The sequence below is a fragment of the Mycobacterium gordonae genome, from assembly GCF_017086405.1.
GTDB classification, from domain to species: Bacteria; Actinomycetota; Actinomycetes; order Mycobacteriales; family Mycobacteriaceae; genus Mycobacterium; species Mycobacterium gordonae_D.
The window spans coordinates 2,245,191-2,360,533 of sequence record NZ_CP070973.1 but is presented as its reverse complement, the minus strand read 5'-3'; the positions used below and the strand labels follow the sequence as shown (position 1 = coordinate 2,360,533).

At 66.9% G+C, this 115,343-nt stretch carries 65 protein-coding genes and 3 pseudogenes (2 of these 68 cut by a window edge); 33 read left to right on the top strand and 35 right to left on the bottom strand.

Going from position 1 to position 115,343, the window contains the following annotated elements; translation table 11 throughout:
- Both JX552_RS33270 and JX552_RS10175 read left to right on the top strand, forming a co-directional pair.
- On the top strand, window positions 1-940 hold the 3' portion of the coding sequence (locus tag JX552_RS33270) for a VOC family protein (protein WP_205877207.1). The gene continues 173 nt to the left of window position 1, outside the view; only the last 940 of its 1,113 coding nucleotides appear in the window; the start codon falls outside the window, past its left edge; it ends in the stop codon at window positions 938-940.
- A gap of 127 nt (window positions 941-1,067) precedes the next feature.
- A complete protein-coding gene (locus JX552_RS10175) occupies window positions 1,068-1,937 on the top strand; it encodes a hypothetical protein (protein WP_205877206.1) in 870 nt (289 codons plus the stop codon).
- A 295-nt stretch (window positions 1,938-2,232) separates the two neighbouring features.
- On the opposite strand, the pseudogene JX552_RS34070 reads toward JX552_RS10175, so the two are convergent.
- From JX552_RS34070 to sepIVA, 13 genes and pseudogenes are all read right to left on the bottom strand, one after another.
- A pseudogene (locus JX552_RS34070) lies at window positions 2,233-4,027 on the bottom strand (PE family protein).
- Between the two features lie 51 nt (window positions 4,028-4,078).
- On the bottom strand, window positions 4,079-14,446 hold the full coding sequence (locus JX552_RS10165) for a PPE family protein (RefSeq protein ID WP_205877205.1): 10,368 nt from the start codon (window positions 14,444-14,446) through the stop codon (window positions 4,079-4,081).
- Window positions 14,447-14,997: 551 nt separating this feature from the next.
- On the bottom strand, window positions 14,998-16,926 hold the full coding sequence (locus JX552_RS10155) for a PE family protein (RefSeq protein ID WP_205877203.1): 1,929 nt from the start codon (window positions 16,924-16,926) through the stop codon (window positions 14,998-15,000).
- A 725-nt stretch (window positions 16,927-17,651) separates the two neighbouring features.
- Window positions 17,652-19,238, bottom strand: coding sequence for a hypothetical protein (locus JX552_RS10150; RefSeq protein ID WP_205877202.1), 1,587 nt, complete (start codon window positions 19,236-19,238; stop codon window positions 17,652-17,654).
- Window positions 19,239-19,341: 103 nt separating this feature from the next.
- The gene (locus tag JX552_RS34065) at window positions 19,342-19,977 is read right to left on the bottom strand and encodes a hypothetical protein (RefSeq protein WP_431195940.1); all 636 of its coding nucleotides are present in this window, start codon (window positions 19,975-19,977) and stop codon (window positions 19,342-19,344) included.
- Complete coding sequence (locus JX552_RS10145; protein ID WP_431195939.1) at window positions 19,914-21,563, bottom strand: PE family protein; 1,650 nt, start codon at window positions 21,561-21,563, stop codon at window positions 19,914-19,916. Before JX552_RS10145 ends, JX552_RS34065 begins: the two co-directional genes overlap by 64 nt.
- Window positions 21,564-21,905: 342 nt before the next feature.
- Window positions 21,906-25,501, bottom strand: a pseudogene (smc, locus tag JX552_RS10140) (chromosome segregation protein SMC).
- A 141-nt stretch (window positions 25,502-25,642) separates the two neighbouring features.
- Window positions 25,643-25,924 carry an acylphosphatase gene (locus tag JX552_RS10135; RefSeq protein WP_205877201.1) on the bottom strand — a complete coding sequence of 94 codons (282 nt, stop codon included), beginning with the start codon at window positions 25,922-25,924 and terminating at the stop codon, window positions 25,643-25,645.
- Window positions 25,911-26,324, bottom strand: coding sequence for an OsmC family protein (locus tag JX552_RS10130; protein ID WP_205877200.1), 414 nt, complete (start codon window positions 26,322-26,324; stop codon window positions 25,911-25,913). Before JX552_RS10130 ends, JX552_RS10135 begins: the two co-directional genes overlap by 14 nt.
- Window positions 26,325-26,689: 365 nt before the next feature.
- On the bottom strand, window positions 26,690-27,562 hold the full coding sequence (gene mutM / locus JX552_RS10125; RefSeq protein WP_205877199.1) for a DNA-formamidopyrimidine glycosylase: 873 nt from the start codon (window positions 27,560-27,562) through the stop codon (window positions 26,690-26,692).
- A 204-nt stretch (window positions 27,563-27,766) separates the two neighbouring features.
- The gene (gene rnc, locus JX552_RS10120; RefSeq protein ID WP_205877198.1) at window positions 27,767-28,492 is read right to left on the bottom strand and encodes a ribonuclease III; all 726 of its coding nucleotides are present in this window, start codon (window positions 28,490-28,492) and stop codon (window positions 27,767-27,769) included.
- Window positions 28,489-29,085 (bottom strand): YceD family protein, encoded by a 597-nt coding sequence (locus tag JX552_RS10115; protein WP_205877197.1) that lies wholly within the window; start codon window positions 29,083-29,085, stop codon window positions 28,489-28,491. The genes rnc and JX552_RS10115 overlap by 4 nt, the downstream gene beginning before the upstream one ends.
- A gap of 57 nt (window positions 29,086-29,142) precedes the next feature.
- The gene (gene sepIVA, locus JX552_RS10110) at window positions 29,143-29,880 is read right to left on the bottom strand and encodes a cell division protein SepIVA (protein WP_205877196.1); all 738 of its coding nucleotides are present in this window, start codon (window positions 29,878-29,880) and stop codon (window positions 29,143-29,145) included.
- A 234-nt stretch (window positions 29,881-30,114) separates the two neighbouring features.
- Here sepIVA and JX552_RS10105 point away from each other — a divergent pair, with 234 nt between their 5' ends.
- The 11 genes from JX552_RS10105 to JX552_RS10055 all read left to right on the top strand — a co-directional run bounded on the left by JX552_RS10105 (window position 30,115) and on the right by JX552_RS10055 (window position 63,318).
- Entirely contained in the window at window positions 30,115-30,900 is a 786-nt protein-coding gene (locus JX552_RS10105) for a thioesterase II family protein (RefSeq protein WP_205878354.1), read from the top strand.
- Between the two features lie 665 nt (window positions 30,901-31,565).
- Window positions 31,566-33,317: a long-chain-fatty-acid--AMP ligase FAAL26/FadD26 gene (fadD26, locus tag JX552_RS10100; RefSeq protein ID WP_205877195.1), complete on the top strand. Its 1,752-nt coding sequence runs from the start codon at window positions 31,566-31,568 to the stop codon at window positions 33,315-33,317.
- Window positions 33,314-38,845: a type I polyketide synthase gene (locus JX552_RS10095; RefSeq protein ID WP_205877194.1), complete on the top strand. Its 5,532-nt coding sequence runs from the start codon at window positions 33,314-33,316 to the stop codon at window positions 38,843-38,845. The genes fadD26 and JX552_RS10095 overlap by 4 nt, the downstream gene beginning before the upstream one ends.
- Window positions 38,842-43,374 (top strand): type I polyketide synthase, encoded by a 4,533-nt coding sequence (locus JX552_RS10090; protein WP_205877193.1) that lies wholly within the window; start codon window positions 38,842-38,844, stop codon window positions 43,372-43,374. The genes JX552_RS10095 and JX552_RS10090 overlap by 4 nt, the downstream gene beginning before the upstream one ends.
- Window positions 43,375-43,379: 5 nt before the next feature.
- Window positions 43,380-49,607, top strand: a complete 6,228-nt coding sequence (locus JX552_RS10085) for a type I polyketide synthase (RefSeq protein ID WP_205877192.1) — start codon at window positions 43,380-43,382, stop codon at window positions 49,605-49,607.
- Window positions 49,607-55,015, top strand: a complete 5,409-nt coding sequence (locus tag JX552_RS10080; protein WP_205877191.1) for a type I polyketide synthase — start codon at window positions 49,607-49,609, stop codon at window positions 55,013-55,015. The genes JX552_RS10085 and JX552_RS10080 overlap by 1 nt, the downstream gene beginning before the upstream one ends.
- Complete coding sequence (locus JX552_RS10075) at window positions 55,012-59,385, top strand: type I polyketide synthase (protein ID WP_205877190.1); 4,374 nt, start codon at window positions 55,012-55,014, stop codon at window positions 59,383-59,385. The genes JX552_RS10080 and JX552_RS10075 overlap by 4 nt, the downstream gene beginning before the upstream one ends.
- A 10-nt stretch (window positions 59,386-59,395) precedes the next feature.
- Window positions 59,396-60,400, top strand: a complete 1,005-nt coding sequence (locus JX552_RS10070; protein WP_205877189.1) for an ATP-binding cassette domain-containing protein — start codon at window positions 59,396-59,398, stop codon at window positions 60,398-60,400.
- 32 nt (window positions 60,401-60,432) lie between these two features.
- The gene (locus tag JX552_RS10065) at window positions 60,433-61,221 is read left to right on the top strand and encodes an ABC transporter permease (protein WP_205878353.1); all 789 of its coding nucleotides are present in this window, start codon (window positions 60,433-60,435) and stop codon (window positions 61,219-61,221) included.
- On the top strand, window positions 61,218-62,021 hold the full coding sequence (locus tag JX552_RS10060; RefSeq protein ID WP_205877188.1) for an ABC transporter permease: 804 nt from the start codon (window positions 61,218-61,220) through the stop codon (window positions 62,019-62,021). Before JX552_RS10065 ends, JX552_RS10060 begins: the two co-directional genes overlap by 4 nt.
- A gap of 22 nt (window positions 62,022-62,043) precedes the next feature.
- Complete coding sequence (locus JX552_RS10055; RefSeq protein ID WP_205877187.1) at window positions 62,044-63,318, top strand: phthiocerol/phthiodiolone dimycocerosyl transferase; 1,275 nt, start codon at window positions 62,044-62,046, stop codon at window positions 63,316-63,318.
- A 30-nt stretch (window positions 63,319-63,348) separates the two neighbouring features.
- Here the strand turns inward: JX552_RS10055 and JX552_RS33260 are convergent, their stop codons facing one another.
- Window positions 63,349-65,214 (bottom strand): PE family protein, encoded by a 1,866-nt coding sequence (locus JX552_RS33260; protein ID WP_205877186.1) that lies wholly within the window; start codon window positions 65,212-65,214, stop codon window positions 63,349-63,351.
- 173 nt (window positions 65,215-65,387) lie between these two features.
- A complete protein-coding gene (pks2, locus tag JX552_RS10045) occupies window positions 65,388-71,657 on the bottom strand; it encodes a sulfolipid-1 biosynthesis phthioceranic/hydroxyphthioceranic acid synthase (RefSeq protein WP_205877185.1) in 6,270 nt (2,089 codons plus the stop codon).
- 320 nt (window positions 71,658-71,977) lie between these two features.
- Between pks2 and JX552_RS10040 the strand changes: the two genes are divergently transcribed.
- Together JX552_RS10040 and JX552_RS10035 are read left to right on the top strand one after the other, a co-directional pair.
- Complete coding sequence (locus tag JX552_RS10040) at window positions 71,978-73,711, top strand: AMP-binding protein (protein WP_205877184.1); 1,734 nt, start codon at window positions 71,978-71,980, stop codon at window positions 73,709-73,711.
- A 7-nt stretch (window positions 73,712-73,718) separates the two neighbouring features.
- Entirely contained in the window at window positions 73,719-76,274 is a 2,556-nt protein-coding gene (locus JX552_RS10035; RefSeq protein ID WP_205877183.1) for an MMPL family transporter, read from the top strand.
- Here the strand turns inward: JX552_RS10035 and JX552_RS10030 are convergent.
- Window positions 76,218-76,916, bottom strand: coding sequence for an LppX_LprAFG lipoprotein (locus JX552_RS10030; RefSeq protein WP_205877182.1), 699 nt, complete (start codon window positions 76,914-76,916; stop codon window positions 76,218-76,220). The two genes, JX552_RS10035 and JX552_RS10030, sit on opposite strands and share 57 nt — an antisense overlap.
- Window positions 76,917-77,141: 225 nt before the next feature.
- On the opposite strand from JX552_RS10030, the gene JX552_RS10025 reads away from it, so the two are divergent.
- The 3 genes from JX552_RS10025 to purU all read left to right on the top strand — a co-directional run bounded on the left by JX552_RS10025 (window position 77,142) and on the right by purU (window position 80,182).
- Window positions 77,142-78,329 carry a permease gene (locus JX552_RS10025; RefSeq protein WP_205877181.1) on the top strand — a complete coding sequence of 396 codons (1,188 nt, stop codon included), beginning with the start codon at window positions 77,142-77,144 and terminating at the stop codon, window positions 78,327-78,329.
- A 599-nt stretch (window positions 78,330-78,928) separates the two neighbouring features.
- A complete protein-coding gene (locus JX552_RS33680) occupies window positions 78,929-79,246 on the top strand; it encodes a hypothetical protein (RefSeq protein ID WP_205877180.1) in 318 nt (105 codons plus the stop codon).
- A 63-nt stretch (window positions 79,247-79,309) separates the two neighbouring features.
- Window positions 79,310-80,182, top strand: coding sequence for a formyltetrahydrofolate deformylase (gene purU, locus JX552_RS10015; RefSeq protein WP_241010994.1), 873 nt, complete (start codon window positions 79,310-79,312; stop codon window positions 80,180-80,182).
- Window positions 80,183-80,193: 11 nt separating this feature from the next.
- On the opposite strand, the gene JX552_RS10010 is transcribed toward purU, so the two are convergent.
- Window positions 80,194-81,252: an NAD-dependent epimerase/dehydratase family protein gene (locus tag JX552_RS10010; RefSeq protein WP_205877179.1), complete on the bottom strand. Its 1,059-nt coding sequence runs from the start codon at window positions 81,250-81,252 to the stop codon at window positions 80,194-80,196.
- A 99-nt stretch (window positions 81,253-81,351) separates the two neighbouring features.
- Here JX552_RS10010 and JX552_RS10005 point away from each other — a divergent pair, with 99 nt between their 5' ends.
- Window positions 81,352-82,308, top strand: coding sequence for a metallophosphoesterase (locus JX552_RS10005; RefSeq protein WP_346779301.1), 957 nt, complete (start codon window positions 81,352-81,354; stop codon window positions 82,306-82,308).
- Here JX552_RS10005 and coaD read toward each other — a convergent pair.
- The 6 genes from coaD to JX552_RS09975 all read right to left on the bottom strand — a co-directional run bounded on the left by coaD (window position 82,305) and on the right by JX552_RS09975 (window position 89,511).
- Entirely contained in the window at window positions 82,305-82,790 is a 486-nt protein-coding gene (gene coaD, locus JX552_RS10000; RefSeq protein WP_205877177.1) for a pantetheine-phosphate adenylyltransferase, read from the bottom strand. The genes JX552_RS10005 and coaD overlap by 4 nt on opposite strands.
- A gap of 24 nt (window positions 82,791-82,814) precedes the next feature.
- On the bottom strand, window positions 82,815-83,369 hold the full coding sequence (gene rsmD / locus JX552_RS09995; RefSeq protein ID WP_205877176.1) for a 16S rRNA (guanine(966)-N(2))-methyltransferase RsmD: 555 nt from the start codon (window positions 83,367-83,369) through the stop codon (window positions 82,815-82,817).
- Between the two features lie 150 nt (window positions 83,370-83,519).
- Window positions 83,520-86,903, bottom strand: a complete 3,384-nt coding sequence (locus JX552_RS09990) for a pyruvate carboxylase (RefSeq protein ID WP_205877175.1) — start codon at window positions 86,901-86,903, stop codon at window positions 83,520-83,522.
- Between the two features lie 14 nt (window positions 86,904-86,917).
- Window positions 86,918-87,541, bottom strand: a complete 624-nt coding sequence (locus JX552_RS09985; RefSeq protein WP_205877174.1) for a vitamin K epoxide reductase family protein — start codon at window positions 87,539-87,541, stop codon at window positions 86,918-86,920.
- A gap of 4 nt (window positions 87,542-87,545) precedes the next feature.
- Window positions 87,546-88,319, bottom strand: a complete 774-nt coding sequence (locus tag JX552_RS09980) for a DsbA family protein (protein WP_205877173.1) — start codon at window positions 88,317-88,319, stop codon at window positions 87,546-87,548.
- Window positions 88,320-88,392: 73 nt separating this feature from the next.
- Window positions 88,393-89,511, bottom strand: a complete 1,119-nt coding sequence (locus JX552_RS09975; RefSeq protein WP_205877172.1) for an alpha/beta hydrolase — start codon at window positions 89,509-89,511, stop codon at window positions 88,393-88,395.
- A 197-nt stretch (window positions 89,512-89,708) separates the two neighbouring features.
- Here JX552_RS09975 and JX552_RS09970 point away from each other — a divergent pair, with 197 nt between their 5' ends.
- Window positions 89,709-90,557 carry an aldo/keto reductase gene (locus JX552_RS09970; protein ID WP_205877171.1) on the top strand — a complete coding sequence of 283 codons (849 nt, stop codon included), beginning with the start codon at window positions 89,709-89,711 and terminating at the stop codon, window positions 90,555-90,557.
- 72 nt (window positions 90,558-90,629) lie between these two features.
- Here the strand turns inward: JX552_RS09970 and JX552_RS09965 are convergent, their stop codons facing one another.
- The 3 genes from JX552_RS09965 to JX552_RS09955 are packed head-to-tail and all read right to left on the bottom strand — an operon-like array spanning window position 90,630 to window position 95,238.
- Window positions 90,630-91,343 (bottom strand): HNH endonuclease family protein, encoded by a 714-nt coding sequence (locus tag JX552_RS09965; protein WP_205877170.1) that lies wholly within the window; start codon window positions 91,341-91,343, stop codon window positions 90,630-90,632.
- Window positions 91,340-93,577: an ATP-dependent DNA helicase RecG gene (recG, locus tag JX552_RS09960; protein ID WP_205877169.1), complete on the bottom strand. Its 2,238-nt coding sequence runs from the start codon at window positions 93,575-93,577 to the stop codon at window positions 91,340-91,342. The genes JX552_RS09965 and recG overlap by 4 nt, the downstream gene beginning before the upstream one ends.
- A complete protein-coding gene (locus JX552_RS09955; RefSeq protein WP_205877168.1) occupies window positions 93,577-95,238 on the bottom strand; it encodes a DAK2 domain-containing protein in 1,662 nt (553 codons plus the stop codon). The genes recG and JX552_RS09955 overlap by 1 nt, the downstream gene beginning before the upstream one ends.
- Window positions 95,239-95,471: 233 nt before the next feature.
- On the opposite strand from JX552_RS09955, the gene rpmB reads away from it, so the two are divergent.
- The 5 genes from rpmB (at window position 95,472) to JX552_RS09930 (ending at window position 99,529) form a co-directional block, all read left to right on the top strand.
- A complete protein-coding gene (gene rpmB, locus JX552_RS09950; protein WP_205877167.1) occupies window positions 95,472-95,666 on the top strand; it encodes a 50S ribosomal protein L28 in 195 nt (64 codons plus the stop codon).
- Between the two features lie 180 nt (window positions 95,667-95,846).
- Window positions 95,847-96,290, top strand: coding sequence for a nuclear transport factor 2 family protein (locus JX552_RS09945; RefSeq protein ID WP_205877166.1), 444 nt, complete (start codon window positions 95,847-95,849; stop codon window positions 96,288-96,290).
- Window positions 96,291-96,319: 29 nt separating this feature from the next.
- On the top strand, window positions 96,320-97,456 hold the full coding sequence (locus tag JX552_RS09940; protein ID WP_431195975.1) for a sulfotransferase family protein: 1,137 nt from the start codon (window positions 96,320-96,322) through the stop codon (window positions 97,454-97,456).
- The gene (locus JX552_RS09935; protein WP_205877164.1) at window positions 97,453-98,697 is read left to right on the top strand and encodes a DUF1214 domain-containing protein; all 1,245 of its coding nucleotides are present in this window, start codon (window positions 97,453-97,455) and stop codon (window positions 98,695-98,697) included. The genes JX552_RS09940 and JX552_RS09935 overlap by 4 nt, the downstream gene beginning before the upstream one ends.
- A 1-nt stretch (window position 98,698) precedes the next feature.
- Window positions 98,699-99,529: an oxidoreductase gene (locus JX552_RS09930; protein ID WP_205877163.1), complete on the top strand. Its 831-nt coding sequence runs from the start codon at window positions 98,699-98,701 to the stop codon at window positions 99,527-99,529.
- A gap of 1 nt (window position 99,530) precedes the next feature.
- On the opposite strand, the gene JX552_RS09925 is transcribed toward JX552_RS09930, so the two are convergent.
- Window positions 99,531-100,190: a nitroreductase gene (locus JX552_RS09925; protein WP_205877162.1), complete on the bottom strand. Its 660-nt coding sequence runs from the start codon at window positions 100,188-100,190 to the stop codon at window positions 99,531-99,533.
- Between the two features lie 13 nt (window positions 100,191-100,203).
- Complete coding sequence (locus JX552_RS09920; RefSeq protein ID WP_205878351.1) at window positions 100,204-101,130, bottom strand: NADP-dependent oxidoreductase; 927 nt, start codon at window positions 101,128-101,130, stop codon at window positions 100,204-100,206.
- Between the two features lie 207 nt (window positions 101,131-101,337).
- Between JX552_RS09920 and JX552_RS09915 the strand changes: the two genes are divergently transcribed.
- The 4 genes and pseudogenes from JX552_RS09915 to JX552_RS09895 all read left to right on the top strand — a co-directional run bounded on the left by JX552_RS09915 (window position 101,338) and on the right by JX552_RS09895 (window position 105,468).
- A complete protein-coding gene (locus JX552_RS09915; protein WP_205877161.1) occupies window positions 101,338-101,712 on the top strand; it encodes a hypothetical protein in 375 nt (124 codons plus the stop codon).
- Window positions 101,713-101,732: 20 nt separating this feature from the next.
- Window positions 101,733-104,083, top strand: a pseudogene (locus tag JX552_RS09905) (TPR repeat domain-containing protein).
- 2 nt (window positions 104,084-104,085) lie between these two features.
- Window positions 104,086-104,904 (top strand): hypothetical protein, encoded by an 819-nt coding sequence (locus tag JX552_RS09900; RefSeq protein WP_205877158.1) that lies wholly within the window; start codon window positions 104,086-104,088, stop codon window positions 104,902-104,904.
- A 45-nt stretch (window positions 104,905-104,949) separates the two neighbouring features.
- Window positions 104,950-105,468, top strand: coding sequence for a hypothetical protein (locus JX552_RS09895; protein ID WP_205877157.1), 519 nt, complete (start codon window positions 104,950-104,952; stop codon window positions 105,466-105,468).
- A gap of 15 nt (window positions 105,469-105,483) precedes the next feature.
- On the opposite strand, the gene JX552_RS09890 is transcribed toward JX552_RS09895, so the two are convergent.
- The 4 genes from JX552_RS09890 to JX552_RS09875 are packed head-to-tail and all read right to left on the bottom strand — an operon-like array spanning window position 105,484 to window position 108,214.
- A complete protein-coding gene (locus tag JX552_RS09890; protein WP_241010993.1) occupies window positions 105,484-106,269 on the bottom strand; it encodes an ESX secretion-associated protein EspG in 786 nt (261 codons plus the stop codon).
- The gene (locus JX552_RS09885; protein WP_205877156.1) at window positions 106,266-106,949 is read right to left on the bottom strand and encodes a uracil-DNA glycosylase; all 684 of its coding nucleotides are present in this window, start codon (window positions 106,947-106,949) and stop codon (window positions 106,266-106,268) included. The genes JX552_RS09890 and JX552_RS09885 overlap by 4 nt, the downstream gene beginning before the upstream one ends.
- Window positions 106,946-107,236: a DUF1330 domain-containing protein gene (locus JX552_RS09880; RefSeq protein ID WP_205877155.1), complete on the bottom strand. Its 291-nt coding sequence runs from the start codon at window positions 107,234-107,236 to the stop codon at window positions 106,946-106,948. The genes JX552_RS09885 and JX552_RS09880 overlap by 4 nt, the downstream gene beginning before the upstream one ends.
- A gap of 9 nt (window positions 107,237-107,245) precedes the next feature.
- A complete protein-coding gene (locus tag JX552_RS09875) occupies window positions 107,246-108,214 on the bottom strand; it encodes a thiamine-phosphate kinase (protein ID WP_205877154.1) in 969 nt (322 codons plus the stop codon).
- Window positions 108,215-108,349: 135 nt separating this feature from the next.
- Between JX552_RS09875 and JX552_RS09870 the strand changes: the two genes are divergently transcribed.
- A complete protein-coding gene (locus tag JX552_RS09870) occupies window positions 108,350-108,901 on the top strand; it encodes a DUF3515 domain-containing protein (RefSeq protein ID WP_205877153.1) in 552 nt (183 codons plus the stop codon).
- Between the two features lie 6 nt (window positions 108,902-108,907).
- Here JX552_RS09870 and JX552_RS09865 read toward each other — a convergent pair whose 3' ends face one another.
- Together JX552_RS09865 and JX552_RS09860 are read right to left on the bottom strand one after the other, a co-directional pair.
- Window positions 108,908-110,017, bottom strand: coding sequence for a D-alanine--D-alanine ligase family protein (locus JX552_RS09865; protein ID WP_205877152.1), 1,110 nt, complete (start codon window positions 110,015-110,017; stop codon window positions 108,908-108,910).
- A 77-nt stretch (window positions 110,018-110,094) separates the two neighbouring features.
- On the bottom strand, window positions 110,095-111,102 hold the full coding sequence (locus JX552_RS09860) for an NAD(P)H-dependent glycerol-3-phosphate dehydrogenase (protein WP_205877151.1): 1,008 nt from the start codon (window positions 111,100-111,102) through the stop codon (window positions 110,095-110,097).
- A 127-nt stretch (window positions 111,103-111,229) separates the two neighbouring features.
- Between JX552_RS09860 and cofC the strand changes: the two genes are divergently transcribed.
- From cofC to mutT1, 3 genes are all read left to right on the top strand, one after another.
- Window positions 111,230-111,871 carry a 2-phospho-L-lactate guanylyltransferase gene (gene cofC, locus JX552_RS09855; RefSeq protein ID WP_205877150.1) on the top strand — a complete coding sequence of 214 codons (642 nt, stop codon included), beginning with the start codon at window positions 111,230-111,232 and terminating at the stop codon, window positions 111,869-111,871.
- Window positions 111,872-111,940: 69 nt separating this feature from the next.
- Window positions 111,941-114,136: an RNA degradosome polyphosphate kinase gene (locus JX552_RS09850; protein WP_205877149.1), complete on the top strand. Its 2,196-nt coding sequence runs from the start codon at window positions 111,941-111,943 to the stop codon at window positions 114,134-114,136.
- A 71-nt stretch (window positions 114,137-114,207) separates the two neighbouring features.
- Window positions 114,208-115,152 (top strand): 8-oxo-(d)GTP phosphatase MutT1, encoded by a 945-nt coding sequence (mutT1, locus tag JX552_RS09845; RefSeq protein WP_205877148.1) that lies wholly within the window; start codon window positions 114,208-114,210, stop codon window positions 115,150-115,152.
- A gap of 57 nt (window positions 115,153-115,209) precedes the next feature.
- On the opposite strand, the gene JX552_RS09840 is transcribed toward mutT1, so the two are convergent.
- Window positions 115,210-115,343: the 3' portion of an HU family DNA-binding protein gene (locus JX552_RS09840; protein ID WP_205877147.1), read on the bottom strand. The gene runs 523 nt beyond the window's last position; the window shows 134 of its 657 coding nt (coding positions 524-657); the start codon falls outside the window, past its right edge; the stop codon is at window positions 115,210-115,212.

Here is a 115,343-nt window from a genome sequence, read left to right as displayed (position 1 = left end):
CGTGGCCACCCGCCTGCCCGACACCCTCGTCCTGCGCGCCAGCAACCCCGGCCCCGCCTGCCTGGTCATCCGACGCGGTCACCAATCATGCCTGCGCGCCGTTGCATTCACCGCCGAGGACGACGCCGACCTGATAACACTGGCCCGCGCCACAGGACGCTGGATGCACCGCCTACCCGAGCACCTCGGCGGCCTAGCCGTCGACCTCACCGACCCCAACGGACTGACCGTACGCGTCGCCGCCGCCACCCGCACCCTCCACGCCCTACCCACACCCACCCCCCACACCCCCAACGCCGCCCACCTTGCCCCCCGCATCAACACCACTCACCGCCCCCCACAACAACCCGCCGCCATCCAACGACTCGGCCACCTCGCCCTCCACACCACCACCCACCACAGCACCCTCACCTGGTACCTCAACACCCTGGGCATGATCGTCAGCGACTTCCTCTACCCCCCCGACCATCGCCAAAACGGACCCACCACCAGCTTCCTACGCTGCGACCGCGGCATGACCCCCACCGACCACCACACCCTGACCCTCACCCAAGCACCCACCAACACCTACCACCACTCCGCCTACCACGTCAGCGACCTCGACACCATCGCCACCGGCGGCCAACACCTCACCGAACACGGCTACCAACACGCCTGGGGAATCGGCCGCCACCTGCACGGCAGCCACCTCTTCAACTACTGGCGCGACCCCGACGGACTACTCCTCGAACACATCGCCGACCAAGACATGTTCGACTGCTCCCTAGAGCCCACCTGGACACCCTCCGCCACCCCCACCCCCACCCAATGGGGCCCCCCACCCACCAAGAACTACACCACCACCAACCGCAAATCCCTGCCCCGCCAAGCACTCTCAGCCATCATCACACCACGAACCACCAACCGCCCCCACCACGCAACGAGACCCACCACCCCATGACAACCACCAACGGGCCCCACCACCATTCAACGATCGCCAGCACCAACTTCCTACGTAACGGCGCCACCTCCAAACCTGCGACGACGCCGATCGCCCACTAACGGACCCCAGCCTCACTTCGGCACTCTTGAAGGAGCCGCTCATGCTAGATCGCCCTAACCTGAAAACACTGACCTCGGGACAGCCGATTGTTCACGCAACGGACAAACTCGTCTCGACGATCACGGCAGCGCGACACTGGCTGCTGGGCGTCCTGACAGTACCGAGCGCGGCGCTGGATGGTGAGACCCTAGCCACCGGAACCGAGCCGGTTGGGCTTTCAAAGTCGATCGAGGTCACGCCCCGCGGAGCGACCCTGGCCGGCAACGCGGCGACTGCCGATTCAACATCTGAGGTGCTGTCATTACTCGCAGCCGTGCAGCACACGGCAGAGCTCGTCGAGCGCCACGAGGTGGTAGTCGACCTGACGCCAACGGCACTTGAGTACCTTGATGCGGCCAACGACACGGTCGTAGACGTGTGCGAAGTGGCGCGTGACGCCTGGTGCTACGCCCACGGCGTGGAGCTGCTGGGCACTACCACCGTGGTGCGGCGCGACCAGAAGGGCGGCAACCCCACACAGCTGGGTATCAGCTGGGAGGTGCCGGTCGGCAACGCCGTCATCATTCCGGATCATGGTATTCCCGGGATGCTTGACAGTTGGACGTGGAATGAGCGCGTGCATTTCTGGCGGCAGCTGTTCGGGCGCTGGCCGAGTGGCCGCCGAGGCCGATTGATCGCGGCGGCCCAGGACGGCCTGGCCAGCGTGACCGAAATCAACCCATCCGGGCCGTACGGCGTCAGCCGCGACCAGCGCGCTACAAGCGATCCGTTGGAGCAGCTTGCGGAGCACAACGCGGCGCGCCTGCGTTCGTTCGATCCACCGGCAATGCGACGCCGCCACCAATTGGATGGGCCACGAGAATGCGACGACTCGACGCCGCGGAATTCACCGTGAAATTGGTCGACAGATCAACCCGGCACTTCACCGGTAGCCCCTAATGGGAGTCGATCAGCGTGTCCTTGACGGGATCTAGCTACATCGCGTGACGTCCAAGGCAGATCTCGCTGTCGCAGACAAGATCAATCCACCTAGTGCCGCCGACGATGAGACAGGCACAGCGAAAGGGCCGCCGCAACAACGGATATAGCCGGCGATTGCCGCACGGACCTACCCAATTGGTAACCAAAACACCCATCCGCGCGATCAAAACATCAGCTCAAGGAGCTACACAACGCCCCGGCAACCAATCTCAGCCCGACTTGCCCGGGTCGCCGTCGGCGCCGGCCGCACCGAAACCACCCGCATTGCCATCTTTCCCCGCGGTGGGCCCCCCTCCGCCATGTCCACCCGCACCGCCGATACCGCCCGCACCACCGTGACCACCCGCACCGCCTGCGCCCGTGTCGCCTGAGTGGCCAATCATCCCGCCGGCACCACCTGCGCCGCCGACGCCGCCGTTGCCGCCAGTGCCGCCGGCACCCCCGCTGCCACCGTCGCCGCCGTCGCCGCCGACCGCGGCGTCCGTACCGACACCACCGCCCTTCGCGCCATCGCCGCCGCCGCCCCCAGCGCCGCCCGCAGCGCCGACGCCGCCGGCACCTCCGGTACCCCCGGCACCGCCGGCGCCGCCGTCACCAATCAGAAAACCACCATGGCCACCGTTACCTCCATTGCCCCCGACTCCGCCGGAGCCCGCGGTATTTGCACCTGCGCCGCCATTTCCGCCGTTGCCGCCGTCACCGCCGGGGCCCGCGCTTCCGCCGGTGACGCCGAGACCGCCGTCGCCGCCCCGCCCGCCCACGGCGCCAGTGCCGCCGTGGCCCCCGTTACCGCCGTTACCACCGCTCCCGATGCCCTTGACCGAGACGCCGATGCCGCCGTCGCCGCCTCCACCTCCTGGAGCGCCGGCACCGCCGTCGCCGCCGTTGCCGCCGTTGCCGCCCCACGCGTTGCCCCCGTTGCCGAAACCATTACCGGCTGTCCCGCCGCTGCCTCCTGGCGCGCCGTGCCCGCCATCTCCCCCGTTGCCCCCGCCACCACCCGTGACGGTGCCCGAAACGTCATAACCGTCGCCCCCGCCTCCGCCATTACCGCCGGCCCGGCCGCTGACAAGGGTGGCACCTCCACCTCTACCCCCGGGCTCGCCGCTACCGGTGGCGTTCGTTGCTCCGGCATCGCCATCAAACGCAGAGCTAGTCGTCTTTTCTCCGGGATTGACCCCCGCCGCACCGGTGGCGCCGAGCCCGCCGGCACCACCGCGACCGCCGTCACCGAACACCCCGGCGTTGCCGCCGTTGCCGCCGTTGCCGGCAGTCGAGCCAGTACCCGCGGCCCCGCCAGCCCCGCCCGCCCCGCCATCGCCGCAGAACGACGCGCTGCCGCCGTCGCCGCCGACTCCACCACCCCCGTTGACGGCGCCGATCCCGCCGCTGCCGCCCGTTCCACCAGCTCCGTAAAGCAGTCCACCCGCTCCGCCTCGGCCTCCGGCTCCCCCGTGGCCGATCGGTCCCGCGGCACCGCCGGCCCCGCCCGCTCCGCCAGCGCCGATCTATCCCGCGGCCCCGCCGGCCCCGCCGTCCTGGCCTACGCCTCCGGATCCGCCATTGCCGCCGCGGCCGTACCACAATCCACCGGCTCCGCCGTCCTGACCAGTACCGGCGTACCGTCGACACCGTCGCCGATCAGCGGGCGGCCCAGCAGCGTTTGGGCGGGCGAGTTGAGGGCGTTGAGGACGTCCTGTTCGAACGTCTTCAGCGACGAGGCAATCGCGACGTCGGCGGTACCATACTCGTCCGCAGCAACGGCCACGGCTGCCACCAAATCGTTGTGGAACGCGACTGCTTGCGAGGTGGCCGCCTGGAACGCTGTGCCGTAGGCGCTGAACAGCGTCGAGATCTGCGTTGACACACGTCGGCGGCCGCAGCCATCACGGCGGTGGTTGGCATGCTGGCCACGACACTGGCTTTGACGACTGCGGAGCCGATGTCGGCGAGGTCGGCTGCTGCACAAGACATCGACTCCGGGGTCGCTATGACAAACGACATTTGTTTCCTTTGCGTTTCACGTTTGCGGTCAGCGTCCGGGTTAACCGGCAGCTACGGGAATTCGAGGCCGTTCAAAAACCCGGACAAGCGAGATCCATAATTCAAGAAGCCGGAGATAGCGGCTTCGTTGAGAATGCCAAGGGCGCTCGTATTGCCAACGCCGGATACGAAGTTGCCGAAGTTCTCCCAGCCGGACCCGTTCATACCAGCGTTTGCCATACCCGACAGGTCCGGACCCATTGAGTTTAAAAGGCCAGAGCTCTGCGTGAAGGCGTTTCCGAAGCCCGAAACAGCACCGTTAGCCTGGTTGAGGATGCCCGAGGCTCCGCCCGTCCCAGAATTGAAGAAACCCGACGACGGCGACGTGCTCGAATTGAAGAATCCCGGGCTTTGTTGCCAGCCGAAGCCTAACGAGTAGGGCCCAAGCACACCGCTGTCGGCTATATTACTGTGCTGCGAGATGCTCGTGTTGATCGCGGTCTGCGGGTTGAGAACGCTTGTTTCGAGCGAAAATGGACCCAAGTACTGAGTAGTGACATGGACCGGAATTGTGACCCACTGCACGCAACCGATGCCCGGAATGTAAAGCACACAGGTCGTGAACTCAAGACTAATGTCTATCGGAAACTCATCGATGGTCAGAACGTCTTGGGTGACGGCGTTGATGCCGCCGTTAATCGGTATTTCGATGTCAGAGCTGAGCTCATAGCTGGTTGAGATTGCCGGAATGGTGCTGGTATATCCGAAGCTGCCCAGCCCCTGGTAGTCTCCACGCCAGAGGAACCCATTGCTGTAATTGCCGAAAATAAAGGCGCCGGTGTTGACGTTGCCGGAGTTAGCAACGCCCGTGTTGGAGTTGCCGGTGTTGAAATAACCAGTATTGTACCGCCCTGGATTGAAGTCCCCGGTGTTATAGGAGCCCGGATTGAAGCTGCCGGTATTTGTGTTGCCGGCATTGTAGAAGCCGGTGTTGAAGTCGCCCGGATTGCCGATCCCGGTGTTGACCAGTCCGGAATTGAAGAATCCCGAATTGACGCTGCCGGCGTTACCGAAACCCGTATTGTAGCTGCCGGAATTTCCGACTCCCCAGTTCCCGGTGCCCGAGTTGAAGAAGCCGAAGTTACCGGTGCCCGAGTTGAATAGACCAATGTTGCCGCTACCTGAATTCCACCCGCCGAATCCAGTCAGCGCGTTGCCGTTGAGCCCGATGCCGATGCTTCCGTCACCGGTGTTGCCGAAGCCGACGTTGTTGTTCCCGGTGTTACCAAAGCCGATATTGAAATTGCCGGTGTTGCCGAAACCGAGGTTCTGTACGGCGGCCGTCAGCAATGGTCCAGAATTACCGAATCCCCAGTTGCCGCTTCCAATGTTTCCGCTACCGAGGTTGTAGCTGCCGCGGTTGCCCGCTCCGATGTTGAGGTGACCGATATTCCCGTTGCCCAGGTTGTAGTCGCCGACGTTTCCGCTACCGAGGTTGGCAGCGCCCAGGTCGGCGCTGCCCAGGTTCCAGGACCCGAGGTCAGCAAGCCCAATGTTGATACTCACGCCGGTAGGGCCATTCCTCATCCACCCGGCAAGGTCGGCGCCGATGTTGCCGAAGCCCGACACGTTCCCGGGCGATGCGGTACTGGTGTTGAGCCAGCCAGACACGGTCTCGCCGAAATTCGCCAGACCGGATAGCCGCGACCCATAGTTTTGGAATCCAGAGTTGCCGACGTCAACAGTGGCGACGTTGAACAAGCCGGAATTGTTGGCGCCGGCGTTGAGGAAACCCGATGTAGTGCCCTGCCCCCAGTTGAGGAAGCCCGAGGATGGACCTGACGTGGAATTCAACAGGCCCGGCGCCGCTTGCAAGTCGAGGAGCGGAATGTAGACCGGGCCGATACCGGCGTTGCCCCCGATGTGTATCCCACTGGACCCGTCCGACGCGCCGAGGTTGATGTCGATAGCCGGCTGGGTGCCGAAGCTTATGGTGATCGGAGTTGTGTTGGGCGCTGAGCTGTCGCCGCCATGGATATAAATGGGGCCGACAGGAGCCGAGACCTGTCCGCTGAGTACCGTGAAATCGAGAATGCCACCGCTCGGTATCTGAGGAATGGTTATCGCCGGAATATCCACATCCGTAATGGTTCCGGTGATCGGGATGTTGATCGGTGCGTCCAAGGTGAAGAACGCGTTTATCTTATCGACAACGATCGTGTAATTTGCCGACAGCAAGCCGTGCCTGTTCGCGCGCCAGAGGACGCCGTTGTTCATGTTGCCGGCGATGAATGCTCCGGTGTTGATGTTGCCTGAATTTGCGAAGCCGGTGTTGTAGTCGCCGGTGTTGAACAGGCCGGTGTTGTAGTCGCCTGGGTTGACGTTGCCGGTGTTCGTGTCACCGGTGTTGTAGCTGCCGGTGTTGTAGCTGCCGGGGTTAGCGAGGCCGGTGTTGACGTTGCCGGCGTTGAACAGGCCCGTGTTGTGGTTGCCCGGGTTGGCGATGCCGGTGTTGCCGCTACCGGGATTCCACCACCCCCAGTTAGCGCTGCCGGTGTTCGCGATGCCGATGTTGCTGATGCCGGGGTTGCCCAGCCCGGCGTTGCCCTGGCCAGAGTTGAAGAAACCCACATTGTTGCTGCCCGAATTGAACAGTCCGATGTTGCCGGTACCGGAGTTGAAGAGCCCGATGTTGGCGCTGCCCGAGTTCAGGGCGCCGAACCCGACCTGATTGTCGCCGGTGAGCCCGATGCCGTAGTTGTTGCTGCCGGTATTGGCGAAGCCGATATTGTTGCTCCCGGTATTGCCAAGCCCCTGGTTGTAGTTGCCCGCGTTGGCAAACCCCTGGTTGTTGTTGCCCAGGTTCGCCAGCCCGATGTTGTAGTCGCCCAGGTTCGCCGTGCCGAGGTTGTAGATACCGTGATTCCCGGGTCCGACATTGAAACCACCGATGTTCCCCACACCCAGGTTGTAGTCACCGATGCTTCCGGCGCCCGTGTTGAGGCTTCCGATGTTGCCGAAGCCGAAATTGCTGTTTCCGAGGTTTGCGCTGCCGATGTTGTAGATGCCGTGGTTTCCGCTGCCGACATTAAGGCTGCCGAGGTCTGCCACGCCGAGGTTGATAATTGTTCCGTTCGTTCCATTCAGGACTCCGGCCAAGCCGGTTCCGATGTTGTTCAGGCCCGAGACACCACCGGCCGTGGCCAAACCGGCGGTACTGGTATTGCCGAGACCTGACACGGTGTTGCCCAGGTTCGCCCATCCTGACTGCAGCGCGCCGAAGTTCTGGATGCCCGAACTGCCCCGCACGCCTGGCAAACCGGTATTGACGAGGCCCGAGTTGTGGCCATCAATGTTCCCGAAGCCAGATGCCGCGCCGGTACCGGAGTTGAAGAAGCCCGATGAGGCAGCGGTGGTCGAATTTCCAAATCCCGGAGCCGCCGGAATATCGAGCAGGACGATATTGGTCGGACCAATTCCGCTTCTGATCGCGATCGGTATCGACGTATCTGCGCCACCGATAGTCACATCGATGAGTGGCAGTTTACCGGTGACGTTGGGAATACTGATCGGTCCGATAGTGAAGTCGGTGATACCCGCGGCGTTGATCTCCACCGCCGGGATCGTGAAGCCGTTCACCCCCAGTTGACCAAGGTCCGCGCGAATAGGGATGTTAACTGGAATGTTCATGTCGAGATTAAGCAAGGGGAATTCAGGAATAGAGATGGCAAGATGCGCACCCCACAGGCCTTGATAGTCGCCGCGCCAGAGGACGCCGTTGTTCATGTTGCCGGCGATGAATGCTCCGGTGTTGATGTTGCCTGAATTTGCGAAGCCGGTGTTGTAGTCGCCGGTGTTGAACAGGCCGGTGTTGTAGTCGCCTGGGTTGACGTTGCCGGTGTTCGTGTCACCGGTGTTGTAGCTGCCGGTGTTGTAGCTGCCGGGGTTAGCGAGGCCGGTGTTGACGTTGCCGGCGTTGAACAGGCCCGTGTTGTGGTTGCCCGGGTTGGCGATGCCGGTGTTGCCGCTACCGGGATTCCACCACCCCCAGTTAGCGCTGCCGGTGTTCGCGATGCCGATGTTGCTGATGCCGGGGTTGCCCAGCCCGGCGTTGCCCTGGCCAGAGTTGAAGAAACCCACATTGTTGCTGCCCGAATTGAACAGTCCGATGTTGCCGGTACCGGAGTTGAAGAGCCCGATGTTGGCGCTGCCCGAGTTCAGGGCGCCGAACCCGACCTGATTGTCGCCGGTGAGCCCGATGCCGTAGTTGTTGCTGCCGGTATTGGCGAAGCCGATATTGTTGCTCCCGGTATTGCCAAGCCCCTGGTTGTAGTTGCCCGCGTTGGCAAACCCCTGGTTGTTGTTGCCCAGGTTCGCCAGCCCGATGTTGTAGTCGCCCAGGTTCGCCGTGCCGAGGTTGTAGATACCGTGATTCCCGGGTCCGACATTGAAACCACCGATGTTCCCCACACCCAGGTTGTAATCACCAACGTTCCCAAGACCGACATTGTTACCGCCGATGTTGCCGTTGCCCAAGTTCCCCAAGCCGACGTTCGCGAGACCCAGGTTCGTCACCAGCGAGCTGGTGGCAACCCCTGACATGTCTACGCCCACATTGGCCAATCCTGAAATAACTGCGGGCGATGCGAAGGGCGACAGGCTGCTACTGGCATTGAGAAAACCGGAAATAGTATTCCCGCTATTGAATGCACCGGACAACATCGCGCCGACATTCTTGTAGCCTGAAAGCCCCGAGCTACCACCACTGAGATTCAGCACACCTGAACTATTGAACCCGTTATTGCCAAATCCCGACACCGTACCCGGTCCGGTATTAAAGAAACCAGACGATGGAGTAGTGCTGCTGTTTCCGAAGCCCGGGGCAGCCGGAATATTGACGATCGGAATCTGGACCGGAAGCAAACTCCCAGCGCCGACAATATCAACCAGCGGTCCCGGCCCCCTCCCGATCTGAAGCGACACATCGGGCATAGTGATGTCAATGTTCGGAATATTGATGGAGTTAACGCGCACCGCTCTCGCCGAAATATCGTCAAAGAACGTCCACTCGATGTTAACCGCAGGAATCTGGAATGCATGGATGCCGAGAACACCCAAGGTTCCGGTGACGGGTACGTCGAAGTAGATCGGGATATGAAGGTGCACCGGGATCGCGGAGTCCGGAATCGTCTCCTCAATGCTTATGCCCCATAAGCCCTGACCGTCACCCCTCCATAGCACGCCATTGCTGTAATTGCCCGAAATGAACGCGCCGGTGTCGACATTGCCTGAGTTGGCGAATCCGGTGTTGAAGTACCCGGTGTTCAGATAGCCGGTGTTGTAGGAACCCGGATTAAACCCGGCCGTGTTGACGTCGCCCGCGTTGAAGCTGCCGGTGTTGTAATTACCGGTGTTGCCGATACCCGTGTTGACCCTACCGGGGTTCAGCAATCCAGTATTGACAGCGCCGGCGTTGAAAAAGCCCGTGTTGGTACTCCCGGTATTACCAATGCCGAAGTTATCGACTCCGGAGTTGCCGATGCCGACGTTGCCGGAACCTGCGTTGAACAGCCCGATATTGTTACTGCCCGAGTTGAATAGTCCCAAGTTGCCGACGCCCGAGTTCAGGGCTCCTAATCCGAACTGATTGTCACCACTGAGGCCGATCCCGAAATTGTTGCTGCCGCTGTTACCGAAGCCGATATTATTGCTACCAGTATTAGCTAAGCCCTGGTTGTAGTTCCCGGCATTCGCGACGCCCTGGTTGAAGCTGCCTTGGTTCGCCAGGCCGATATTGAAATCACCCAGATTTGACAGCCCAAAGTTGTATATACCGTGGTTTCCGGATCCTACGCTATATGTGCCGATATTGCTGTCGCCGACATTGTAGCTACCGATATTTCCAAGACCGTAACTGCCGTTGCCGACATTGCCGAAGCCGAGGTTGTCACGACCGACATTCGCCAGCCCCACGTTGAACGCCGAGGTGCCCGACTGGTCGTCGACGAAGAATCCGGCCAGGTTGCTGCCAGTATTCGATATGCCCGAGACCATGGCGGGGGTGTCGGTACCGGTATTGAACAACCCGGATACCGTGGTACCCAAGTTCGCGAAGCCCGACGCCAGCGAGGCCGAGTTTCTCAGTCCCGAGGTCCCCCCTGCCGCGACATTTTGGAAGCCCGATACGTACGCTCCGAAGTTCGCGATCCCGGATACATTTCCGGAACCGTTGTTGAAAAATCCCGAAGAAGCCGACGTCGTCGAGTTGAAGAAGCCGGTAGACTCCGGAATATTAATCAACGTCCAGTCGACGGGCCCAATGCTTGCCGTCGCAGGAATCTTTATCGTGGTGGATCCGTCGGTCGCGCCGATATTGCCCGAGAATTGCGGGCCACTCACCGTGAGCGGTGACATGGTGACGGATTCGATAAATCCCGAGGCAAAAGGTATTGGACCGATAGGCGTGGTGAAACCGAAGTGCAGATCGTCAAGAGTAATACCGCTGTAGACGGTGTCCGTGAAGCCGGCATTGATGGGGATGTTGAGTGGCAGGTCGATGTCGAGATGTGCGGGTATCTCCGGGATGTGAATGGCATAATGAGCACCGAGCAGCCCCTGATTGTTGCCGCGCCATAAGAACCCATTGCTCATGTCCCCGGTGATGAAGGCGCCCGTGTCGATATCGCCCTGGTTAGCAAAGCCCGTGCTGGCGTTTCCCACGTTATACCAGCCGGTATTGAGATCGCCCCGGTTAGCAATCCCGGTGTTTGTGTTGCCGGCGTTGTAGGATCCAGTGTTGAAGTTGCCTGCGTTCGCGATACCGGTGTTGACGTTGCCGGAATTGAATAGGCCGGTGTTTGTGCTACTGGTGTTCAAGAGTCCTGTGTTTGTGCTACCGGAGTTGCCGATTCCAAAAGAACCATTGCCAGAATTGAATAGTCCGACGTTATTTGTGCCGGAGTTGAAGAGTCCAATATTTCCGGAGCCAGAGTTCAACCCGCCGATACCGACTTGATTGTTGCCGGTGAGTCCGATGCCGTAATTGTTATAGCCGGTGTTGGCAAAGCCGATGTTGTTGCTACCGGTGTTGGCCACGCCTTGGTTGTAGTTTCCCGTGTTGGCGATTCCTTGGTTGGAGCTTCCCAAGTTCGCCGATCCGACATTGAAATTGCCTACGTTTGCCGGCCCGAAATTATAAAATCCATGGTTTGCTGATCCGATGTTGTAAATACCAAGATTCGCGCTACCCAGGTTGTAGCTACCAACATTTGCGCTACCTAGGTTGAGGCTGCCTAGATTTGCGCTGCCTAGATTGAGCTGGCCATCGTCGGCAACACCGAAATTGAAGGTTGTGCCGGTCGAGCTGCGGAACATGCCGGCCAGGTCGGTGCCCACATTTGCGAGACCCGACACGTTGGCCGACGAGAGCATGTCATGCGTGCTCGTGTTGTAGAAGCCCGAGACGTTGGTGCCTAGATTCGCCCACCCAGATTGCAATGAACCGAAGTTTTGAAACCCCGAAATTCCGATCGCGCTCGACATCCCGCTGTTCCATATGCCCGAACTGTCAGCGCCGAAGTTTCCGAAGCCGGAGCTGCGGCCCGCGCCAGAGTTGAAGAAGCCCGAGGATGGGCTGGTGGTCGAGTTTCCGAAGCCGGGCGCCGCTGGAATATCCAGGAACGTGATCGTGCGACTCTCCAGCGCACCGACCACGCTGATGGGTATGGTGACTGCTGGTCCGCCGACAGTAAGCATGACCGTAGGAGTAGTCAAAGTGGACGCGCCCAGAATGACGGGCCCGAAGTAGAACACGTCGTTCAGGTAGTAGTGCCTCTCAAAAATAGTCCCGGCCTGCGTAATCGGCACGGACATGCTGGGAAAGGTCATACCGACGTTTACTGGCACCGCCAGCTGTTGATTAACGGGCAGGTAGGGAGTCGTGTACGAGATGTTGATACTAATTTGTCCCTGATTGTCACCGGTGTGTAAGAGGCCGTTGTTTGAGTCTCCGGTGTTCAGCGCTCCGGTATTGATATCCCCTTGATTGAGTAATCCCGTGTTCATGCTGCCGGGGTTATAGCCGCCGGTATTGGTGCTGCCGATATTGAAGTTGCCGGTGTTCGTATTACCAGGGTTTGCTGCTCCGGTGTTGTAGCTGCCAGCATTAAGAGCGCCCGTGTTGAAGCTACCGGTGTTCGCTATGCCTGTGTTGTAGCTTCCCCCGTTGAGCGAGCCTGAGTTTCCGCTACCTGCGTTCTCGACACCCCAATTCAGCTGACCGGAATTCAAGAGACCAATGTTCCCCGTACCGGAGTTTCCGATTCCTACGTTTCCGGTTCCGGAGTTTAATATCCCAAAGTTTCCCGACCCAGAATTCAATATCCCGGTATTGGCGCTCCCGGAATTCGCCGCGCCGAACCCGAGCTGATTATCGCCGGTAAGTCCGATTCCGATGTTGTTGTTTCCGGTATTTCCGAGGCCGAGGTTGTTCTTTCCGGTGTTAGCCAATCCCCGGTTTGAGATCCCAGCATTTGCAAATCCGATATTTAGGCTGCCGAAGTTGCCGATTCCGATGTTGAAGTTGCCTAGATTGCCTGACCCGGCGTTGTTGCTGCCGATGTTTCCGCTGAGAAAGTTGTTGCTGCCGATGTTTCCGGTACCGAAGATGTTGTTGCTGCCGACGTTGCCGCTGCCGAAGATGTTGGCGCTGCCCACGTTGCCGCTTCCGAAGATGTTGGCGCTGCCGATGTTTCCGCTGCCCAGAAAGTTGTAGCTTCCGACGTTCGCGTTGGCGAGAATGTTGTTTGCACCGTCGTTCGCGAAGCCGAGGTTGAATGTCGATTCTCCGCCCTGGAAGAATCCCGATATATTGGTCCCGGTGTTGAAGCCACCGGAGACGTAGGCGACCGTGCCGGTGCCCCTGGTACTGGAATTGAAGAAGCCAGAAACGGTGTTGCCGGAGTTGTATACTCCCGAGCTCAACACACCTGCGTTGGCGAGCCCAGAGTTGCCGTCGGCCCCTGACGACGAGTTGAAGAATCCGGAATTGTTGACACCGGCGTTGAACATACCCGATTCAGTACCAACGCCACGGTTGAAGAAGCCCGACGAATGTTCGGTAGTCGAGTTGCCGTAGCCGGGACCATGTCCAAACAGCCAGCCTAGATTGTTGCCTCGCCATAGAATGCCGTTGCTCGAATTGCCGCTGATGAACGCCCCGGTGTTGATATTTCCCGAGTTCGCAAACCCGGTGTTATAATTTCCGGCGTTCAGCGCGCCTGTGTTGAACGTGCCTAAGTTCAGGTAGCCAGTATTACTGTTGCCCGGGTTGAAGCTGCCGGTGTTGTAATTGCCCGTATTGCTCGTCCCGGTGTTGGCCAGGCCTGCGTTGAAGAGGCCGGTGTTGGCGGTGCCCGAGTTGCCGATACCGGTGTTGTAGCCGTCTCCCGAATTGCCGATTCCCCAGTTGCCAGTCCCGGAGTTGGCGAACCCGATGTTACCGGTTCCGGAATTGAAGAACCCGATGTTGCCGGTTCCGGAGTTCCAACCACCGAACCCTGCTCCACCAGTGCCGATCAATCCGAGGCCGATGTTGTTATTTCCGGTGTTGCCGAATCCGATGTTGTTGTCACCGGTGTTGCCGAACCCGATGTTGTTACTACCGGTGTTACCGAAGCCGAAGTTGCTGAGGCCCGCGGCCAAAGCGGGACCCGAGTTGCCAAAACCGAAGTTGCCACTTCCCTCGTTGCCGCTGCCGACGTTTCCGCTACCGACGTTGCCCGACCCGAAGTTGAAATCGCCGATGTTGGCGTTGCCGATGTTGCCTTGGCCGAGGTTCGCCAGGCCCAGGTTGCGGAAGGCACCAGCTGCGGCTGGGAAGGCGGCAGCGGCGACTTTGGCAACGTCGATAGCTCCCGCCAAGTTCGGGGGCATGCTCAACGGCGCCAATAGCGGGGCAGCTGCTGAGGCGCCGGCGTGGTAGCCGAACATGGCGTCTACATTTTGGGCCCACATCTGCTCGTATTGAGCCTCCGCGGCGGCGATGGCCGGGGCATTCTGGCCAAGCAGATTTGATACCACCAGCGACATCAGCTGGGCGCGGTTGGCCGCGATGTTCTCCGGCTGCACCGTCGCCGCGACCGCCGCCTCGAACGCGGCCGCCGACACCCTAACCCCGGCGGCCGCGTCTCCTACGTATGCCGCCGCTGCACGCAGGTACTCGAGCAGCGGTGCTGCCGCGCCCGCCATCGCTACAGCGGCAGCACCTTGCCATGCCGAGCCCACCAGGCCTGAAGTAGCCGACGAGAACGAGGTCACAGCCGCGCCTAGTTCGCTGGCCAGACCCTCCCAGGCCGCCGCCGCGCTTAACGTCGGCCCCAATCCGGCGCCGCCGGACAGACGCGCCGAGTTAATCTCAGGAGGCAGCACAACGAAATTCATAGATCGTTCCTCTTTGCCATTCGCGCCTTACAGGCCACGCTGGTATGCATTTCAGGGCACCGCAAATACATGTCGATTATTCATCACGGGGATGCGCAGTTCGCCCTTTTGTGAAAATTGGCCCGCGAATCAAAAAAGACGAGCAATCAGTGGTGAATCTAGCGCGTAACAAAAAATCGTATTCAGTGTTGATGCCCTCCGGAATGCACGGTGGCGTGGAAATGGTTCGATTGCCACCGACAAATACCTGCTCATGGTGCGCAATCGATGTCAGGCAGGGTGTACGGGCAGCTCCGTTCCGATCCGTCCGGGCGCGCCTGCGGGACAGCATTAATTCGATGACCGCCACCTGGTCAGCAGCGACCCCAAACAATTTCGTCGCCGGCGCCGCCACCACGGCATTGGCCACACTGATCGCTGATCCGATCGTGGCGGAATCCGCGACCGCCCCGACCGTTTGTGGTGCTACGGGCAGATGGGGCAAATGGGGCGAACAGGGCGAGTATGGCGTCATTATTCATCGTCGCCGTCGGGTGTCGACCCCGCCGCGATCAGCCCTTCGACCCCTGCTGGCCGGCCTTGCCCGTGGCGCCAACCTCACCGAAGCCGGCGCTGCCCTGGGCGCCGACACCACCGAGACCCCCTTGGCCACCAACGCCGCCTTTGCCGCCGTCACCGCCATGGCCGAGTTTCGGGCCTGTTCCCGCATGACCACCGTTGCCGCCGTCACCGCCGGCGCCTCCCGCGCCGCCGGTACCGCCCATGCCGCCGGCCCCGTCGCTGCCGGCCAGCCCCAACAGCCCGCCTCTCCCGCCCGCACCGCCGGCGGCACCGGCACCGCCAGTGCCGCCGTCACCGCCGGCGCCGCCGTCACCACCGAGCCCGCCGTCGCCGGCGCGCAGATTCAGCGAGTCGCCGCCTGCTCCGCCCGCTCCCCCGAAGCCACCCGAAGCGCCCGCCCCACCGGTGCCGCCGGCCCCTCCGAGACCGCCCGCGCCACCATCGCCCAACAGAAGCCCGCCGTGCCCCCCGGCGCCACCGAGCCCGCCCGCGCCGCCGCTTCCGGCGTTACTGGCGGCATCCCCGCCGCGACCGCCGGAGCCGCCTTCACCGCCTTTAGCGTCATAGGTCACGTTGCCGTCGGAATCGCCGCCGAGGCCGCCCCGCCCGCCAGCGCCACCGGCCGCACCGGTGCCACCGTCGCCGCCCGTACCGCCGGTGCCGCCATGGCTGCCATCAGGGTCGTTCTTGCTGCCAGCTAGGCCACCGGTACCTCCAGCGCCGCCGGGCGCGCCTTCCCCGCCATTGCCGCCATTGCCGCCGCGTCCACCGATGGCGGCCTCACCGTCCTTGCCGCCATCTACCGCCGCGCCGCCCGTGCCGCCCGCGCCGCCAACTGCGCCGGAGCCGCCGTCGCCGCCTTTGCCGCCCGAGACCCCGTCTGAGGGCGTAGTGAAGACGGTGCCGGCGCCACCGCCGTTACCGCCGGCCTCGCCTGTGGCGGTGCCGTTATAGCCGTCGCCCCCGGCCTTCCCAGGGTTGTTGGTGTTGTCCGTTCCGTTACCCGCAGGTGTTGTCGGAGAAGCCATACCGGGATTGACGCCGTCGGCTCCGGCGCCACCGATACCGCCGTCCCCGCCGGCGCCTCCACTGCCCCACAGGCCGACAGCGTTGCCTCCTTGACCGCCATGCCCACCGGTGCCCGCACCGGCAATGCCCACCCCGCCAGCGCCGCCAGCGCCACCGTTGCCGAAGAGCATGCCGCTGTTGCCGCCGCCGCCGCCGTCACCGCTGGCACCACCAGCCCCGCCAACTCCGCCGTGCCCCCAAAAAACGGCGTTGCCGCCGCTGCCACCGGCACCACCGGTACCGGCCGGTCCGGCGATCCCCCCAGCTCCGCCGGCGCCACCGGAACCGTAGAGCAGGCCGCCGAGGCCGCCAACGCCTCCGGCTGCACCGGTTCCGCCAGCGCCGCCAGCCCCGCCGTTGCCGATCAACCCGGCCGGCCCACCCGGACCGCCTTGCTGCCCGAACCCGCCCGAGCCGCCACGACCGCCACTTCCGTACAACAGCCCCCCTGGTCCGCCCGGTTGCCCGGTTCCCGGCGCCCCATCGGCCCCGTTGCCGATCAGCGGCCGGCCCAACAGCGCTGCGGCCGGCGCGTTGAGCGCTCCCGCGGCCATCTCCAACGGCGATTTGTTGGTCGCCTCGGCGCTGGCGTATGAAGTGGCGCCAGCCGCCAGGGCCTCGACAAACTCGTTGTGGAAGGCGGCTACCTGTGCACTCATCGACTGATATGCCCGCGCGTGGCCACGAATGAGCGCCGCAATCGCCGCGGAAACCTCGTCCGCACCCGCGGCGACAAGCCCGGTAGTAGGAAGCGCGGCGGCCGCGTTGGCAGCGCTGAGCGCCGACCCGATATCGCCCAAGTGGCCCGCCGCAAGGCTCACAAGCTCAGGCGCTACCGCCACGTACGACAATTTTCTGTTCCTTTCGAGATGACGGGCCCATTCCAGCTAAAGCTGCAGGAGCACCGCCCGCGAGACTCCGGGGTTCCACAGCGCTCTGATAGTTAGTCCTCCTAGCTCAGCGAGAAGGGCGTAGGTCGCACAGGTGGTGAGCTCCAAGAGCAACGTCCCTAGAGAGCTTTCTGACGAAAGTCTCATGTACGAGGATACCTTCAGTCAAGCGTTTCCTCGAAAATGTGGCTGGGCCAAATTCTGAGGAGAGGCCGAAAAGGCTGCGCGCCAGTCCTGTCGTGGCGAACCGCCCGCTGCTCGGCCCTGGCTGGCTGTTCGCGTTCTTCTGCGGACACAGAGTTCAGCCGATGGGACCCGTCGCGCGCCGCCGCGGCGGCGAACAATTCATGGCTACGCCCAACCGCGGGCGCCAGCCCTCACTCCGTTGCCGACCGTTGCCGAGCCCACGGGCACCCTCGATCAGGACGTTCAGAAGCAGCTGTCACCCAATCTGATGAGCACGATAGGACCCATTCGCACTGCGGGTCGGCGCACGCCGCTCAGCGTCCTAGGCATCTAGACACGATCCCTCTGAGGACCGAGAAATGCGCGTGTCGAACCAGGCCGCGTCCAATCGCCCCTGACCGTCAGGACAGGTTCGGGACCCAGTCAACCGCGGTCTGCCGCGGGTGCAACCACGTGCAGACAAACCCCGGGTTGATCAATCGATAAAGCAGGCCAACACTCTAGGCGTTGCCACCAGCCGCACCGGGAATGCCCGCGTCGCCGTTCACCCCATCAGAACCGTCAGAGGCCCACCCCGGTACGCCCATGAGGCCGCCTGCGCCACCCTGGCCGCCGTCACCGGCGTCTCCACCGGCGCCTCCAAGGCCGCTGGGGCCGCCTCCGTCACCGCCGGAGCCGCCGTTGCCACCCATGCCGCCGCGGCTTCCCTCTCCTCCGTTCCCTGATGCATCCCAAGTCGAATCCGTCGATCCGTTCCCGCCCGAGCCGCCCGTACCACCGTCTGCGCCGGCGCCGCCGACGCCACCGCTACCGCCCGCACCGGTGCTTGACGTTCCGCCGTGGCCGCCCGAGCCTCCCGTACCACCAGCGCCGGCACCTCCGCCGCGCCCACCATCAGCGCTTTGGATGAGCCAGTTGCTGCCACCTACGCCACCGCTTGCACCGTCCCCTCCTTCGCCCCCCTGTCCTCCAGTGCCGCCGTCACCACCGCTTCCACTTTGCGATTGACCTCCGGCGCCGCCGCTGCCACCGGCGCCGCCAGGACCACCTGCCCCGCCTTCGGCACCCTGCAACCCACTCCCCAATTCACCGGCGCCGGCGCCTCCCGCGCCACCTACACCGCCAGTCCCGCCGATTCCGCCCGCGCCGCCGTCACCGGTGACCGACGCGCCACCCGCACCACCGGCGCCGCCGTCGCCTCCGGTCGCGCCAGGGCCGCCGGGAGCGTTGTAACCGCCCCAGACGGCCTGATAGCCCACTCCCCCGGCGCCGCCCGCACCGGCGTCGCCGCCGGCACCTCCGGCACCACCCGTGCCGCCTGTGCCGGTAATGGTGGCGCCGCCGTCACCTCCGCGGCCACCAGTCCCGCCATCCCCGGCGGCGCCGCCCACATTGCCGTCGCCACCGACTTGGTCATTGGGAATATCACCGTCCCCGCCGACGCCACCAGCCCCGCCAGTACCGCCGGCACCGCCTGCTCCACCATCTCCGCCAGCACCGTGCGTGGACGCGCCACCCTCACCGCCTCCGCCGCCTGCACCGGCCGACCCGCCGATTCCGCCTTCTCCGCCGAAGCTCGCATATGCACCCGAAGAGGCCTCGCCGAGCCCGCCTTGCCCGCCGGCGCCACCGTCACCACCGATTCCGCCGGCGCCACCCACACCGCCGGCGCCGATCTCCGATGCGCCGCCAGCGCCACCCTCCCCGCCTCTAGCAGCGCCTCCACCGGCACCGCCCGCACCACTGACCGCGCCAACCCCACCGGAACCACCGGCGCCGCCGGCGCCACCGGCACCGCCGTCACCGCCTGCACCGCCGGCGCCGTTCGCCGAAACGCCGCCGCCACCGCCGTCACCCCCTGCTCCGGCGACCCCGCCCGTTCCCCCGACACCACCGGCACCCGCATAACTGCTGAGGGTGTCGCCACCCGACGCACCCATCCCGCCATCGCCTCCGGCCCCTCCGGCACCGCCCATACCGGCCGCACCGTTAACCGAGTCGCCGCCCTCCCCGCCGGAGCCACCCGCGGCCCCGGCACCGGCGGCACCACCAAGACCGGCGTTGCCGCCGATGTCGAGGTCGGACAATCCGCCAGTCCCGCCATGCCCACCGTTTCCACCGACGCCTCCGGCACCCCCCGCGCCGCCTTTGCCCCCGGCACCATTGGTTGCGGCACCGCCCCTACCGCCATCACCACCCGGCCCGGCCGCACCGCCGGTCCACCCGTTCCGCCGTTGAACGCATCGCCGTCAGAGACACTGCCGTTCCCGCCGTTGCCGCCGTGGCCGCCCGACGCGCCGCTGCCGCCGGCACCACCCGCACCACCGTCGCCGGAAATCGAACCGCCCGCACCACCGGCGCCGCCGCTGCCACCCCTCCCCCCGGCGAGCCAACGACGCCGGGCACACCGTAATTCCAGCCGTCGCTACCCGCCTTGCCCGCCGCGCCGTTTCCGCCGGCGCCGCCGGCACCACCGTTACCGACCGCCCCGCCATCCCCACCAGCGCCCCCGTTGCCGCCGTAATGACCGGGCGAGACGGCGCTGAACCCGGCCCCCCCAGCTCCGCCGTCACCACCACTCGTGACTGCTGCTCCCGCAGCACCGTCGGCACCGGCGATTAAGCCGGTCCCCCCCATGCCGCCCAAACCCGCCATTCCGGGATCGCCGCCGCGCCCCCCGGACGTCCCGTCGGGACTGTTTGCAACACCTGCTCCACCGGCCCCACCATCACCGGCAACTCCTCCCGCACCGCCGGCGCCACCTACGCCCCCAATGCCCTCCGGCCCTGATCCACCTGCCCCGCTAGAGCCCCCACTACCACCCATACCGCCATGACCGCCGGCACCGCCATTTCCACCAACACCACCCTCCTTCGCATCCACTCCGGCGGCGCCGGTGGCCCCGTTCCACCACGTCCACCCTCCCCACCTAGACCGCCGGAACCGCCGGCACCGCCCGCACCAGAGATGGACCCGCCCGCACCGCCGCGACCACCGTTGCCTCCGTTCCCCCCCGCAGAACCGTCGCCGCCCGCATCGCCCGGGCTCACGCCGCTAGTGCCCGCCTTGCCCGCTGCACCGTTGCCGCCAGCACCGCCAGCACCGCCGTTACCTACCGCCCCGCCATCACCACCAGACCCACCGTTACCGCCGTTTTGTCCCGGCGTGAGGGCGCTGAATCCAGCCCCGCCGACTCCGCCGTTACCGCCACTTGTGACCGCTGCGCCCTGGGCACCACTGGCTCCGGCTATTGAGCCGTCACCGCCGACGCCGCCCAGCCCCGCCTTACCCGGGTTACCGCCATGGCCTCCCGCAGTACCATTCGGACTGTCCGCGGTACCGGCCCCGCCGGCCCCACCGTCGCCGGCCGTGCCTCCAGCACCGCCAGCACCCCCGGCGCCCCCGACGCCGATCGCGCCAGCCTGACCCCAAGCGCTGCCAGCTCCGGCAGACCCACCATTACCTCCATTACCTCCAGTACCACCCGCACCACCAGCACCACCAGCACCGCCAGCCTGGGTCGAGGTTCCAGCTGCACCCGTGGCGCCGGCGCCGCCGGCGCCACCCTCTCCGCCCAAGCCACCAGCACCGCCGTCACCACCGGTACCGAATATCCACCCGGCGCGCCCGCCCGACCCACCCACGCCCCCGTTGCCACCGGAGCCGCCATCGTCGCCCGGCGCCCCAGCACTCAAGGCTGCTAATCCGGCCGCGCCGGCGGCACCTGCACCGCCGGCACCACCAGAACCGCCATTTCCAAACAAAACCGCATTACCCCCGGCCCCACCTCCACCACCGAGGCCCCCACCACCACCCGCACCGCCATTGCCGTACAACCACCCACCCGAGCCGCCAGCACCCCCGATCCCACCGGAACCGCCAGCACCGCCAGCGCCACCAGCACCCCATAGCCCCGCGTCCCCACCTGCTCCTCCGGCAACTCCTGGCGCCGTGCTAGCGCCTCCCGCACCACCATTGCCCCACAGCAGTCCCCCCGCCCCGCCCGGCTGACCCACCGGCCCACTAGCCCCCGCTGCTCCATCACCAATGAGCGGCCGACCCAATAACAGCTGCGTCGGGGCGTTGACCGCATCCCACACCGCCTGCTCCACATCTTGCATCGTTGCCGCGGCAGCTACTTCCGCCTCGGCGTACGCCCCTCCGCTCACACCCACCAACTTCACAAAGTCGGCATGCAAACCCGCAACGCCCGCCGCCAGCCCTTGATACTCCCGACCGTAGGCGCCGAACAGTCTGGCGACCGCCGCCGACACGTCATCGGCACCCGCAGCCAGCAGCTCGGTGGTCGCAGCCGCCGCTCCCGCATTGGCCGCCTCTACGCGCATCCCAATGCCTGCCAAGTCTGCAACCGCCGACCGCACCAGTTCCGGTGTCACCAGCACAAATGACATTGCCGCATCCTCCGAGTTCAACAGGGCCAACAGGACCAACAGGCACTGCATAAGTCACACCGCGCCACCAGCAATGCATTCGGCTACGCGCGCGGTCTTCCACCAAACAGGATAAGTGAAGAAATCCTCACTTGTCGAGAAAAGTTCACTTTGCGTGCCGCCTCCATGCGCCAAACTGCCTCGAAACGCTGCCCCGTTATGACCGGTAACTGGCCACGCGAGAGACCCGTCCACATCACGGAACACCACAGCGCGGAACTGAACGCGGCTAGAGACGAGGGGGACGTAGCGGGCCTCTTGAGCCGCGCGAAGATGTGCGATTGCCGCCAGACGCCGAAACTCTTATGAAGAGTTGGCCACCAACCGGTCCACCTGCTGGCCGCGAATCCGCTGCGAGATCACGGCAGTGATTCCGTCGCCCTGCATCGTCACCCCGTACAGCGCGTCGGCCACCTCCATGGTGGGCTTCTGATGGGTGATGATGATGAGCTGCGACCGGTCCCGCAGCATCTCGAACAGGCTGATCAATCGGCGCAGGTTGGTGTCGTCGAGCGCGGCTTCCACCTCGTCCATGATGTAGAACGGCGAGGGCCGGGCCCGGAAGATGGCGACCAGCATCGCCACCGCCGTCAGAGCCTTCTCGCCGCCGGACAGCAACGAAAGCCGGGTCACTTTCTTGCCGGGCGGGCGGGCTTCGACCTCAATGCCGGTGGTGAGCATGTCGTCGGGCTGGGTCAGCCGCAGGCGACCCTCCCCACCGGGGAACAGCGTGGTGAACACCGTCTGGAATTCGCGTTCGACGTCGACGAAGGCCTCACTGAAGACCTGCAGGATCCGCGCGTCGACGTCGGCGACGACGTCGAGCAGATCCTTGCGGGCGGCCTTGACATCCTCGAGTTGGGTGGACAGGAAGTTGTAACGCTCCTCCAGCGCAGCAAACTCCTCAAGGGCAAGCGGGTTGACCCTACCCAGCTCGTTGAGCTCGCGCTCGGCGCGCTTGGCACGCCGCTCCTGGGTCGTGCGGTCGAACGGCATCGGGGCCGGGGCGACCACTTGCTCGCCGCGCTCCCGGGCCTGTTCGAACTCGGCTATCTCCAGATCGGTCGGCGGCAGCGGAACGTCCGGGCCGTATTCGGCGATCAGGTCGGCCGGGGCCATCCCGAACTGCTCCAGGATCATCTGCTCGAGTTGCTCGATCCGTAGCGCCGCCTGGGCGTTGGCCACCTCGTCGCGGTGCAGCGAATCGGTGAGCGCGGCCACCCGCGCGCTCAAGTGGTTGGTTTCCTCACGCACCGCGGCCATCGCCGCAGCCCGCTGCTGCCGCTCAGCGGTCAGCTCGTCGCGCATCATCGAAGCCGCATCCACGACCCGGTTCAGCCGCCAGGCCAGCAGACGTCCCGACTCGGCCACCGCGGCGGCCACCGCCGCAGCGCGCAGCCGGGCAGCGGCCGCTTGTTCAGCACGGATCCGCGCCTCCCGTTCGGCCGCCGCCGCGCGGCGCAGTGAGTCGGCCCGCCCCCGCACCGCGTTGGCGCGCTCCTCGGCGGTGCGTACGGTCAGCCGGGCCTCGACCTCGAAGCTGCGTGCTTCGTCGGCGGCGGCCGCGATCTCCTGTCGGTTGTCGGGCTCGGCCTGTTGGACGTGCTCGATCTCCTGGGCATTGCGCAATCGGGTCTCGAGTTCGACGACCTCGTCGAGGGTTCGGGCCCGACCGGCTTCCAGTTCCTCGCGCTGAGCCAGCAACCGGTTCCATTCTTCTTCGGCAGTTCGGGCTTCCTGCCCCAACCGGCCGAGCTGGTCGTACATCGCCGAGATCGCGGTGTCGGACTCGTTGAGGGCGGCCAGCGCCTGCTCAGCGGCGTCCTGCCGGGCGGACTGCTCGGTCAACGCGCCGGACAGCGCCGCGCTGAGCTGTGCCACCTGCGACTCCGCGGCGGCGAGTTCGTTGCGCGCCTTTTCGATTTCCGAGGCGATCTCCAGGGTGGACACCTTGCGGTCGGATCCACCGCTCACCCAGCCCGCGCCCACCAAATCACCGTCGAGTGTCACCGCCCGCAGCTGGGGATTTCCGGCGACCAGATCCAGCGCCGCGCCCAGGTCGTGGACCACCGCGACACCCGACAGCATGGCCACCATCGCCCCGCGCAACCGCGGCGGCGCCTCGACCAGGTCAAGAGCCCACACCGCCCCGTCAGGCAGACTGATCGACGGGTGCGGCAGCGCCGGCCAATCACCGAGCACCAGCGCCGCACGGCCGCCGTCGGCCTGTTTGAGTGCGACGACCGCCGTCCGGGCGGCCCCCAAACTGTCCACGGCCAACCCGTCGGCCGCCGAGCCCAGCACCGTGGCCAGCGCCGCCTCGTAACCCGAACGCACCTTGACCAGTTCCGCGACCGAACCGAAAAGCCCTGCGGCGCTGTGGTTCCGGGCCAGCCACGCGGTACCGTCCTTGCGCTCCAGGCTCACTGACAGCGCGTCGATGCGGGCCCGCAACGAAGCCACCTGCCGTTCGGCGGCACGTTCGGCGGCCTGCAGTTCGGTGACACGTTCGTCGGTCAGCCGGAGCGCGGCCATCGTGCGTTCGTGTTGATCGTCGAGGCCGACCTCACCCTGGTCCAATTCGCCGACCCGGCTCTGCACCGCCTCGAATTCGGCCCGGTGTGTTGCACCCGGGCGGCGGCGTGTTCGATCCGCTCGGACAGGCGCGCGACGCTGTCGTCGATGGATTCGACGCGTGCCCGCATCGTCTCGACCTGGCCGGCCAGCCGCGCCAGACCCTCCCGCCGGTCGGCTTCGGCACGAACCGCCGCCAGATGCGCTTTGTCGGCTTCCACCGCACGGCGCTCCCGCTCGGCCAGCTCGGCCCGCGCGGCGTCCAGCCGGGTGCGGGCCTCGGCCAGTTCGGCCAGCAGCTGCTCCTCGAAAAGCGCCACCTGCTCGGCTTCGGCTTCCAGCGCATCGGGGTCGGTATCGCTGGTCCGCGACGGCTCGACGTCGAGGTGGTGGGCGCGTTCACTGGCGATACGCACGGTCGCGCCGACGCGTTCGGCCAGTGCGGACAGCCGGAACCAGGTCTGCTGGACGGCTTCGGCGCGCTGGGACAGCTCGGCCAGCGATTCCTCGTGCGCGGCCAGTTCCTCGGATGCCACCGTCAGACGGGCGGCCGCCTCGTCGTGCTCGCGCCGCATGGTGGTTTCGGTGTCGAAGATTGCCTGCCGCTCGGAGCGCCGATTGACCAGGTCGTCGGCGGCCAGCCGCAGCCGGGCGTCGCGAAGGTCGGCCTGAATCGTCTGTGCCCGGCGAGCCACTTCGGCCTGGCGGCCCAGTGGTTTGAGTTGGCGGCGCAGTTCGGTGGTGAGGTCGGTCAGGCGGGCCAGGTTCGCAGCCATTGCGTCGAGTTTGCGCAGCGCCTTTTCCTTGCGCTTGCGGTGCTTGAGCACTCCCGCGGCCTCTTCGATGAAGGCCCGACGATCCTCGGGTCGCGACTGCAGGATTTCGTCCAACTTGCCCTGTCCGACGATCACGTGCATCTCCCGGCCGATCCCGGAGTCGCTCAACAGCTCCTGCACGTCCATCAAACGGCAACCACTGCCATTGATTTCGTATTCGCTGGCACCGTCCCGGAACATGCGGCGGGTGATCGAGACCTCGGAGTAGTCGATGGGCAGCGCGTTGTCGGAGTTGTCGATGGTGACGGTCACCTCAGCGCGGCCCAGCGGCGCGCGCGAAGAGGTGCCGGCGAAGATGACGTCTTCCATCTTCCCGCCACGCAGGGTTTTCGCCCCCTGCTCCCCCATCACCCAGGCCAGCGCGTCGACCACGTTGGACTTGCCCGACCCGTTGGGCCCGACGACGGCAGTGATGCCTGGCTCGAAACGCAGAGTCGTTGGCGCGGCGAAGGACTTGAAGCCCTTGAGCGTCAGACTCTTGAGGTACACGAGGGGCCAGATTACCGCTCTGAGGGTGCGACCCCTCGCCGCACGCGACCGCCCGGACGCCGGTTTTGGTGATCTTCGTCGCCCGGACAGACGGCCGCGGTCGCAGGGGCCACAGGCGCCACTTCAGTTGCGGCCTCGCTGCTAGCGCTCCACGAATCCGGTGAACTGCTCCGTCGACTCCGACCAGTCAGCGACCACCTTGTCCACCCGGCCCGGCGTGCTATCCCCCCGTAGCAGTTCGAGCAGCCGTTCGCCGGCCTCGCGCGGGCCGTTGGCGACCACCAGAACGCGGCCGTCGGCATGGTTGGCCGCATAACCCGTCAGACCCTGCTCGAGTGCCCGACAGCGGGTCCACCAACGGAACCCCACTCCCTGGACGTGCCCGTGCACCCAGGCCGTCAGCCGCACCTCATGACTCGACATCGACGACCTCGAAGGTGACGCTGGTACCGGCCTTCAGGGTGCGGCCGACGGTGCAGACCGCGTCGATGGCCCGATTGACGACCACGACGAGGCGCTCCTTCTCCTGCTCCGTCAGACCCGAAAGGTCCAGCTCGAGTTTCTCCTCGAGGAGTGGATAGACCTCGTTGTCGCGGTCTGCGGTGCCGGACACTTTGACCACCGCCCGATAGTCGTTTCCCAGGCGGCGTGCCAGCGGCTGGTCGCTGGACATCCCGCTGCAGCCGGCGAGCGCGATCTTCATCAACTCACCGGGAGTGAACACGCCGTCGACGTCCTCGCCGCCGATCAGCACCTGCGCTCCCCGCGAGCTTCGACCGGTGTACCGGCGCGTTCCGGTGCGCTCCACCCAGAGTTCCGTCATGGCTCCCTTCTTACTTTGTGCGGTTGGCCGGCCGTTGGCGAGAGTGCACTCCACGCCACCCGCAACGGCGCGTCGACGTACCCCAACGCACCCTCGCCACCCCTCGGGGCCGCCGGAGGCGCGAACGTGCACTTCGCGCCACCCGCAACGGCGCGTCGACGTACCCCAACGCACCCTCGCCACCCCTCGGGGCCGCCGGAGGCGCGAACGTGCACTCCACGCCACCCGCCACGGCGCGTCGACGTACCCCAACGCACCCTCGCCACCCCTCGGGGCCGCCGGAGGCGCGAACGTGCACTCCACGCCACCCGCCACGGCGCGTCGACGTACCCCAACGCACCCTCGCGCCACCAGTGGGTGCGGTTCTAATTCCGGGGCCTCGGCTGGCACCGCGGGCAGTAGAAAGAGGAGCGGTTCATGAACTTCTCTCGACGCATCACCGCTGCGCATCGACGGCAGTTCTCGCCTTCCCTGCCGTAGGCGTCCAGCGAACGGTCGAAGTAGCCAGATTCGCCGTTGACGTTGACGTACAGCGAATCGAACGACGTGCCGCCCTTCGCCAGCGCCTCGCGCATCACCTCGGCTGCGGAGTCCAAGACGGCCGCCAACTTGGGACGGGACAGAGTGGCGGCGATCCGCGCGCCGTTGATCTTGGCCCGCCACAGCGCTTCATCGGCGTAGATGTTGCCGATCCCCGACACCACCTGCTGATCCAGCAATTGACGTTTGATCTCAGAGTGCTTGCGCCGCAACACCTCAATCACAGCTTTGGCGTCGAATCGTGGATCGAGCGGATCACGAGCCAAATGTGCGACGGGTTCGGGAACCACGCTGCCGTCGACGGTCACCAGGTCGGCCAGCATCCACCCACCGAAGGTTCGCTGATCGGCGAAACTGAGCACCGTCCCGTCGTCGAGCAACGCGGAAATCCGCACGTGGTCGGCCCGCGGCACCACGCCCAGTAACATCTGGCCGCTCATGCCCAGGTGCACGACAAGCGCGGTGTCCGGCTCGGCGTCTTCGACATCCGGGGTACTCAGGGTCAGCCATAGGTACTTGCCACGCCGATCGGTGCCGGTGATACGGGCGTCGAGCAGGCGCGCGGTGAGATCAGCAGGCCCGGCCTCGTGCCGTCGCACGGCGCGGGGGTGGTGAACCCGGACGCCAGTGATCGTCTTCCCCACCACGTGGGTCTGCAGACCACGCCGTACCACCTCTACTTCAGGTAGTTCGGGCATTCAGTGATGATCGCAAGCGCGGCAAAGCCGCGCACAGCGGGTCAGCACCATCCAACGCAGTGATCGCAAGCGCGGCAAAGCCGCGCACAGCGGGTCAGCACCATCCAACGCAGTGATCGCAAGCGCGGCAAAGCCGCGCACAGCGGGTCAGCACCATCCAAACGCAGTGATCGCAAGCGCGGCCAAGCCGCGCACAGCGGGTCATCAAGCCGACGACTTCCCCGCAGTGTCCAGCACGTCCAGCGACTCCAGCGCTTTGTACGCTGCCGACGCGGCCTTCTGCTCGGCCTCTTTCTTGGAGCGCCCCACACCCGACCCGTACTCGGTGTCCATCACCACCACCACCGCGGTGAACTCCTTGTCATGATCCGGGCCGGTAGAGGTCACCAGGTACGAGGGCGGCCCCAGCGCACGTGCCGCAGTCAACTCCTGCAAGCTGGTTTTCCAGTCCAGGCCGGCGCCCAGCGTAGGCGCGGCGTCCAGTAGCGGGCCGAACAACCGCAGGATCGTCTCTCGCGCCACCTCAATACCGTGCTGCAGGTAGATCGCGCCCAGCAAGGATTCCATCCCGTCCGCCAGGATGCTGGACTTGTCGGCGCCTCCGGTGTTAGCTTCGCCGCGGCCCAGCAGCACGTACGTGCCCAGGCCCTCAGCGGTCAGGGTCCGTGCGACATCGGCGAGTGCATGGGTGTTGACGACGCTGGCCCGCAATTTGGCCAAGTCGCCTTCGGAACGGTCGGGGTGTCGGTGGTACAGCTCGTCGGTGATGGTCAGTCCCAGCACCGCGTCGCCGAGGAACTCCAACCGCTCATTAGTGGGCAGCCCACCGTTTTCGTAGGCGTAGCTGCGATGTGTCAGCGCCAGTGAGAGCAGGTCGTCAGCCAGATCGACCCCGAGTGCGTCGAGCAATGTCTGTCGCGACTGGGTCACTGCTCACCTCGCTGTTCGGTGTCCGGGCCGTCCTGATCCGGCAGCATCTCGGCCAGCTTGGCCCACCGCGGGTCGATCTGTTCATGCTGGTGCCCAGGCTCGGCGGCCAGCGAAACCCCGCATTGCGGGCACAACCCCGGGCAATCCGGTGAGCACACAGGTGAAAACGGCAGCTCGAGGCCGACGGCGTCGATGATCGGCTGCTCGAGATTGATCGTCTGGTCGACGACGTGGCCCACCTCGTCTTCCTCGGTGGTGGCCTCGGTGGCGCTGTCCGGGTAGGCGAACAGTTCGGTCAACCCGACCTGAACGCTGCCTTGGATCGGTGACAGGCAGCGGGAGCATTCGCCGGCCGTCGGAGCGTCCACCGTGCCCGTCACCAGCACGCCTTCAGACACCGATTCCACGCGCAGGTCCAGGCCCAACGGCGCCCCGGGCTGGATGGCGATCAGCTCCACCCCGATGCGCGAGGGGCTGTCGACGGTGTCATGGATCTCGAGCATCGAACCCGGACGTCTGCCGAGCCGGGCGACATCGATGGTCAACGGTGTGACGGCGCGTCGCTGCGCGGTCTGGCCGTGCTGCCTTGCCATACGGGGAATCCTACGGCGCGCAGCGCCCAGGTCCACTGCTAATGGCGCCCCGGGGGGCTACCGGGTCACGTAGTCGTGCGTACCCGCCGCGGTGCGAAGCTGATGACGGCCCCGGCCCACCGAGCGCAGCGTGCCGTTGAGGAACTCCTCGAACTCGGCAAGCTTGTTGTCGACGTAGATGTCGCATTCGCCTCGCAACCGGTCAGCCTCAGCGTGCGCGGTGTCGATGAGTCGGGTCGATTCCGCATGCGCGGCCTGGACCACCTCGTTCTGCGACACCAGTCGCTGCTGTTCCTTGATGCCCTCTTGCACGGCCTTCTCGTAGGAGATGTTGCCGTTCTCGATGAGCCGGTCGCACTCGGTCTTAGCGCGGCTGACGCTGGCCTCGTACTCGCGCTTGGCCGAGGCGGCGATGCGCATCGCCTCTTCGCGCGCTTCGCCCACCATCCGCTCGCTGTGCTGACGGGCTTCGCTGACCATCCGGTCAGCCTGCGCCTTGGCGTCGGAAAGCAGTCGGTCGGCCTCGGCGCGCGCGTGGTTGACCATCGACTCAGATTCGGTGGTCGCCGACGAGACCATCGAATCCGCGTGTGACTTGGCGTCGTGCAGCATGGAGTCGCGCGCGTCCAGCACGTCCTGGGCGTCGTCGAGCTCGCCAGGGATCGCGTCCTTGATGTCGTCGATCAGTTCGAGCACGTCGCCGCGGGGTACGACGCAGCCCGCGGTCATCGGCACGCCACGGGCTTCCTCAACAATGGCGCTCAACTCGTCCAGCGCTTCAAAGACTCGGTACACGGCCAATACCTCCTGGACGACTGGCAAGATCCTCGTTGTTACCAGTGTGCCTGGTGTTACGTCTGTGACAGCGGTGATGACACCGGTGTGTCGGGCTCAATTTTCGCCTGCCTGTCGTGTTCACAGTCTCAATGGCCCGCCGACGCTCAGTACCCACATGGTTTGCCCTCAAGACTATCGCCGCAGCCTGGCCCTAAGCACTCCGTCGACAAGAGACGGCCTGCGCTGTGAGCACTGAGCCTGCCTGCGAAACCACGCTATGCTGACCCGGTGCGCGGCAGTTCGATAAAAGGCAACAAAAGCGAAAATCTCGATAAACCTACGCTGTACATCTTTCCGCATGCCGGCGGTACCGCAAAGGACTACGTCGCGTTTTCGCGTGAGTTTTCCGGCAACTTGTCACGTATTGCGGTCCAGTATCCCGGTCAACGAGATGGCGCCGGACTGCCGCCACTGTCCAGCGTTCCCGGTCTTGCCGACGAGATTTTCGCCATGATGAAGCCGGCAGCCCGTCCCGAAGTTCCGGTCGCCTTCTTCGGACACAGCATGGGCGGAATGCTCGCATTCGAAGTCGCATTGCGTTTTCAATCAGCGGGATACAATGTGCTCGCATTTTTCGTCTCAGCCTGTTCGGCTCCCGGCCATATCCGGTACAAGCAGATCAAAGGGATGTCCGACAACGAGATGTTGAATTTGATCGCCCAGATGACAGGCATGAACCCGGAATTCTTCGACGACGAGGAATTCCTGGTGGGCGTGCTGCCGACGCTGCGGGCGGCGCGTGTGATCGCGGGGTACGAAAGCCCTCCGGAGCAGAAGCTGGCGTGTCCCATCTACGCGTTCATCGGCGATAAGGACTGGATAGCAACTCAGGACGACATGGCGCCGTGGGGCGACCGGACGACGTCCGAGTTCGCGCTTCGCGTGTTTACTGGTGACCACTTCTACCTGAACAACAATCTTCCCGAGCTGGTCGACGACATCGAGACCAGAACCCTGGAATGGGCCGACTGCACTTAGCCAGGTGGCACACGCCGTCGGTGCAGGCGCTCAGCTCGTTTTGGCGGGTACCCGCCTGGCAAAGCTAGCCCACCCTTGCGCCGAGTCGAAGCTTTTGTTCGATTCTCGGCATCACCGGCAGGGCCTGCGCCCGGGCAGCGGACGCGGATCAAACCGAAGCCGGCCGACCACCTTCGCCGGAGGTGTTACTCTCGTCACAACGGGACGCCGGTCCCAGAAATCGGACGGTGTCGGGTTCGAGAACTTGAGACTCTGTTCTCACGTAACCAACATCCGCCACCGATGTATCACATGTCACATCAATCACAGCACCTGGCAGGAGTGAATAAGATTCAGCGCAGATCAGCCAACTGCGCCACCGAGCAACGACCTCTTCGATCGCTGTGGGAAGCGTGTGGATTTTCCGATAATGCCCCCACCCGTACAGTGAGATGATTACCGTTGAACACGCGACTAGTTGTTTGGGGAGCGGAATTAGTCCAGGGGCGATCATCTGGCGGCACACAGTGGTGCTTCGGTGGGGACGAAAGCAGTCGTCGACGCGGACTAGGCATCTCAAGCGTGCCGTTTATCGGCACTAGGCGAACCGCTATGCGGCCCCATTTCGAATCGGGTGAGGCTGCGATAGTGCACAAGGGCAAACTTTCGAACGGGAGTGTACAGCGATGCCGGTGACTGACGGGTCCCTACCCGCTTTGCTGAAACAGCGGGCCGATCAGCAGGCCGATACCGCGGCATACACATTCATCGATTACGGATTGGATCCGAAAGGATTTGCTGAGACGCTGACCTGGTCCCAGGTCTACAGCCGGGCCTGCGTCATCGCCGAGGAACTGAAGCTGTGTGGCGCCCCAGGCGACCGGGTCGCGATCCTCGCCCCGCAAGGATTGGAATACGTCATCGCATTCCTCGGTGCCCTGCAGGCCGGATTCATCGCCGTACCGCTGTCGACGCCGCAGTACGGCATCCACGACGACCGCGTTTCCGCGGTGCTGCGGGACTCCAAACCGGTCGCCATTCTCACGACGTCGTCCGTGGTGAATGATGTGTCGAAATATGCGCGGGCACAAAACGGCCAGGCCGCTCCCTTCATTATCGAAGTCGATCTGCTCGACCTGGACTCGCCACGCGAGTCGTCGCGCGTCCCGCGACTGTCCAGCGGAGCCGCCTATCTTCAGTACACCTCGGGTTCCACGCGGACACCGGCCGGTGTCATTGTGTCGCATAAAAATGTCATCGCGAATGTGACCCAGAGCCTGTACGGATATTTTGGCGACCTGGCAAAGATCCCCAACGGAACCGTGGTTTCGTGGTTACCGCTATTTCACGACATGGGCCTGATTCTGGGAATCTGCGCACCGATGGTCGCCGAACGCAGTGCCGTACTGCTGAGCCCCATGGCATTCCTGCGCCGCCCGGCCTGCTGGATGCAACTGCTTGCCAGTAACCCTTCGCCCTTTTCCGCAGCGCCGAATTTCGCTTTCGAATTGGCCGTGCGCCGAACATCCGACGAAGACATGGCCGGTCTCGACCTGAGCGACGTCGTCGGCATCGTCAGCGGCAGCGAACGAATCCATGTGGCGACCGTAAAGCGCTTCACCGAGCGATTCGCCAAATACCACCTCAGCCCCACCGCGGTCCGGCCGTCCTACGGCCTCGCCGAGGCCACGCTGTACGTGGCGGCGCCCGAACCCGGAACCGCGCCGACAACCGTGCGGTTCGACTACGAACACCTGTCCGCCGGTCAGGCCAAACGCTGTGGCTCCGAAGGGTCGGTCGGCACCGAACTGATCAGCTACGGCTGCCCCGACCCGGCTGCGGTGCGGATCGTCAACCCGGACACCATGGTCGAGAACATGTCCGGTGACGTCGGTGAGATCTGGGTGCACGGCGAACATGTGGCCCTGGGGTACTGGCAGAAGCCCGAGCAGACCAACCGCATCTTCAATGCCCATATCGTCGACGCGGCTCCGGGCACGCCGGAAGGACCGTGGCTGCGCACCGGGGATCTGGGTGTCCTGTCCGAGGGCGAGCTGTTCATCATGGGCCGCATCAAGGACCTGCTCATCGTCGACGGCCGCAACCACTACCCCGATGACATCGAGGCGACGATCCAGGAGATCACCGGCGGCAGGGTCGCCGCGATCTCGGTGGCCGACGACATCACCGAGCAGTTGGTGGCCATCATCGAGCTGAAACGCCGCGGCGCGTCGGCAGAAGACGCGATGCTCAAGCTGCGATCGGTCAAGCGGGAGGTCACCTCGGCGATTTCGCGCTCACACAGCCTGCGGGTCGCCGACCTGGTGCTCGTGTCGCCCGGCTCCATTCCCATCACCACCAGCGGCAAGATCCGGCGTTCCGCCTGCGTCGAGCGGTATCGGAGCGACGGGTTCAAGCGGCTGGACGTGACCGTATGACGGCAAGCATCAGTGGCGAGGCCGACCTGCGCCACTGGCTGGTCGACTATCTGGTGACCAACATCGGGTGCCGGCCCGACGAGGTCGACCCGAATCTGTCCCTGGCTGACCTCGGCGTGAGTTCCCGCGACGCGGTAGTGCTATCCGGTGAACTCACCGAACTGCTGGGCAGGACAGTCTCCCCCATCGACTTCTGGGAGCACCCGACCATCAACGATCTAGCCGCGTACCTCACCGCCCCCGAACCAGAACCCGAAGCAGGCTCAGGGCTCAACCGTCCGGGCGGCACCTCACTCGACGAGCCGATCGCGGTGATCGGCATCGGATGCCGCTTCCCCGGCGGGATACACGGGCCAGATGCGTTGTGGGACTTCCTTTGTGAACGACGCTCGTCGATCGGCAAGGTCCCCGACAAGCGGTGGGAACTTTTCGACGACGGCTCAGCGGAAGCCAAGGCCGTACTCGCCCGGACCACGCGCTGGGGTTCGTTTCTGCCCGACATCGAGTCGTTCGACGCCGAATTCTTCGAGATCTCGCCCAGCGAGGCCGACAAGATGGATCCGCAGCAGCGGCTGCTGCTCGAAGTGGCGTGGGAAGCGTTGGAGCACGCCGGAATTCCGCCCAGTTCGCTGCGCCGCTCGCAGACCGGGGTGTTCGCCGGATCGTGCCTGAGCGAATACGGAGCCATCGCCGCCACCGACCTTGCGCAGATCGATGGATGGAGCAACACCGGTGGCGCGATGAGCATCATCGCCAACCGCCTGTCGTATTTCCTTGACCTGCGCGGTCCTTCGGTAGCGGTGGACACCGCGTGCTCGTCGTCGCTGGTGGCGATCCACCTGGCCTGTCAGAGCCTTCGCACCCAGGACTCGCAGCTGGCGATAGCGGCCGGGGTGAACCTGTTGTTGTCTCCGGCCGTTTTCCGCGGTTTCGATCAGGTGGGCGCGTTGTCGCCGACAGGTCACTGTCGCGCCTTCGACGCTGCCGCCGACGGGTTCGTCCGCGGCGAGGGCGCCGGGGTGGTGGTGCTCAAGCGGTTGACCGACGCACAACGCGACGGCGACCGGGTGCTGGCCGTCATCTGCGGCTCGGCGGTCAACCAGGACGGCCGGTCCAACGGGTTGATGGCGCCCAACCCGGCCGCGCAGATGGCGGTGCTACGCGCCGCCTACGCCAGTGCCGGCATGCAGCCCACCGAGGTGGACTACGTCGAGGCGCACGGCACCGGAACCCTGCTCGGCGACCCCATCGAGGCCCGCGCTCTGGGCACCGTGCTGGGTCGCGGACGTCCAGTTGACGCGCCGCTGCTGCTGGGCGCCGTCAAGACCAATCTGGGACACACCGAGGCCGCGGCCGGGATCGCCGGTTTCATCAAGACCGTTCTTGCGGTCCAGCGCGGTCAGATCCCGCCGAACCACCGCTTCGAAAGCCCCAACCCGCATATTCCGTTCGCCGATCTGCGAATGAAAGTCGTTGACAACCAGACTGATTGGCCGCAGACCGGACATCCGCGGCGGGCCGGCGTGTCGTCATTCGGGTTCGGCGGAACCAATGCCCACGTGGTGATCGAGCAAGGCCAGGAGATCGCCGGATCGCGTGAGCTGAATCCGGCGCCGGCCGTCTCGACGCTGATCGTGGCCGGCAAGACGCCGCAACGAGTGGCCGCGACTGCCGCGGTGCTGGCCGACTGGATGGAGGGCGCCGGAGCCCAGGTGCCGCTGGCCGACGTTGCCCACACGCTCAACCACCACCGATCACGTCAGGCCAAGTTCGGCACCGTGGTGGCCCGGCGCGGCGCCGAGGGCCGCCAGCACGCCATCGCCGGGCTGCGCGCCCTGGCCGCGGGACAGCTGGCACCCGGGGTGGTCGGCCCCAGGGACGACTCACCTGGTCCCGGCACGGTGTTCGTCTATTCCGGGCGCGGCTCGCAGTGGGCGGGCATGGGTCGCCGGTTGTTGGCCGACGAGCCCGCATTCGCGGCGGCCGTCGACGATCTCGAGCCCGATTTCGTTGCCCAGGGCAGCTTCTCGCTGCGTGAGGTGCTGGCCAACGGCACCGAGTTGGTGGGTATCGAGCAGATTCAGTTGGGTCTGATCGGCATGCAGTTGGCGCTGACGCAGTTGTGGCGTTCCTACGGGGTGGAGCCCGACCTGGTGATCGGGCACTCGATGGGCGAAGTGGCCGCAGCCGTGGTCGCCGGAGCACTGACCCCCGCCGAAGGGCTGCGGGTCACCGCCACCCGGGCCCGCCTGATGGCGCCGCTGTCCGGGCAGGGCGCGATGGCGTTGCTGGAGCTCGACGCCGCGGCCACCGAGGCGCTGATCGCCGACTACCCGCAGGTCACCCTGGGTATCTACAACTCACCGCGCCAGACCGTGATCTCCGGGCCCACCGAGCAGATCGAGGAACTGATCACCCGCGTGCGCGCCCGGGACCGGTTCGCCAGCCGGGTCAACATCGAAGTGGCCCCGCACAATCCGGCCATGGACGCGCTGCAGCCGGCGATGCGCGCCGAACTGGCCGACCTGGCACCGCGCACCCCGACCATCCCGATCATTTCGACCACATACGAAGACCTGGCCAGCACACCGGTTTTCGATGCGGAGCACTGGGCGGTCAACATGCGCAACCCGGTGCGCTTCCAGCAGGCCGTTACCGCAGCGGCCGAGCAGCACCACACGTTCGTGGAGATCAGTGCCCACCCCCTGCTCACCCAGGCCGTCGTCGACACCCTGCATAGCGCGCAGCACGGCACCCGGTACACCAGCATCGGCACGCTGCAACGCGACACCGATGACACCATCACATTCCGTACCAACGTCAACACCATCCACAGCGGCCACCCACCGCACACTCCGCACCCGGCAGAGCCCCACCCCCCGCTGCCCAGCACACCGTGGCAACATTCTCGGCACTGGTTCAACCCCAGACGTGCCGCCAACTCTGTGGTCGCGGCACCGTCGGCGGGCACGTTGCTCGGCCCGCACAGCACGGTCACGGCCGTGTCTGGCGGCCAGCCGTCGCACCTGTGGCAGGCCCGGCTGGCCCCTGATGCCAAGCCGTACCGCGGCCGGCACCGGTTTCACGGCGTCGAGGTGGTGCCGGCGTCAGTCGTCCTGCACACACTGCTCTGCGCGGCAGAACAATTGGGCTACCCGGGGCTGTCGGCAGTGCGATTCGATCAACCGGTCTTCGCCGATCAGCCACGCCTGATCCAAGTGGTGGCCGACGACCAGTCGATCGGCCTGGCCTCGCGCCCGGCCGACAGCACGCACGACCGTTGGACCCACCATGTGACCGCCCAACTATCGGCGGCACCACCGGAACCCGCCGCGCATGTCCCGCACCGGACCCAAAGCCTTATCGAGGTCGAGGACGACATCCCGGACGTGACCGAACAACTCGCGCTGCGCGGCGTGGACGGCCTGCCGTTCAAATGGGCGCTGGACTCCTGGGAGCCGACCCCAGCCGGCCTGCACGCCGCAATTCGACTGCCCGGCGCGCTGCCCGATGGTTCCACCGGGCCGCTGCTGGACGCCGCCGTGATCGTCGGAGCGCTCTCCGACGCCGACGACGCACGCCTCTACGTCCCAGCCACCATCGAGCGGGTGTGGCTGCGGGACAACCACACCGAGCCCCACGGCGCGGTGGTGCTCACCCGCACCGGAGGTGACGGGCAGGGAATCACCGTCGACATCGCCGCCGGAGCACACGGCGCCGCACCGTGGCTGTCGATGCGCTCGCTTCGCTACCGAGCGCTCGACCTCGCCGTCACACCAACCGTCGAGCCGTCGGACGCGCGCGCTTTCGCACACACCCTGGACTGGCAACCGCGCGCCGACGCGACCCCGGCGCTGGGTCCGGGCACCCTCGCGGCCCTCGGTGACCAAGCCTGGGCGCCAATGGACCGCCTGGGGCAGTTCGGCTTCGGGCCGGGCACAGTGGCCGACGCGCGGTATGTGCTGTATGTCACGGAGTCCCAGCCCGCCGACGGAAGCGACGTCGACTTCGCGGTCCGGGTGTGCGCGGAGATCAGCGCCGCCGTCCGTACCCTCGCCCAGCGGACGGACTCCGTCACTTTGTGGATCATCACCCGCGGCGTACACGAGGCGGCGAACCCGTCGGCGTTGCGCCAGAGTCTGCTGTGGGGTCTGGCCGGCGTGATCGCCGCTGAGCACCCCGAAATATGGGGCGGCCTGCTCGATCTCGCCGATTCAGCTGCTCCCGAAGACTCCGCACAGCGGCTTGCCGACCTGATCCAGCACCCAAGCAGATCGGTCCTGATGCTGCGTGACGGCGTCGTGCTCACGCCGGCGTTGGCGGCGTTGCGCGGTGAACCGGTGCGCAGGCCGATCGCCTGCAGACCCGATGCGGCCTACCTGATCACCGGTGGCATGGGCGCCCTGGGCCTGCTGATGGCGGGCTGGCTGGCCGAACGTGGCGCCCGACGGTTGGTGCTGACCGGGCGGACCGCGTTGCCGCCGAGACGGGACTGGGAAATCGACACCCTGGACGCGGGACTGCGGCGCAAGATCGACGCCATACGCGCGCTGGAAATGCGTGGCGTCGCAGTCGAAGCCGTCGCCGTCGATATCGGCTGCCGCGAGCAGCTGCAGGCGCTGCTGGATCGGCGGGACGCCGACGGTGCTACACCCATTCGCGGCGTCATACACGCGGCCGGCGTCACCAACGACCAGTTGGTGACCAACCTGACCGATGACGCCGTGCGTGACGTGGTGTGGTCCAAGATCGGCGGCAGCCAGGTGCTGCACCAGGCGTTCCCGCCGGGCAGCGTCGACTTCTTCTTCCTGACCTCCTCGGCCGCAACGGTATTCGGCGTCCCGGGCCAGGGCTCCTACGCCGCCGCCAACTCCTACCTGGACGCCTTGGCGCGCTCGCGGCACCAGCAGGGCTGCCACACCATGAGCCTGGACTGGGTGGCCTGGCGTGGTCTCGGGTTCGCCGCGGACAACCGCATCGTCAGCGACGAACTGGCCCGACTGGGCTCACGCGACATCACGCCCGAGGAGGCGTTCACCGCGTGGGAGCACGTCGACGGCTACGACGTCGCGCAGGCGGTGGTGCTGCCGGTGCCGGCGACCGCGGACGGATCGGCCATCGAGGACAGCTACCTCATCCCGGTTCGGGACTGGTCGGCGCTGTCGGCCTCGGAGGTGCGCGACGAGTTCGAGAACGGCCTGCGCGGCATCATCGCGCGCGAGCTCCGGCTGCCCGAGACCGACCTGGACAGCCACCGGCCGTTCGCCGAACTAGGACTCAATTCGCTGATGGCGATGGCGATCCGGCGGGAGGCCGAGCAGTTCGTCGGCATGGAACTGTCGGCGACCATGCTGTTCAATCACCCGACCGTAGCGGCGCTGGCGGCCTATCTGGCCAATCGGGTTGCGCCCGAGGACGATTCGACCGAAGACGAGATGGCCGCGCTGTCCGCATCGGCCGGCAGCGTGCTCGACAGCCTCTTTGACCGCATCGAGTCGACGTCGTCCGAGGCCGAAAGGCATTCGTGATGCGCACGGCCTTCAGCCGGATCTCCGGTATGAGCGCGCAACAACGCGCCGCCCTGTCGGGCGAATTCGAGAAGATCTCGCGCATCGTGGTGGCCGAGCCGATCGCGGTGGTCGGGATCGGCTGCCGGTTTCCCGGCGGTGTCACCGGACCGGAAAGCTTCTGGGACCTGCTGGTGGAGGGCCGCAACGCGATCTCAACGGTGCCCGCCGACCGCTGGGACGCCGAGGCGTTCTACGACCCCGACCCGTTGACACCGGGCCATATGACCACGAAGTGGGGCGGGTTCGTCCCCGACATCGCCGGGTTCGACGCCGAGTTCTTCGGCATCACACCGCGCGAAGCCGCGGCAATGGACCCCCAGCAGCGAATGCTGCTCGAGGTGGCCTGGGAGGCTCTCGAACACGCCGGCATACCGACGGATTCGCTGTCCGGCACCCGCGCCGGCGTCATGATGGGCGTGTACTTCAACGAGTACCAGTCCATGCTGGCCGCCGATCCCGACACGGTGGACGCCTACACCGGAACCGGAAATGCGCACAGCATCACCGTGGGCCGCATCTCGTACCTGTTGGGGCTGCGCGGCCCCGCGGTGGCGGTCGACACCGCGTGCTCGTCATCGCTGGTGGCGGTGCACCTGGCGTGTCAGAGCCTGCGGATGCGGGAAACCGATCTGGCACTGGCGGGCGGCGTCAGCGTGACGCTACGCCCGGAGACCCAGATTGCCATTTCCGCCTGGGGCCTGTTGTCCCCCCGGGGCCGCTGCGCCAGCTTCGACGCTGCCGCTGATGGTTTCGTGCGCGGCGAGGGTGCCGGGGTGGTGGTGCTCAAGCGGTTGACCGATGCGGTGCGCGACGGTGACCGGGTCTTGGCGGTGGTACGAGGTTCGGCGGTCAACCAGGACGGCCGCTCCAACGGTGTCACGGCGCCGAACACCGCCGCGCAGTGCGATGTGATCGCCGACGCGCTGCGTTCCGGCGATGTGGCGCCCGAAAGCGTCAACTACGTCGAGGCGCACGGGACCGGAACGGTGCTCGGTGACCCGATCGAATTCGAAGCGCTGGCCGCGACGTACGGCCTGGTCAAGGGGCCGAGCGCCGGCTCGTGCGCGCTGGGCGCCGTCAAGACCAACCTCGGTCACCTGGAGGCGGCGGCCGGGATCGCCGGCTTCATCAAGGCCGCGCTGGCCGTCCAACGTGGCCAGATCCCGCCGAATCTGCATTTCTCGCAGTGGAACCCGGCGATCGACGCGGCCGCGACCAGATTCGTCGTGCCCACCGAGAACATCGTGTGGCCCGGCGCTGACGGCCCGCGCCGGGCGGCGGTGTCCTCGTTCGGGTTGGGCGGCACCAACGCACACGTCGTCATCGAGCAGGGCCCCGACCCGGTGCCGGCAGCCGGGTCGGACACGGGGGTGTCGACGCTGGTGGTGTCGGGCAAGACGCCGCAGCGGGTGGCCGCGACGGCCGCGGCACTGGCCGACTGGCTGCAGGGTGCGGGCGCCGATACACCGCTGCCCGGTGTCGCGCACACCGTCAACCACCATCGCACCAGGCACAGCAAGGCGGCCACCGTGGTGGCCCGTGACCACGGTCAGGCCCTGACCGCGCTACGCGCCCTGGCCAACGGGGAGCACGCCCCCAATCTCGTTGAGCACCAGGAAACTTCGGGACCGGGCATTGTCTTCGTGTACTCCGGGCGTGGGTCGCAGTGGGCCGGCATGGGCCGCCGATTGCTCGCCGAGGAGCCGGCTTTCGCCGCCGCCGTGGACGAGTTGGAGCCGCTGTTCGCACCGCAGGCGGGCTTCTCGCTGCGCGACGTGCTGGCGAGCGGCCGCGCGCTGGTCGGCATCGAACAGATTCAACTGGGCCTAATTGGCATGCAACTCGCGTTGACGCAACTGTGGCGTTCCTACGGCGTGCAGCCAGACCTGGTGATCGGGCATTCGATGGGCGAGGTGGCCGCCGCGGTGGTGGCCGGCGCGCTCACGCCCGCGGAGGGACTCCGGGTCACCGCCACCCGGTCGCGCCTGATGGCGCCGCTGTCCGGGCAGGGCGGGATGGCCATGCTGGGGCTCGACGCGCCGGCCACCGAGGCGTTGATCGCCGACTATCCCCAGGTGACGCTGGGCATCTACAACTCACCGCGCCAGACCGTCATCTCCGGGCCGACCGCGCAGATCGACGAACTGATCGCCACGGTGCGTGCCCAGAACCGCTTCGCCGGCCGGGTGAATATCGAAGTGGCGCCGCACAATCCGGCGATGGACGCGCTGCAACCGGCGATGCGCGCGGAGCTGGCCGGCCTCGCGCCGCGCACCCCGGCGATCCCGATTGTCTCGACCACCTACGAAAGCCTGGACAGCACACCGGCATTCGATGCCGAGCACTGGGCGACCAACATGCGCAACCCGGTCCGATTCCAGCAGGCCGTCACCGCTGCCGCAGCCCGGCACCACACCTTTATCGAGATCAGCGCGCACCCACTGCTCACCCAGGCCATCTCCGAAACGCTCGCGGAACCGGGTTATCGCACCGTCGGCACCTTGGCGCGCGACACCGATGACACCCTCACGTTCCGCACCAATCTCTGCGCGGTGCGGGCACCTGAGCTCCCGCACCCGCCCGAGCCGCACCCGGCCGTGCCTACCACGCCGTGGCAGCACACCCATCACTGGATCGACCTGGACATCGAAATGGGCCGTGTGCGCCCAGAGCGCTCACGCCGCAACCCCATTCGACACCAGGGGCCCGGGAACACCGTCGCGGACTGGAGTTACCAGCTGGACTGGCCGGTACGCCCGGCACCCGCGGCGGAGGTCGCCTGCGGCGCCTCCTGGCTGGTGGCAGCCGAACCCGCCCTGACCGCCGCCATGGTCGCCGCCACCGACTGCCCGGTGACGACGCTGCCCGAAGGCGCCCACGACCTACCCGACGCCCTGAGCGGTGTGGACAACGTGCTCTACGCACCTCCGGTAGCCGGTGAACTCCTGGATATCCCAGCGGCTTACCGGATCTTCGACCAAGCGCGCGGTCTGGCCGCCTCGATGGCCGCGACCGGTTCGGCGCCGAAGTTGTTCATCATGACCCGCAACGCACAACCGGTCGCCGCGGGCGATCGGGCCAATCCCGGCCACGCGCTGCTGTGGGGCCTGGGCCGCTCACTGGCCCTCGAACATCCGGAGATCTGGGGCGGGCTGATCGACGTCGACGACACGATGCCCGCCGAGCTTGCCGCACAGTGCGTGCTCGTGGCCGCCGAGCTCGCAGACGGCGAGGACCAGGTGGTGTACCGGTCGGCGAATCGCCATGTGCCCCGGCTGCACTGGCGACCGCAGGACGCAGGCGCTCCGGAGGCGCAGCTGAGCGGCGACACCTGCCAGTTGGTCGTCGGCGCGACCGGCAACATCGGGCCACACCTGATCCGTCAGCTCGCCCGGATGGGCGCCTCGACGATCGTCGCGGTGGCCCGCAAGCCCGGCGCGCTGCAGGCGCTGGCCGACGAACTGCGCACGGCCGGAACCGATCTCGTCGAAGTGGCCGCCGACGCCACCGACCCCGAGGCGATGGGCGCGCTGTTCGACCGGTTCGGAACCGACCTCCCGCCGCTCGAGGGGATCTACCTGGCCGCATTCGCCGGTGGCCCGGTGCTGCTGAGCGAGATGTCCGACGACGACGTGGCGGCCATGTTCCGCCCCAAGCTGGACGCCGCCGCGTTGCTGCACCGTCTGTCGCTGCGGCAACTGACCGACGATCCGGTCCGGCACTTCGTGTTGTTCTCCTCGGTGTCCGGTCTGCTCGGTTCCCGCTGGCTCGCCCATTACACCGCCACCAGCACGTTCCTGGACGCCTTCGCCTACGCGCGGCGCACCATGGGGCTGCCCGCCACGGTCGTCGACTGGGGATTGTGGAAATCCCTGGCCGACGCGCAGCGGGACGCCAGCCAGGTCAGCGCCGAATCGGGCCTGCACCCCATGGACGACGAGACCGCCATCGGGGCGCTGCCCACCGTGCTGGGTTCCGGCGCCGCGGTGCGCACCGCGATCGTCGCCGCCGACTGGCCGCTGCTGGCAGCGGCGTTCCGCACCCGCGGATCCCTGCGCATCGTCGATGACCTGCTGCCGGCGTCGGAGGACGCCAGGCTGCCGGAAAGCGAATTCCGTAAGGCGCTGCGGGCCGCCGACCCGCACCGACGCCACGATATGCTGCTCGACCAGGTCGGCGCGCTGGCCGCGACGGTGATGGGCATGCCGGCCACCGAGACGCTCGATCCGGCCACCGGTTTCTTCCAGCTCGGCATGGACTCGTTGATGAGCGTGACGCTGCAGCGAGCCCTGTCCGACAGCCTCGGTGAATTCCTGCCCGCATCGGTGGTTTTCGACTACCCCACGGTGTACGGGCTCACCGATTACCTGGCCACCGTGCTGCCCGAGTTCGCCGGGTTGGCGTCGGCGGCCGAAGAGCCACCAGACACCTACGACGACCTTAGTGAAGACGAGTTGCTACAACAACTTTCGGAGAGGCTGAGCTGACCGCTGTGACCAGTCAGACTGCCCCGACACCGGACCGCCGGGCGATCATCACCGAGGCGCTACGCAAGATCGACGACCTCACCGCACGCCTCGAGATCGCCGAGGCGGCCAACAACGAACCGATCGCCGTCGTCGGCATCGGTTGCCGGTTCCCCGGCGGCGTGACAAACCCGGACGAATTCTGGGAGCTGTTGCGCGAGGGCCGAAACGGCATCATCCGGGTGCCCGAACAGCGTTGGGACGCCGACGCCTTCTACACCGACGACCACACCGTGCCCGGCACCATCTGCAGCCGCGACGGCGGCTTCCTGACCGGCTGGCAGCCCGAGGAGTTCGACGCCGAATTCTTCGCCATCTCCCCGCGCGAAGCAGCCGCGATGGACCCGCAGCAGCGCTTGCTGCTCGAAGTCGCCTGGGAGGCGCTGGAGAACTCCGGCGTCGCACCGCACACCATCCGGGGCACCCAGACGTCGGTATTCGTCGGCGTCACGGCCTACGACTACATGGTCAGCCTGGCCGGCCAGTTGCGCCCGGAGGACCTCGACGCCTACATCCCCACCGGTAACGCGCTGAACTTCACCGCCGGCCGGCTGGCGTATTTCCTTGGCGCACAGGGCCCCGCGGTGGTCATCGACACCGCCTGCTCGTCGTCGCTGGTGGCGATTCACCTGGCATCGCAGAGCCTGCGGTCCCGGGAGAGCGACATGGCGCTGGTCGGCGGCACCAACCTGCTGTTGAGCCCGGGACCGAGCATCGCATGCTCACGGTGGGGCATGTTGTCTCCGGAAGGCCAGTGCAAGACCTTCGACGCCACCGCCGACGGATACGTGCGCAGCGAGGGCGCCGGGGTGGTGGTGCTCAAGCGGCTGGCCGATGCGCAGCGGGACGGCAACCGGATCCTGGCCGTGGTCCGCGGTTCGGCGGTCAACCAGGACGGTGCCAGCAGCGGCGTGACGGTGCCCAACGGGCCCGCCCAACAGGCGTTGCTGCGCAAGGCTCTGGCGGCGGCGAAGCTGGCGCCGGCCGACATCGACTATGTCGAGGCACACGGCACCGGAACCCCGCTGGGCGATCCGATCGAACTCGACTCGCTGAGCAAGGTTTTCGGCGACCGCGCCGGCCGGCAACCGCTGGTCCTGGGATCGGTGAAAACCAACCTCGGTCACCTCGAGGCCGCGGCCGGCATCGCCGGATTCATCAAGACCGTGCTGGCGCTGGGACACCGGTACATCCCGCGGCACCTGAACTTCCGGCAGCTGACACCGCACGTCAGCGAGGGCGTATCCCGTATGAGCATTGCCGCGGCCGGTCTGGACTGGCCGGTCACCGAACGGCCCCGTCGCGCCGGTGTCTCCTCCTTCGGCGTCAGTGGCACCAACGCGCATGTGGTGCTCGAACAGGCACCCGATTCGGTTGCACCACAGCCCACTTCGCATCCGCCCGTGACGACCCTGGTGGTGGCGGGTAAGACGCCGCAGCGGATCGCGGCCACCGCGGCCGCACTGGCCGACTGGTGGGAAGGCGCGGGCGCGCACACTCAGCCGGCCGACGTCGCGCACACGCTCAACCACCATCGCGCCCGGCAGGTCAAGTTCGCCACCGTGGTCGCCCGGGATCGCACGCACGCGATAGCGGGGTTGCGGGCACTGGCGGCCGACCCGGTCTGCAACGACGGCCCGGTCGGGCCAGGCACGGTGTTCGTCTTCTCCGGCCAGGGTTCGCAGTGGGTCGGCATGGGCCGCCAACTGCTGGCCGATGAGCCCGCGTTCGCCGCGGCCGTCGCGGATCTGGAGCCGGATTTCGCTTCCCAGGTGGGCTTTTCGCTGCAGCAGACGCTGACCGACAGTCATGAAGTGGTCGGCATCGGCAACATTCAGCCGGTGCTGGTCGGAATTCAGCTCGCGCTCACCGCACTGTGGCGGCATTACGGGGTGAAGCCGGACGCGGTGATCGGCCATTCGATGGGCGAGGTGTCGGCGGCGGTGGTGGCCGGCGCACTGTCCCCGGCCGACGGCCTGAAGGTGATCGCCATCCGCTCGCGGCTGATGGCGGCGCTGGCCGGTCAGGGCGCGATGGCCCTGCTGGAACTCGACGCCTCGGACACCGCCACGGTGATCGCCGGCTATCCGGCGCTGACCCTGGCGGTGCACGCCTCACCGCGCCAGTCGGTGATCGCCGGACCGCCGGATCAGGTGGACGCGGTGATCGCCGCGGTCGCAGCCAAGGACCTGCTGGCGCGTCGCATCGACGTCGACGTCGCCTCGCACCACCCCATCATCGATCCGATACTGCCCGAATTGCGTTCCGCGCTGGCCGATCTGGCACCGAAAGCGCCGACGATCCCGATGCTGACCACCGCGGTCGAGGGTCCCACACCGGCATTGCTGGACGCCGACTACTGGGCCGCCAACCTGCGCAACCCGGTTCGCTTTCACCAGGCCGTTACCCTGGCCGCGCAGAGCCATCACACCTTCGTCGAAGTCAGCCCGCACCCGCTGCTCACTTACGCGATCATCGACACACTCGGTGAGACGAGCGCGCGGGTGCTGGGCACCTTGCAGCGCGACGCCGACGACACCGTCGTCTTCCACACCAACGTCAACGCCACGCACGGCACCCGCCCGCCGGACACACCGCACCCGCCGGAGCCGCATCCGCTGCTGCCGGGCACGCCGTGGCAGCACACCCGGCACTGGATCGACACCGACTCGACCGTCGGGAGACCCGGCCATCCACTACTCGGTGTCGGCGTCGAGGACCCCACCAACGGCACCCGGGTGTGGGAGTGCGCGATCAGCCCGAACCTGCTCTGGCTGGGCGACCACTGCGTCGACGGGGTCTGTGTGCTTCCCGGCGCGGCCTACGCGGACATCGCCCTGGCCGCGGCAACCGACGCCTTCGGCGGCGGGTCCTGGACGATCGGCGAACTCACCCTCGACCAGCTGATGCATGTCACCGACAGCACCGTGATCGCCACCACACTCACCGGGAACGAAAAGTCCTGCCGAGTCGAAATACGCACGCGCAGCACCAGTTCCGGCTGGATCAAGCATGCCGGCGCCACGCTGGTGCCCGCTACTGCCGAGACGCCGGCACCGGCCGAGCCGAGTGAGGGTGCCACCACACTCGATCCCGGGGACTTGTATCAGCGGCTGCGTGCCGCCGGCCAGCAGCATGGACCCGCGTTCCAGGGCATCGTCGGGTTGTCGGTACTGCCGTCCGGCGCCGCCCAGGCCCAGGTGCGATTGCCCGCGGCGGCGAAAACCGGGGCGCGGAAGTTCCTGCTGCACCCGGTCATGATGGACATCGCGATGCAGACCCTCGGCGCGACCGGGCCGGCCACGGAGCTGACCACCGGCGGCCGGCCGGCGATGGTGCTTCCGGTGGGATTCGCCGGCGTCCGGGTGTACGGCGACGTGGTCAGCGGGACGACAGCGACCGCTTCTCTCGCTCCGACCGACAACCCGGACCGACTGGCCGGCCGGGTGTTGTTGACCGACGCCGACGGCCGCCCGGTGCTGGAGATCGACCGGGTCGAGATGGCGGTGCTGCGCTCCCCCACCGGCGCCAGGGAACTCGGCAATCGGCTGTTCTCAGTGCAATGGCAGCCCGCGGCGCTCGATGGGCAGGCCGCGGCCCCGGCGGCGCTGTTGTTGGTCGGCTCCGACGAGCTGACGGCCGCGCTGCGGTCCGAGCTGGCCGGGCGGATCAGCCGGTGCGAGGTGGTTCGCGACGACGAGTCCATGCGGGCGGCGATCGGTCAGCGCGATATCACCTGGGACGGAATCGTGGTGGTCTGTCCGCCGCGGTCGTCCGACGAAGCGGAGCCGATCGGCGCCCAACTCGACCTCGCGCGCGCCCGCACGCTGCGCATCGCCGACATCGTCCGGACGGTATCGCGGGTGGGCGCCCGCAACAGCCCGCGGCTGTGGATCGTCACGCGCGGCGCGCAACAACTGGACCCCACCGAGTCGGTCACCTTGGCCCAGACCCAACTCCGCGGCATCGCGCGGGTGCTTACCTTCGAACACCCCGAACTGACGGCCACCGTGGTCGACCTCGACCCCGACGGCACCCAAGCCCTCCCCGGTCTGGTCGACGAACTGCTCGCGGGCTCCGACCAGGACGAGGTGGCGCTGCGCGCCGGACACCGGTATGTGAGCCGGCTGATGCCGACGCCGATGGTGTCCGGGGAGCTGGTTGCCCAGCACCGCTTCGTCACGGTCGATATCGACGCCGGTGGTGTTGTCACACTCGACGACCAACTGCAACCACGCGCGGCCAGGCGCACCGAGCCGGCCGCCGACCAGGTCGAGGTCCGCGTTCTTGCCGCCCCGCTGCCTGCCGGTGAGGTCAGCGAATGCCTGGGCGTGGTGGCCGGCGGCCCCGAAAGTGGCAGCCGCGTCATCGCTTTCGGAACCGGCCCGGTCGGCTCCTACCTGATCGCCGATCCCGACCTCGTTGTCCCGGTCCCGGATGCCCTGTCCGATATCCAGGCGGCCGGCTTCGGGCTGGCCTATCTGACGGCGTGGCATGCGCTGTGCACGGTCAGCCAGGTGGCACCGGGCGAGAAGGTGCTGATCCGTCCCACCGGTGACGGGGTGGACATGGCGGCCGCCGCCATCGCCGCCATGCTGGGCGCGCAGGTTTTCACCAGCGCACCCGACGAGGCACACGTGGATGTCATCCTCAATTCGCTTCCTGGAGAAGAGCTTCGGTCGGGCATGCGACTGCTGGCTCCTGGGGGTCGGTTCGTCCAGCTGGGCGCGATCGACACCGCGATCGACCTGTCCGCGCTGTCCGGCAGCGCCACGTTCGCGGTGGTGGACATCGGCTCGAACCTACGCCTGCAGCCCAAGCGCTACCGCGCCTACCTCGAAGAGATCCTGCAGCACGCCGTCGCGGGCCGGTTGGCGCCGCTGGCTGTGACCGAGTTCGCCCTCGCTGACGGCGCCGAGGCACTGCGACTGCTGGAATCGGGCGAACACACCGGCCGCGTCGTCGTTTCCATCCCGCAGACCGGCACGATCACGGCACTCGCACCACGTCCGACCGAGCCGCTGGTCCGACCGGACGGCGGGTACCTGGTCGTCGGTGGCCTGGGCGGTCTGGGCTTCGTCACGGCCCGGTGGCTGGTCGAGCAGGGCGCGGGATTGGTTGTGCTGAACGGGCGTTCGGCGCCGGGCCCCGAGGCGCAGGCCGCCATCGACGACCTCAACAACGCCGGCGGTAGCGTCGAGGTGGTCACTGGCGACCTGGCCGAGCCGGAAACCTCGCGCCGGCTGGTGGCCGCGGTCGACGACGCCGGCTTCCGGTTGGCGGGCGTGGTGCACAGCGCGATGGTGCTGGCCGACGAGATCGTGCTGAATATGTCCGAATCGGCGTCGGCGCGGGTGTTCGCCCCCAAGGTGGCCGGCGGCTGGTGGCTGCACGAGGCGACCAAGGACGCGGATCTGGATTGGTGGGTGTCCTTCTCGTCGGTCTCTTCCCTGGTCGGCGCACCGGGGCAGGGCTCATACGCCTCGGCGAACTCCTGGATCGACGGGCTGGTCGCCTACCGGCGGGCGATGGGACTGCCGGCGGCCGGAATCAACTGGGGCCCTTGGGCCGAGGTGGGCCGCGCACAGTTCTTCGCCGACCTCGGCGTCTCGATGATCACCCCGGCCCAAGGGTTGGCGGCGATGGAGTTGGTGCTGTCGGCGGACCGGGCCCGCACCGGCGTGTTCGCGCTCGACGCCCGCCAGTGGTTCCAGTCGTTTCCCGCCGCGGCCGGATCGTCGTTGTTCGCCACATTGCAGGAGTCGATCACACTCGAGCAGCGCAGCGGCGGTGGCCGGATCCGCGCCGAGCTGGACGCCGCCGATCCCGCCGAGCGCCCGGCGCGCCTGGCGACGGCCATCGCCGACGAGATCACGGCGGTGCTGCGCTCGACCGACCCGATCGACCACGACCAGCCGATGGAGTCGCTGGGCCTGGACTCCCTGATGGCGCTGGAACTGCGCAACCGGCTGGAGGCGAGCCTGGGCACTACCCTGCCGGTGGCGCTGGTCTGGGCCTACCCGACCATCAGCGACCTGGCCGGCGCGCTGTGCGAACGGCTGGGCTACCAGTCGGACGCGCCCCAGGCCCCAGACGCCGTGGACGAGAACGATTTATCGGATGAGGAACTGGATCTGCTGTCTGACCTGGTTGCGGCCAGTGAGCTGGAAGCAGCGACGGAAGGCGCGGAGTAATGACGAGTCTGGCCGAACGCGCCGCCCAAATGTCACCGAAGGCCCGCGAGGTCCTCGCGCGCGAACTGGTGCGTGCGGGCACGGCCTTCCCCACCGACGTCGCCGAGCCCATCGCGGTGATCGGGATGGGGTGCCGGCTGCCCGGCAAGGTGAATGGGCCACAAGACTTCTGGCAATTGCTGCTCGACGGCCGGGACACCATCGCTGAGGTGCCCGCCGACCGGTGGGACGGCGACGCGTTCTACGACCCCGACCCGGAGACCCCCGGCAAGATGACCACCAAGTGGGGTGGATTCATCGACGACGTCGCGGGATTCGACGCGGAGTTCTTCGGCATCACCCCCCGCGAGGCGGCCGCCATGGATCCCCAGCACCGGGTGCTGCTGGAAGTGGCCTGGGAGTCACTCGAACACGCCGGGCTGGCGCCGGATTCGCTGAACGGCAGCCGCACCGCCGCCATCATGGGCCTGTCGACGTGGGACTACACGATCGTCAACATCGAGCGTCGCGCCGAAATCGACGCCTACCTGTCCACCGGCACCCCGCACGCCGCCGCCGTGGGCCGCATCGCCTACCTGCTCGGTCTGCGCGGCCCGGCGGTGGCGGTGGACACCGCGTGTTCCTCGTCGCTGGTGGCGGTGCACCTGGCCTGCCAGTCGCTGCGACTGCGGGAAAGCGACGTGGCGCTGGCGGGTGGGGTACAGCTCGCGCTGTCGCCGTTCGCCGCGATCGCGGTGTCGAAGTGGTCGGCGCTATCGCCGAGCGGCCGCTCAAAAGCCTTCGACGCCATGGCCGATGGCTTCACCCGCGGCGAGGGCTGCGGCGTGGTGGTGCTCAAACGTTTGTCCGACGCCACCCGCGACGGCGACCGGGTCCTGGCGCTGATCCGCGGCTCGGCGATCAACCAGGACGGCCGGTCCAACGGCATGACCGCCCCCAACGCCCTGGCGCAGCGCGACGTCATCACCACCGCGCTGAAGCAGGCCGACGTGACCGCCGAAAGCGTGCACTACGTCGAAGCGCACGGCACCGGAACCATTCTGGGTGACCCGATCGAATTCGAGTCACTGTCGGCCACTTACGGACGGGGCCAGGGCCGGTGCGCGCTCGGGGCGGTGAAGACCAACCTCGGCCACCTCGAAGCGGCGGCCGGTGTCGCCGGGCTGATCAAGGCGATTCTGGCGGTGCAGCACGCCTACATTCCCCGCAACCTGCACTTCACCCGCTGGAACCCGGCCATCGACGCGTCGTCGACCCGGCTGTTCGTGCCGACGGAGGGCACTTCGTGGCCTGCGGGCTCGAGTCCGCGTCGTGCGGCGGTCTCCTCGTTCGGCCTCAGCGGGACCAACTCCCATGTGGTGATCGAGCAGGCGCCCAATGTGGTTGTGGCCCAGCCTGGCACCGATCCGCAGGTGTCGACACTGATGGTCTCGGGCAAGACGCCGCAACGGTCGGCCGCCGCGGCGGGCACCCTCGCGGACTGGATGGAGGGGCCCGGCGCCGACGTGCCGCTGGCCGACATCGCACACACGCTCCGCCATCATCGTGCCCGGCACCCCAAAGTCGGCACCGTGATCGCGCGCGACCGGGCACAGGCCATTGCGGGGCTGCGTGCGCTGGCCGCCGGCAAGCCGGCACCGGGCGTGGTCGGTCCCCGTGCCGGATCGCCCGGCGGCGGAACCGCGTTCGTCTATTCCGGGCGCGGCTCGCAGTGGGCGGGCATGGGTCGCCGGTTGTTGGCCGACGAGCCCGCATTCGCGGCGGCCGTCGACGATCTCGAGCCCGATTTCGTTGCCCAGGGCAGCTTCTCGCTGCGTGAGGTGCTGGCCAACGGCACCGAGTTGGTGGGTATCGAGCAGATTCAGTTGGGTCTGATCGGCATGCAGTTGGCGCTGACGCAGTTGTGGCGTTCCTACGGGGTGGAGCCCGACCTGGTGATCGGGCACTCGATGGGCGAGGTGGCCGCAGCCGTGGTCGCCGGAGCACTGACCCCCGCCGAAGGGCTGCGGGTCACCGCCACCCGGGCCCGCCTGATGGCGCCGCTGTCCGGGCAGGGCGCGATGGCGTTGCTGGAGCTCGACGCCGCGGCCACCGAGGCGCTGATCGCCGACTACCCGCAGGTCACCCTGGGTATCTACAACTCACCGCGCCAGACCGTGATCTCCGGGCCCACCGAGCAGATCGAGGAACTGATCACCCGCGTGCGCGCCCGGGACCGGTTCGCCAGCCGGGTCAACATCGAAGTGGCCCCGCACAATCCGGCCATGGACGCGCTGCAGCCGGCGATGCGCGCCGAACTGGCCGACCTGGCACCGCGCACCCCGACCATCCCGATCATTTCGACCACATACGAAGACCTGGCCAGCACACCGGTTTTCGATGCGGAGCACTGGGCGGTCAACATGCGCAACCCGGTGCGCTTCCAGCAGGCCGTCACCGCAGCGGCCGAGCAGCACCACACGTTCGTCGAGATCAGTGCCCACCCCCTGCTCACCCATGCCGTCACCGAAACCCTGGACGAGAGCGGGTACCACGGCGCCTTCATCAGCGCGGGAACGCTGCACCGCGATGCCGACGACACCGTGACCTTCCGCACCCATCTCGCGCAGGTCGCCCACAACCCACCGACCGCCACCGGTGGCCGGCTGGCCGACCTTCCCACCACAGCGTGGCAGCACGAGCAGTTCTGGGTGCAGGACCGGTCCTCGATGGCCGACCTGGTCATGAATCACCCGCTCCTGGGTGTGCACGTCGAGGTGCCGTCCAGCCGCGATCACGTGTGGCAGGCCGACGTCGGCACCGACGTCTCCGGCTGGCTCGCCGACCATCGCGTGTTCGGGCAGTCCATCATGCCGGCCGCGGGCTACGCCGAAATCGTCTTGGCGGCGGCCAGTGAAGGACTGGGCGTGCCAACCGACAGCGTGTCGATCAACCAACTCGAGGTCGAGCAGATGCTCACCCTGGATAAGCACACGCAACTGACCACCCAGTTGATCCGCAACGGCGACAGCAAGATTCGTATCGAGGTCCAATCCCGTGCACCCGGCGGCGAGTGGACGCGCCACGCGCTGGCCAAGGTGGAGGCGACGCAGGCCGGCCCGGGACCCGTGCCTGCCACCGGACAAGCTCGGACGTCGATCGCACCCGCCGACTTCTACTCGCTACTGCGCCAGACGGGTCTGCACTACGGCCCGGCGTTCGCCGGCCTGACCCGCATCGACCGGTTGTCGGACGGCTCGGTGGAAACCGAGATCACCCTGCCCGACGAGGCCCCCCGGCACCCCGGCTATCGCATTCATCCCGCCCTGCTGGACGCCGCGCTGCAGAGCCTGGCTGCTGCCATGCCGGACGACGGAACCACCGAGTCCAGTTATCTGCCGGTCTCTTTCGAGAGCCTGCGGGTATACGCCAACCCCGGTCGTCATGCCCGGTGCCGCGCGACGCTCACCAGCCTGGACGCCGCCGGTACCGGCAAGCTCGGCCGGATCGTGCTGATGGACGCGGCCGGTAATGTCACCGCCGAGATCAACGACATCTTCCTGCGCTCGGTCGAGCGGCGCAGCGTGCCGCTGCCGTTGGGGCAGAAGATCTTCGAAGCGGCGTGGGTGGATCAACCGCTGCCCGCCGAAACCGCTGCGCCGGTGCCGGGCAGCTGGCTGGTGCTGGCGACCCAGACCAGCCGGGCCGCCGCCGAGGCGTTCGCGGTCGGCTGGCGATCCGACGATCACCGGGTGCTCACGGCCGATCTCGACGACGAACCGGCCATGCTGGCCGCATTCGCCGACGCCGCGGGCGACCCCGAACATCCGCCCGCCGGTGTGGTCGTGTTCGCCGGGGACGCATCCGAGGTGACCAAGGCACGCGATCTGGTGTGGTCGATCAGCACCGTGGTCCGTGCGATCGTCGGCGGCTGGCACGGCGAACCGCCGCGGCTGTGGCTGGTCAGCCGGCAAGGTCTGGTGGTCGACGAGGGCGAGGCGGGGCAGCCCGCGATCGGTGCGCTCAAGGGTCTGATCCGGGTGCTGGCCTACGAGCATCCCGAGTTGCGGGCCACCCTGGTTGATTTGGATTCCGAGGCCGATCTCGACTCCGACGCCGGCGCGTTGACGGCCGAACTCGGCGCGCCCGACGCCGAGCTGCTGACCACCGTCATCGCCCACCGCGGCGAGCACCGCTACGTCGAGCAGCTCACCCGGGCCACACTCGGTGACGCCCAGCGCACTCCGGTGGTGCGCGCCGGTGCCAGCTACGTCGTCACCGGCGGCCTCGGCGGCCTGGGTCTGGTGGTGGCGCGCTGGCTGGTGGACGGTGGTGCGGGCCGGGTGGTCCTCAACGGCCGCAGCGAACCCGGCGAGGAACAACGCCGGATGCTGGCCGAATTGGAGAGCCGCGCCGAAATCGCCGTCGTCCTCGGCGACATCGCCGCTCCCGGTGTGGCCGAACGACTGATCGCGGCGGCCGAGGACGGCAACCGCGCACTGCGCGGCATCCTGCACTCGGCCGCCGTCATCGACGACGCCCTGCTGTATTCCATGACCAAGGACAGTCTCGACCGGGTCTGGGCACCGAAAGCCATTGGTGCGCAGCGGCTGCACCAGGCCAGCGCCGGCCGCGAGCTGGACTGGTGGGTCGGCTTCTCCTCCACCGCCTCGCTGCTGGGCGCGCCCGGACAAGGCGCCTACGCATGCGCGAACGCGTGGCTGGACGCCCTGGTCTCCGCGCGCACCGCGGCCGGACTGCCCGCAGCGGTGATCAACTGGGGTCCGTGGTCGGACGTGGGCATGGCCCGCACGCTGGCCAGCAGCGTGCTGGACCCGATCACTCCTGCCGAGGGGCTCGCGGCCATGGAGTCGTTGTTGGCCGGCAACCGCAGCCACACCGGTGTGGCGCGGTTGCGTGCCGACCGGGCCCTGATCGCCTTCCCCGAGATCCGCGGCCACGACTTCTTCTCCGCCGTGGTGCGGGAGCTGGAAGCCGCTGGGGGCGGCGACGACTGGGCTGGCCCCGACTCGCTGCGCGACCTGGAACCGGCCGAGGCGGCGCGCGTCATGACCGACCTGTTGCGCTCGCGGATCGCGGCTGTGATGGGGTATGCGGACAAGTCCGCTGTCGACCCGGGCCTGCCCCTGCTCGACCTCGGTATGGATTCGCTGATGGCGGTGCGGATCCGCAACACCGCCCGTGCCGACTTCGGCGCCGAGCCGCCGGTGGCGTTGCTGCTGCAGGGCGCGACGCTGCACGACCTGACCGCAGACCTGATGCGTCAACTCGGGCTCTCGCAACCCGAACCGGCATCCGAACCGGGTACCACGGTCCGCGGCCGCGCACAGCAGCGCGCGGCTGCGCGACAAGGAGCCGCGATGCGGCGACGGAGCCGACCGGAACTACATGGAGGATCGAACCAATGAGCATTCCCGACAACGCGATTGCGGTGGTCGGCATGGCCGGCAGGTTCCCCGGCGCCAAGAATGTCTCGGCATTCTGGGACAACCTGCGGCGCGGCAAGGAATCCATCGTCACGCTGTCCGAGCAGCAGCTCCGGGACGCCGGGATCAGCGACAAGGCGTTGGCGAATCCGGCGTACGTCCGGCGCGCCCCGATCGTCGACGGTGTCGACGAGTTCGACGCCGACTTCTTCGGGTTCCCGCCGCTGGTCGCCCGGTCGCTGGACCCGCAACACCGGTTGTTCCTGCAGTGTGCCTGGCACGCGCTCGAAGACGCCGGCGTCGATCCGGCCCGGTATGACGGTTCCATCGGCGTGTACGGGACCAGCTCGCCCAGTGGCTATCTGCTGCACAATCTGCTGTCGCACCAGGACCCGAACGCCGTGCTGGCGGAGGGTCTGAACTGGGATCAGCTCAGCATGTTCCTGCAGAACGACAAGGACTTCCTGGCCACCCGCATCTCGCACCAGTTCAATCTGCGCGGCCCCAGCCTCGCCGTCCAGACTGCGTGCTCGTCGTCACTGGTGGCGGTACACCTGGCCTGCATGAGCCTGCTCTCCGGCGAATGCGACATGGCGCTGGCCGGCGGTGTATCTCTGTGCGTCCCACACCATGTCGGGTACTGGCATTCGCCGGGCCAGATGCTCTCGGCGGTCGGCCACTGCCGGCCCTTCGACGTGCGCGCCGACGGCACCGTCTTCGGCAGCGGTGTCGGCCTGGTGGTGCTCAAGCCGCTGCAGGCCGCCCTCGATGCCGGTGACCGGATCCATGCCGTCATCCGCGGGTCGGCGATCAACAACGACGGTTCGGCGAAAATGGGCTTCGCGGCGCCCAGCGCGTCCGCGCAGGCCGACTGCATCGCCGAGGCCCACGCCGTCTCCGACGTCGACGCCTCGACCATCACCTACGTCGAAACGCACGGCACCGGAACCCCGTTGGGCGACCCGATCGAAATACAAGGGCTGCGAACGGCATTCGAAGCCTCCGAGGAACCGCGGTCGGCGCCGTGTGTAATCGGCTCGGTCAAGTCCAACATCGGCCACCTCGAGGTCGCCGCCGGGATCGCCGCGCTCATCAAGACCATCCTGTGCCTGAAGAACAAGGCGATTCCCGCGACGCTGCACTACACCAGCCCCAATCCGGAGCTGCATCTCGACCAGACCCCGTTCACCGTGCAAAGCCGTTACGGCGCATGGGAGTCCGACGTGGTGCGCCGCGCCGGGGTGAGCTCGTTCGGGATCGGCGGGACCAACGCGCATGTCGTGCTCGAGGAAGCCCCGGAGGCGCCGGTGGCCGAGCCCGCCGGCCCGCAGGTGCTGTTGCTCTCGGCGCGCACCACCGACGCCCTCGGCGAGGCGCGCACCGCGCTGGCCACCACGCTGGAACGTCCGAACGCCCCGGGCCTGGCCGACGTCGCGCACACGCTGGCCGGCCGCCGCAGACACCACGTCACCATGGCCGCCGTCGCCGCCGACCGGGCACAGGCGATCACGCTGCTGCGCGCCGCCGAGCACGACAACGTCTTCGTCGGCGAATCCCCGGCCGACGATCACACCGCAACCACCGACCAGGTCGTGTTCATGTTCCCCGGTCAGGGCGCCCAGCACCCCGGCATGGCCAAGGGGTTGTACGACACCGAGCCGGTTTTCGCCGAACACTTCGACGCGTGCGCCACCGCCTTCCAGGCGGAAATGGGCCTGGATCTGCATGCGGCGATCTACCCGACTTCCCAAGGAACCGCCGCCGATCTAGAGCGCATCGACCGCTCCCAACCAGCGCTGTTCACCGTGGAATACGCGCTGGCCAAGCTCGTCGACAGCTACGGCGTGCGCGCCGGCTCCTACATCGGTTACAGCACAGGCGAATACATCGCGGCCACCCTGGCCGGCGTTTTCGACCTACAGACCGCGGTCAAGATTGTGTCGCTTCGGGCCCGGCTGATGCACGAGTCCCCGCCCGGCGCGATGGTCGCCGTCGCGCTCAGCCCCGCCGACGTCGCGCAGCACCTGGTGCCCGGGGCAGAAGTGTCCGCGGTCAACGACCCCGGCAACTGTGTGGTCGCCGGGCCCAAGGACGCCATCCGCGCATTCAGCCAGCGGCTGGGCGAGCATGGCGTCCCGGTGCGACGGGTGCGCGCCACCCACGCCTTTCACACCAGCCAGATGGACGGGATGCTGGATGAATTCCGGGAATTCCTGTCCCTCCAGCAGCTGAAGACCCCCGACACCCGACTGCTGAGCAACCTCACCGGAACCTGGCTGACCGACGAGCAGGCCACCGACCCCGACACCTGGACTCGCCAGATCAGTTCCACCATCCGCTTCGCCGACGAACTCGACGCGGTGCTGGCCGCCCCGAACCGGATCCTGGTCGAGGTCGGCCCCGGCGGCAGCCTGACCGGCTCGGCGATTCGGCACCCCAGGTGGTCGGGCGGCAACCGCTCCGTTCGGCTCATGCGGCACCCCATTCAACAGGCCGACGACCGCGACACCTTCCTGCGCGCACTGGGCGAACTGTGGTCAGCGGGCGTCGACGTGGACTTCTCGCCCAGGCATCCGGCCGGCGCCCACATCGTCTCGCTGCCCGGCTATCCGTTTGAACGGCAAAAGCATTGGATCGATCCCAAGCCCACCGTCTGGGAGCCGGCACCGGCGTCCAGCAACGGCGTCTCGGCCGGCACCCACACCGAAGCCGCCGTCGAGGCCACGGGGCCGTCGCAGACCGGCGTCACCCTGCAACGCGTCTGGCAGCAGTGCCTCGGGGTGCCCTCGATCGACCCGACTGCCAACTTCTTCGACCTCGGCGGTGACTCGTTGATGGCGATCAGCATCGCGATGACCGCCTCCAACGAAGGTTTGAGCATCACCCCGCAGGACCTCTACGAGCACCCGACTTTGGCCTCGCTCACCGCCGCCGTGGATGCCGCTTTCGCGGCCAGCGGGCTGGCCAAACCGCCAGCGCCCGAAGCGAATCCGGCGATACTCCCGAACACCACGTACTTCCTCGAGCACGGACTGCACGACGGCGGCCGCTGGCGGGTGCCGCTGATCCTCAGCTTGGACCCGACGGTGAGCCCGGACGACATCCGCACGGTGCTGACCGCGGTCTGCAACCATCACGACGCGTTGCGGTTGCAGCTGGTCGACAACGCCGGCGTCTGGGAACAGCACGTCGGCCCGCGTGGTGATTTCACCGCCGTGACGACCCGGTCGCTGCCCGAGGGCACCGAACCGGCCGCAGTGCTGGCCGAAGTGATTGCCGAGCATGATGATTCCACCGCGCCGCTGATCGCCGTCCACATCACCGGCAACTCCGGCGGCCGGAACTATCTCGGGCTCGGCGTGCACGCCATGGTTGCCGACACCGCCTCCCACCAGATTTTGGGCAGCGACATCGTCATGGCGTTCGGTCAGCGGCTGGCGGGCGGCGAGATCACCCTGGAACCGGCCGTCACCGGCTGGCGGGAATGGTCGCAGCGGATGGCCGCGCTCGCCACCCATCCGGCGGCGCTGGACACCCGGTCCTTCTGGACCGACAACGCGGCCAAGGTGACCCGCTGGTTGGCGGAGCCGAAGACGACGCCGCCTACCGCCGCCAATCTGGCCAAACTGTCCGGTGCACTTGACGTCGAGCAGACGTCCGAACTCGACGACGCGCGCCGCCGATTCCGGCGCTCGATCCAGGAGATCCTGCTGGCCGCGCTGGGCCGCACCATCGCCCAGACGGTCGGCGAGGGGGTGGTGGCCGTCGAACTCGAGGGCGAGGGCCGCTCGGTGCTGCGACCGGACGTCGACCTGCGCCGCACCGCCGGTTGGTGCACAACGTATTACCCGGTGCCGCTGGCCTGCGCGGCCGGTGCGGGCTCCGCGGTGATCGAGCAACTGGACGACCTGCACAAGACCCTGAAAGCCGTGCCGCACTACGGAATCGGCTACGGGTTGCTGCGGTACCTCTACGCGCCCACCGGACGCGCCTTCGGTGCGCAGCGTACCCCCGACATTCACTTCCGTTATGCCGGAACGATTCCCGAGCTGCCGCCGGTCGACGCACCGGTGCGCTTCGATTCCGACGTCACGATGCCGGTGCGCGCGACCATCCCAGGGCTGGGCCACGCTCTCGAGGTGCGGGTGTTCCGGTTCGCCGGCGTGACACATCTCGACTGGTGGTACGACACCCGGCGGATTGCGGCGGAGACGGTGCAGGGGCTGGCTCAGACCTTCCCGCAGGCGCTGCGCGAGTTGATCCAGGAAGGTATCGCCGCCGAGCAACTGGAGAGCGAGATGGCCGGAGTGACCGAAGCGGGTGCCCTGGTGGACCTGTCGAGCCTTGACTGAGGAGACTGGAATGTCAACTGACGCAGCGGTTGTCGTCAAGGGGGTCGGCAAGACGTTCGGCACCCGGTCGGGGCAGGTGGTGGCCCTCGACGACGTCAGTTTCGAGGTCGGTCGCGGCGAAGTGATCGGGCTGCTCGGCCCCAACGGAGCCGGCAAGACCACCATGGTGGACATCCTGTCCACGCTGACCAGGCCCACCACCGGCTCGGCGAGCGTGGCCGGCCACGACGTCGTCTCCGACCCGGCCGGCGTGCGCCGATCCATCATGCTCACAGGGCAGCAGGTCGCCCTCGACGATATGCTCTCCGGCGAGCAGAACCTGGTCATGTTCGGCCGTCTCTACGGGCTCGGCAAGTCCGCCGCCCGGCGCCGCGCCGCCGAACTGCTCGAACAGTTCGACCTGGTGCAAGCCGCCAGACGGCGGGTGAGCACCTACTCGGGCGGCATGCGCCGCCGCATCGACATCGCCTGCGGACTGGTGGTGCAACCGCTGGTGGCGTTTCTGGACGAACCCACCACCGGGCTGGATCCCCGCAGCCGCCAAGCCATCTGGGACCTGGTGAGCAATTTCAAGAAGCTGGGTATCGCCACGCTGCTCACCACGCAATACCTCGAAGAGGCCGATGCGCTCAGCGACCGCATCATCCTGATCGACCGGGGCACCATCATCGCCGAAGGCACCGCCAACGAACTCAAGCACCGCGCCGGCGGGACGTTCTGCGAAATCGTGCCACGTGACGTCAAGGAGTTGCCGTCCATGGTCGCCGCGCTGGGTCCGCTGCTGCCCGAACATCAACGGGCCATGCTGACCGCGGAGTCCGACCGGATCATCATGCCGGCCGCTGACGGCACCGGCACGCTGATCGAAGCGGTGCGCCTGCTCAATGCCGCCGACATCGAACCGGCGGACATCGCGTTGCGCCGGCCATCGCTGGACGACGTATTCCTCTCCATGACAGCCGATCCCAGCGAGTCCCGGGCACTGAGCCACCTCACCGCCGAGGCGGTGCGGTGAGCACCGCGCTGGTCAGCAGGTCGCAGCCGTCGATGCTGCAGCAGTGGTGGGTGCTCACCGTCCGGTTCATCGCCCCCACGCTGCGCAACGGTGAACTGATCACCGCGATCGGCGCCTCGCTGTCCTTCGCGGTGGGCTTCTATGTCCCGTTCTCCATCCCCTGGAATCATTACGTGGGCGGCGCGAGCAGCGGCATCGCCAGCGGCCTCGGGCAATACATCACGCCGCTGATCACGTTGCAGGCCATTGCCTTTGCGGCCATCTCCTCGGCATTCCGGGCCGCCACCGATTCGCTGCACGGCGTCAACCGGCGATTCCGCTCGATGCCGATCGCCCCGTTGACGCCGGTGCTGGCCCGCGTGTCGGCCAGCGTGTACCGATGCTGTGTCGGTCTGGTCGTGTCGCTGATCGCTGCCCACGTGATCGGCTTCCGGTTTCATCGCGGGGCGCTGTACATCGCGGGGTTCTGTGCGCTGGCAATCGTGATCGGGGTGCTGCTGTCGTTCGGCGCCGACCTGATCGGCACCGCCACCCGCAATCCTGACGCGATGCTGCCCCTGCTGACGATGCCGATCCTGATCTTCGGATTGCTGTCCGTGGGCCTGCAACCGCTCAAGATGTTTCCGCACTGGATCCAGCCCATCGTGCGCAATCAGCCGATCTCCCAGCTGGTGATCGGGCTGCGCGCGCTGGCCGGCGACACGATCAGATCTCCCGTGCCGGTGACCTGGTCGGTGATGACGCCGCCGCTGTTGTGGCTGGCCGGTTTCGCGGTGTTTCTGGTGCCGGTGTCCGCCTTCGTCCTGTCCCGGCGCCCATGACCACGACCGTTGCGCTGCGGGCGCCGGAGAACTCGCTGCGGCTGATGCTGACGCAGACGCTGGTGCAGACCCAGCGCATCCTCACCCGGTGGGCACGCGACCTGGTCACCGTCATGGAGGCGCTGGTGCTGCCGGTGGCTTTCATGCTGGTGCTCTACATCGTGCTGGGCAATCTGATCTATGCCATGACTCACGACAGCGCGCTGTACAGCATCGTGCCGCTGCTGGCATTGGGTGGGGCGGTGAGCGGCTCGGCGTTCGTCGCGATCGACCTGATGCGCGAGCAACAGAGTGGGCTGCTGACCCGGCTGTGGGTGATGCCGGTGCACCGGGCCTCGGGCCCGCTGGCGCGGATCGTCGCCGAAGCGATCCGCATTCTGGTCACCACCGGTGTGATGCTGGGGGCGGGCGTGGCGCTGGGTTTCCGGTTCCGCGGCGGCGCGCTGGCCACCCTGATGTGGCTCGGCGTCCCGGTGATTCTCGGCATGGCATTCGCCGCGCTCACCACCACCATCGCGTTGTTCACCTCGAAAACCCTGGTGGTCGAGGCGGTCGAGCTGTGGCAGCTGCTGTTGATCTTCTTCTCCACCGGCCTGCTGCCGGTGAATCAGTACCCGCACTGGATTCAGCCGATCGTCGCCCACCAACCGGTCAGCTATGCGATCACGGCGATGCGCGGGCTGTCGGCCGGCGGCCCGGTGCTGGCGCCCATGATCGCGACGCTGCTGTGGAGCGCCGGGATCGCCGGCGCCTGCGCCGTCCCCATGGCCATCGGTTACCGACGGGCCAGCACCCACTGACACGAAAGGCTGGATTCTCAACGTGTTTCCCGGGTCGGTGATCCGCAAGTTGTCCCGCAGCGAGGAAGTGTTCGCCCAGTACGAGGTCTTCACCGCCGTCACCGTGCAATTGCGCGGCCGGGTCGACGCCGATGCGCTATCGGAGGCGTTCGACGCCCTCGTCGACTCGCATCCGATCCTGGCCAGTCACCTCGAGCAGGGCGCGGACGGCGTTTGGAACCTGGTGGCCGACGACATGCTGCACGCCGGAATCGTGGTGGAGGACGATGGTGCCGGTGCTGCCGGTGCTGCCGGTGCTGCCGGTGCTGCCGAGATCAAACTCGACCAGGGCCAGACCCTGCTCAATCTGCGGTTAGCGCTGCACGAGGACACTTCCGAGCTGACCATCTTCCTGCACCACAGCATCGCCGACGGGCACCACGGCGCAGGTCTTTTCGACGAGTTGTTCTCCCGCTACACCGATGTGGTGACCACCGGCGACCCAGGCCCGGTGAACCCGCAGCCCGCGCCGCAACCACTGGAAGTGATACTGGAACAGCGGGGCGTCAAGAAACTCGGCATGACCGGCGTCGAGCGCTTCCTGCCGGTGATGTTCGCCTACGACCTGCCGCCGTCGGTCAAGCCGACCTTGGTCGCGACTCCCGGCCTCCCGCAACCGGTTCCGGTCACCCGCGTGCGACTCACCGAGCAGGAGACCGCCGACCTGGTGGAGTTCGCCCGGGAGAATCGGGTCAGCGTCAACACCGTGGTGGCCGCGGCGATTCTGATGACCGAGTGGCGGCTGCGGGAGACACCGCACGTCCCGATCCCCTACGTCTATCCCGTCGATCTGCGGTATTTCCTGAGCCCGCCGGTGGCTCCGACCGAGGCCACCAACCTGGTGGGAGTGGCCACCTACCTGGCCGAGATCGGCCCGGACACCGACATCGTGGACCTGGCAACCGATATCGGCGCCACCTTCCGCGCCGATATCGCCGACGGCGTCGTGCAGCAGTCCGGGCTCAACTTCGGGGTGGCGTTCGAGGGCACGCCGGCCGGGCTGCCGCCGCTGGTCTTCTGCACCGATGTCAGCGCACTGCCCAGCGTGCGGATGCCGGCGGGCATCGAACTGGAGGGCTTTCGCGGACAGTTCTATTGCTCGATCACCGTGCCACTGGACTTCTACGGGTGCGGCATGTCGGGCGATCACCTGGTGATCGAGAACCACGGCCATTCGCCGCAGCGCAAGGACTCCCTGGAAGCCATCCACGAACTACTGTGCACCGTCCCGTCGGACTACGGCTGGGCGGTGGAGTGACGCCCCCCCCGGGGGGAGCAGACTCGCTGGCTAACTGAGGATCCGGCCGGGCGCTCCGTCGGCACCGTGGCTGCCCGCGGCACCGGTCGCGCCGACGTGACCGTTGGCACCCGCCGCGCCGTCCTGGGGAATGGGAGCAGTGCCGAGCCCGAGTCCGCCGCGCCCGCCACTGCCGAAGCTACCCCCGAGCCCCGCCGTACCGGCAGCGGCACCGACACCGCCGGCTCCAGCGGCGCCGGCATGGCCGCCGAACATTCCTCCGGCCCCGGCGTTACCGCCGTTGCCTCCGGCTCCTCCATCACCTGCCGCGCCGCCGACTCCTCCATCGCCCCCTCGACCGCCATCGCCGCCGAAGCCGGGCCCATTGACCAGGACGTTCGGGTTCGCAATCAGGTTGCCCGTCCGGCCGTAACCGCCCGAGCCACCTAGGCCGCCGGTGCCGCCCCGAGCGCCATCGCCGCCCGGTGCGCCGGCGCCGCCCAGACCGCCGTCGCCGCCGATTCCGTAGAACAGCCCACCGCGTCCGCCGGCGCCGCCGGCGCCGCCGTGTCCACCGCTGCTGCCCGCGGCGCCAGCACCGCCCGTCCCCCCGTGGCCTCCGTTCCCGCCGTAGCCGCCGAGGCTGGCCAACACGCCCGCGCCGCCCGTCCCTGCGCCACCCTTACCGCCGGCGCCGCCCGCGCCGCCGCCGGCACCGCCGGCACCGCCGTCACCACCGTTGCCGGCAAAACCAGTACCGCCGACACCGCCTTGACCACCCACGGAGCCGCCGGTGGCGTCCCCGCCTCCACCGCCGACGCCGCCGGCGGCACCAATGCCTCCGATGCCGCCAGCACCGCCGTTGCCACCGGTCGCATCATTGCCCAACGTCGTAGTGGGGCCTCCCGGGTTGAGGGAACCCTTTGCGGAACCACCGGTACCACCGTTGCCGCCCACGGTTCCGACAGTTGCTGAGCTGCCTCCGTTGCCCCCGTTGCCGCCGTCACCGCCGTGCGGGGCAGCGCCAATGAATTCGCCAGAGTTGCCAGCGCCACCCGCCCCACCGTTGCCGCCGGCTTCGGTCGGGCTGAGGGCGTTGGCACCGTCGCCACCGCTCTGGCCATCGACGTCATTGCCAAGTTCGCCCGCCGCGTCCTCCCCTACCGCACCGTCTGCGGCGCGACTAGTCGGCGTCAGACCTGTGGCGTTCACACCGTTTGCGCCGTGAGCTCCCGCGCCGCCTGCCCCGCCGGCTCCACCGTTGCCGGACACCCAACCACCCGCTCCCCCGTTGCCACCACGGCCGCCATCAGCACCGAGCACGGTCGCACTGCCGCCCGCCCCGCCACTACCCCCGTTGCCGGACAACCAACCTCCGGCCCCACCATCACCTCCGGCCGCGCCAGCACCACCGGCCCCCCCAGCCCCACCATTGCCGAACAGACCCGCAGACCCACCCGCCCCGCCCGCTTGACCGTCAGCACCCGCACCACCGTTGCCCCCGTTTCCGTAGAGCAAACCTCCGTTGCCGCCGGCCTGCCCGGGCAGCCCATTGACGCCATCACCAATCAGCGGGCGACCCAACAACCCCTGGGTAGGCGCGTTGACGAAATCGAGCAGATCTTGGAGCGGGGACGCACTGGCGGCCTCCGCGCCGGTGTAGGCCCCCAACGCCATAGTCAGGGCTCGGACGAAGTTCTCGTGAAACGACAAAATCTCGGTACTGAGCAACTGGAATTCCCGGGCATGGCCCGCGAAGGCTGCTGCGATGGCAATCGACACTTCCTCAGCGCCAGCGGCCGCGATCGCTGTGGCGGGGGCTATCCGCAGTCGCGCGCTACCAACCGCACCTTCGACACTGCTCAAATCTGTTACCGCGGACTTGAGCGATTCCGGCTGAACCAGCATAGACGACATTCTTGACCCCGATATCAACATCCGTGCTCCGCGGCTGCTTCTCAGTCAGCTAACTCTATTCCTTTACATTCTCTCGGAGATGAGAGAATCAGGATAGCGAATTCCGGACACGACGAGCATGGCGCTTTCTGTCTTCAATTTCACACCGGAATCTCGCCAAAGCTGGACTTCGGCTAGGCCGAGCCCTCCTCGGCCAACGTCTGCGCCAAGTGCTCGGCCAGCGCCCGGGCGGTGTTGTGCGTGGCAATCACCTTGGGGCTCAAGCGGATTCCGGTCTCGGTCTCGATATGGGTGCGCATCTCGAGCATGCCCAGCGAGTCCATGCCGTACTCGACGAAGGGACGGTCGGCGTCCACGGTACGGCGCAGGATCACACCGACCTGCTCGGTGATCAGGCGGCGCAACCGCCCGGCCCACTCCTCCTGCGGCACTGTCATCAACTCGGCGCGGAACTTGCTCGGGCCCCGGGTGCTCTGCCCACTGGACTTGAACATCTCACCGAACGGGCTGCGCCGCACCACGTCGTCCAACCAGGGCGCCCCGATGATCGGGATGTAACCGGTGTAGGCGCGGTCGTAACGCAGCAACGTCTCAAACGCGTACGCGCCTTCCTCGGGTGAGATCATCAGCTGGTTGCCGCCTTCGGCCAGGAAAGTCGCCCGGCCGACCTCGGCCCACGCGCCCCACGCGATCGTGGTGACCGGAAGCCCTTGAGCGTGACGCCAATAGGAGAACGCATCCAGCCAGCTGTTCGCCGCGGCGTAGGCCCCCTGACCGGGTGAGCCCAGCAAGGAGGCACCCGAGGAGAACAGGCAGAACCAGTCCAGCGGCTGCCCGAGGGTCGCCTTGTGCAGGCTCCAGGTTCCGAAAACCTTTGGCGCCCAGTCCCGGTCGATGATCTCGTCGGTGATGTTGGTCAGCGTCGCGTCTTCCACCACCGCAGCCGAATGCACCACACCGCGCAACGGCAGGCCGGTCGCCGTCGCCGCTTCCACCAGTCGAACCGCGGTGTCTGCTTCGGCGACGTTGCCCAACTCCACCACGACGTCGGTGCCGGCCTTACGTAGGCGTTCGATCATCTGCCGCGCCTTGGGATTCGGCTGCGACCGCGCGGTCAGCACCAGCCGGCCACAACCCGCAGCCGCCAGCTTCTGGGCGAAGAACAGCCCCAGACCGCCCACCCCACCGGTGATGATGTAAGCGCCGTCGCGGCGGAACACCGGAACCTGCTCCGGCGGCACCACCACGCTGGCGCGCCCACTGCGTGGCATGTCCAGCAGCAGCTTGCCGGTGTGTTCGGCATTGCTCATCGCCCGCACCGCATTGGCCGCTTCGGCCAGCGGGTAGTGCGTGGTCTGCGGCGCCGCCAGCACACCCTCGGCCGTCAGCCTGAACACGGTCTCGAGCAGCTCCCGCACCCGCTGCGGCTGCAGCACCGACATCAGTGCCAGGTCCAGGTAGTAGAACGTCAGGCCGCGCCGGAACGGGTACAAACCCAGCCGGGTGTTGCCGTACACGTCGGCCTTGCCGATCTCGACGAACCGTCCACCAAAGGCCAACAGCTCCAGTCCGGCCCGCTGCGCGGCACCGGTCAGCGAGTTCAGCACGATGTCCACGCCGTAGCCGTCGGTGTCACGCCGGATCTGCTCGGCGAACTCGACGCTGCGCGAATCGTAGACATGCTCAATACCCATGTCGCGCAACATCTGTCGTTTCGCGTCGTTGCCGGCAGTGGCGAAGATCTGCGCCCCGGCGTGCCGCGCGATCGCCAGAGCGGCCTGCCCCACGCCGCCGGTGGCGGAGTGAATCAGCACCTTGTCGCCGGACTTGATGCCCGCCAGATCGTGCAGCCCGTACCAGGCGGTGGCGTTCGCGGTGGCCGAGGCGATCGCCTGCTCGTCGCTCAGGCCCGCGGGCAGGGTGATGGCCAGGTTCGCGTTGCACGTCAGGTAGGTGCGCCAGCAGCCGCCCTCGGAGAAGCCGGCGACCCGGTCACCGACCCGGTGGTCGGTGACGCCCTCCCCGACCGCGGTCACCACACCGACGAAGTCCATCCCCGGCTGCGGCTCCCGGTCGTCGACGACGGGGAACTTGCCGAACGCGATCAGCACGTCGGCGAAGTTGATCGTGGACATGGCGACCGCTACCTCGATCTGGCCGGGGCCGGGCGGTACCCGGTCGCACGCAGCGAGTTCCATCGACTGCAGATCACCGGGCGCGCGGACCTGCAGACGCATGCCGTCTGTCTCGTGTTCGATCACCCGGGTTCGGCGGTCGTTGTGTACCAGCGGCGTCGGGCACAGCCGCGCAGTGAACCACTGGCCGCCGCGCCAGGCGGTCTCGTCCTCGGGCGATCCGCTCAAGAGTTGGGCGGCAACCTGCTCGCCCTGGGTGTGCTCGTCGATGTCGATCTGCGTGGTACGCAACAGCTGGTGTTCACTGCCGATCACCCGCAACAGGCCGCGCAATCCGGCGTGCTCGAGATTGACGTCGTCGCCCGAGCACACCCACTGGGCCTGCCTGGTCACCACAAACAGCCGGGGCAACTCCCCTTCGAGCTCGGGCAGTTCCCGGGCCAGCCGCACCACGTGGCGCACCTGTTCCCGGGCCTGCGCCAGGCCCCCGTCGTCGGGCGCGATGCCGACCGGACCGCACAGCACCACCACGCCGGTGAAGGAGCGGGCACGCAGTTGGGCACGCACCGGTTCCACGTCGGCGCCCCGCGCCAACGGCACGTTGAAGCATTCTGCGCCTTGGGTTTTCAGCGCATCGTTCAACGAACCGACCAGCATCTCAGTCGCCTCGGAGGTGTCGATCAGCAGCCACGATCCGGCTTCTTCGACGTCGAGGTCGGGCAGGGTGCGTTGCTGCCACTCACAGGTCAGCAGCCGCTCGTTGAGGACCCGGTCGCGTTCGCCACTCTCGCTGGTCCCGGTGCCCATGCGCAGACCGCGCACCGCCAGCAGCACCGTCCCGTTCTCGTCGAGCACGTCGAGGTCGGCCTCACCGCCTGTCGCGTCCGCGCGGGTCACCCGCGTGTAGCAGTAGTGGGCATTGCGCAGGGGCCCGTAGGCGCGCAGCCGCTGCACGCCCAGCGGCAGCAGCAGGCCGTCACCACCACTGGGGCCGACAGCGGCCGCCACCGTTTGGAAGCAGGCGTCCAGCAGCGCCGGGTGCACGTGGTAGGCGGCGTGCTGAAAACGGATCGATGCGGGCAGTGCGACCTCGGCCAGCACGGTGTTGCCGCCGGATTCCGCGGTGTGCGCGACGGACAGTCCACTGAAGGCGGGACCGTGCTGCACGCCGCGCTCGACGAACGATTCCCGCAGTTCAGAACCCTTCACACCGCCGGGATGTGCGGCGAGCAGCGCGGCGATGTCGTAGCCGGGCGGCACCGCGTCGTGCTGGGCGGCGCACAGCGACGCTGCGGCGTGCCGGGTGGTCTCACCTTCCGGTGCGGACTCCACCACGAAGTCGACGACGCCGGGCGCCTGCACCGTCGCAACCGCGTCGATCGGGGTCTGCTCGTCGAGCAGCAGCATCTGTTCGAAGACGATGTCGCGGGCTTCGGGAAAGGTTCCGGCGTCTTGGCCGAAGACTTCGGCCGCGGCGGCCAACGCCATCTCGCAGTACGCGGCTCCAGGTAGCGCCGCCACATTGTGCACCTGATGGTCGTCCAGCCAGGCCAGCGTCGCTGTGCCGACATCGGTCTGCCAGACGTGCCGTTCCGGCTCCTCGACCAGCCGCACATGGGAACCCAACAGCGGGTGCACCGTGATGGTGCAGGCGCCCTGCACCTTGCTGTCGCTGCCGTCGGCGTCGATGAAAAGCTGCCGATGGTTCCACGCCGGCAGCGGAGCGTCCACCAGCGCTCCAGCCGGATAGAGCACCGAGAAGTCGATCGCGGCGCCGGCGCTGTGCAGGTCGGTCAGGAAACCGCGCAGCCCGAGCGGCAGCGGCTGCTCGCGTCGCATGGCGGCCAGGGCGGCCACCGTCATGTCCAGGCTCTTGGCATTCTGGTCGACGGCGTGCGTCAACAGCGGATGCGGCGAGAGCTCGGCGAAGACCCGGAAACCGTCGTCCAACGCGGCCTGGATCGCTGCGGCGAACTGCACGGTGTTGCGCAGGTTGTCGACCCAGTAATCGGCATCGCACACCGGCCGCTCGCGCGGATCGAACTGGGTGGCCGAGTAGTACGCGACCTTGGGCTCCATCGGCTCGAGATCAGCCAGCGCCGTTGCTAATTCGTCGAGGATGGGGTCGACCTGTGGGGAATGGGAAGCGACGTCGACGGCGACCTCGCGTGCCATCACGTCGCGTTGTTCCCAACGGGCTACCAGATCGCGCACCTGCTCGGTGGCTCCGCCGATCACGGTGGACTGCGGCGACGCCATCACCGCAACCGCGACGTCGTCGATGCCGCGCGCCATCAGCTCCGAATTCACCTGCTTGGCGGGCAATTCCACCGAAGCCATGGCGCCCGAACCGGCGATGCCGGCCATCAGCTTCGAGCGCCGGCAGATCACCCGGGCACCGTCTTGCAGCGACAGCGCCCCGGCCACGACGGCCGCCGCCGTCTCGCCCATCGAGTGCCCCACGACCGCGCCCGGCCGCACCCCGTAAGCCCGCTCCATCGTGGCGGCCAGGGCCACCTGGATCGCGAAGATCGTCGGCTGCACCTTGTCGATGCCGGTCACCGTCTGCGGCGCCGTCATCGCCTCGGTCACCGAGAATCCCGACTCGGCCAGGACCAATGACTCGAGTTGGGCCACGGTTTCGGCGAACACCGGCTCGGTCGCGAGCAGGTCGGCGCCCATCGCGGCCCACTGCGAACCCTGACCGGAGAACACCCACACCGGCCCACGGTCGTCGTGTGCTACCGCGGCCTGACACAGAGTGTTCGAGGCGTCGGCCACCTCACGCAGCCGCGCGGCGAGGTCGGCCAGTCCGTCGGCCACCACCAGGGTGCGCACCGGCCGGTGTGCGCGCCGGCGCGCCAGCGTGAACCCCAGGTCAGCGGGCGTCACCGAATCGCATTGGGCCTCGACCCACTCCGCGAGCCGCCCCGCGCTCGCGCGCAGGCCGTCAGCCGACGACGAGGACACCGCGTAGACCAGGGGTCCCTGGGCCGCGCCCGGCGTCGCGGCCTCCGGCTCCGGGGCCTGTTCGACGATGGCGTGCACATTGGTGCCCGACATCCCGAACGACGACACCGCCACCCGTCTGGGCCCGTCACCGTCTGGCCACGGTGTAACCGACTGCGGCACAAAGATTCCCGTGTCGATTGCGGCGAGATCATCAGGCAGCCGGTTGAAATGCAGCAGCGGCGGCAGCACGCCGTGCCGCAGCGACAGGATCGCCTTGATCAGTCCGACCGCGCCCGCGGCTGACTCGCTGTGGCCCATATTGCTCTTGGCCGACCCCAGGGCGCAGCGGCTGCCGCCGGTCCCGTAGACCCGCGTGAGGCCGCGGTACTCGATCGGGTCACCGACCGGCGTGCCAGTGCCGTGCGCCTCCACCGCGCCGATCGTTTCGGCGGCCACACCCGCCGCCGCCAGGGCCTTGCGATACACCGCGACCTGCGCGTCCTCCGACGGCATCGTCAGCGTCTCGGACCGGCCGTCCTGGTTGCTCGCCGTGCCGCGCACCACGGCAAGGATGCGGTCGCCGTCGCGCAACGCATCGGGCAGGCGCTTGAGCAGCACCATCGCGCAGCCTTCGGAACGCACGAAACCGTCCGCGTCGGCGTCGAAGGAGTGGCAGCGACCGGTCGCCGAGAGCATGCCCTGTGCGGACGTGGCCACGCTGCCATCAGGCTCCAGCAGCAACGCGCAACCGCCGGCGAGGGCGAGGTCGCTTTCGCCGTCGTGCAGGCTGCGGCAGGCCAGGTGCACGGCCATCAGACCCGAGGAGCATGCGGTGTCGAATGTCATGGCCGGACCATGCAGGCCCAGCGCATGCGAGATCCGCCCCGAGGCCACGCTGTTGTTGAGGCCGGTGACCGCGTACGGGCTGGCCAGACCGCCGGAACCCTTGGTGAGAAGCAGGTAATCCTCGTGCGTCAGCCCGGTGAAGACCGCCGTCGCGGACCCGGCCAGCGACGCCGGATCCAGGCCGGCGTGCTCGATCGTCTCCCAGGCGGTTTCGAGCAACAAACGGTGCTGCGGATCAATCGAGGTCGCTTCACGCTCGCTGATCCCGAAGAACTCGGCGTCGAAGCCGGCCACGTCGTCGACAAAACCGCCCCACCGCGAGACGGATCGCCCGGGAACACCCGGCTCGGGGTCGTAATAGGCGTCGGCATCCCAGCGGTCGGCGGGTATCTCGGTGACCAGGTCGTCGCCGCGCAATACCGATTCCCACAGCTTGTCGGGAGAGTCGATCCCACCGGGCAACCGGCATCCCATACCGATCACCGCAATGGGCGTGAAACGTGTGTCCATCCCTCTACCAACCTCGTTCTCAGCTCAACCGGCGCGGGCCCGACGCAGCACCGGATAGGGGTACGGGCATCGGAATAGTGCAGCACCGGACTGACAAACCCCCGGGCTGACGGGACCTCGACACCGTCTCGGATGCCGAGCTTAGACGCCCCAGGGGCCACGGGTGCCGAAACGAAGCCAATTCCCAGCGCCTCGGCAGAATCCACGCACGTGACCAGCGCCGATCGAACGGCGCCCAGCTCCGGCGAAGTCCCCTACGGTCGGTCCCGTGATTACAGTTCGGTGTCTGCATACCCCGCGACGCCGGTAACGTCTTGCCCATGAGTGTGCGTTCTCTGCCCGCTGCGCTGCGCGCGTATGCCCGTCTGCAACCCAACGAGGCGGCCTTCACGTTCATCGACTACGAGCAGAATTGGGACGGCGTACCCACAATCTTGACGTGGTCACAGCTGTACCGCCGGATGATGAACATGGCAGCCGAACTCCGCGGCCACGGATCACCGGGCGACCGGGCGCTGATCCTGGCGCCGCAGGGCCTCGACTACATCGTCGCCTTTCTCGGTGCCCTCGAGGCCGGGATCATCGCCGTCCCACTGTCGGTCCCGCAGGGCGGGGCCACTGACGAGCGGGTGACGTCGGTCCTCGGTGACGCCACGCCGGTTGCCGTACTCACCACCTCGACCGTCAAAGACGATGTGACACAGCATATTACGACCCAATCCGGGACAGCTGTCCCGAAGATCATCGAGGTGGACACGCTGGATCTGGACGCCCGGGTGCGATCGGGCGCGGGCAACAGCGACTACCCGTCCACCGCGTACCTGCAGTACACCTCGGGTTCCACCCGCACTCCGGCCGGTGTGATCATGTCGCACCAGAACCTCCGGTCCAATCTCGAGCAACTGATGGCCGGCTACTTCGCCGACTCCGACGGAGTCGCGCCGCCAGATCTGACGCTGGTGTCCTGGCTGCCCTTCTACCACGACATGGGGCTGGTGCTGGGCGTGTGCGCGCCCATCCTGCTGGGCGCCAAGGCGGTCGTCACCACCCCGCTGTCTTTCCTGGCCCGCCCGGCCCGGTGGATGCACATGATGGCCGACAACACGTGCCCCTTCACGGCAGCGCCGAACTTCGCCTTCGAATTGTCGGCCAGGAAGATATCGGACGACGACATGATCGGCCGAGATCTCGGTGGTGTGCACACCATTCTGAGCGGAAGTGAGCGGGTGCAGCCCGCGGCAGTCAAGCGATTCGCCGATCACTTCGCTCGGTTCAACCTGCGGGAGAACACCATTCGGCCCTCCTACGGCCTGGCCGAGGCCACCGTCTTCGTGGCCACCAGCAGACATGACCAGCCGACGAGACTGGTCGAATTCGATACCGAAGAGCTGGCCGGCGGTCAGGCGGTTCCGGCCGCGACCGGCACCGGCACCGTGTTGGTCAGTTACCAGGTGCCGCAGGCACCGACGGTGCGCATCGTCGATCCGGACTCACGTCAGGTGTGTTCCGAAGGGACCGTGGGCGAGATTTGGGTGCACGGCGACAACGTCGCCGCCGGCTACTGGCAGCGTTCCGAGGACAGCGAGCGCACGTTTGGTGCGACGATCCTCGACCCGCCCGAGGCCACGCCGGAAGGCCCGTGGCTGCGCACCGGAGACTCCGGCTTCATCACCGACGGCCAGCTGTTCATCATCGGCCGCATCAAGGATCTGCTGATTGTCTACGGTCGCAACCACTCTCCCGACGACATCGAAGCGACCATCCACGAGATCACTCGGAGCCGGTGCGCGGCAATAGCGGTTCCCGGGGAACGCAGCACCGAAAAGCTGGTGGCCATCATCGAACTGCGCAACCGCCAGGACGGGGAAGCGCACCGGTTGGGCGAGATCAAGCGCGAGGTGACTGCGGCGTTGTCGAGTTCGCACGGCCTGGCGGCCACGGATCTTGTTCTGGTACCGCCCGGCTCGATTCCCCTGACCACCAGCGGCAAGATCAGACGTCAGGCGTGCGTCGAACAGTACCGGCACAACCAGTTCGCCCGGTTGGACGCATAGCACCACCGTGTCCCGGCTTGTCAAGCAACTTCTCGTCGTCGCGGCATGGATCGCGGTGGCGGTGGGCGTCAACGTGCTCGCTGCTCTGGCATCCTCGGGCACAGGCCGGGCCGGAACCGCACTGCCGGCACCGGACGCCCAGGCGGTCGCCGCCAATAACCGCATCGCGCAAGCCTTTCCGGGCAGCGGCACCGACGCTATCGCCTACCTGGTGCTCGACGGCCGCGATCCGCTCGGCGACGCCGACCGGCCGTACTACGACGACGCCGTCCGTGCGCTGCGCGCCGACACCGCCCACGTGGGATCCGTCCTGGACTGGTGGTCCGACCCGTTGATGGCCCCGCTTGGAAGCAGCCACGACGGACGCTCCGGCGCCGCGGTGATCTGGCTGCGGGGTGAGGCGGGTTCCGCCAAGGCCGCTGAATCGCTCGATGCGGCGCGATCGGTGATCCGCGCCCTGCCGTCGAGCACGGGCCTGCGCGCCCGCATCACCGTCCCGACCGCCGTGCGCGGCACCGGGCTGCGGTTGGCGCCGTGGCAGTCGGCGGTGATCGTGGCCGCGGCGCTGCTGGTCGCCGCCCTGTTACTGCTGCGCCTGGGCTGCTCGTCGGTCGCGATCGCGGCATTGACCGCCGGGCTGTGTCTCGCGGCCGCCTGGCCGCTGGCTGCGCTGTTCGGCCTCTTCTCCTGGACGGTGGCGGCGGTGCTGATGACCGGGGTGATCGCCACCTCCGTGCTGCTGTTCACCATGCAGGAGCGGCGCGGCTACCGGGCGATGCTGCCGGCTCTCGCCGCACCCGCGGCAGGTGTCGTGGCACTCACTGCCCCCCTCTTGCTCGCCCAGACCCCGGGTGTGCGTGCCGTTGGGCTGGCTGCCCCCGGTGTCGTTGTCGCGCTTGGTGCTTCGCTGACATTGCTGCCCGTCTTGTTGGCGCAGAACGCGGCATCTCCCGCCGGTTCGTGGGGACTGCCGCAGTCGGTGCGCCGCACGGTTCGCCGTCCCGCCGCCGTCGTCGCGCTGGTCGCGGCGATCTGCGCGCTGCCCGTTCTCGGCATGCACTGGGGCATGGGCGATGCCCCCGTGCGGACCGGCAGCGCCGACTTCACACCGAACAACCGCCTGCCCGATGTCGTCATGGTCAAGTCCAGCCACGACCTGCGCGACCCGGCCGGGCTGATCGCCATCGACACCGTGAGCCGCCGGCTGATGGAGATCCCCGGCGTCCGCAAAGTGCAGTCGGCGGCCTGGCCGGCCGGTGTTCCCTGGACCGACGCGTCGCTGAGTTCGGCCGCGGGCAGGCTCAGCGATCAACTGGATCGCCAGGCCGCGACGTTCGTGCCGCAGGTCACCGCGGTCAAGACCCTTGGTTCGGTGCTGGATCAGGTGTCGGGCTCGGTCAACGCACTCGAGGCGAGTGTGAGCGCCGGAGTGGGCGGCCTCGCCCAGTTGCAGCAGGCCATCAATTCGGTGGTGTCGGGGACGCGCAATATCAAAGACACCGCCGCCGAGGTATCGGGTTATCTCGACCCGGTGCGCGGCTGGATGGGCGGCGTCCAGGATTGCTCCGCCGACATGCTGTGCTCGGCCGCGCGGAAAGCGATCGACCCGTTCGACCGCGTGATCGCCGACGTCACGGTGCTCTCCGACGGCGCTACCCGGCTGGCCGCCGGATCGGCGCGCACCACCAGCGCGCTGGCCGGGACGCCGCGCGCGGTGGCCGAGATGCGCTCGGCGCTGGATCAGCTGCGCTCGTTCGTTCCGACGTTGCAAACGACGATCGAGAGCACCATCCCGCAGGTCGTTCAGTTGTCCGCCTTCTTGAAGAACCTCAGCATCGACTTCGCCGACACCGGCGCGGGCGGGTTCTATCTGCCGCGCAAGGCGCTGGCCGACCCGTCATACCAGCATGTACGCCAAACCATGTTCTCCGCCGACGGCACCGCTGCCCGCTTCCTGGTGTATTCCGACCAGACCGGGGTGGATCTGGGCGCGACATCGCACGCGGAGCAGATCGAAACCGCCGTCGGCAACGCGACCAAGTACGGCAGCCTCGTCGATAGCGAGGTCGCGGTGAGCGGGGGGGCGCAGTTAGCCGCGGGCGTTCGGGGCGGGGTTGAGCACGACGCTGTCCTGCTGGCCCTGGTGGTGATTGCGGTGGCAACTCTGGCCGGGATGTGGCGCGGCGCGCTCGGCGGGTTGTCAGTTGCCCTGGGGATCGTGGGTTCTTTTCTTGCGGGCCTCGGTGTCAGCGTCGGGGTATGGCAATACCTGCTGCACGGCTCGGTGGATGCCTCCGCGGCGCCGACGTCGTTCGCCGTCCTCGCTGCCTGCGCCCTGCCCTATCTGATCGCCGCCCTGGTGCCGGTTCGACGTGGGGCCGCACCGCTGGCGGCGGCAGGCGGGACTTTCGGCGCCGGTCTGATGCTGCTCGGTTCGTCGGTCGCCCTGGCTCAGATCGGCACCGTAGTGTTGGTCGGACTGGTTCTGCTGGCGGCGATGACGCGGCTAGTCGACGTTCACCGGCTCGTTCCACTTCGACAGCGTGACCTGGACCGAGCCTGATCCCAGGTCGACGCTGGCGCGCACCAACCGGTGCGAACCGTCCTGGGCGATCCACACGGTGGCCGGTCTGGACTGCCTGGCGCCCGGATCGATGATCTTGACCGTCTCGGCCGGCAGTGTCCCGGAGATCTTGTTGGTGTTGATTCCGTCGATCACCTCGGTGCCCTGGGCCTGCAGATTGTTGACGCCGGACAGCAGTTTGGCCACACCCTTGGCGGGATCGAGCAACCGGGTGGCGGACAGGTCGGACACCGAACCCAGATTGGTCCAGTCGTCGAACAATTTCACCGAGATGGCGTCGTCCTTGATGCGGAAGGGTACGTCGGCCTGGCCGTTGTAGGTGCACGAGCCTTTGGCGGTGAGCGGGTTGGCGCGAACGTCGACGTCGGCATTGGTAATGCCGAGCATGCTGTCAACCTGACCGTTGGTACGCACGGACAGGTGCGCGCTGGTCAATGCCTTGGTGGCGTCCACCGACTGCCGGATGTCGGCCATCAGCGGCGAATCAGTGGTTGTTCCGGTTGTCGGCGTGCCTTCGGATTCCTTTGGCGCAGAGGCGCATCCGGCTAACCAGAGCACCAACGAGGCGGTGAGCGCCAGCAGTAGAGCCGATGCCTTGGGCACTTGCACGCGTGATTCCATCGTTTCCTCGCCTTGGCTGAGCTGGTGTGCGCGGAGCCTTGCTCCCGGCGCACGAACCGCCAAGCTTAGTGGCCCGAGCCGGCCCGGACGCCGAAAGCTGTCATTCTGCTGGCCATGCTGCTGATTTAGCGGTACTGATCAGGAAGTATCACTTCCCCGCCGGACGTTGACTTATACCCCTATGGGGTATACGTTGGCGCAGACACGACCTGATCGGAGATCTTCATGGCAGACAAGGTGCTGGGTGCCCTAGGTCATGCTCTGGCCCTGACGGGCTCGATGACATGGGAAATCCTCTGGGCGCTGATCCTGGGCTTCGCCCTCTCCGCGGTGGTGCAGGCGGTGGTGCGTCGCTCCACCATCGTGGGACTGTTGGGCGATGACCGGCCCCAGACCTTGGCGGTCGCGGCCGGACTCGGTGCGGCGTCGTCGTCATGCTCGTACGCCGCGGTGGCGCTGGCCAGGTCACTGTTCCGCAAGGGCGCGAACTTCACCGCCGCCATGGCGTTCGAGATCGGCTCGACCAATCTGGTCGTGGAACTGGGCATCATCCTGGCGCTGTTGATGGGATGGCAATTCACCGCGGCCGAGTTCGTGGGCGGTCCGCTGATGATCATCGTCCTGGCGTTGCTGTTCCGGTTCTTCGTGCGACAGCGGCTGATCGACGCCGCTCGTGAGCAGGCCGAGAAGGGACTCGCCGGATCGATGGAGGGCCATGCGGCCATGGATATGTCGATCCAGGGCGACGGCTCGTTCTGGCGCCGGCTGGTCTCCGGGCCGGGGCTCACCTCGGTGTCACACGTGTTCGTGATGGAGTGGCTGGCGATCTTGCGTGACCTTGTCATCGGGCTGTTCATTGCGGGCGCGATCGCGGCTTGGGTGCCCGAGACCTTCTGGCAGGAATTCTTTTTGACCAGTCACCCGACGTGGTCGGTGGTGTGGGGACCTATCGTCGGTCCGTTAGTGGCGATCGTCTCGTTCGTCTGCTCGATCGGCAACGTGCCGCTCGCCGCGGTGTTGTGGAATGGGGGCATCAGCTTCGGCGGGGTGATCGCGTTCATCTTCGCCGACCTGCTGATCCTGCCGATCCTCAACATCTACCGCAAGTACTACGGCGCCCGGATGATGCTAACGCTGCTCGCTACCTTCTACGCGGCGATGGTAGCGGCCGGATATCTTGTCGAATTCATCTTCGGCACAGCAGGTCTCATTCCCAGTCAGCGCAATGCCATGGTCATGTCGTCCGGGATTTCCTGGAACTACACCACTTGGCTGAACATCATCTTCCTGGTGATCGCCGCGGTGCTCGTCGCACGGTTCTTCACCTCCGGCGGGATGCCCATGCTGCGGATGATGGGCGGCTCGCCCGATGCCGAACACCACCATGGTGGGCACGCAGCCGGTTGCCACTGACTTTGTCAGCCTCACGCGCCACATTGGCAACGTGAGGAAGTTGGCACTGGACCGTGGAATGCGATATCACGGTAGATATCAACGGTTTCGGCCGCCGGTGCCGCTGCGCCGTCCGTTCGCTGTCCGCGAAATATTCTGTGTCGCTTGGTCTTATCTGCTTCCGGCAGAACAGACTTGTCGGTGGTCCTTCCTAGCATTGCGGGTATGGCATCTCGTACTCGTGAGGAGATCGCAGAGGTCTTCGTCGCACTCGATTCCGGGGTAGATCGCCCGTGCGACTTGAGCTTCGAGGCGTTCACCACGCCAGCGTGGATGCGCGGGATGGAGCGACGGGAGACGGTCGTCCGCCGGCTGCGCACACCCCAGCACACGCTGATCAACCACCTGCGCGCCTACGCATCCGAAGAAGAACTCACCCTGACCGGAGAACCGCTGCCGCCGCCCAACGCGAGGGCCTGGTCGGCGACGCCCACTTCATGGTCATCCGCACCTTCATCGCCCACCCTCGCCATCGGCACCTGGGAAGCCGAGAAAAAGAGCTGGCCGGCAAAGCCCGCGACTTCCGCCCCGACCAAGTCGCCAGCTAGGCCCGCGAACTCATGGCCACGCTGCACCCCGACGGCCACTACACCGACGGCGAACGCGCCCGCGACGCGGCTGCACCCGCCCCGGCCTACCACTGCCAGGTCCACCACATCTCCTACTGGGCCACCACCCATTGCACCGACATCCACGACCTCACCCTCGCGCGCGGCCCCCACAACCGCCTCGCCGGAAAAGCCCGGACCACCCGTAAGACGCCCGCGGCAACACCGAATGGCGGCCACCGGACCCCAATGGACTACGGCCAACCCCGCACCAACACCGTCCATCGCCCCGAGAAACTGCTCGGCCCCGACGACGAAGACGAGCCATAGCTGCCACGACTCCCCACCGGCGGCGGTATCCTGACCTGCGGAATTCGAGGGGAAAGGGACCGGGTGTCAACACCGAACGAACCCGCCGACATTGGACGGTTGTTGCTGCGCTGCGACGACCGGCCAGGGATCATCGCCGCGGTGAGCACGTTTCTCACCCAGGCCGGGGCCAACATCATCTCGCTCGACCAGCATTCCACCGCACCTGAAGGGGGAACCTTCCTGCAGCGGGCCATCTTTCACCTACCGGGACTGACGGCTGCGATCGACGGACTGGAGCGCGATTTCGCTGAGACCGTGGCCGGAAAGTTCGGGATCGACTACCGGTTCACCGAGGCCGCCCGGCCCAAGCGGGTGGCCATCATGGCATCGAAGGACGACCACTGCCTGCTGGACCTGTTGTGGCGCAACCGGCGTGGCGAACTGCAGATGTCCATCGCCATGGTGATCGCCAACCACCCCGACCTGGCCGAGCGTGTCCGACCCTTCGGCGTGCCGTTTTTCCATATCCCCGCGACCCGTGACACGCGCGCCGAGGCCGAGCAACGCCAGCTCCAATTACTCAGCGGCAATGTAGATCTGGTGGTGCTGGCGCGCTACATGCAGATCCTGACCGGGGAGTTCCTGTCCGCACTCGGCTGTCCGCTGATCAACATCCACCACTCGTTCCTGCCCGCGTTCATCGGCGCGGCGCCCTACAAGCGGGCCCGTGAGCGCGGCGTCAAACTCGTCGGAGCTACCGCACACTACGTCACCGAGACCCTGGACGAGGGGCCGATCATCGAGCAGGACGTGGTGCGGGTCAGCCATACCGACACCGTCGAAGACCTGGTGCGGGTCGGTGCCGACGTGGAACGCGCGGTTCTGTCGCGCGCGGTGTTGTGGCACTGTCAGGACCGCGTCATCGTGCACAACAACCAGACCATCGTTTTCTGACCTGGTTTTTGCTACGCCCTGGTGGTGTCCACCGCCGTGTTGCCGAATCGTCTCCCTAGGGCCGCCCACACATCGGCATACTGTCCCGGCGAGTTACGGTACGCCGCTTGTCGTTTGATGAACTGGCGCGCCAACGGTACGACGACGCGTCTCGGATAACGCTGCCAGCCGGTCTGCACCCGCATCTCCGACAGCATGTCGGGCCACGAATGCCGCTGAAAATTCAAAACCCGCTGCGCCTCGCTGACATCCATCCAGTCGGCGCTGGGATACCAACCGTCGTCGCTGTTCGGGTCACCCGGCCGCCCCCGCGGCATCACCCCGGCCATGCCCTGAGCGGCCGTCATCGCCGACGCGATATCACCCTGCCGCAGCAGGTGCGAATCGTCACCACCAATCAGCAAAATCTCGCCGACCACATCCAGGTGCGCTGCGGCCGCGAATGCCACCGCCACATCGCGGGTGTCCACGGAATGCACCCGACCATCAGAAGGCAGCGCACTGCTGAAGTACACGATGTCCCGCGTGACGGGCATGGCCCTGGGGTCGATGCTCAGCACACCGCCGAGCCGCAGCACCACCCAGTCCAGATTCGAGGACCGCACGAGTTCCTCGGCTTCCAACTTGTGTCCGCCGTAGAGTTCGCAGGGCCGCATTGGAGTCTCGACGCCGATCAACTCGGGATGTCGATAGGGATTACGGAAGCCATACACCGCGGTACTGGAGGCATGCAGGAACCGGGGCGGCTTCGGTTGGTCCTCGGCGGCATGCACCAGAGCCGCGGTCGCGCCCACATTCAGTTTGCGGGCGAACACCGCATCGCGGTACACCAACGGCGGGATCACCGCCGCGAGATGGACGATCACCTCGGGTGACACCTCCCCCACCACGGCTCGCACCTGTGCGGGATCGGTCAGATCGGTCCACCGGATCTCCACCCGTGGCGGGAGCTCCTCGAAGGCGTTACGATGCGCCGTGGCGATCACCCGCCACCCGTCGGCGGCCAACCGGCGCACCGTCTCGGTCCCCACCAGACCGAAAGCACCGGTGACCAGCACGGTTCCCGACATGGCAGTCCTCGATCCCCGTCAAGCAACTCTGTGCAGGACGGTAACTCAATCGATTACCGGAGCGCTATGCCGTTCGGGAGCGGATGGCAGAATCGGGTCGTGCGGGGCTACGACATCATCGGCGACATCCACGGCTGCGCTTCGGCCCTGCGGACGCTGTTGACTGAGCTCGGATACCAGCGGGAAAGCGGCGCGTTCGCGCATCCCGAACGGCAGGCCATCTTCGTCGGCGATCTGGTCGACCGCGGCAGTGAGCAGCTGCGTGTCCTCGAGATCGTCAAGGGCATGGTCGACGTCGGCAGCGCCCAAATCGTTATGGGCAACCACGAATTCAACGCAATCGGATATGCGACCGAACATCCGCCCGGCAGCGGGCGCCACCTACGGGAACACAGCGACAAAAACAACCGGCAGCATCGGCAATTCCTCGATCAGCTCACCGCCGACCAGCGGGCCTACTACGCGCAATGGTTCATGACGCTACCGCTGTGGCTGGACCTGGGCGCGGTGCGGGTGGTGCATGCCTGCTGGCATGAGGCTTCAATGAAAATGGTTGAGCGGCAGCTAGGTTCGAATCGGTTCGGCAACGTGGACCAGATCGTGGCAGCTTCCGCCAGGGGAAGCGAGCTCTACCAAGCCATCGAGGTGTTGCTCAAGGGGCCCGAAATCAGCCTGACGGCCCGTCGGATACCGCCATTCCGGGACAAGGACGATCACCTGCGCGGCGCCGCCCGAATCCGCTGGTGGGACGACGAGGCCACGACGCTGCGCCAAATCGCGGAAATAGCGGACACTTTCACGGCCGCGGACGGCACGCCTTACCCGAGATTGCCGGATGTCGAGGTCACGCCGGCCGAGCGTTCGTACACCTACACCCAGCGCATTCCGGTGTTGTACGGCCATTACTGGCGCAAGGGCACCCCGCAGTACGCACGAGACTGGACGAACCATTGCGCCTGCGTGGACTTCAGTGCGGCAAAGGGCGGGAAGTTGACCGCCTATCGGTGGTCCGGCGAAAGCACGATCCAAGCCGAAAACTACTGGCAATCCGGCTAACCGTCGCGGCAGGCCACCCGTTCACGCATGCGGCGGTTGACGGGTTCGGGCAGCAACTCGGTGACGTCACCGCCGAGCATCGCGACTTCTTTCGCCAGCGATGACGAGACGAACGAGTACCGCGGAGCGGTCGCGACGAAGAACGTGTCGACCCCTGCCACATGCTTGTTCATCTGCGCCATCTGCAGTTCGTATTCGAAATCGGTGCCGGTGCGCAGGCCCTTCACGATCGCGTTCATGCCCTGAGACCGGACGAAGTCCACCACCAAGCCCTGGCCGGATTCCACCCGCAGGTTCGGCAGATGCGTCGTCGACTCCTCGATCATCGCGATGCGCTCATCAAGGTCGAACATGCCCTTCTTGGCCGGGTTGATCAGGATCGCGACCACGACCTCGTCGAACTGGGCCGCGGCGCGCTCGAAGACGTCGATGTGGCCCAAGGTGACGGGGTCGAAGGACCCCGGGCATACCGCGCCGCTCATAACCGATGACGCTAGCAGGGCGAGTCACCCACGCTCGGCCAGCTCCAGACGAGTGTCGCCGTAAACCCTCTCCGGCCACACCGACCAGCCCTGCGGCCAGGCCAACGGGGTACTGGCGACACCGCGCTCCACCACCGCCACGGTCCCGTCCCCCACCCAGCCGTGGACCTGCAACGCGGCCAAAACCGTGTTCAGCTCACCGGTTTGGGTCTCGTACGGCGGATCGGCGAGTACCAGGTCGACCGGCGCCGATGCCCCGGCCGCCAACACCGCCGCCACCGCACCTCTGCGCACCACCGCACCGGACAATCCCACGGCGGACACGTTGCGCGCCAACACGGCCGCGGTGCGCTGGTCGGATTCGACGAACAGCACGGACGCGGCACCGCGCGAGAGCGCCTCGAGCCCGAGCGCACCGGAGCCCGCATAGAGATCGAGCACCGTGGAGCCGCTCAGATCCAGTCGCGCCGTCAGGATATTGAACAGCGACTCGCGCACCCGGTCGGTGGTGGGCCTGGTTCCCCGCGGCGGAACCGTGAGCCGCCGGCCCCGGGCGGCGCCACCGATGATCCTGGGCACCTGCGCCGCTCCTCCTCATCGCTTCGCTCTGCATCGTCGCCGACGCGGCACCTGCGCCGCTCCTCCTCATCGCTTCGCTCTGCATCGTCGCCGACGCGGCACCTGCGCCGCTCCTCCTCATCGCTTCGCTCTGCATCGTCGCCGACGCGGTCAGTGCAGCACCACCAGCAGGTCACCGCCTTCCACCTGAGCGGTGCTCGATACGGCGACCCGCTCCACGGTGCCGTCGGTGGGCGCCGTGATTGGGGCTTCCATCTTCATCGCCTCGATGGTGGCGATCGTCTGCCCGGCGCTCACCCGGTCGCCGTCGGACACGCTCACCGTGACCACGCCGGCGAACGGGGCCGCAACGTGATTCGGGTTGCCGCGGTCGGCCTTCTCGGCGGCCGGCACCGCGCTGGCGATGCTCCGGTCACGCACCAGCACCGGCCGCAGTTGGCCGTTGATGATGCACATGACCGTGCGCATACCCCGCTCGTCGGGTTCGGAGATCGCCTCCAGCCCGATCAGCAGCTCCACGCCGCGCTCCAACTTCACCCGGTGCTCTTCGCCCTGGCGCAGGCCGTAGAAGAACTGATTGGCCGACAACTGCGAAGTATCGCCGTAGTTCTCCCGGTGCTCCTCGAATTCCTTTGTCGGGCCGGGAAACAGCAATCTGTTCAAAGTCGCCTGGCGTTTCGGCCCGGCGGCCGACAACGCGTTCTCGTCGTCGGCGGGCAGCTTCGGGGCCGGCTTGGCCGGCGCACGACCGGCCAGCGCCTTCTCGCGCAGCGGCTCCGGCCATCCGCCCACCGGATCACCCAGCTCCCCGCGCAGAAATCCGAGCACCGAGTCCGGGATGTCGAAACGGGCCGGGTCCGCGGCGAATTCGTCGGCACCGAGTCCTGACCCCACCAACGCCAGCGCCAGATCGCCGACCACCTTCGACGAAGGCGTCACCTTGATCAGCCGGCCCAGCACCCGGTCGGCCCCCGCGTAGGCCTCTTCGATCTCCTCGAACCGGTCACCGAGCCCCAAGGCGATCGCCTGTTGGCGCAGGTTCGACAGCTGCCCGCCCGGAATCTCGTGGTGATACACCCGTCCGGTCGGGCCGGGCAATCCAGATTCGAAGGGCGCGTACACCTTTCGCAACGCCTCCCAGTACGGCTCCAGCGCGCACACGGCCGCCAGCGACAAGCCGGTGTCGTATTCGGTGTGCGCGGCCGCGGCGACGATCGAACTCAGCGCGGGCTGGCTGGTGGTGCCCGCCATCGGCGCCGCCGCTCCGTCGACCGCGTCGGCGCCGGCCTGCCAGGCCGCCACGTAACTGCCGAGCTGGCCGCCCGGCGTGTCGTGGGTGTGCACATGCACGGGCAGGTCGAACCGACTGCGCAAAGCACTGACCAGCGTGTAGGCCGCCGGTGCGCGCAGCAGTCCGGCCATGTCCTTGATTGCCAGCACATGCGCGCCGGCCGCCACGATGGCCTCGGCCAGCCGTAGGTAGTAGTCCAGCGTGTACAGCCGCTCCCCCGGATCGGACAGATCACCGGTGTAGCACATCGCGACTTCGGCTATGGCAGAGCCCGTTTCGCGCACCGCGTCGATGGCCGGGCGCATCGAGTCAAGATTGTTCAGCGCGTCGAAGATCCGGAAGATGTCGATGCCGGTAGCCGTTGCCTCCTCGATGAACGCCGAGGTGACGATCTCCGGATACGGCGTGTATCCCACCGTGTTTCGGCCCCGCAACAGCATCTGCAGACAAATGTTGGGAATCGACTCACGCAGGGCGGCCAGCCGCTCCCACGGGTCTTCCTTGAGGAACCGCAGCGCCACGTCGTAGGTCGCCCCGCCCCAGCACTCCACCGACAGCAGCTGCGGCGTAGTCCGCGCGAGATACGGTGCCACCATCAGCAATCCGCTGGTGCGCACCCGGGTCGCCAGCAACGACTGGTGCGCGTCGCGGAACGTGGTGTCGGTCACCCCGACCGCGGGCGACTCTCGTAGCCAACGCGCGAAACCTTCCGGACCGAGCTCGACCAGCCGTTGCCTGGACCCGGCCGGTGGCTGTGTGTCGCGGTCGATTTCGGGCAACTTGTCCTGTGGGTACACCTTCGACGGCCGGGTGCCGTGCGGCTTGTTGACGGTGACATCGGCAAGGTAGTTGAGGATCTTGGTGCCGCGGTCCGCCGAGGTGCGTGCGGTCAGCAGCTGCGGCCGGTCGTCGATGAACGACGTGGTGACGCGGCCGGCCTGAAAGTCCGGGTCGTCCAGAACCGCTTGCAGGAAAGGAATATTCGTCGACACCCCGCGAATGCGGAATTCCGCCATGGCCCGGCGCGCCCGGTTGACCGCGGTCTGGAAATCCCGGCCCCGACAGGTCAGCTTGACCAGCATAGAGTCGAAGTGCGCGCTGATCTCCGCACCCAGATTGGTGCTGCCGTCCAACCTGATGCCGGCACCGCCGGGCGTCCGCAGCGCGCTGATCCGCCCGGTGTCGGGACGGAAGCCGTTGGCCGGGTCCTCGGTGGTGATGCGGCACTGTAGTGCGGCACCGTGCGGCCGCACACCCTCCTGCGTCAGGCCGAGATCCTCGAGCGTCTCCCCGGAACCGATGCGCAGCTGGCTGGAGACCAGGTCGACGTCGGTGATCTCCTCGGTGACGGTGTGTTCCACCTGAATTCGCGGATTCATCTCGATGAAGACGTAGTCGCCGCTCTCGTCGAGCAGGAATTCGACGGTGCCCGCGCAGCTGTACCCGATATGGCGGGCGAAGGCGACGGCGTCCCCGCACATCTTGTCGCGCAGTTCCGCAGCCAGGTTCGGCGCCGGCGCCAGTTCGATGACTTTCTGGTGGCGGCGCTGCACGCTGCAGTCGCGCTCGTAGAGGTGGATCACGTTGCCGTGGGTGTCGGCCAGGATCTGCACCTCGATGTGGCGCGGGCGCAGCACCGCCTGTTCGAGGTATACCGTCGGGTCCCCGAACGCCGACTCTGCTTCACGGCTGGCGGCTTCGATCGCCTCGGGCAGTGCGGCGCTGTCGGTGACACGGCGCATCCCGCGTCCACCGCCACCGGCAACGGCCTTGACGAACAACGGAAAACGCATGGCACCGGCGGCCGACACCAGTTCGTCCACCGACGCCGACGGCGCCGAGGACTCCAGCACCGGCAGTCCCGCTTCCCGGGCCGCCGCGATCGCCCGCGACTTATTGCCGGTCAGCTCGAGCACTTCGGCACCCGGTCCGACGAAGGCGATGCCCGCGGCCGCACACGCCGCCGCCAAATCCGGGTTCTCCGAAAGGAATCCGTAACCGGGGTAGACGGCGTCCGCGCCGCAGCGCAGCGCCGTCTCGACAATCTCGTCCACCGACAGGTACGCCCGCACCGGGTGCCCGACTTCACCGATCTGGTAGGACTCGTCGGCCTTCAGCCGGTGCAGCGAGTTGCGGTCCTCGTAGGAATAGACGGCGACGGTGCCGACACCGAGTTCGTAGGCCGCGCGAAACGCCCGGATCGCGATCTCGCCGCGATTGGCCACCAGCACTTTGGAGATCACCCTTGACCCCTTACTCAGATGAGCGTCGACCAGTAGTACCAGAAGCGGACCAGGATCAGTAGGAAGACCGCGGTGAACCAGAAGGTGACAAGTGACCACCGCCACCCGAACAGGAACCGCAACACGCCGCGGTCGTCGAGAGTCGGACGCAGCAAGATGGACGCCGCCACTACCAACAGCGTGATGGTCATCGCCCACACCACCATGCAGTACGGGCAGAGGGCCCCGATCCGGTACAGGCTCTGGAAGATCAGCCAGTGCACGAACACCGTACCGATCGCTAGTCCGACCTCGAGGCCAGTCCAATACCACCGGGGCAACGGCACTTTCGCCACAGCCAGCACTCCGGTGACCACCACCACGGTGAACCCGGCGATGCCCAGCAGCGGATTGGGGAAGCCGAGCACTGACGCCTGCTTGGTCACCATCACCGAGCCGCACGACAAGATCGGGTTGATGTTGCAGGTCGGCACGTATGCGGCGTTGCGCAGCAGTTCGATCTTCTCCACGGTCAGCGTGATCGAGGAGAGCAGGCCGATCACCCCGCCGATCAGCACCCACCAGGCGCTCAGCCGGGGCACCGGCGGGACGGCCGATTTCAGATCGCCGGGCTCCTCGGTGGCGACATCGACTGACATGCAATTACGCCTTTGCGGCGGCCGAAGCCTCGTCCATGCCGGGGATGTTGCCGACGATCTCCCTGATCTTGGCGACCAGGGCGTCCGGGGTCGACGGGTCGTACTCGTCGCCGTTGATCCGGACCGTCGGGGTTGCGCGGATGTTGCTGGCGGCCGCCAGTCCGGTGACCTTCGAGATGTACTTGCCGCTGTTGATGCAGTCCGGCACCTTGCCCGCCGCACCCGCCTCGCGGGCGATCTCGATCAGTCGCGCATTGTCGGGAAATTTCGTTCCCGTCTCTTCCGGCTGGATGTCCTTGCTGTACAGCGCCGAGTGGAAGCGGCGGAACGCTTCGATGGACTCGTCGGCGACGCAGTAGGCCGCCGCGGCCGCACGTGAGGAATAGTTCTGGGTGCGCGGGCTGTCCAGAATCGTGACCATGGAGTAGTCCGCGGCGATCGCGCCGATGTCGATCAGCTTGGAGACGGTGGGGCCGAAGCCACGCTCGAAGTTGCCGCACGCCGGACACAGGAAGTCCTCGTAGAAGGCCACTACCGCTTTGGGCTTGCCATTGGGCTGGCCATTGTCGGTGACCAGCTTGCTCGACGTCACGCGCACCGCATTTTCCCCGCTGACCACGGACTTCTTGTGGTTGGAGTTGACGATGTAGAAGACCAGGACAACGGCGAAGATCACCACTACCGCCGTGCCGCCGATCTGGATGAGCCTGCCGAACTTGCCGTCGCCGGACCCTGATTTCAGGTCGAGTCGAGCGGGGCGCTTGGGTTTGTCGGCCACGAGATCCTCACGTTTCGTTGACTTCACCCGCCATCGGGCGCCTCTAGACTACCGACGGCACTGGTAAAGCGGGTCAGCACCGGCTCAGGTGCGCCCGCAACGCCGAAATCAGCTCGGCCGTCCCTACCGCGCTGCCACCGCCCAGCTGGAACAGATTGGCGAAACCGTGCGTCAACGAACCCATGGAGCGCAGGTCGACGTCGGTGCCGGCGGCTCGCAATGCCGCGGCGTAGTCCTGGCCCTCGTCGCGCAACGGGTCGAATCCGGCGACCGCGATCAGTGCGGGCGCCAGGCCGGACAACGAATCGGCCAGCGCCGGCGACACCCGCGGATCCCTGGTGTCGATCCCGGACCTTCGCAGGTACTGCGCCTCGAAGTAGTCCATGTCACGCTTGGTCAGCAGGAAGCCGCGCGCGAACAGGCTCATCGATCGGGTCTTGACCGAGAAGTCGGTACGCGGGTAGATCAGCCACTGCAGCATCGGGGTGGGGCCACCGCTGTCGCGGGCCAGCTGGCTCACCACGGCCGCCAGGTTGCCGCCCGCGCTGTCGCCGCCGACGGCGACCCTCCCGGGAGCCGCGCCGAGTTCGGCGGCGTGCTCGCAGGCCCACTGGAATGCGGCGAACGCATCCTCGATGGCGGCCGGGGCGGGATGCTCCGGCGCCAGCCGGTAGTCGACGGACAACACGTGCGTGCCGGCGTCGCGGCACGTCAGGCGGCACAGCGCGTCATGGGTGTCCAGGTCGCCGATCACCCATCCGCCACCGTGGTAGAAGACAAGCAACGGCGCGGAGTCACCGTTGGGCGGACGGTAGTGCCGCGCCCGGATCTCGCCGGCGGGCCCGGGGATCGAGATCTCATCCACCTCGACGTGGATCTGCGGCCCGGGAAGCTCCACCATGGTCTGGTGCATCAGGTCGCGGGAGGCCCCGGGATCGTCGTCGACCACCAGGCCGTCGATACCGACGGCGCGCATTCCCGTCAGCATCAACTGCAACGTCGGATCGAGGGTGTTGCCGTCGATGACCACCGAACGGCCCCGCGTCAACAGCCGTTTGACGACTGACGGGATCCACGGGATGACTTTGACGCCAGTGGTGGTGACGGTGTTCTGGGCGCGCGTCAACCACCCGGTCGGTACACGCGTTGCTCCGATATGGAGGTCATGCGTGCCTGGCAGACTTTTGGTCATGCGCCGCTCCCTACAAGAACTTTGGTGACGCTCAACGACTCGCCGCTTTCGGCGTACCCCGCGACCAACTGTACGTCGTGACCTGGTTGGCGAATTCGGACACTCGGCCGAGGGTTGATTAGGTGGCATATCCATCTCGGTAATATCGTGGTCCCGAGATCGGTGAGCATTCACTTCAGACAGGTAGGTGAAATTAAGTGACTGGCGAGTCGGGCGCCGCGGCGGTTCCCTCAATAACCCTCAACGACGAGAACACGATCCCAGTGCTCGGCCTTGGCACCGCTGAACTCTCGGAAGACGAGACCGAACGCGCGGTGTCGGCGGCGCTCGAGATCGGCTGCCGGCTCATCGACACCGCAGCGGTTTACGGCAACGAGGCCGCGGTGGGCCGCGCTATCGCCGCCTCGGGCATCCCGCGCGCAGAGCTTTTCGTCACCACCAAGTTGGCCACCGACCAACACGGCTTCAACCTTTCTCAGGACGCCTGCAAGGCCAGCCTCGAGCGGCTCGGGCTCGATTATGTCGACCTGTTCCTGATTCACTGGCCGGCGCCGGCGCAGGGCAAGTACGTCGATTCCTGGGGCGGGCTGATTCAGTCGCGTGGTGAGGGACATGCGCGCTCGATCGGAGTGTCGAACTTCACCGCGGAGTATCTGGAGATGGTCATCGACCTGACGTTCGTCACGCCCGCGGTCAACCAGATCGAACTGCACCCGCTGCTCAATCAGGACGAGCTGCGCAAGTCAAACGCGGGTCACCAGATCGTGACACAGGCCTACACTCCGCTGGCGCTGGGCAAGCTGGCCGACAACCCGACCGTCACCTCTGTCGCGGGCGAATACGGCAAGACGGCGTCCCAGGTGCTGTTGCGGTGGAACATTCAACTGGGCAACGCGGTCGTCTTCCGCTCGGCCAACGCCGAGCACATCGCCAGCAACCTGGACGTGTTCGACTTCGAACTGGCCACCGAGCACATGGACGCGCTGAACGGACTGAACGACGGCACCCGGCTTCGTCCGGACCCGGAAACGTACGACGGCGCCTAGGTCGGGGCCGTTGATTGTGAGATCGGCGACACCGCGCCGGGGTGTTGCGTCGGGAGATTCACGGTCGCGGCCTCAGCCGGCGGGACAGGTCGCCGCGGCGCGGCGCAGCGCGTCCCCGGACGGCTGGTCAACCAGCAGCGAATAGCCGCGCAGCACGGCGATGAACTGAACGGCGTACTGACAGGCGAAGGCGGTGTTGGGCGGCATCCACAGGGCCGGCGGCGAGTCGCCCTTGTCCTGGTTTGCCTGTCCCTGGACGGCCAGCAAGTTGGCCGGGTCGTTGGCGAAACGCACTCGCTGCGCCGGGGGCCAGAGGTTGGCGCCCATGTCCCAGGCATAGGACAGCGGCACCAGATGGTCGATCTGCACTGACTCACCCACCTTGGCGCCGCGTTGGAAGGCGATGACCGAGTTGGTGTACGGGTCGTGCAGGATCCCGGTGGCCACGGCGGTCGGGCAGCGCTTGGTGTAGACGTGCGTCACTTCGACCAGGTCGCGATTGAGGATGTCGTCGCGGGTGTCACAGCCGTTGTGGCCGCCAGGCGCGTCGTTGTCGTCGGTCCAGGCGTCCCCGAACGCCGACCGCAGATAGTCGTAGCGGTGCAGTCGCTGCGGAACGACGGCGATGCCTTCGAGTACGTCCATGCCCGGCGTCACCGTGGGAACGTCTGCGCGCGCGGCGAATTCGTCGGCATGGCGGGCCGCCGACGCTCCCAGCGTCTGATAGGCGACCACGACGGCAAGCACCGTGACGGTGGCCAGCAACCACAACGTCCTGCGGGTCATGACTTGTCCAGGTATTCGATACGATCGGCGTTGGTGAAAGGCGCCGCCATCAAAGCCAATCCGGGATTGGCAGGGTTCTCGTCGTAAGCGGACAGACAGTAGTCGCGGGCTGCCTCGATGAGGTCCAGGTGATCGGCCAGCGACAGTAGGCGCAAGGTGATGGCGCGCCCGGACTGGTTGCGGCCCAGCACATCTCCTTCCTTACGCTCCTTGAGATCCAGATCGGCGAGCGCGAAGCCGTCCATCGTCGCCGCGACGGCCTTCAACCGCTTACCGGATTGCGAGGCCTCCGAGTTCCAGGTCGCCAGCAGACACAGGCTCGGGTGCTGTCCGCGGCCGATGCGCCCCCGCAGCTGATGCAACTGGCTGATGCCGAACCGGTCGGCATCCAGTACCAGCATCACGGTGGCATTGGGGACGTCGACGCCCACCTCGATGACGGTGGTGCACACCAGCACATCAATCTGGCCGGCGCGAAACGCCGCCATGGCGGCGTCCTTCTCGTCGGCCGGCAACCGTCCGTGCATCAGCCCCAGTCGCAGGCCCGCCAGCTCTCTGGCGCGCAACTGGGCGAACGTGCCCTCGGCCGTCGCCGACGGGCGCCCTTCGCTTTTTGCGTCGGCCTCGCTCTCGTCGATCCGCGGTGTCACCACGTAGGCCTGACGGCCGGCGGCGACCTCCTCCCTGATCCGCTCCCAGGCCCGCGTGAGCCAGGTCGGCTTGTCCTTGACGAAGATCACGCTGCTGGTGATCGGCTGGCGTCCCCGTGGCAGTTCGCGCAGGGTGGACGTCTCCAGGTCGCCGTAGACGGTCAGGGCGACGGTGCGCGGTATCGGTGTCGCGGTCATCACCAGTAGGTGCGGGGTGATGCCGGCCGGAGCCTTGGCGCGCAACTGATCTCGCTGCTCGACGCCGAAGCGGTGTTGCTCGTCGACCACCACCAGGCCCAGTCGGTGAAACTCCACCGCTTCCTGCAGCAGCGCGTGGGTGCCGATCACGATGCCGGCCTCACCGCTCGCGATCTCGGCGCGGACCTTCTTCTTCTGCCCGGCCGTCATCGACCCGGTGAGCAGCGCCACCCGGGTGGCTTGCCAGCCTGGACCGTCCTGCCCGCCCAACTGACCGCCCATCGCCAACGGGCCCAACACGTTGGTGATCGACAGAAGATGTTGTGCGGCAAGCACTTCCGTCGGCGCGAGCAAGGCGCACTGATAGCCGGCGTCGACCATCTGCATCATCGCCAGCACTGACACGATCGTCTTGCCCGACCCGACCTCGCCCTGCAGCAGCCGGTTCATCGGGCGGGTCTGGGACAAGTCGTCGGACAACACCGCGAGCACCTCGCGCTGGCCGGCGGTCAGCTCGAAAGGCAGCCTCCGCATCAACTCGGCGGCCAGCCCGTCCGAACGCGGCGGCGCAGCCGGTCCCGATTCGGAAAGCTCGCCGTGCCGGCGGGCCACCAGCGCCCACTGCAGACCGACCGCCTCGTCGAAGGTCAGCCGGCGGCGGGCTTTGTCGCGCAGGGATTCCTCGTCGGAGAGGTGAATGTCGCGCAGCGCGTCGTCTTCGCAGACCAGGTCGTATCTGTGCCGCAGGTTGGCCGGCAGCGGATCATGCACCGGGTCTAGGACTGCGAGGACCTGCCGTACGCAGGCATAGATGTCCCAGGTCTGCAATTTCGCGCTGGCGGGATAGATCGGGAAGAACGGACGCTCGAACTCCTCCATCGCGACTTCACCACGTGACTTCTGGGAAGCTTCGGCGATGCTGCGCAGCGACTTGCTGCCGTGGCTTCTTCCATGCGGTGAATCCAGAATGTAGTAGTCCGGGTGGGTGAACTGCAGGGCTCCTTTGAAGTAGCCCACCTCTCCTGAGAGCATCACCTTGGTGCCCTCCGTGAGGTCCTTCATGATGTATTCCGCGTTGAAGAACGTCGCCGTCACCTTGCCGCGGCCGGATCCGACGGTGATCCGGAGAAATTTCCGCTGTTTCTGGTTCGGCGACCGCTTCTTCATCCAGCCGGGCGACGCGGCCGTGATCACGTCGACGATGGTGACGTGCTCGCCTTCCTCGGGGCGCTCGTCCTCGATGCCTCGGGTGGCGTTGCGCGCGACGTAGCTTCGCGGGTAGTGCCGCAGCAGGTCGCCCACGGTTTTGATGCCGAACACCTCGTCCAGCGGGTCGGCGGATTTCGCACCGATCACCAGATCGAGCCGATCCCCCAGCCCGACCACTACTCGACCCCGATCAACAGCACGTCGCCGCGATGCCCCGTGCGATAGATCAGCAACTCGCTGCCGGGATGCCGGTCGTGCATGTGCCGCTCCAGGACCTTGCCCACCGCTTCGATCTCGGGGTCGGCGAGTTCGCAGCCGGTCAGCACCGTCACCAGGTCGCCGCCCGAGGCCAACAGCAGATCCAGTAGACCCATGGCCGCCGAGTTGACGTCGTCGGCCACGATCAGCACCTCGTCGCCGGCGATGCCCAGGCCGTCGCCCGGCTTGCAGGTGCCGGCCCAGGTCAACGCGTTCTCGGTGGCGATGCGCACCGATCCGTGCCGCGCCGCGCCGGCGGCACGGGCCATCGAGTAGCCGTCGTCGACGGCCTGGCGCTCGGGGTCGTGGACGGCCAGGGCAGCCAGGCCCTGCACCATCGATCCGGTCGGCACGGGGACCACGTCCACGCCCCAACCGATCGCGGCGGTGCAGCCCGCCACCAGCTCCTCGGCGGCCACGTAGCCGTTGGGCAGCACCATCACCTGTGCGGCGCCGGTGTCCACCACCGCGCGAACCAGCTGGTGGGCGGTGATGTCGGCACCCGAGTCGGGCCGCAGCACGCAGGCGCCTTCGCCGGCGAACAGTTCGTCGGCGCCGTCGCCGTCGACGACGGCCAGCACCGCGCGCTCGCGGGTCCAGCTGCCCGCGGGTAGTCCGGTGGCGCCGGAACTGAGCGCCGAAACCACGATCCGGCTCAGCTGGCCGGCCGCGACACCGGCCTCGATGGCAGCGCCGGCGTCGTCAGTGTGCACGTGCACCGAATAGCTCTCCGACGGAGCCGCCGCGATCGCCACCGAATCACCGAGCTCGCCGAGCCGTTCCCGCAGTGTGTCGGCGGCGGTCGCATCGCACCCGGCCAGCAGGTACATCACCTCGAATTGAGGGGCCGGACCGCGGGTGACGGAGTCGGCGGGCCGCGACTGCGGCGACGGCTCATACAGGGACCGCGCGGGCGCGCTGCCGGTGATGGTCGACCGCAGCGAGTCCAGCATGACCAGCAGACCGCGCCCGCCGGCGTCCACCACGCCCGCGTCGGCGAGCACGTCGAGTTGCTCGGTGGTCTTTTCCAGTGCCACCACCGCCGCGTCGCCGGCATCGATGACGGCCCGGGACAGGGTGTCGCCGGCGGCCGCGGACTGATCGACCGCTACGGCGGCGGCCCGCAGCACCGAGACGATGGTGCCCCGTACCTCATCGCCTCCCATCGATGCCACCACCAGCTCGACTCCGCGCCACAACGCGGCACCGAGCGTCGCTGCGTCGATGGCAGGCAGGTGGCCGCCGGATTCGTCGGCGGCGTCGGCGGTCACCTCGGCGATGCCGAGCAGGATCTGGGACAGGATGACCCCGGAATTCCCGCGTGCACCGGTGACCGCGCCGGCTGACAGCGCGGCCGCCACCCGGGCGACGTCGCCGTCGGGCTCCGTCTCGGCTTCCGTGTCGGCTTGTGCCAGTGCGGAGCGCATTGTGAACAGCATGTTTGCGCCCGTGTCGGAATCGGCGACCGGGTACACATTGAGCCGGTTGATCTCGTCGATGTGGGTGATCAGGTCGCCGACGGCGGCATGCGCCCAGTCCCGCAGGGCCAAGCCGTCCAACGGACGCTCCGGCGTGACCAACCCGACCCCACCTCCTCAGTCCAGGCTTGTTGCGCCCCCCAGTGCGCGCCAGCGTAACCGTGCAAGAGCCTAGTCAGCCCGGGCGACAGGTGCCGTGGGGCGTTTTGGTGGTTGCCGACCGGAGTCGGTATCCTGGGACTCCCCTGGGCTATCCTGGGCTATTCCGGCTCAGTTTCGGCCGACCCTTTGACGAGGTCGCCGGCCCCCAGCAAGAGACTTGAGGAGTTTGAACCATGGCCGCTGTGTGCGAAATCTGCGGGAAAGGCCCCGGCTTCGGTAAGTCGGTGTCGCACTCCCACCGCCGCACCAGCCGCCGGTGGAACCCCAACGTCCAGACCGTGCATGCCGTGACCCGTCCCGGTGGCAACAAGCAGCGCCTCAACGTGTGCACGTCGTGCATCAAGGCGGGCAAGGTCACCCGCGGCTGAGCTCTGGCCGGCGGGCGGGCTCCACCTTGTAAATCTGCAGCGAAAGTACGGGAGCGGGCCTGCAATTCTGCAGGCCCGATGACGCGCTACTCCTCGCCCCTTGCCGTCCCGACTCGGACTCCAAGTAACGTCACCAAAAGATCTGGCGTCAACAACGGAGTACAGCCAAGGTGGTTTCACGTGAGTGACAGCGCAACAGCGATCACCAACCTGATCTACACCTACGCGCAACTCCTGGACAGCGGCGACCTCGACGGCGTCGCCCGGCTCTTCGAGCACGGCCGCATCTGCGGCGTGGAGGACGGTCCACCGGAGACGGTGTTCGCCGGCGCCGCCCGGGTGCGCCAGATGTATGACATGGCCACCCGGATCTATGACGACGGCACCCCCAAGACCAAACACAACACCACCAATGTGCAGTTGCACATCGACGACGCGGCCGGGACGGCACACAGCACCTCGTACTACTGCGTCACCCAGGCCACCCCCGAGCTGCCGCTGCAGGTGATCGTGACCGGCCACTACAAGGACACCTTTCACCGGCTCGACGGAGAGTGGTGGTTCGACAGCCGCACCATGTTCGTCGACCAGGTCGGCGACGTCAGCCAGCACTTGAAGTTCTAGTGCAGACGCCCTTCGACGCCGCGGCGATCATGGCCAAGGCGCAACGCAAGGAGTCGCTGACCGATTGGGGCGCAGACGAATTCGAACGTGCGCTGCAGGTGCTGCTGGCCGACTATGCGCGTGCTGACCTCAATATGATCGGCACGCACATCCTGCGTTCGGGAATCGTGCACAGCCTGCGGATGCGGCTACGCGCGCAGGAGTGGATCCGGCGCCACCCCGAGATCCTCGACGAACAGGTGGCCGCGCCGATCGTCGTCGTCGGGATGATGCGCAGCGGAACCACTCTGGTGCAGCGGCTGCTGGCCGCCGACCCGAGGTTCCTCTGTGCTTACGGCTGGGAGGTGGTCGAGGTTGCGCCCAGGCTCGGCGAGACCTTCACCGGTACCGACCCCCGCATCGCGATCAGCCAAGCGCGCGAGGCGAAGTCGCGCGAACTCGCACCGGACTTGTTCACCATCCACCCGATGTACGCGCGGGAGGCCGAGGAAGAGATCGTCTTCCTGGCCGACGCTTTCTTGTCGCACATACCCGAATCCGGGGCACACCTGCCGCACTACCGATCCTGGCTCGATGAGCAGGACTTCACGCCGGCCTATGACTATTTGCACCGGATGCTGCAGTTTCTGCAGTGGCAGAAAGGCCGGCGCGGGATGCGAGGCGACCGCTGGGTGCTCAAGTCCCCGGCACACCTGGGGTATCTCGATCTGCTGGCAGCCCGGTTCCCCGGATTGCACGTCGTCCATCTGCATCGCGATCCGCGAACCACGATCGCGTCGGGAGCCAGTCTGAACGCCACGCTGCACGCCATGCACGCCGACACCGTCGATCTACGCCGGGTGGGCGCCGAATGGCTGCAGCGCATGGGGTGGACGAATGACCGGGCGATGGCGGTACGGGACAACTGGGACTCGGGATGCGTCACCGACATCCAGTACGAGGACGCGGCGGCAGATCCGATCGGGCAGGTGGCCCGAGTCTATGACGCCATCGGTGTGCCGCTGACCGATCACGCCCGCGACGCGATGCGGCACTGGCTTCAGGTGCGCCCCCGCGAAGGCGCGCGCCCGCCCTATCGTCTGGCCGACTACGGGTTGCGCCCCGAGCAGGTTGACCAACGATTCGCGGAGTACACCAGGCGTTTTCGAGACAGGAGCAGCGTATGACCGACCACCCGGTCGCCACGGCATCCCAGCATGAACAGGAACTGGCCGCCGTGGAGTTGATCGAGCACCCCACCGTCCAGGCCGCCTACCGCGACGTCGCCCAGACCTGGCTGGGCCGCGCGAAGGCCTCCGAGGCGATGCGTGAGCGGTTCGACGACGCCTTCGCCGAAGTGATGTTCTCGGCGGCGGTGTGGTCGTCCAACCAGGACACGCTGCGGCCCAAGGTCAGCTGCATCACCCGGCTGGCGCACCCGGTGGACGGCCGGCGCATCCCCGGATCCCGCTGGGGCATCGACAATCCCGACAGTGTGTACCGGGTGATACCGATCTCGGGCGACGAACGCTACGAGATCCGCGGCCGAGTCGGCCAGCACCGGATGACCGAGAACTACTTCACCCTGTGGGACGCGCACATGGGCACCGTCGACGTGCTCAACGGCCGCACCATGGCGGTCGACTCCGACGGCAGCTTCACCATCACCGTCGACGCCGATCCGGCCAACGGCCGGCCCAACCACGTGCAGAGCACCCCGCAGGCACACGAGTTCTACATCCGTGACGTACTGCTCGACTGGGGGTGCGACGACCCCAATCACTTTGAGATACAACGGCTCGGCGGCCCCCCGTCGACGCCGGCCCGCACGCTCGACGAGCAGGCTGAGGCGACCGCGTCGATGATGGCGTACTTCGCCAACTTCACCGGCAAGCTCAGCCACGGCGTGTACAAGATGCCGGCCAACCAGTTCGACCTGGCCTGGTCGGCGGACACCGACGGCGCGATGCGCAACCAGTTCTACGTCATGGGCCGCGTCGACTTGGCTCCGGACGAGGCGTTCGTCGTCGACCTCAACGACGGTGGCGCCGAGTACTTCACGGTGCCGTTGAGCAACATCTGGGGCACCACGCTAGACATCGTCGACCGCACCGGCAGCCTCAACAAGGCGCAGTCGGTGGCCAACGAGGACGGGACGTACACCTACGTGATCGCCCCGGTTGATCCCGGGACGGCCAACTGGATCGACACCGAGGGGTTGCGCGAAGCCATTCTGACGTTGCGGATGGCGGAGTTCGGTGCGACGGGGCCCCGCGCGGGACTCGGCGCGCACGGGCGGGTGGTGAAGCTGGACCGGCTCGACTCCGAGGTCCCTCATTTGCCGCGGGTGAGCTCCGAGCTACGGGCCGCGGAATTGGCTCAGCGACGAACGGCATACCTGCGGCGCCTGCCGGAAGGGACGGCCTGAGATGGCGCGCTGGTTGGTGACGGGCTGCTCGACCGGGTTCGGTCGCGAGATTGCCCGCGGCGCTTTGCAAGCGGGCCACAGTGTGGTGGTGACGGCGCGACGCGTCGAGGCGGTGGTGGACCTCGCCGACGAATTCGGCACTCGCGCATTGGCGGTGGCACTCGACGTCACCGACGCCGGCCAGATCGCCGCCGCGGTCGCCGCGGCCGAACAGACCTTCGGTGGGATCGACGTGTTGGTCAACAACGCCGGACACGGTTATCTTTCGGCCGTCGAGGAAGGCGAGGACGCCGAGGTCCGGAAACTCTTCGACGTCAACTACTTCGGCGCGGTGGACATGATCAAGGCGGTGCTGCCGGCGATGCGGGCGCGGGGGTCCGGCCACATCGTCAATATCTCGTCGATGACCGGTCTGGTCGCCAACCCTCCGAATGCCTATTACTCCTCGACCAAGTTCGCGCTGGAAGCGGTGACCGAGGCCCTCGCCGCCGAAGTGCGACCGCTCGGGATCAAGGTGACCGCCATCGAGCCCGGCGCGTTCCGCACCGACTGGGCGAGCCGGTCAATGAAGGAGAGCGGCACCCCGATCGCCGACTACGTCGACGTCGCCGCACGCAAGGACCTGATCAAGCAGTTCGCCGACCACCTGCCCGGCGACCCCCGTAAGGTCGCCGAGGCGGTGCTCATGGTGACTGAACTCGACGATCCCCCATTGCGGTTACTGCTAGGCCGCGACGTGCTGAAGGCGATGCGGGACAAGATCACCGCGCTGTCGGCGTCGATCGAGGAATGGAAGGCCGTGACGAAAGACGTGAATTTCCCTGGCAATTAGCTCATTCGTCGAAGAACTTGACGTGCCGGTCGATGCCGTCGCGGCCGATGCGCAGGGAGTTGGCCGGAAAGTCCGGGTCCGGGTAGCCCACCGCCAAACCGCACAGGATGCGCATGTCGTCGGCAATGTCGAGTTGCTCGCGGACGATCTCCGGGTAGCCGGCGATCGAAACCTGAACGCAGGTGCCGAGTCCGCGAGCGGTCAAGGCCAACAGCAGATTCTGGAGGAACATCCCGACACCCATGCCGTCGACGAGATCCAGGTCTTCGTGCATGAATACGACTCCGCCGATTGGGGCGCGGAAGAATTCCCAGTTGCGCAGCACCGCTTCCTGGCGCCCGGCCGCGTCGTCGCGGGCGATGCCCATCGCACCGTAGACCTGCGCGCCCAGCTCCCGCCGCAGGTGAGCGAAGGCTGGCGGTAATTGCGGAACCCGCGGTGGTTCGGAACGGGCCTTGTCCAGCAAGGCCGCCACCAGTCTGTCCCGGGCTGCGCCGCTAGTGAAAATGACCTGCCACGGTTGCACATTCGAGTTGGACGGGGCTCGCATCGCGAGCTCGAGCGACTCTTCCACCAACTGGCGCGAGACCGGCTCGGGCAGGAACATGCGACTGGATCGGCGTTGGCGAATGGTCTCCTCGAGGTCGTACACGTCCTTCATCCTGACAGGGCTGTCAGTCTCGGACGATCAGGACGGTCTTTCCGGCTTTGCGGCCCGGTTGCCGACCGCTCTCGAACGCTTCCCGGCCCTGGGCGAGCGGAAACGTCCGGGCGATCGCCACGTGCAGTCGGCCGCCGGCGACGCGTTGAACAAGATCGGTGAGTTGGTTTCGGTTGGCGGTGACAATGAAGAACGTTGCGGTGATGCCATATTCGTCGGCCTTGCCCGGCGGCGGTGGCGCGCTCAGCGTCACCAGGCGGCCACCCCGGCGCAGCACGCCGAAGGACTGGTCCAGGGTCTGGCCACCGACAGTGTCGACCACGACGTCGTACACAGCTCCGTCCAATGTGTCTGAGCGCGTGTCGATCACGTGCCGGGCCCCGAATCCTCGGACTAGTTCAGCGGTGTCGCTGCGCACGGTGGCGGTGACCTCGGCACCCAGCTGCGCCGCAAGTTGGACCGTCAGCGCACCCACTCCCCCGGCCCCGCCATGCACCAGTACCGCCTCACCCGGGCGCACAGCGGCGTGGTCGACCAGGGCCTGCTGGGCGGTCAACCCGGCCAGCGGCAGCGCCGCGGCCACCGGGTGTGACACGGTCGACGGCTTGGCGGCCAGGTCGGACGCCGGCATTGCGACGAATTCCGCTGCGGCGCCGTCGCGATCGAAGCCGACAAGTCCATACACCTCGTCACCGGGTTGTAAATCCGTTACGCCGGAACCGGTTTCGGTGACGACGCCGGACATCTCGTGCGACACGATTGTCGGTGTGCGATCGACGCCGTCACGGGTCCAGGTCTCTTCCCAGGTCAATTCGTCGAAGGTGATGGCCGCGGCGTGCACTGCGACCAGCACCTCGCCGGGCGCTGGAATCGGAACCGGGGCGGACTCGACGGCCAACACTTCGGGGCCGCCGCGACGGTGTGCTCGCAAAGCCGTCATCTCGGCCATGGCAATCACCCCCGGACAGAAGCGCAAGGCAAGGCGGCCCCTCCTCGCCCGAGCTAATACAGCGCGCGGACCGTCCCCGGGCAGTGGCGTCGCCCACTGAATCCGATCTGAGGGGAGGCCGACAATTCGTGCCGATTTGTACTCTACGCGCTTGTTAAAGTCTTGATCTGGGCATCGGGTCGTGGACAGGGGGAAGTCGTGACGATTTTGCGGGTGGAGATGGACCGCCTCGCCGGGTTGGCACAGGCGTTGTACGGCCTGGCAGACGAGGCTGGCGAGCTCAGTACGGCAAAGTCGGTGTCGAATCCGCTGGCGCTCGCAACCGCAGCTCAGCGCGGGTTGACCAGCATGGGTAAAGACGTACCCACGGCGGTGACCGAGGCGCTGAGCATCGACCACGACCTGGTGGCGGGAGAAATGATTCCCGCGGTCAAAGAAAGGCTGCACGAGACCGGGCGAGTTCTGGCGGACACGGCCAACAAGTTCCGTGACGCCGACGAGGTGAAGGTCAGTGTCGGCACGGCGATGAGCGCGTACACCAACGCCACCGGAGACTGGAACGTACCTGGGTGACGCTTTCCCTCTCCCAGATCATGTCGTGGGATCCGTCGGTGCTCGCCGAGATCGGCAATGGCTGGACGAAGTTGGGATCAAAGGTCGAGGACTTGTTCACGCGCTACAGGTCCTCCGTGGTCGCCGTCAACGGCGGGCATTGGGAGGGGGCCGCCGCCGATGCGGCAGTGCATCGCGCCGAGTCGGATCAGCGCGCGGCTCATCAGTTGGTCGGCCACCTGAACCGGGCCGCAAAGGTGGCCAGCGACGGCTTCGCCGTCATCAACGAGCCCTTGCAACGGGCCCGCGCGGCTGTCGCCGAGGCAACCAACGCCGGCTACGTCGTGCGCGAGGACTTGAGTGTCTACAAGCCCGGCAAGTCCACCGAAGACGACGAGAAGGCCATGCGGCGGTTCGCCGAGCGAATCACATCTGCCGCCAACGCCACCGAAGCGGCCGACACCTCGGTCAAGAACGCGCTGAGCGCCACGAGGGGAGAGTTGCGGGCCGCGTTCACCAGCGCGGCGGCGTTGGGCGGTGCGCAGGCCCGCGCCGACGCGAAAGATCTGCTGAAAGACCCTTCACATCTGACGCCCGAAGAGCTTCAGCGGTTGGCCGCGGCGGGTTCACTGACCCCCGAGCAACTCGACGCCCTCCAAGCCGGCGATCAGGTGAACATCCCCGCCTCGCAGATGGAGTACCTGAACGGGCTGGCTCGGTCTTTGGACGGAAAAACCCCGACGAAATCGAGGCGATTCTCAATGCCCTGCCCGCGGACGCTCGCCACAGTGTGGCCAATGCACTACAACTGGTCTCCAACGAGCGGGTGACGTCGAATATCGCCGGGGATCAGGACATCCCCACCAGCGGTGGTTTGGCGCTGTTGCCCGACAGCTACCGGCGATCGCTGACTCGCGGGGATCTGGTGGTCACGAAATCGGTGGGAATCAACGCAACAATCCTCAACGGGGTGAAGGACAACCAATCGATCGCCCGGGTGGCCGGAATGGCCGATGACCGCTTCAAGGCCGGGTCAGCGCTGGACCAACGGCTGATGGATGTCGGCCGCCAGTATCTGCATGCGCAGGTTCACTCTGAGCAGGACTTCAATGGGAACCTGAGTATCGACAATGAGAGCACAGAGGCGTTCGTTGCGCGCGGCCGTGGTCTGCCGCTGGAGGTGACCGAAGACATCTTTCGAGCTATTGCGCCGGACAAGATCGCGCTGCACGATGCGGTGCTCAATCCAGCCCACGGCCAGGATTTCATCACCGATCTGCTCACTCACCGCTCCTGGGCGGACGGCGGGGCGGCCGCCAAAGCACTCTTCACGTTCAACCCAGACGAGCAGTTCGTCCACGCTGGCGAGTCACACGCAGGTTATGCCATGGCGGCCAGAGACGGGGAGATCATGCAAGCCGTCGCCCATGCGATGAGCACCGACGCTGCCCGGAATTTGATGCTGGACGTGCCGGGATCCAACCATCACAGTGTCGGACAGCTCAACCCCGAGCTGATGCGCCAGGTCGCCACCAGCATGGCGCCGTATATCCCGGATCTGGCCGGGGCCGGCGCACCGCCGGACCGCCAAACCGCCGGGTTCCATGTCGGTTTGGGCGAACAGAACTGGGCCGACACCGACGGCCGGCACGGTGGTTTGGTCAATATCATGTCGATCATGGATTCGGATTTGACCAAGAACCCGAGCCATCCCGGAGCCGGTGAGATCTTCAACGCGGGCGCCGTTGCCGCAATGACCGGTCAAGAGGGAATGTTCGCCCACGACCCGCACGCACCCAACGCCGGTTCACATTTGATCGCCTCGGGCATCATTCAGGGGGCCCTGGACCAGGGGCTGATGACAGCCCTGCAACACGATGCCACCAATCATCAGGCCAATCTGCACGACGTCTGGCAGCACAAGAAGGACGCGTGGGATACCTGGCAGCGACTTGCCGGGGTAGCGGAAGGCGAAATCAAGAAAGCCGGGCCATTCGGTAAAGCGTTCGGCTACGCCGACGAGCTATTCGGTGATCAGATCAAGGACGGCCTGAAGAACGACTTTCTGGGTAAGGAGCCGGACAAGAACGTCACGGTAGACCAACTCCCCGCACCCAACTGGGAGAGGCTTTATAACCAAACTCTCGTGCAGGTGCCGCCCGGAATGTTTACCGCGCAGATGCGTGACCATTACCAGTGGGCGTTCGGCGACGATGGGCACGTGCTCGGATATGAACAAGCACTCGCGAAGGGGCAACAGCAAGGAATAGCCCCAGCTGACATCGAGAACGGCTACCAAGTTCTCCTGAATTCTTTGAGTGACGACGCGTGGGAATCCTTCAGTCACGGCTATGGGACCGTCACCGGCGTCATCGTTCCCAAAGGAAAGTGACGGTGAAGCTGACCCGCATTCTTGGCATTCTGGCCGTGGCAATCATCACTGCTTCCGGGTGCTCGGAACATCCACCCCACGATCCGCAGCCGGGCTCACCGACCCCGACCGTCGAGCAACTGCATCCGCAGTTCAGCTACGTGTGGTCCGCCGGGTCCAGCGTCGATCTGTTCTCCCGCCCGGCCGAACTGATCCGCGCGACCCGGGAAGCTTTGTACCTCACTCAAGTTTTCGGGCCGGACAAGACCTTCCCGGGATACATGACGGCGATCGGCGGGCCCAAGGACCCCCGTGACCCGAACTACCGATTCGAGACCACACAGCAGGCCGAGGCGGGTTTCGTCGAAATCGGCAAATCGCCGCAAACGTTGTTTTTCCACATCGCCGAACTGACGATCTCCGCCGACCACACAAATATCGAGGCAATCGTCTGCGGATACACGATTGCCGCACCGGACAACACCACCGGACTCAACCCGAACGCCCTGCGCGATGCCCACCGTATCGAGTTATCCGGGCCCGCCTCCGACACCCAGCCCACCAGCCTGGTCGACGACCATCCCGATCGGGTCGATCCCCGCGCCGAAATGCCACCGAGCTGGAACGTCTTTCAGAGCTGGCACATCACCAAACTGGTCAACTTCGAACCCGGCGATATCCCGGCACGCTGCGGAGACTGGTGGCAGTCTCAACTCCCCTACCTCTGGCGGCCGCCCGGTGAAAACATTCTCAACCCACCGCCTGGCGACCCCCATTTTCAGATGCCACGCGAACCGGTCAAACCGCAATTCCCCGAATGGATCAAAGCCAACCAGATGTGAGCGCACGTCCGGCAACATTCCATCAGGAGTTGGGAGGAGTCTTAGTTGAGAAATAAGGCAGTCGTGGTATTAGCGGGCGTCATGGGCATCGCATCAGCCGGACTCACATTTTTGTCATGGGCAAGGCTTTACGACGTCGGCCTCTATTGGAATGCCTTTGGTGTGTACACCGGCCCCAACGACAATTACAACAACAGGTTCGGACCACCGCTTGGCCACCTCGTCAACACCGTCCCGGGCTGGACAGTGCTGACCGCCTCGGTCGCGGCCACCATCACCGTCGCGGCGGCGACACGAATGCGCCGGCTCGGCCTGGTTGCACCCGTCTTCGCGTTCGTCGCGTTCGTCGCAGCGGTCGCGTGCCTGGCCCATCCGGCATTCTTGATCAGCGACCTCAAAGCGGCCTTAAGCCCGGCCGACCCTGACCGAGCCTTCCTCAACTCAGGCGTTGTGATCACCGAAGTCGTGACCACCGGCGTGCTGGTGATGTGCACAAGCCTCGCCGCAATTTCGGGCATCCGACGTGGGCGCGCCGAACGTCGATCACCGGTAACAACAGACTGAAACCCTGCTCCCAGTTCAACCGAGACCACGACGCCTGCGCAAGACGGCGACGTCCTCGGCGATCAGAGTGTCGATACGTTCGGCGAGCCCCTGCTCCGTCACCGGCACCGCCCGTTCGAGGTCAGGTGCGAATAGGTAGTCGCCGTCGTCCTGGAGCCGCACGCAGACGGCAACGCTCCCATCCCAATTGACCCCCCACTCGCGCGCAGGCACGCAGCGGGACTGCAACGTCGTCATCGCTGCCACGTCGCCGGCCGGCACCACGTGCTCGCGTCGGCGCGTCGGCGCCACCCGCAAGGACACGTGCCACTCAAAATGGTCCTCGCCCTCATCTCTGGGGACATTTCGAGTGAACCTGTCCAGGTACCCCGGAATCACAATCGACGAATGCTGGCCGGGGGCAACTAAATCCACCGATTCGGCGATTGCGGCGCCCAGGTCATAGGGCGATAGCGCGAACACGTCGACAACGTCTTCACCCGGCCGCTGGGAGGCGAGAAACCCCAAATCACCTGCGCGATAAGCCAGAATCCGCAGATCAGGATCCGCAGAAGTGAAGTTCACCCGGCACTCCACCCAGATGTCAGCCTCCACATAGGCGCGCGCCCACCGCTGGAAAATAGTGAGGTCTCCCCCATCGAACCGCTCCGCCACCACGGAGGCATTCGTCTCTGGGGCCGCGGCAGGCTGGGTCCGCCAGAACGGATACGGCAAACCGTCCCGACCCTGTACCTCGCAAATTCCCAACAGGTCGATCAGTGAGATGCAGCCGACCTGCTCCAGTCGTGCGGTCGTCGTCACGGCAGCCGCCAATCGATCGGGTCGGCCCCCATCCCGGTGAGCAGTTCATTGGCACGACTGAACGGCCGCGACCCGAAGAACCCGCGCGACGCCGACAGCGGCGACGGGTGCGGCGATTCGATGGCGACACAATTGCCTTCTGCCAACATCGGCTTGAGCGTCGATGCGTCGCGCCCCCACAGGATCGCCACCAGCGGCTGCTCGCGTCCTACCAGTGCGCGTATGGCGCACTCCGTCACCGCTTCCCAGCCCTTGCCCCGGTGCGAGGCAGGAGTGGAAGGTCGTACGGTGAGCACCCTGTTGAGTAGCATCACACCCCGTTGGGACCAGGGCGTCAGGTCGCCGTTGGACGGCGGTGGGAAACCGAGATCGGCGCTGTACTCGTCGAAAATATTGGACAGGCTGCGGGGCAGCGGGCGCACGTCCGGCGCCACCGAGAAGCTCAGGCCCACAGCGTGGCCGGGCGTCGGGTAGGGATCTTGCCCGACAATGAGCACGCGCACGTCGTCGAAGGGGAAACTGAACGCGCGCAACACGTTCGGACCGGCGGGCAGGTATCGTCGGCCGGCCGCTATCTCCGCGCGCAGGAACTGTCCCATCTGGGTCACCTGGTCGGCGACCGGCGCCAATGCGGCGGCCCAACCCGGGTCGACCAGTTCAGTGAGCGGGCGCGCGGTCACGACAGCCCCTGCACCAGCAGCACCACGGTGTCGGCGCCAGCGTGGCGGTCCTTCGAAATCTCCTGGTAATCCGGCGATTGCGCCCACTCCCGAAAGGCCACCTCGTCCGGAAACGACATCAGCACCACCTTCTCGCGGTCCCAAGCCCCCTCGACCACTACCGGCGACTCATCGGCGGCGAGCACCGTGCCGGAGTAGCGACAGAAGACGTCCATGAATTTCACCTGGTATCTGTCATAGGCCGCCCGATCGGTGAATTTGAGCTGGGCGATCGCGTAGACGGTCATCGCGCCAGCCTATGCATCGAACGACTGCCAGCCCGCGTACCCCTCCCACTCCGTGCCGTCGACGAGCACCCGGGCCGGCCCCTCGATAACTCGCCCGATCACCCGCCACCCGGCCGGCACTTCATCGCCGAAACACGCCACCAGGGCATGATCTTCGCCCCCGCCGAGCACCCACGCCCAGGGGTCGGCACTGACAGCGGCCGCCGCCCGCGACACCGCGTCGTGGTCGACGGCCAGGGCCTCGGTGGACAGGTCGATGCCCACCCCGGACGCCTCGGCAAGGTGCCGGACGTCGGCCACCAGGCCGTCGGAGACGTCGATCATCGCCATCGCGCCGCCGGCCGCGGCCATCGCCCCCTCACCGTACGGCGGCAACGGCACCAGGTGCCGGTGCCGCAGGCTGTGAAAATCGTCAACTCCGAAGCGCCACAATGTATATCCAGCAGCCGAACGGCCCAATTCACCGGCGACGGCGACCACCGATCCGGCCCGCGCGCCGGACCGCCGCACCGGTGCCCGGCCCTCGAGATCACCGAGCACGGTCACCGAGATCACCCACTGCGGGCAGCTGACCAGGTCTCCGCCGGCGATACCGGCGCCGACCCGTTGCGCCTCGTCCCACATCCCGTCGACCAGCGCATAAGCCTGGGCTGCGGGAGTTGTGCCGGGCGCCCCGAAGCCCACCACGAAGGCGGTCGGCCGCGCACCCATCGCTTCGATGTCGGCGGCGTTCTGGGCGATCGCCTTGCGCCCGACGTCGTAGGGGGTCGACCAGTCCAGCCGAAAGTGCCGATCCTGCACCAGCATGTCGACCGAGATCACGGTGCGTTCGTCGCTGCCCGACACCACCGCCCCGTCGTCGCCGGGACCGACAGTGACGGTAGCGGGCTGTCGACGATCCCGCACCAGCCGCTCGATCACCACGAACTCACCGACCTGCTGCAACGTCGGGGACTGCCCCGATGCGTCGTCGAGCACCTCACCTCATCTCTGTGCGGTGGCCGTGCGAGGCCCCCCGGATGGCCGTCCGACCTGCGGTAAGTTGAGCTCTTGCCGGTTCGGCCGGACCGGGCCAGTGTAGTCGTGACGGCGGATCGCAGAGGAGACAGCCACATGACAGGCGACGCCGAGGTCGGCGGCCCGCCGCGCGCCGCCATGATCGCGGCCCTGGTGCTGGCTGTGGCCACGATTGTGGCAATCCTGGCGTTCGCGGCCATCCGGCACACGTCGAGCCAACCGGTGACACTTCCTGCGGTGCCGGCGCCGCAGGCCGCCAGTCCCGCCTGTCGGGCCCTGTTGGACGCACTCCCCAGGCAACTCGGCGATTTTCAGCGCGCCGAACTGGCGCAGCCGGCACCCGAATCCACCAGCGCTTGGCGGTCCGGCACCGCCACCGAGCCAGTGGTCATGCGCTGCGGCCTGCAGCGCCCCGCGGATTTCGTGGTGGGCTCGCCCATCCAGGTCGTCGACAAGGTGCAGTGGTTCCAGGTTTCCGAGCAAGGTTCGTCGGAGGAAGGTAGATCCACCTGGTACACCGTCGACCGTCCGGTTTATGTGGCGCTCACGCTACCCGCGAACTCGGGACCCGTTCCGATCCAAACTCTTTCGGGCGTCATTGACCACACGATCGCCGCGGTGCCAATCGACCCGGGTTCACCTCGCTGACCGGGGCTATCGCAAGCCCACTCCCCGGGCCAGTGCGGTGTCCACCATGGTGGCCAGCAGAGTCGGGTAGTCCACCCCGCTGGCCGCCCACATCCGCGGGTACATCGAGATGGTGGTGAACCCCGGCATCGTGTTGATCTCGTTGATCACGGGGCCGTGGTCGGTGAGGAAGAAGTCAACCCGGGCCAGGCCTTGGCAGGCGATGGCTTCGAACGCGCGAATCGCCAACTGCCGCAACGCCTGCGCGACGTCGTCGTCGACCTTGGCAGGCACGTCCAGTTCGGCCGCGTCGTCCAGATATTTGGTCTCGAAGTCGTAAAACGAGTCTTCGCGTCCGCGTACCCCGGCCACCCGGATCTCCCCCAGCGTGCTGGCTTCGATTGCCCCGTCCGGCATTTCGAGAACACCGCATTCCAGCTCGCGACCGTGGATAGCCGCCTCGACGATGACCTTCGGGTCATGCCGACGGGCCGCTGCGAGCGCGGTGGGCAGCTCGTCCCAGCTCGCGACCCGGCTGACGCCGATCGACGAGCCGCCGCGGGCGGGCTTGACGAACACTGGCAGGCCCAACCGCTCGCGTTCCTCGGGCTGCAGCGTCGGCTGCGACGGTCGTAGCACCACGTAAGCCCCGACCGGGAGCCCCTCGGCGGCGAGCAGCTTCTTGGTGAACTCCTTGTCCATGCCGGCGGCACTGGCCAGCACCCCGGCACCCACGTACGGGACACCGGCCAGTTCGAGCAGCCCCTGGATCGTGCCGTCCTCACCGTAGGGTCCGTGCAACACCGGAAACACCACGTCGACAGCACCCAGAATCTCTGAAGCTCCGGGCGTCAGGGAGATCAACTGCCCGGCGCGCCGGGGGCTGGCCGGCAATGCAAGTTCGGTCCCCGAATCGTCGCTCACCCCCGGCAGTTGACGGTTGGTGATTGCCAGCGCGGCAGGGTCGCCGTCGGTGAGCACCCAGGAGCCTTCCGGCGTGATGCCGATCGCGACGACGTCGAACCGTTGCGGGTCCAGGTTGCGCAGAATGCTGCCCGCCGACACGCACGAGATGGCGTGCTCGTTGCTACGACCGCCGAAAACCACGGCGACGCGAACACGGTTGCTGGCAGTCACAACCTGGAGAGGCTACCGGGTCAGCGGCACACACGTCGGCGCCGCCGCCGCGAGCTGGGTTTATCGCTGCAGACGCCCTATTCGGGCTTGGTGCTGCGGCCCAAAAGCAGAGCTATCGCCTCGTTGACCGACAGGCCTCTATGACAGACCCGGTGCACGGCGTCCGTCAGCGGCATTTCGACGTCGTAACTCGATGCCAGGGCCAGCACCGATTCGCAGGAGGTGACGCCCTCGACGACGTGGCCGTCCTTGCCGTGCAGCGCCGTGTGCATGGTGTCACCACGACCGAGGCGCTCACCCAGCGAGCGGTTGCGCGAATAGGGAGAGGTGCAGGTGGCCACCAGGTCGCCCACCCCGGCCAGGCCCGCCAGCGTCGCCCCCTTGGCGCCCAGTGCCAGCCCCAGCCGCATGATCTCGGCCAGACCCCGGGTGATGATGGCTGCCGCGGTGTTCTCGCCTAGGCCGACTCCGACCGCCATCCCGCAGGCCAGGGCGATGACGTTCTTGCACGCGCCGCCGATCTCGGTGCCCACCACGTCGGAGTTGGTGTACGGACGGAAGTAGCCGCTGTTGAGGAATCGTTGCAGCGCCACGGCGCGTCCCGAGTCGCTGCACGCGACGACGGTGGCGGCGGGCTGGTTCTGCGCGATCTCGCTGGCCAGGTTCGGCCCGGAGATCACCGCGACCTGGGAACTGTCGACACCGGTGACCGACACGATCACCTGGCTCATCCGCATCAGCGTGCCGAGCTCGATGCCCTTGGCCAGGCTGACCAGTGTCGCGCCGTCGGCCCACATGCCGTTCCACTGCTCGAGATTGGCCCGCATCGTCTGAGCGGGCACCCCGAGTAGCACCGTCGTGGCGCCCGACAGCGCCTCCTCGGCATCATTGGTGGCGCGGATACCGGCGGGAAGCAGCGTGCCAGGAAGGTAATCGGGGTTGCACCGGGTCGCATTGATCTTGTTAGCGACGTCGGCGCGGCGCGCCCACAGTGTGACCTCGCCCCCGGCATCGGCAAGCACCTTGGCCAGCACGGTGCCCCATGCGCCCGCGCCCATTACCGCGACGGTTCCCGTGCCGGCCATCCACCACCCCTAATATTTCGCCGGTGCCGTCGTGACGGTGACGGCAGCCGCTAAACAGTAATCCCCGCGACCGGCCGCCGTCACGTCCAGCGTGTCGGCCGCAAACCGGCGCTGGCAGGATGATGACATGGGCGGCGCACACGGGGATGTCGGGCTGATCATCGCCGTCAAGCGATTGGCCGCCGCCAAGACCAGACTGGCTCCGGTGTTCTCGGCGCCCACCCGCGAGCAGGTGGTGCTGGCCATGCTGATGGACACCATGACCGCGGCGGCCCGGGTGCGTTCGTTGCGTTCGATCACCGTCATCACCCCCGACGAAGTTGCGGCGGCCGCGGCCATCGAGCTCGGCGCGCAGGTGCTGGCGGACCCGACGCCGCCGGACGACCCCGACCCGCTCAACAGCGCCATCACGTCCGCAGCACATGCCATCGACATTCCCAATATCGTTGTGTTGCAAGGTGATCTCCCGGCCCTGCAGGCACCGGAACTCGCCGAAGCCATCTCGGCGGCCCGCCTCTACCCGCGCAGCTTCGTCGCGGACCGGCTGGGCACCGGCACCGCGGCGCTGTGCGCGTTCGGAACCGAGCTGGCCCCCCGGTTCGGGCCGGATTCGGCCGCGCAGCACCGTCGTTCGGGCGCTATCGAACTGACCGGCGCCTGGCCGGGATTGCGTTGTGATGTCGACACCCCGGCCGACCTGACGGCCGCCCGCCGACTCGGGGTGGGCCCCACGACCGCGCGCGCCATCGCGTATCGTTCGGCGCGGTGAGCCTGACCACCGGGTGAATGCCACCCCAACGGCATATGGATCTCTGCCGACTGCTGGCAGCATCGCCGGGTGATAGGCAATGATCGCAGGGTGACCGAAATCGAAGCCACCCCAGAGGCAGAGGCACGCCCCGACGACCACGCTTGGCACCCTGGCGACTCGGCCCCAGCGGCACCTCCGGCAGCCACACCGGCGGCGATCACCGACACGCTGCCCGAGGAGCGCTACCTCAACCGGGAACTGAGCTGGCTGGATTTCAATGCCCGCGTGCTCGCACTGGCCGACGACAACTCGATGCCGCTGCTCGAGCGCGCGAAGTTCCTGGCGATCTTCGCTTCGAACCTCGACGAGTTCTACATGGTTCGAGTCGCCGGCCTCAAACGGCGCGACGAGATGGGCCTGTCGGTCCGCTCCGCGGACGGATTGACGCCGCGCGAACAACTTCGCCGCATCGGCGAGCAAACTCAGCAGATCTCCCTCCGGCACTCGCGCGTTTTCCTCGATTCGGTGCTACCCGCACTCGAGGCGGAAGGCATCTACATCGTCACGTGGGCAGACCTGGACGAGGCCGAACGGGAACACTTGTCGACGTATTTCCACGAACAGGTCTTCCCCGTTCTCACGCCGCTGGCGGTCGACCCCGCCCACCCCTTCCCCTTTGTGAGCGGGCTGAGCCTGAACCTGGCCATCACGGTCAGACAACCCGAGGACGGCACCCAGCATTTCGCCCGGGTGAAGGTGCCCGACAACGTGGACCGGTTCGTCGAACTCGAACCCAAGGGCGATGGCGACGAGGTGATCGTCCGGTTCCTGCCGATGGAGGAGTTGATCGCGGCCTTCCTGCCGGTGCTCTTTCCCGGCATGGAAATCGTGGAGCAGCATGCGTTTCGGATCACCCGCAACGCCGACTTCGAGGTGGAAGAGGACCGCGACGAAGACCTGCTGCAGGCGCTGGAGCGGGAATTGGCGCGGCGACGGTTCGGTTCGCCCGTGCGGCTGGAGGCGTCCGACGATATGACCGAGAGCATGCTGGAACTGTTGCTGCGCGAGCTTGACGTGCATCCCGGCGATGTCATCGAAGTGCCTGGGCTGCTGGATCTGTCGTCGCTGTGGCAGATCTACGGCATCGACCGGCCGGCGCTGAAGGACCGGGCCTTCGTGCCGGCCACCCACCCGGCATTCGCCGATCGGGAAACAGCCAAGAGCATCTTCGCCACCTTGCGCGAGGGCGACCTGCTGGTGCACCACCCGTACGACTCGTTCTCGACGAGCGTGCAGCGCTTCGTCGAACAGGCCGCGGCCGACCCGAACGTGCTCGCGATCAAGCAGACGTTGTACCGCACCTCCGGGGATTCCCCGATCGTGCGGGCCTTGATCGACGCCGCCGAAGCCGGGAAACAAGTGGTGGCAATGGTCGAGATCAAGGCGCGATTCGATGAGCAGGCCAACATCCGGTGGGCGCGAACCCTAGAGCAGGCCGGCGTGCACGTCGTGTACGGGTTCGTCGGGCTCAAGACGCACTGCAAGACCTGCCTGGTAGTGCGTCGCGAAGGCCCCCACATCCGGCGGTACTGCCATGTCGGAACCGGCAACTACAACGGCAAGACGGCACGACTGTACGAAGACGTGGGGCTGCTCACCGCCGATCCCAACATCGGCGCCGACCTGACCGACCTGTTCAACACGCTGACCGGCTACTCGCGAAAGCTGACCTACCGCAACCTGTTAGTGGCCCCGCACGGCATCCGCACCGGCATCATCGAGCGTGTCGACCGCGAGGTCGAAGCCCACCGTCGCGGCAGTGACGCGCGGATCCGGCTCAAGATGAACGCTCTGGTGGACGAGCAGGTGATCGACGCGCTCTACCGCGCGTCGCAGGCCGGCGTGCGGGTGGAGGTGGTGGTGCGCGGCATCTGCGCGTTGCGCCCCGGCACCGAAGGCATCTCCGAGAACATCACCGTCCGCTCGATTCTCGGTCGCTTCCTGGAACATTCGCGGATCCTGCACTTCAATGCCATCGACGAATTCTGGATCGGCAGCGCCGACATGATGCACCGCAATCTGGACCGGCGGGTCGAAGTCATGGCTCAGGTGAAGGATCCCCGCCTGACCGGACAACTGGACGATCTTTTCGAGTCCGCGTTGGACCCCGCCACCCGATGCTGGGAGCTGGGTTCCGACGGCCAGTGGACGGCGTCGCCGAAGGAAGGCGAGAGCGTGCGCGACCACCAGGTGTCGCTCATGGAGCGACACCGCAGCCCGTAGTCCCGCACCGTCTCGGGGGGCAACATCCACCAGCGCGAGCGAACTGGCCGAATTGACCTGCAGGAGTGAAGGTGTCGATCCAGAACTCGTCGGACCGTCGACGCCCCGGGGACCGGGTCGTGTACGCGGCCGGCGCCGTGTTGTGGCGGCCGGGTAAGGGCAATCCAACCAAATCGCTCGAAGTCGCGGTGATCCACCGACCGCGGTACGACGACTGGTCGCTCCCCAAAGGCAAAGTCGACCCCGGCGAAACCGCGCCGGTTGCCGCCGTGCGCGAGGTGCTCGAAGAAACCGGCTACCACAGCCATCTCGGCAGGTGCCTGACCACCATCACCTACCCGATCGACCAGGGAGTCAAGCGGGTGCACTACTGGGCGGCACGCAGCTCCGGCGGGCAGTTCGCCCCCGGACACGAGGTCGACGAGATGGTGTGGCTGCCGGTGGCCGACGCGATGAAGAAACTCGACTACGCGCCGGATCGAAAGGTTCTGCGGCGGTTCGTCAAACAGCCTCCGGACACCAAGACGGTATTGGTGGTACGACACGGCACCGCGGGCAGCAAGTCACGCTATCGTGGCGACGACACCAAGCGGCCGTTGGACAAGAAGGGCCGGGCTCAGGCCGAGGCACTGGTCGGCCAATTGCTGGCGTTCGGCGCGGACCGGGTGTACGCGGCCGATCGGGTGCGATGCCATCAGACGGTCGAACCGCTCGCTGCGGAACTGGGAGTCGACATTCACAACGAGCCCACGCTGACCGAGGAGGCGTACGCCAAGAACGCCAAACGCGGTCGGCAGCGAGTTCTGCAAATCGCCGCGCGGGCCGGAACACCCGTGATCTGCACCCAGGGCAAGGTGATCCCGGACCTAATCGCATGGTGGTGCGAACGCGACGGAGTGCGGCCCGATAAGTCGCGCAACCTCAAAGGCAGCACCTGGGTGCTGTCCCTGTCGGCGGGCCGCTTGATCGCCGCCGACCACATTGGCGGCGCGCTGGCCGCCAACGTGCGCGTCTGACAAGCGAATACCCTCCGAAGGCATCGCTGCCCGCCGGAGGGTATTTGCGTGAGGCGACTACTTGCGGCCGCGCCGTGTGCTCGCAGCCTTCTTGGCCGGAGCCTTCTTGGCCGGAGCCTTGGTCGCCGCCTTCTTGGCCGGAGCCTTAGTCACAGCCTTCTTGGCCGGAGCCTTAGTCACAGCCTTCTTGG

Excerpts from the sequence above, each read along its gene's own strand:
- coaD (WP_205877177.1), bottom strand. The coding sequence starts at position 82,790 with ATGAGCGGCGCGGTATGCCCGGGGTCCTTCGACCCCGTCACCTTGGGC.
- JX552_RS10025 (WP_205877181.1), top strand. The coding sequence starts at position 77,142 with ATGGCAGACAAGGTGCTGGGTGCCCTAGGTCATGCTCTGGCCCTGACG.
- JX552_RS10130 (WP_205877200.1), bottom strand. The coding sequence starts at position 26,324 with ATGACGGAACTCTGGGTGGAGCGCACCGGAACGCGCCGGTACACCGGT.
- JX552_RS10135 (WP_205877201.1), bottom strand. The coding sequence starts at position 25,924 with ATGTCGAGTCATGAGGTGCGGCTGACGGCCTGGGTGCACGGGCACGTC.
- JX552_RS10010 (WP_205877179.1), bottom strand. The coding sequence starts at position 81,252 with ATGTCGGGAACCGTGCTGGTCACCGGTGCTTTCGGTCTGGTGGGGACC.
- rpmB (WP_205877167.1), top strand. The coding sequence starts at position 95,472 with ATGGCCGCTGTGTGCGAAATCTGCGGGAAAGGCCCCGGCTTCGGTAAG.
- JX552_RS09975 (WP_205877172.1), bottom strand. The coding sequence starts at position 89,511 with ATGACCAAAAGTCTGCCAGGCACGCATGACCTCCATATCGGAGCAACG.
- JX552_RS34065 (WP_431195940.1), bottom strand. The coding sequence starts at position 19,977 with ATGGGTGGTAGTGGGGGCTCTAGCGGGGCAGGTGGATCAGGGCCGGAG.
- JX552_RS09940 (WP_431195975.1), top strand. The coding sequence starts at position 96,320 with ATGGCCAAGGCGCAACGCAAGGAGTCGCTGACCGATTGGGGCGCAGAC.
- JX552_RS10030 (WP_205877182.1), bottom strand. The coding sequence starts at position 76,916 with ATGGAATCACGCGTGCAAGTGCCCAAGGCATCGGCTCTACTGCTGGCG.
- cofC (WP_205877150.1), top strand. The coding sequence starts at position 111,230 with ATGGGCGGCGCACACGGGGATGTCGGGCTGATCATCGCCGTCAAGCGA.
- JX552_RS09880 (WP_205877155.1), bottom strand. The coding sequence starts at position 107,236 with ATGACCGTCTACGCGATCGCCCAGCTCAAATTCACCGATCGGGCGGCC.
- JX552_RS10065 (WP_205878353.1), top strand. The coding sequence starts at position 60,433 with ATGCTGCAGCAGTGGTGGGTGCTCACCGTCCGGTTCATCGCCCCCACG.
- JX552_RS10165 (WP_205877205.1), bottom strand. The coding sequence starts at position 14,446 with ATGAATTTCGTTGTGCTGCCTCCTGAGATTAACTCGGCGCGTCTGTCC.
- JX552_RS10040 (WP_205877184.1), top strand. The coding sequence starts at position 71,978 with ATGAGTGTGCGTTCTCTGCCCGCTGCGCTGCGCGCGTATGCCCGTCTG.
- JX552_RS10075 (WP_205877190.1), top strand. The coding sequence starts at position 55,012 with ATGAGCATTCCCGACAACGCGATTGCGGTGGTCGGCATGGCCGGCAGG.
- JX552_RS09985 (WP_205877174.1), bottom strand. The coding sequence starts at position 87,541 with ATGTCAGTCGATGTCGCCACCGAGGAGCCCGGCGATCTGAAATCGGCC.
- JX552_RS33260 (WP_205877186.1), bottom strand. The coding sequence starts at position 65,214 with ATGTCGTCTATGCTGGTTCAGCCGGAATCGCTCAAGTCCGCGGTAACA.
- JX552_RS09935 (WP_205877164.1), top strand. The coding sequence starts at position 97,453 with ATGACCGACCACCCGGTCGCCACGGCATCCCAGCATGAACAGGAACTG.
- JX552_RS09925 (WP_205877162.1), bottom strand. The coding sequence starts at position 100,190 with ATGAAGGACGTGTACGACCTCGAGGAGACCATTCGCCAACGCCGATCC.
- JX552_RS10145 (WP_431195939.1), bottom strand. The coding sequence starts at position 21,563 with ATGTCATTTGTGCTGGTGACACCGGAACTGGTGCGGTCGGCGGTTGCA.
- JX552_RS09860 (WP_205877151.1), bottom strand. The coding sequence starts at position 111,102 with ATGGCCGGCACGGGAACCGTCGCGGTAATGGGCGCGGGCGCATGGGGC.
- JX552_RS10115 (WP_205877197.1), bottom strand. The coding sequence starts at position 29,085 with ATGGCAAGGCAGCACGGCCAGACCGCGCAGCGACGCGCCGTCACACCG.
- JX552_RS10060 (WP_205877188.1), top strand. The coding sequence starts at position 61,218 with ATGACCACGACCGTTGCGCTGCGGGCGCCGGAGAACTCGCTGCGGCTG.
- JX552_RS09930 (WP_205877163.1), top strand. The coding sequence starts at position 98,699 with ATGGCGCGCTGGTTGGTGACGGGCTGCTCGACCGGGTTCGGTCGCGAG.
- pks2 (WP_205877185.1), bottom strand. The coding sequence starts at position 71,657 with ATGGACACACGTTTCACGCCCATTGCGGTGATCGGTATGGGATGCCGG.
- JX552_RS09870 (WP_205877153.1), top strand. The coding sequence starts at position 108,350 with ATGACAGGCGACGCCGAGGTCGGCGGCCCGCCGCGCGCCGCCATGATC.
- JX552_RS10080 (WP_205877191.1), top strand. The coding sequence starts at position 49,607 with ATGACGAGTCTGGCCGAACGCGCCGCCCAAATGTCACCGAAGGCCCGC.
- fadD26 (WP_205877195.1), top strand. The coding sequence starts at position 31,566 with ATGCCGGTGACTGACGGGTCCCTACCCGCTTTGCTGAAACAGCGGGCC.
- JX552_RS33680 (WP_205877180.1), top strand. The coding sequence starts at position 78,929 with ATGGCCACGCTGCACCCCGACGGCCACTACACCGACGGCGAACGCGCC.
- mutM (WP_205877199.1), bottom strand. The coding sequence starts at position 27,562 with ATGCCCGAACTACCTGAAGTAGAGGTGGTACGGCGTGGTCTGCAGACC.
- JX552_RS10095 (WP_205877194.1), top strand. The coding sequence starts at position 33,314 with ATGACGGCAAGCATCAGTGGCGAGGCCGACCTGCGCCACTGGCTGGTC.
- JX552_RS09965 (WP_205877170.1), bottom strand. The coding sequence starts at position 91,343 with ATGACCCGCAGGACGTTGTGGTTGCTGGCCACCGTCACGGTGCTTGCC.
- JX552_RS09920 (WP_205878351.1), bottom strand. The coding sequence starts at position 101,130 with ATGACGGCTTTGCGAGCACACCGTCGCGGCGGCCCCGAAGTGTTGGCC.
- JX552_RS10070 (WP_205877189.1), top strand. The coding sequence starts at position 59,396 with ATGTCAACTGACGCAGCGGTTGTCGTCAAGGGGGTCGGCAAGACGTTC.